Source organism: Ralstonia sp. UBA689, from assembly GCF_002298975.1.
Classification (GTDB): domain Bacteria; phylum Pseudomonadota; class Gammaproteobacteria; order Burkholderiales; family Burkholderiaceae; genus Ralstonia.
On sequence record NZ_DBMV01000033.1, the window covers coordinates 224,690 to 315,129 of the forward strand.

Sequence of the window (90,440 nt, forward strand, 5' to 3'; positions counted from 1 at the left end):
GGAGGCGTTCCACGCTGCGGCGATGGCCGCCGGTGGTACCGACAACGGCACACCAGGCCTGCGCCCGCACTATCACCCAAAGTACTATGGCGCGTTTGTGCATGACCCGGACGGCCACAACATCGAGGCGGTCTGTCACGCTCCGGAATAAGTTTGCGGCATGAAAAAAAGGGCACCCGAAGGTGCCCTTTTTGCTGAAGCGCGTTCGCCTTACTTGGCGGGCGCAGCCTTCTTGTTGGTGCCCAGCATCCGGTTGATCGACCATTGCTGCGCAATCGACAGCACGTTGTTGACCACCCAGTACAGCACCAGGCCGGCCGGGAAGAAGAAGAACATGACCGAGAACGCAATCGGCATGAACATCATCACCTTGGCCTGCACGGGGTCCGGCGGGGTCGGGTTCAGGCGGGTCTGCACGAACATCGACACAGCCATCAGGATCGGCAGGATGTAGAACGGGTCCGGCGCGGACAGGTCATGTACCCAGCCCAGCCACGGCGCGCCGCGCATTTCCGCAGACGAGAGCAGTGCCCAGTACAGCGCCATGAACACCGGGATCTGGATCACGATCGGCAGGCAGCCGCCGAGCGGGTTGACCTTCTCGGTGCGGTACAGCGTCATCATCTCCTGGTTCATCTTCTGCGGATCGCCCTTGTGGCGCTCGCGGATGGCCGTCATGCGCGGCTGCAGATCCTTCATCTTGGCCATCGAACGGTAGCTCGTGGCCGACAGCGGGAAGAACACCAGCTTGATCAGCACCGTCAGCGCAACGATCGACCAGCCCCAGTTGCCCAGCAGCGCGTGGAGTTTCTCCAGCAGCCAGAACAGCGGCTTGGCGATGATGGTCAGCCAGCCGTAGTCTTTCACTAGCTCCAGGCCCGGGGTGATGCCTTCAAGCATGCGCTCTTCCTGCGGGCCGGCGAACAGGCGTGCCGTGGCCGACACGCTCGCGCCCGGCGCCACCGTGCCCAGCGGCTCCTGCATACCGACGCGATAGAAGTTGGTGTCGATGCGATCGACGTAGAACTCACGCTTGGCGTTGGCCGCCGGAATCCATGCCGAGGCGAAGTAGTGCTGCACCATCGCCACCCAGCCGCTGTCGGTCGGGGTCGGCACGTGCGCCTTGCCCTTGTCGATGTCGGCGAAAGTGATCTTGTGATAGTGATCGGTGTCGGTGTAGACGGCCGGGCCCGTGAACGTGCTGTAGAAGCGCGATTGCTCCACCGCGCCGCCGTCGCGGGCCAGTTCCATGTACAGCGTCGGGTTGATCGGCGCCGTGCCGTCGTTGGTCACGTCGAAGCGCGTGTCGATCACGTAGCTGCCGCGCTTGAAGACATACGTCTTGGCGAGCTTGGCGCCGCCCTTGTCGGCCGTGAGCGTGATGGAAACGTCATTGCCCGTACCCAGATCACGCGGGCCGGCCGATGCAGTGAACGCCGTCGTGTGGTTCGGGAAATCACCGCCGATGATGCCCGAGCGCGCCAAGTAGGTGCGCTCGATGGTGCGGTCGAACAGCACCATCGGGTTGCCGTCGTGATCCTTCTGGTTGAGCAGTTCCAGCTTGCTCACGATGGCGCCGGCCGTGTCAATGGTGGCGCGCAGCACATCGGTCGTGACGACGATCTTTTCCGAGGCCGGGGCCTGCGAAGCTGCACCCGTGGCCGGAGCGCCCTGCGTGCCTGCGGCTGAGGCGGTGGTGGCAGCCTGGGGCACGTCACCTGCGGGCGTGCTGCCCGGCGTCGCGGCCGGGGTCGTGGCCGTCTGCGGCGTCGGGAAGAACATCGACTGGTGGCCATTCGCGCGTTGCCAGTTGTCGAACAGCAGGACAACCGCCAGCGAGAAGATCACCCAGAGAATGGTGCGTTTGATATCCATGTCGGATTACGGTCTGGGAAGGTGAATCGACGGCCGCGCAGCCGGGGTGTCGGCTGCGGTCGCGTCGGTCGATGCGGAATCGGTGGAGCGGGGCGCAGCGTCGCCGGCGGCGGGCGGCACAGGATCATACCCGCCTTGTGCGAACGGATGGCAGCGGCACAGGCGTTTTGCCGCAAGATAACTGCCAACCGCCGGCCCATGCGTGAGCACGGCGTCGCGCGCGTAGTCGGAGCAGGTGGGCAGGAAGCGGCATTGCGCGCCGACGAAGGGGCTGAATGCCACCTTGTACACGCGCAGCAGGAACAGCAGCACGCGCGTCATGACGTGCCCCCGGCGGCAGGTGTGGAAGATGCGGGCGCGGCCCCGGGCGGTGTCGGTAACGGGCGCGTGGCAATCTCGAACAGGTGGGAAAGCTCTTCGCGGCAGATGCGCTTGAAGGCAGCCATGGTGGGCACGTCTTCACGCGGGAACTTGGCCTGCAGACGGATCAGTACATCGCGTCCGCCCAGAGCGGGCTGCCGCAGGCGGAACAGCTCGCGGCACTGCCGCTTGATGAGATTGCGCTCGACAGCGCGGCGGGCGAACTTCTTGCCGATCACCACGCCAAGACGCGCCTGCGGGTGCCCGTTGGCGCGTACGTACAGCACAAAGTGACGACTACGCCGGACAGGCCGCAAAGCAAAAACGGATGAGAACTCATCCGTTTTTGTCAGCCTTGCGGCCTTGGGGTAGGCGTACGGGCCCATCGCCAGCGTGCCGCAGGAGCCATGGGCAACGGCTGTCAGCCGCCACCCGGGCGCGGCAGTCTTAGATGGCCAGGCGCTTACGGCCCTTGGCGCGGCGTGCGTTCAGCACGGCACGGCCACCACGGGTCTTCATGCGGACACGGAAACCGTGGGTGCGCTTGCGACGGGTAACGGAAGGTTGATAGGTACGCTTCATGATGCACTCTCTTGTTAATGGGTGGTGCGGACGTTGCCGCACGCGCCGGGCTAGGGTTCGTCTGTCCGAGCCTGGTGTCGATTCACTAGGAGAAATCGCCCACGCAGACCGCCGTGCGCTGTGTTGTTCAGGTCGAGGGCGTCACCGGAAAGATGGGCGCCGAGGGTATCGGGCCCGCCGGATCAGGTGCCATGGGAGGACCCCCAGGCGCCACGTCTGACGCGAACAAGCGTGCGCTCCCCTGCCGCGCATCGCAGAACCCGCCATTTAAGCGATATCTGCCGCATCTGTCAAGCCCGCTCGGCTGGGGATAAATCTGGCCCGCCGAGAAAAATCCACCCGGCAGCGAGTTGTCCCCAGCGCCTTGTGCGGCGTGGATCGTTTCGATGAAAGCCTTGTCGGTACTGGGTTTGCTGGCGATGTGAAAAATCGGTTGTCCACCGCTACTCACAGTGGGCCCACAGGTTATCCACAGACTTATCCTTTGTGGATAACTTTGGGCTGGGGGTACAATCCCGTTCCAATAACGAAAGCCACCCGGTTTCTGGCCTGTGCCAGGGGCCCGGCGGCCGGCCCGCCCGGGGGCGTCGGCATGACGCGCGCGGCGCCGGTCAAACACCTAACGATAACGATGCAGGATTTCTGGCATGCGGCATCAGCTCAGCTCGAGAGTGAGCTGACGCCGCAACAATTCAAGACGTGGATCAAGCCGCTGACGCCGCTGTCATTCGACGAGCAGGCGTGCGCGCTGCGGATTGCCGCGCCCAACCGTTTCAAGCTCGACTGGGTCAAAAGCCAGTTCTCGGGCCGTATTCAGTCGCTCGCGTGCGATTACTGGGAGATGCAGGTCGACGTGCAGTTCGTGCTCGACCCGACCGCCGGCCAGCGGCAGGCGGCCCTGCAGCCGGCGCTGGCGCCTGTGCCGATGCAGCCTCTGGCGGCGCAATCGATTCAACCAACGCAGGCTGTGCCGGCAATGTCCGCGCCGAACGGCATCGCGCGCGATACAGCGGTCGCGCGCCCGGCCCCCGCGATGTACCGTGACGCCGCGCTCGCCACGGCCAGCCACGCCGCGGCCGACATCGACGTGCCCGTGATGGACGCCGCCGAAGCCAGCGCGCAGTCGTACCGCATGCCGCCGCCGGCCTCGCCCGCAGCGATGCCGAGCCTGACCGGCCTGGCCACGCCCCCGCAGGCGCCGGTGGACGACACCGTGCACGAGCGCTCGCGCCTGAACCCGATCCTCACGTTCGACAACTTCGTCACCGGTAAGGCCAACCAGCTGGCGCGCGCGGCGGCCATCCAGGTTGCCAATAATCCGGGCAAGTCGTACAACCCGCTGTACCTATACGGCGGCGTGGGGCTGGGCAAGACGCACTTGATCCATGCCATCGGCAATTTCATGCTGATGGAGAATCCGCGCGCACGCATCCGTTACATTCACGCAGAACAGTACGTTTCCGACGTAGTGAAGGCTTACCAGCGCAAGGCGTTTGACGATTTCAAGCGCTACTACCACTCGCTGGATCTGCTGCTGATCGATGATATTCAGTTCTTCTCGGGCAAGAACCGCACGCAGGAAGAATTCTTCTACGCGTTCGAGGCGCTGATCGCCAACCGCGCGCAGGTCATCATCACCAGCGATACGTACCCGAAGGAGATCACCGGCATCGATGACCGCCTGATCTCGCGCTTCGATTCCGGCCTGACGGTGGCCATTGAGCCACCCGAGTTGGAAATGCGCGTCGCGATTCTGATGAAGAAGGCGCAGGCCGAGAGCGTGACCGTGCCGGAAGAGGTGGCCTTCTTCGTGGCCAAGCACCTGCGCTCGAATGTGCGCGAGCTGGAAGGCGCGTTGCGCAAAATCCTGGCGTACTCGAACTTCCATGGCAAGGAGATCACCATCGAGGTCACGCGCGAGGCGCTCAAGGATCTGCTGACGGTGCAGAACCGCCAGATTTCGGTCGAGAACATTCAGAAGACCTGCGCGGATTTCTACAACATCAAGGTCGCGGACATGTACTCCAAGAAGCGGCCGGCCAATATCGCGCGCCCGCGTCAGATCGCCATGTATCTGGCCAAGGAGCTCACGCAGAAGAGCCTGCCGGAAATTGGCGAACTCTTCGGTGGGCGCGACCACACCACCGTGCTGCACGCCGTGCGCAAGATCGCCGATGAGCGCAGCAAGGACGCCCAGCTCAACCACGAACTGCACGTGCTGGAGCAAACACTCAAGGGTTGATGTGCCGGCGTGCCGCCAACCCGCATGGCGGCGCCATCTGCCCCGAATTTGCCGCATGCAAACGCCCGCTCGAACGCGGGCGTCTTTTCATGCACAATAGACATATTTGCCGCGCGCGCGACGCTATCCAGCGCTCCCTTCTTTGCGGTATAATTTGTGATTAACCCCTTGATTTACAACAACTTTGGGGTTAATCGCGAATGCTCCTGCAGGCACACGCCATGAGGGGCGCGCGCGGTGTCACCTCAAACTGCAAGGATCGCCTTCATGCAATTGGTCAAAACCTCGCGAGACAACCTGCTGCGTCCGCTGCAAATCGTGAGCGGCATCGTGGAACGCCGACACACGCTGCCCATCCTGGCCAATCTGCTGATCCGCAAGACTGGTGAACGGGTCTCCTTCCTGTCCACCGACATCGAAATCCAGATCACCACGCACGCCGATTGCGGCGCCGGCGCCGGCGACGTGGCCACCACCGTGGCTGCCCGCAAGCTGGTCGACATCCTGCGTGCCATGCCTGACGGCGAAGTCGCCCTCACGCTCAACGACAAGCGCATGACGGTGCAATCCGGCAAGAGCCGCTTTGCCCTGCAGACGTTGGCCGCCGAAGAATTCCCCACGGTGGCCGAAGCGTCTGACTTCGGCGCGCGCATCACCGTGCCGCAGAAGACGCTCAAGCATCTGCTGGCGATGGTGCACTTCGCGATGGCCCAGCAAGACATCCGTTACTACCTGAACGGCATGCTGCTGGTGGTGGACGGCAAGCAGGTCATGGCAGTCGCCACCGATGGCCACCGCCTGGCCTACTGCGGCGTCGAAACCGGCGAGCAACCGGCAGGTGCTGGCGGCCGTCACGAAGTCATCATCCCGCGCAAGACCATCCTCGAACTGCAGCGCCTGCTGGAAGACGTGGACGATCCCGTCTCCGTGCAGTTGGCCTCGAACCAGGTCAAGTTCACCTTCGGCAACATCGAGCTGATCTCCAAGCTGGTCGAAGGCAAGTTCCCGGATTTCCAGCGCGTGATCCCCAAGGGTTACCGCAACAGCTTCACGATCGACCGTACATTCCTGCAGAGCGCACTGCAACGCACGGCCATCCTGACCACCGACAAATTCAAGGGCGTGCGCTGCATGCTCGACACTAACGTCCTGAAGATCAGCTCCACCAACGCTGATCAGGAAGAAGCGCAGGAAGAACTCGAAATCGATTACCAGGGCGACGCGCTGGATATCGGCTTCAACGTCACCTACCTGCTGGACGTGCTGGCCAACCTCAAGGCCGAAAAGGTGCAGGTGAGCCTGGGCGACTCCAACTCGAGCGCGCTCATCACCCTGCCCGACGACGACACCTTCAAGTACGTCGTCATGCCGATGCGCATTTGACGAGGCTTATTCCTACAAGCCACGCGAACAACCATCGAGAGCAAGACGAGGGGCTGGATCGAAAAGATCCGCCCCTTCGCCGTTTTTAAGCAACCCCGCTGTGTGCGCTGAGATAACCATTTCCGTGCCCATGGCAGCGAGCAGAACGACATGACCGAACAGCAGAAACCGCAATCCGCACCCGCCGAGGCCAACAGCTATGACGCCGCCTCGATCCAGATCCTGGAAGGCCTGGAGGCGGTACGCAAGCGGCCGGGCATGTACATCGGCGACACCTCGGATGGCACCGGCCTGCACCACCTCGTATTCGAGGTGTTGGACAACTCCATCGATGAGGCGCTGGCCGGGCATTGCACCGAGATTCAGGTCACCATCCACACGGACAACTCCATCTCCGTGATCGACAACGGCCGCGGCATTCCGACCGGCATCAAGTTTGACGACAAGCACGAGCCCAAGCGCAGCGCGACCGAGATCGCCATGACCGAGCTGCACGCCGGCGGCAAGTTCAACCAGAACAGCTACAAGGTGTCGGGCGGCCTGCACGGCGTGGGTGTGTCGTGCGTGAACGGTCTGTCGAAGTGGATGAAGGTGACGGTCCGCCAGGGTGGCAAGGTGCACCACATCGAGTTTGCGCAGGGCATTCCGCAAAACCGCCTGATCGAAACGGTGCAAGCGCCGGACGGCAAGATGGTGGAGGTCTCTCCGCTGCACGTGTCGGGCACGACGGACAAGCGCGGCACCGAAGTGCACTTCCTGGCCGACGAAGAGATCTTCACCAACGTCGAATACCACTACGAGATCCTCTCCAAGCGCATCCGCGAGCTCTCGTTCCTGAACAACGGCGTGCACATCAAGCTGACCGACCAGCGCACCGGCAAGGAAGAAGACTTCGCCTTCTCGGGCGGCGTGAAGGGCTTTGTTGAATACATCAACAAGAACAAGACCGTGCTGCATCCGACCATCTTCACGGCCCAAGGCGAGAAAGACGGCGTGGCCGTGGATGTGTCGATGCAGTGGAACGATGGCTACAACGAGCAGGTGCTCTGCTTCACCAACAACATCCCGCAGCGCGACGGCGGCACCCACCTTACGGGCCTGCGCGCCGCCATGACGCGCGTCATCAACAAATACATCACCGACAACGAGATCGCCAAGAAGGCCAAGGTCGAAACCTCGGGCGACGACATGCGCGAAGGCCTGACTTGCGTGCTCTCCGTCAAGGTGCCCGAGCCCAAGTTCAGCTCGCAGACCAAGGACAAGCTCGTCTCGTCTGAAGTGCGCCTGCCGGTGGAAGACGTGGTGGCCAAGGCGCTGGGCGACTTCCTGCTGGAAACGCCCAACGACGCCAAGATCATCTGCGGCAAGATCGTTGAAGCCGCCCGCGCGCGTGAAGCCGCCCGCAAGGCCCGCGAAATGACGCGCCGCAAGGGCGTGCTCGACGGCATGGGCCTGCCCGGCAAACTGGCCGACTGCCAAGAGAAAGACCCCGCGCTGTCTGAACTCTTCATCGTCGAGGGTGACTCCGCAGGTGGATCGGCCAAGCAAGGCCGCGACCGCAAGTTCCAGGCGATCCTGCCGCTCAAGGGCAAGATCCTGAACGTCGAGCGCGCACGCTTTGACAAGATGCTCTCCAGCCAGGAAGTGCTCACGCTCATCACCGCCCTGGGCACCGGCATTGGTAAGGACGACTACAACCTCGACAAGCTGCGCTACCACCGCATCATCATCATGACCGACGCAGACGTGGACGGCTCGCACATCCGCACGCTGCTGCTCACGTTCTTCTACCGCCAGATGCCCGAGATCATCGAGCGCGGCCACGTGTACATCGCCCAGCCGCCGCTCTACAAGATCAAGCACGGCAAGGAAGAGCGCTACATCAAAGACGACGTCGAGATGGCCGCCTACCTCGTGCGCCAGGCGCTGGACTCCGCGGTGCTGGTGCGTGCCGATGGCACCGAAATTTCGGGCGACGCCCTGGCCGAACTCGCACGCCAATACCAGCTCAGCCGTGGCGTGATCGAGCGCCTGTCTCGCGTGATTGACGCCGACGCCCTGCGCGCCATTGCCGAAGGCGTGGCCCTGGACCTCTCCAGCGAAGCCGCAGCCGAAGCCAGCGCCCGCACGCTCAAGGCCCGCCTGCTGGAAATGCAAGGCAACGCCAGCAACGCCAACGGCGGCGCTACCGCAGACGCCTTCATGCAGTACGACGAGAAGAACGAGAAATACCGCGTCATGGTCGTCCGCCGCCAGCACGGCAACCAGCGCCTGAGCCATATCGACGCCGACTTCGTGGCCGGCGCAGATTACGCAGCGCTCTCCAGCACCGCCCAGACCTTCCAAGGCCTGATTGGCGACGGTGCCAAGGTGCGCCGCGGCACAGGCGACAAGCTGCGCGAGCAGAACGTGACAGACTTCCACGCCGCCATGACGTGGCTGCTGGCCGAAGCCGAGCGCGGCGTGAGCCGCCAGCGCTACAAGGGTCTGGGCGAAATGAACCCCGAGCAGTTGTGGGAAACCACCATGGACGTCACCCAGCGCCGCCTGCTGCGCGTGCAGATTGAAGACGCCATTGCGGCGGACCAGATCTTCACCACGCTGATGGGCGACGACGTGGAGCCGCGCCGGAACTTCATTGAGACGAATGCGTTGGTGGCGCGGAATATTGATGTTTGATCGCTCGTGTAGATGGCCGCATTAGCCACATAAGCTGAAAAAAACAGACCCATAAGTTGAGAGACTTATGGGTCTTGTTTTTTGGCAAGCGGCCCTTGTCCCTAAGCCCCCGGCCCCTCCTGCCGCGGCCCGTCTTCCCGCTCCAGCTCCTGCAGCGCCTGATTCGCTTCTTCCTCGCTCTCAAAGATGTGCGGAGCAACGTCGCGCGCTTCGAGCGCGTGGCCTAGCTTGGCGCGCAGGAAGCCGCTGGTCGTGTAGCGCGTCACGCCCCGGTAAAAGCGATCGACCACGCTTCTGACCATCTCCACGTACTCATCCATCACATCGGGCAGGACGGTGAAGTTGTCGTAATTGACGATGGCGAAGACGCGCTTGCCCAGCGGCTCCATCCAGGAGGCCACCTGCTCGCGGATGCGCTCCACGTCGTCATGGTTCCTGACCGTGAGACCCTCGAAATTGAGGAAGAAATGGTTCGTCTTGGCGTCGTAGCTAAAGCGCGCTTCCAGCGGCAATGCGAGCAGCTCTTCGCGCAGCCCCATGGCGTCGGGTTTGAAGATGCGCGCATCCATCAATCGTGGGGGCACGGGCATGAGCGGCGTGAAGTCCATCCGCGCCAGGATGTCGCGCTGCAAATCCACGCCCGGGGCAATTTCCACCAGCTCGAGCCCCTGCGCCGTCAGCCGGAACACACAACGCTCGGTGATGTACAGCACCGTCTTGCCGCGTGCCGCCGCGTGGCTGCCGCTGAACGTCCGGTGCTCAACCTCCTGCACGAATTTGCGGCTGCCGGAATCTTCAAGGATGCTCAACCGCGCCTGCTCCACCGCAACCTTGATTTGCCCCGCATTGAACGTGCCGACAAATACGACCTTCTTCGCGTTCTGGCTGATGTTGATGAACCCGCCCGCACCGGCCAGCCTGCGGCCGAACTTGCTCACGTTGACGTTGCCCGCGGCATCGGCCTGCGCCAAGCCGAGGAACGCCACGTCCAGCCCGCCGCCATCGTAGAAATCGAACTGGTTGGGCTGATCAATGATGGCCTGCGCATTGCGTGCCGCGCCAAAGTTCAACCCACCAGCCGGCAGGCCGCCGATCACGCCAGGCTCCGCAGTCAGGGTCAGCAGGTCGAGGATCTTCTCTTCATGGGCGACGGCGGCAACGCCCTCCGGCATGCCGATGCCCAGGTTCACCACGCTGTTTGCCTTGAGCTCCAGCGCCGCGCGGCGGGCGATGATCTTGCGCTCGTTCATCGGCATGGGCGTGATGGTGTCCATCGGCACCCGAATCTCGCCTGAAAACGCCGGGTTGTACGGCTCGGCAAAGGTCTGCCAATGGTGCTCCGGCTCCGCCACGACCACGCAATCGACCAGCACGCCGGGAATCTTCACCGCGCGCGGGTTCAGGCTGCCGGCCTCGGCCACGCGCTCCACCTGCACGATGACAAGGCCACCGCTGTTGCGCACCGCCGTGGCAATCGCCAGCCCCTCCAGCGTCAGAGCCTCTCTCTCCATGGTGACGTTGCCGTCGATATCCGCCGTTGTGCCCCGCACGATGCCGACATGAATGGGGAACGCCCTGTAGAAGAGATATTCGCTGCCGTGCAGCACGATCAGATCGACCAGATCTTCGTGCGTGACGGCGTTGATCTTGCCCCCGCCAAAGCGCGGGTCCACAAACGTGCCCAAGCCCACAGAGGTGAGCGTGCCGGGTTTGCCTGCGCCAATGTCTCGAAAGAGATGGCTGATCACGCCTTGCGGCAGGTTGTATGCCTCGATCTGGTTGTCGACCGCCAGATGCTGCAGCTTTGGCACCAACCCCCAGTGCCCGCCGACCACGCGTTTGACCAGCCCCTTGTGACCCAGGTGATTGAGCCCGCGCTCCTTGCCGTCGCCTTGGCCGGCTGCGTACACCAGCGTCAGGTCCCGCAGGGCGCCGGGGTCGTCTGCCGGCGCGCCCTGGTGCGCCAGGAAGCGCCGCTCGATGGCAATGGCAATGGCTTCGGGAAAACCGATGCCGACGAACCCGCCGGTGGCAACCGTGTCGCCGTTGCGAATCAGGCGCACAGCATCGGCCGCTGAAACCACCTTGTTCTTCCTGGGCACGGCGTGGCCCATGAGCGCTGGGTGCAGCATCATCGTGTCTCCCGTTCTTGTGTGGTCTTCAGCGTGTGCGGGCAGCGCCCCGGACGGGCGTTGCTGCGCAGAAACTCGTCAGCCGTGGCGCAAGCCGTTGGTGCCTTGCTGCCGAGCCGGCGAGGCGCTTTAGGGGCGTATGAGTGCAAATACAGCACGAGATGCGCGGTGCGGCAAGGGGCTGGCGTCAATGCCGGGGCTTGTGGGTGCTGCGCTGCACCGCAGCATGGCGACCGTGATCGACCAGACCCGCGGCATGCGCGACCGCTTCATCGGCCGCCTGATCGGCCTTTTGCTGGCGCAGCCGAATCGGTCGAGCAACGCCCCTTGAGGTGCGCACAACAGGCTTGATGGCGCTGCCGAGCGCGGTGTGAGCCGCCTGCGCTATGAGGGCCTGGGCGAAATGAACCCCGGGGCAGTTGTGGGAAACCACCATGGACGTCACCCAGCGCCGCCCGCTGCGCGTGCAAATTGAAGACGCCATTGCGGTGGACCAGATCTTTACGACGCGGATGGGGGTTGACATGGAACCGCGCCGGAACTTCGTAGAGAGCAATGCGTTGGCGGCGCGGAATATTGATGTTTAGTTGAGTTAGTTTTGTGACCCGCAAAAAGCCAACCGTCGTCGGTTGGCCTATTTTTATGTGCTGTCGATTTGCGGGGAGGGGGCAATCGCTATCGATGAGAGAAGGCTGGCGGCCGCAGGTCATTACAACATTTGCGTCGAGTCATATCCATTCTCTCGGGGGGAGGCGGGCCTTGTGGGGAGCGAGTACATTCGATATCAACATTAACAACAGCAGCGGGTCACGAAGTGAAGAAACTAACGAATGTCACGCCTTCCCCCGAGCAGTTCACGATTATCAAGCGGGTTCGTCCTGGATCAGAGCTCATTCGTGGCGCGGCTGGAAGTGGCAAGACAACCACTGCGGTTCTGAAGTTGAAACTAATGCTGCTATGGTTTCTTGCGCGACGTCAGAGGTCCGAAAGTTCAGAGCCCGTTCGGGCGCTCGTGCTAACGTTCAATAAAACGCTTCGGGGGTACATTCAGGAGCTGGTTAGCTCCAATTTGCCTGACGGCAAAATTACCGTCAGCGTAGACACCTTTGCCCACTGGGCAAATACTGCTCTCGGCGGACGCTCAATAGATGACGGAGATGAGTTGGGAAAGCTGGTGCGTGCGCACGCGGAAACCATTGGTCTTCCCCCGGGTTTCCTGCTTGCTGAGTGCGAGTACCTCACCGGTCGATTTCCTCCTGATCGGCTAGACGAGTATTTGGGTTGTCGCCGTGACGGTCGTGGCGCAACTCCCCGTGTTGAGAAAGCTACGAGGGAAGCAATTCTGGACAAGCTGATTCGTCCATATAACGAGTGGAAAGAAAAGAACGGTCGCTTTGATTGGAATGATGTGGCTGTCCTGTTGGCTGCGAAGAAGTACTATAAATACGACATAGTCATTGTTGATGAATCTCAGGATTTTTCCGCAAATCAACTTCGGGCAATAATGTCTCAGCTCGAGGATGAGCACGCTGTTACGTATATTATTGATACTGCTCAAAGAATCTATGCTCGAGGTTTTACCTGGGCTGAAGCTGGAATATTAATTCGCCCAGAATCTAGCCATCGTCTAAGTGTCAACTATAGAAATACGGCTTCTATTGCGAAGTTGGCGAGCAGTCTTATGAAGAACGTGCAGCTTGATGACGATGGGACAGCCCCTTCACTGCTTGATGCTATGGAAGGCGCGGCGACTCCGATTATGCTCAAGGGGCTATTCAGCAATCAAGTGCAATGGGCCATCGACTACATTAAGCGGAATGTTGATCTTTCGAAAGAGTCTGTCGCTTTCCTGCATCCGAAAGGATGGTTTACTCATCTTGAAAAATCTCTTGCCGCAGCGGGCTTGGAGTTTGTCGAGGTAACCCAAAGAAGAGAATGGCCAGAGACGAATGCCAACATTGCGCTATGCACATTGCACTCCGCAAAGGGACTTGATTTTGATCATGTCTTTTTGCTTGGGATCAGCGAGAGTGGATTGCCCGATGGTAGCCACGATGTTGGAGATGAGCGCTTTGAAATGGCCTGCAGGCTATTGGCTATGGCTATCGCACGCGCTCGCACGCAAGTTGTGCTGGGGTACAAGCCTGGCGAAGAGTCGCCCATCCTCGCTCGCCTAGACGGATCTACGTATCAAGAGATCGCAGTATGAGCGCTACTGTACCGTTCGAAGTGGCTCAGGCGCGAGGGATTGATGAGCTATTGCACTTCACGACCAGTAACGGATTTGTCGGTATCATCGCGACCGGCGGACTGTTGTCTCATGCCGCGTTACCCCAGGAGCGTAGGCTTGCCCACATCCTCCAGATCAACAGCAAAGACAGAAGTCGAGATGTCGACTGGCACGGCTATGTGAACTTGTCTATTTCGCGCATCAACGGTACGTTCTTTTCGATCTCAAGCAGCCGCTGGCACGCGGCTAAGGACGTTTACTGGTGCATTCTGAGCTTCGATCCACGCATCATGGATCATCCGGGTGTGCTGTTCTCGACTACTAACAATGCTTATGAGCTGACCGAGCGGGCGCCTGGGGTGGATGGCTTGGAAGCTTTATTTGCGCCGAAGATTCGGCAATTCCAAGCGAAATGGGTGTACCGGAGTCGAGAGACGCCAACGCATCACACTACGTGCCATCAGGCTGAAGTTCTATATCCCAAAGAGGTGCGGCTTGACTATCTGCAGCGGATCTACTTTCCGACAGAGGACATCGCAGACGAAGCAGCTGCGCAACTTGGCTTTTGCGCACCCTCGCTACTGGACCGAGTTGAATTGGTCGTCAAGCCAGAGAAATTTGAGGGGCACGTATGACAACTCATAGCGAGGCACAAGTTCGCCGCTCGGCGCTCTGGGCTGCTTATGGCGACGCAGTAGGCTTTCCAACGGAACTCGTGTCCGAGTCTCAGTTTCGCCGGCGTACTGGACAAGCATCGATCCAACGGACTATTGCCTGGAAGAGGCGAGTCGGCGGGATGTTTGGGCCTGAAGTCCAGTTTCCTACTGGTGCCTACTCTGACGATACGCAGCTTAGACTTTGTACATCGAGAGCCATCCGAGGGGATGGCTTCTTTGATGTAGAGAGCTTTGCAAAGATTGAACTTCCCATCTGGCTCAACTATGCGCTCGGCGCGGGTCGGGGTTCAAAGCTTGCCGCCGCGAATCTAGCACTACGCGATTCAACCTGGTTTCAGAATTTTTATAACACCTCACAGGCGGTCTATTGGCAAGGAGGGGGGAATGGCGCGGCAATGCGTGTCCAGCCACATGTCTGGGCGGCCTCTGAATTGTCGAGCACAAAGTTCATCTCGAATGTCGTGCGTGATGCTGTATGCACTCACGGCCACCCTCGCGCGATTGCGGGAGCCGCTATCCACGCACTTATTCTTGCGTACGTGTTCGATTCGGCTTCGATTCCTTCGCCGTCCCAATGGCTTCACTTTGCTGAAGCGTGTGACTTCGCTTTCGCTTGTCTCACGGAGGAAGATGAGCTGGCGTTATTCTGGTCCCCAAATTGGGAGCGACTCACTGGACAGCCGCTAGCGGAGGCCTTTGCTCAAGTAAAGCATGAGTGGCAGGAATGCGCCGAAGTGGCCGCAAAGCTATGTGACTCACCGCGTGCTAACGAGGAAACATATACGAGCCTTTTGAACCTTCTTGGTGGATATAGTTCTGCGGAACGCGGCTCTGGTTTAAAAACGCCACTTTTTGCTCTCGTGTTGGCTTGGCTCAAACAGGATCGGCGACCCCAACAAGCCATTCTCACGGCAGCAAATGCATTTGGGAGCGATACCGACACGATAGGCACTATGGTTGGAGCCTTACTTGGTGCTATTGCGGATGATGAGCCTGATGAGGAAATTCAGGATGCGGACTACATCAGCGCGGAGGCATCGAGGCTGTTTCATATCAGCCAAGGACGAAGAGAAAAGAGCTTCGAATACCCAGATCCGTTGAGGTGGGCCGCTCCGAAGGCACAGCGAGACGCATTGTTGGTAACTGAAGATGGTCCTTTTCTTGCCGGGCTCGGGCCTGTCGATCCATTCGGGGAAGTCTATGTGTCAGAGAAGGGCACAGAGATGGAATGGCAATGGTGTCGGACGGTGTTTGGGCAAACAATTCTGACCAAGAGAAAACCCGGCATCTTGACGCTTGGTGGCTCCTCAGAAGGCAGGATGAGACATGTAGTGCGAAGGATCGAACTACCGCAGTTGGATTCGCTCTTTCCCGATCCAGAGCTGAGTATTGACGCGATTACACAGGAATGTATCCGATCTTCGTTTGATCCCACTGTGGTAGGTGAGGCGTTGCTTCGTCTGTCTAGTGGGTCTGACGGTGTTGAGCGCGCAATCGCCTTCGCGGCGATTATTGCGAAGGCAAGGATTGCGCGAACTCGCTAGAGCGCAATTTCGATGTAAGGGGTGGTGGTATGGAGCGCTGGCCCTGGGGTGACAAGGAACTTGCTGCGGTAGTGCAGGCATACCTCCATATGGCGTACATGGAGCGAAAGGGGCTTCTATACAGCAAGCGAAAGATCTATCGAGATTTTTCGATGAAGTTCGGTGAACGCTCCATCAAGGCTTTCGAATACCGCATGCAGAATATTTCTGCCGTATTGATGGAGATGGGGTTGCCTTGGGTGCCGGGCCTTCCACCCGCACGTAACGTCGGACCAAATGTTAGATCTCGCATTGCCGCACTTCTAGCTGCGTCGCCTCCTGTTGCCGCCGAGCGAACCAAGCCAGCGCCTGAGTATGAGGCAAAGCTTCCGGCGATCCGCCGCTGGCTAATTCAAGTGGCCAAGATGCGCGGGACAGTGACCTATGGCGACGTCATGAAATCCTTTGGGATAGGGTTCCGAAACATTCTGCGAGCGATGGGGCATCTAGGCCACCAATCCATGGAGCGTAAGGAGCCCATCATCACAGCACTAATTGTCAGTGCCAAGACGGGGCGATGCTCGACGGGCTTCGCTGCAGGGTTTGGGATTGCAGATGACATCGTCGAGCGTGAGCGTTTGTACAGGTACTGGCAGAAAACAGAACCTGAGCCGGACCAGGAACCTCTAGTCGACGCCGACCAGCCTCTCGAGATACGCGCTGCCCGCTTTGCTAGCGTGGAGGTTCGGCCCCAGCAGGCCGCTTTCCGTCGCGATGTGTATATGGCGTATGAGGGGCGGTGTGCTATTAGCAACTGCAACGTTGGAGCAGCGTTGGATGCCGCTCACAAGCACGGGCGAGAATGGCGCAAGGGCAACAATACGGGGGCAGACGGGTATCTACTTCGCAAGGACTTGCACGCGCTGTATGACAACCATCTGCTGAGAATCACGGATAGCGGTGTTGTAGAACTCGAGCCGTCAGTGGGCGAGCACTATCACACTTTTGCAGGAGTCGTCATCAACGCCAAACATAGAGGGGCCGGAGGCGCACGGTAGTTATACGTCAGGCTGCTGGTCCGGCCCCAAAACGTGATGAGACGCGGGGAAAGAAATCGTTGAGAAGTAATTGTCGACGTCCCGAATGATGTGCTCTTGTGTCTCCTCGCGGATCTTGCACTTCTCCGCCCATGCGCGTCCTGGATGCAAGACATCCCACCGCGGTCGCAGACCGTTATACCGCCCCTTGCCGGGATCGTGATTACCGAACCCATCGACCAAAGCGTTCCAAAGCGGAGCAAACTTTGCGATAAGCAGGGACTCGCCTAGAGGAATCCAAATATCGTCGACGACGAGAAAGCGGCAGTGGAAATCCTCGATCTTCAAGTTGCTGGCAAGGTCGACGCTCTCGCCGTGCTCCTTTAAGCGATCGTAGAGCGCCCGGCTGCGAACCTCACCAACTCCGCCGCCTTTCCGTGCTCCTTTTGGGACGGCCTTGCCAACATAGATGGGGGCTTGAAATAGCCCATTGCAGTTGCGTGCGGCAAGCGGCGCATATGGCTTGAAGTCCCCTGTGTAGTAGATGGCGTAGATGCCAACCCCAAAGAACTGCTTCAACTCTCCCAGTGGCTGAGCTTTCTGCTCAAGCATCGCCTCTGCGACGCTGGCGCCCAGGTTCTTCTTATCTAGTGGATTGAAGGGAATGATGTTGCTGGCGGAGCCCGTCATGCAGCGCCTCGTTGTCGTTGTTGGTTATGCATCATCTTGTTCAACTGCACGGTCGCAAGTCGTTCGGCCACACTGCGTGCCACCAAATGCCCCAATGCAACCGGCACGGCGTTCCCCAGTTGCCGCATGGTCTCCGTCCACGACCCGTGAAAGACGAACCCATCAGGGAATGTTTGGACTCGCGCCGATTCGCGAATCGTAAAGTATCGAACCGCCCCGTCTGTATTGACCAGCATGTTCTCGCCGCCTGGAACGCCGTGATCGCCAGCCTTCAGCGTCTTCGCGGGCAAGTCCAGCGGACTTCCTGTGTGGCCCGGGTACACCCGCGCGCCTGCCTGAAAGCGATGGTCAGGAAAATCATTTGCCGCTCGTGATTGCGGATTGGGAAGACCGGCGATTGCGTCACGCACGGTTCTCCATGGCAATTCACTCTGCAGCGGCAGCGATGCGGCCAACCGGCGAACACGTGGCTCAAGACTGGCTGGCAAGGTAGGGCGATTGCGCCGAGCAATGCCATGGCGCTCCCAGTATTTGCCCGTTACCCACTGATCGTGAAGAAGTTGATCGTAGCTATGGGTAGGCCGTGGGAAGCTCCAATCCACTCCTAGATCGGAACGGAAACCAACGATGAAAACACGCTCGCGCTTTTGAGGTACGCCGTAGTTAGCTGCGTTGACGAGTGTCGGGACGACGTTATACGTCAGCTTCCTCCCTCTCTGGCCGCCGCTCGTTTTCTCCGCTTGCAGGCGCAAAAGGTGATCGAACCACTCTTCATTTCGCCGGCGGGGTGACTCGGGAAACTCTAGTTGCAGAAGGATGTACTGGTAGTAGTTCGCGAAGGTCGAGCGTGTTAATCCCTTGACGTTCTCAACGATGAAGGCCTTTGGGCGCAAGGCACGAACGATGTCGACGGTAGCGGGAAACATGTCGCGCGTATCGTCGTGTGCTCGATGCTTCCCGCCCATAGAGAACGGTTGGCACGGCGGCCCGCCCGCAAGCAAATCAATGTCAGTTTCTATTCCTGACCAGTCGAACTTACGCACGTCCCCTTCGTATAGGGGCCAGTCTGCAACGAGGGGGAATCCTCGGCGTTGATTCTCGCGAATCGTGTCGCACGCCCATTTGTCCCACTCCACCACGGCAAGCGGCGTAAACCCCGCGAGACTCACCCCCATCGCGAGTCCGCCGGCGCCCGCGTATAGCTCAACTGCTTTCATTACTCTTCTCCGTGTCGACCAAGAAAGCGTTGATACGTGTCATCAACGCAACCTCGTCCTTCACTTCACATTCCCAAACGATCAACACCTGCCAGCCGAGTTCGGCTAGCTGCTTTTCAACTTTCTTGTCCCGCTGCGCATTGGATTCGAGCTTCGTTTTCCAGAAGTCGAGTCGCGATTTTGGTAGGCGCCCGAGATGGCAGTCATGTCGGTGCCAAAAGCACCCATGGATGAAGATGACTTTCCGTCTGGACCGAAACACGAGGTCTGGGTGTCCTGGCAGATCCCGGGCATGCAGGCGGTACCGAAAACCCATGCGGTGGACGAGTCGTCGTACCGCCAACTCCGGCTTAGTGTCCTTTGCCTTTATTCGCGCCATTCGCTCGCTGCGCTGGCTGGGAGTCAAGGTGTCCATCGACGCTCGCAGGTTGACGATGACGGTCCGATATCACGCCCGGAATTGTAGCGTGCTGGCGACGATTTGATGGTGGCCATAGGGCCTGTCAGAATTTCCGTGTTCAAGGCGCTCCGTCAAATCTCCCGCGTGCCACGACACTGGGGATACGCCACGCAGCCCCAGAATGCGTTGCCAGCGTTGGCGCCTTTCTTGGCGGTTCGCTGCACCATGGCGCTGCCACAGCGGGGGCAGCTTGGCCGCGCTGCCGATGCACCGGCCGGAGTGTCCGCCGATGCCTCAGCCGTCGGCGCTGCCGCTCGAACCTGCTTGATCAGCGCAGTTAGTGCCGGCCCATCGATTAGCTCAACGTTCTTGCCTCCTGCAAATGCCTTGGCATCTTCAGTGAACACTCCCGACGTCACGACAAAACCGCCTGCCGCGCCCTGGGCAGCCATCACGCCATAGAGCTCGCGCACAACGTTGACCGATACCTTGTACGCCTTCCATTGTTTGCATTGAACAAGAAACAGCTCACCGCCTTTCCTGAGCTGCAGGTCGATCCCGCCATCCGCGCCGCCACCTCCGGTTTCTGTCACCGCATAACCACGCATACGGAAGGCCTGCCCAACGAGCATTTCAAACTCGCGCCATGACATCTGCCGTAGCGCGTCGCCGCTTTTGCTCTCGGCGACGTTGCGTGCCAGTTGCTCGCGCTTGCGCTTGCGCTTGCCGAAATAGGAAGCCACCGCACCGCCAAGCAGCGCCATTGGCACGAGGTACTGCGCAAATGAGGCGATCGCTTTGGTCAGTTGTCCAACAACCATGTCGCCCATCTGCCCCGGTGTGATCTGGGTCGGAATGGGGGCAATGGCGTAGCGATGCAGAAAGCCGTAAGCGATGACCGCCAGCACAACGCCCGCCCACCAGGGGAGCAAGCTTGCAAGCTCAAACAGCCCATCAAGAATGTTGTCGTCTTTTCTTCTTGCCATGTCGCCGCCCCTCATTTTGTCGGCTTCATCATAGGACGGGCCTCATCGGCCTGTTCGGCAATTTCGGAAGGCGCAACACATAGACCGGATGAAGCCTTTGAGCCTGTGGTGTCAACAGGAAAACCAAGGCGGCCACGGCGCAACATAAAACTCCAAAATCCAATCCTGATATTCGGATTCCATGCCGCTCCCTCGTCGCTATAATCCTCAACGCCACCGCACCAACGGTGGCCGGGTCTGGCGATCCGACGGCGTAACACTCAAAGAAGACGGACAACTGCTGCAGCGGTTGCGTCCGGATACACTCGCGCAAGCTTTATGGCAGGCCGGGTGGGGAGATCGAAAGATCTGCCGGTTTTCTTTGGGGGCCGGTTCGCCAGCCCCGCCGTCGGGCCTGCCACCCTCGTCTGGCGACGGAGTGGTGAGCCTCCAGCAACCCCAAAGAGGCCATCATGCCAAGCAACCAAAGCGGGAACCGCCCCGCATCCTTCCCATCCCCACCACGCAGCAACTACGAACTCGGCGCAATCGCCGCGCGAGATTTCCTGCTCGACAAGCAACTCACACTGGCCCGTTACCGGCTGTTCCGGCCTTCGGAGCTGCGCGAGGTGCTTGAAAACGATGTCGGCGAGCAGTGCAAGGAATATCGTGCCGGGTTTCTCGATGCCATCGGCGCTTACATTTGCTTGACCCTAGAGGGGAGTCAGCCGGACCCAGCCAACTGGAATCCGCTGGCGGTGATACGGGCACGCAGGCTGTAAGCGGTTCTCAACCTTTCAGATAAGAAAAACCACATCCTTACCCTCTCTCGGAGCCGGGCCGGGGGAGGCCAACCGCTGCTTCGCTTGCAATACAAGCGCCAACGCCTGCAAGACGCGTGCGGCCTGATGCAGCAACCTGCGTTGGTCTGGTGTTGCCGCGCTGCCCGAGTGGTGGGCCGGCGCATCAGATCTGGCCGGCCAAGGGCTGGCTGATTAGGCTCACTGGCATCCGTTCGGAGCAAAAGAAAACGCCCCAGCAAGCCGGGGCGTTCTTGTCATGCCGTCAGGTGCCGGTTCACTGGGCCGGCATCGTCGGGAAGTTGCTGCGCACGAAGCTCGTCACGGCGTCGCCGAGAAGCTTGTGCGTATGCGTGGTCGGATGCAGCGTATCCCAGAACAGATAGGTGTCTGGATTCGTGCATTCAACGCGCGTCGGCCAGCTGTACAGATAGGTCGTGCTGGAGTCCTTATCGATCGTCAGGCAAGACTGCCAGGTGTTGGTGACGCCGTACTTGGTCGGGTTGTTGAACAGGTCGTTGAACATCGTATTGGTGTCGAACATGCCGATCACGAGCGACGGGCCGTAGGTTGCCTGCAGGCTGTCGCGCAATTGCACAAGCTTCTGGTTGAAATCCACGACCTGCGCCGCCACTGTGGCGCCGTTGCTGCGGAACTGGAACACCGGTGCACGCGAGACGTCCGGCAGGTTCAGGAGCAGGATGTTCTTTGCGCCTGCATTGATGAGCTTCTGCAGCGCTTGCTGTTCAACGGAGATGATCGAATCGACCGTGCGGTTGTAGTTGATGATGTCATTGCCGCCCACCAGCACGGTGAACAGCGTGTTCTCCGGCCGGTAGTTCGGCGCGCTCTGCATGTAGGTGATCCACGAATCGACTTGCTGGCTCACGCCTGGGATCACCATGTAGGTGTCCGCCGCCGCACCTGCCACCGCCCAGTTGTACATCGGCAGCAGTGTATTGCCGGCCACGTATTCAACCCACACCTTGTCGTTCGAGAAGTGGCCGAGGAACCAGCTATTACGGTTGGGCACCTGCCATTGCGTGCCGTTGAACAGGTTCTGGTTGTCCGACAGGCTGTCGCCGAATGCGACGATCTTGTTGATGCTCGTCGCCTGGTCTGCCGTGTCGTTGGTCCACACCGTGTAGTTGAGCGAGGCCGAACTGTCGGCCGCCGCAACCATCGCAACCGGGCGGTTGATGCCCGCGTTGGCCAGCGTGCTTTGGCAGACCGACTTCAGCGTGTTCTGCCCGACATCGCTATAGAACATGTTTTCCCAGCTCGTGAGGCCGTCTTTCCACCAGCGGCCGTAGATCCGGTAATAACCGCCGCTGGCCGGGTCGATGCCCCAGGCATAAGTCGCATTCGGCTTGAGCGGCGAAGTGTCGACGCGATAGAAGCAGCGCAGGTAGGTGTACGTGGGGCTGCCAAGTGCATGTGCAGATGTGGCAAAGGACGCGGAAATAACGCAGCAAAGAGATAAAAGAATCCGTCTGATGCTTTTCATGGGTTTTATTTAAAATTTGAGTTGAAGTCTGTATTGCTGAAATTTCGATTGCAGCGATAAAAAATAAACGGATCAATTTGGCTGTTGCTCGTGGCAACGCTATCTGAAGACGGCAGCGCTTTGTTGGGCGTCTTCTCCAATGTGACCTGGGTGCCCGTTGATCTGCTCGACGTACCGGCGCGGTTGATTTGGCTGTGTGCAGCCATTGGCACGCACGGTGGTGCACGTCGACATGCTTTTTGTTTTTGCTGATGGGCACAGCCAAGGTATTCAGGTGCGAGGCGTGTCACACCTGATGCTTTCCCTAATCTAGGAGAATGCCTCTAAATTCGGGCAATCCCGGACATACGGGTGTCATCCGTGCGTCAAACAATGACCGGCTTTTCTTTTTGATCAACAGACAGGAAAAAATACAAAATGGATCGCCGCCAGTTCTTGAAGTGGGGGAGTTTTGTCACCGTATCGGTCGCCACCACTACCAGCCTTGCCGGCTGCGGCGGGAGCGATGCGTCCGCCCCGGCATCTGCTCAGCCTGGCAATACCGGCAACATCAGTTTTCTGCATGGCGTGGCATCGGGCGATCCCAAACCGGACAGCGTGATGCTGTGGACGCGCGTGGAGGGCGGCGACGGCAGCCAGCCCGTGGCCGTTCGGCTGCAGGTTTCCACGCAGGCGGATTTCTCCACGCTGGTCGTCGACAACACGCTGAGCGCCCTGCCTGATTGGGATTACACGCTACGCAACAAGGTCACGGGGCTGGCGGCTGCCACGACCTACTATTACCGCTTCATCGTGGGAGACAAGACCAGCCCGGTCGGCCGCACGCGCACCGCGCCGGCACCGGGCACGCCGCTGTCGCAATTGAAGTTCGCGTTCATCACCTGCCAGGATTGGAGCGTTAACCACTGGGCCGGCATTGAAGAACTGGCGGCGCAGGATCTGGATTTCATCGTGCATCTTGGCGACTACATCTACGAGACCGTGGGTGCGGCTTTCCAGACCGGCAATGTCGAGGCCGCTCACCCTCAGCTGAAGCTCCCGGACGGCACGCTGCGCGCCGACGGTGCCAGCTATGCCACGACCGTCCGCGACTACCGCTACCTGTACAAGTCATACCGCACCGATCCGCGCCTGCAGGCCTTGCACGCCCGCTTCCCGATGATCGCCATCTGGGACGACCACGAGTTCTCCGACGACTGCTGGCAGGACCGCCAGAACTACAACGCCACTGACGACCTCACGCCGCGCACCGCTCGCCGCCGCGCGGCCAACCAGGCATGGTTCGAGTTCATGCCGGCCGATGTCAGCATCGACCTCTCTAACCCGTCGTTCCAGAACATCCAGATCTATCGCGCGTTTACGTTCGGCAACCTGGCCACGCTGGTGATGACGGACGAGCGCCTTTACCGTGCCGACCATATGATTCCCGAGCAGCCGGTCGGCAGTGAAATCGGCAGCCGCTACTTCGTGCCCAAGGCCACGCTGGCCGCCGTGGAGGGCCAGAAGATGGCGGCTGCGGGTGGCGCGCTGACGCCGGTTTCGATCCTCGGCGACACTCAGCGCCAGTGGTGGCAGGACCAGATGCGCAACGCCACCACCACCTGGAAGCTGTGGGGCAACGAGGTCTCGCTGCTGCGCATGCAGATCGACGCCACCCTGGCCATCGCCAGCCTGCTTGCCGCCGGGCTGGTGCAGGCCAACGCCGCGCTCGCGCCGCTACAAGGCGCCATGACGACGGCGCTGGTCACCGATCTGACCACGGCTGTGGGCAACGGCTCCTATCCCACACCGGCCTATGCTGCGCTCAAGACGGTGCTGGCGCCGGCGGGCATTTCCGGGGCGGCCTTCGATGCCGGCATCGCGCCGCTGCTGAACGCGCAGTTGCCGCCGGCGGCGCTGCTCGGCCAGTTCATTCTCAATGCAGACCAGTGGGACGGCTACAACGCCGAGCGCAAGAACCTGATGGGTTTCCTGAAAACGCAGAACATCGCCAATGTGGTGGGCTTGACCGGCGACATCCATGCGTTCTTTGCCGGCCCGGTCATGGATGATTACGACGCCGCCAGCCCCGCCCCGGTGATGGTCGACCTGGTGACGGCGGGGCTGTCGAGCAACTCGTTCTTCAGCTACTTCCGCAACGTGGTGGACAGCAACCCGGCCTTTGCCGCCGCCAAGCCGCTGGTCTACACCACGCAGAACGGCGCGGTCGTCAACACCTTCAACGGCACGCTCAAGGCGTTCAACCCCTGGTTGCGCTACGTGGATAGCGACGCTCAGGGCTATGCGGTCGTCACGCTGACGCCGTCCAAGCTGAGCTGCAGCTTCAACAAGGTCAAGCTGCTGGCGGCCGGCGCCGCGCCTGCGCAACCAGCCACAGCCAGCAGTCAGGTGGTGGAGGTACAGGCAGGCGTGGTAGCCGCTACGCTGGTCTAGACGCAGCAGGGGGGGCATTGCCGCGCAAATTGAAGAGCCCTGCCGCGATATGGAAGCAGCGTTCAGGGCCGGCGATTTCAAGCGGGGCGCGCTGGCTGGTATCGAGGCGATTGGTGGGCTGCTCAGCCAGCATTTCCCAGCCTAGCAAGGGGGCGCCCGAGAGTTGCCCGCCAGGCCGGTCATTGTTGGAAGTGGGGCGGCGCAGCGATAGACGACGGCGGGTATCGGGTACCTCCCTATCCTTCCTCGGAGACGGGCCGGGGAAGATCCGCGCCATCGCACGCCCCAACCGCCGGTGGCTGCCTATGCGGATTGGCGTGCCGCGTCAGCCCTGCAGATTTGGTTACACATCAACCGTCAACGGGGCCCAGAGTGCTCCCGTTGAGGGAGAAGACGCGTCTGATGCCGCACGGGAAAAAGAGCCCCCGTGTTGTGTGCACCAGATGTTGTCCATTCTTTGGAGAAGAAAAATGAATCTTCGTCGTGTCAGTTCTGCTTTGATTACCGTTGGCCTGATCTCTGTTGCCACCGCTGCCTGCGCACAGGTGCCGCCCCCGGTGCAAAACATCAACCCGCATCACCACCCAAATCTCGCCGCCGCGCAGCAACACATTGGCGAAGCGTACAACTTCATCTCGGCCGCGCAGCGAGCAAATCAAAACCAACTTGGCGGCCACGCAGATCGGGCCAAGCAGTTGCTGGATCAAGCCAGCGCTGAACTGAAGGCGGCCGCGTTGACCGCAAATGCCGAAGGCCGCTAACGACAGCAAGCAACTGCCGCCCCTGCTGCGGCGTGCCTCGCAATACAGCGAGTGCTGCGTCGTTGCATGAGGGCGGCGGTGCGTTTTCGGGCCGGCGGTTGATGGCTGGGTTCTGAACGGATTCCCGCTTGCGCGCCAAACGGGCTGGGGCCTAAGTTACAGCCCTCTACCGGTCAGGTCGCCGCTCGGCGCCTGGGTCGTCCATTGGGCTCTGCGATAATTCGCCACACTCCTTCCCCAAGCGTTTCGCTCCCCCATGGTTGTCCGCCCCCATCTGCACTGGTTCCGCATGCTTCTCGCATGGCGCGGTTCGGTGCTGCCGCAGCTTCTGCCGCGCCTGTTCCTCATCTTCGTGATCTCGCTGGCCGCCATGGCGGTGCATGCGCATTGGCTGCCCATTACCGTCAACCTGAGCACGACGCCGTTCTCGCTGGTGGGCATTGCGCTGGCGGTGTTCCTGGGTTTTCGCAACAACGCCAGTTACGACCGCTATTGGGAGGCGCGCAAGCTCTGGGGCCAGTTGCTCAACGTTGCGCGCGGGCTCACGCGCCAGGCGCTTACACTGCCGCGCAATGCGGTGCCTGCGGACGAACTGCATGAGTTCACGCAGGTGCTGGGCGCGCTGCCGCATGCGCTGCGCCACCAGTTGCGCCGCACCGATGCGCGTAAGGATCTGGCCGCCCGCCTGCCCGCGCCGCTGTTCAATCGCGTGATGGCCTCGCGCTACCCGACGACCACGCTCATGCTGTGGCTGGGGGAGTGGGTGCAGCGTCGCGCGCAATCGGGCGCGCTGGATGCGGTTGGCGTGCTGGCGTTTGATCGCAACCTGACCGAGCTGACCAACCTCATTGGCGGGTGTGAGCGCATTGCCAATACGCCGCTGCCGTTTGCGTACTCCGTGATGATCCACCGCACGGTGTATTTCTTCTGTGCGGCGCTGCCCTTCGGGCTGGTGGAGAGCATCGGCAATTTCACGCCGGTGTTTGCGGTGTTTGTGGCGTACACCTTCATGGCACTCGAGGCCATTGCGGCGCAAATTGAAGAGCCCTTCGGCACCGAAGACAACGACCTTGCCCTCAGCGCCATGTCCGCCACCATTGAAGACGCCGTGCGCGACCTGCTGGGCCAGCCGAGCCTGGCCAACGGCACGGCGGAGCGGGAATGCATTCTCGATTGAGGGGCGGTGGCGTTGGCCCTGCGGCGTTTAAGCGTCGCTAACAAAACCCAGCGCAGCGGTCCTGGCCAGGCGTGCCGACGTAGACAGTACTGGAGTCCGGCCAGGAGGCACAACGACGCCAGGAGGGTTTTGTTGGCGACGCTAAGCCGATAGGGCCAAGGGCAAGTGCCAGTGTGCCCAGGCGGGTGGGCTGGTGTGTTCGGCGGCGCGCACGGCCTCGGTGTTTGCCGCCGTCAGCACGTTGAGTTCGACGCCGAACAGGCTGGCGCAGGTTGTATTCAACGCGCGCACGGTTCGCAGGCCGGCCCGCCGGGCGAGCGTCTGCATTGTTTCCGTTTGGGCCGCTGCGTCGGCGTCCAGCGCGGCCAGCCGATACAGCGCCCATGCGGCGCGTTGTTCGCGCACCAGCGCATGCAGCGCTTCGCCTTCTGCAAACAGCCGGGCACGCACCTGCCGTGGGCAGGCCTGCCAAAGCTCACTCAACAAGGCTGCATTCCAGGCCTGGGCCGGGTGCTCGAACACCAGCCCAGCCAGCGCGCGTGCCCACGGCTTGTCATGCTGAATGGCCGCCATGCGCGGGCAGCCGTCGTCGGGCACGGCCGTGAACGTGATGGCGCAGGGCTGCCACATCGTGCCCGGCACGTCACAACCAAAATGCGCGAAGGCGGGCACAACAAACGGGTCACCCGGGCGCACCTCGCGCCGGCCGTTGGCGTCGCGCATGCAGGCGGTGCCCTGCTCGGCCTGCACGCGCACCGCAAACGGAAAGCGCAGGCGCGAGAGTCGAACGTGGGCGCGGCTGATGAGTGGCATGGGGTGAATTGCGGCGGGCGGGCAAACGGGCAGATGGCCGGCTACTGTCGCAGAATTCTATGTCTGCCCGCAACAAGGGCAATGTCGCTCCGGCGACAGTGTCTTGCGCGGCCTCAAAGCTCCGATAGGCCAAAGAGCCGCAACCGCTCCAGATCCGTCACACGAATCGTCTGGTACGACTGCGTGATCAGGCCCGCATCGGCCAGCCGCCCCAGTGCCCGGTTCACCCGCTGGCGCGACAGGCCGGTCAGCAGCCCGATCTCTTCCTGTGACAGCTCCAGCACCGCACTCGTGCGCGGGTACAGGGCCGGGTGGAACAACTGCGCAATCGCTTGCGCCACGCGCGCATCGGCGCTCAGCAGCCGGTCGTTCTGCACGGTGGCAATGAACTGCCCCATGCGCTCGTTGAGCTGGCGCACCACAAAGCTGGCAAACGGCAGGCTCTGCGCCAGCAGGGTGTTGAACACGGGCTCGGGCACCAGCAGCACGCGCGAGGTGCGGATGGCAATCACGTCATAGCGCCGGTCTTCACGCTTGATGACGCTGCCCTCGCCGCACCAGCCGCCTTCGGGCACGCCCGAGAACGTGCAGCCGCGCCCGTCTGACGTGTACACGGCCAGCTTGATGAGCCCGCTGTCTACCCCGATCCAGTAGCGCGAGGGTTCGCCGCGCCGGGCGATGAACGCGCCGGGCTCGTATTCCTGCAGCAGGGTTTCGCGCGCGGCCAGCGCCTGGTGTTCGGGCGCCAGCGCGGTAAACCACGCGTGGCCTTTCAACTGCGTGGCGGCCGTCTGGGCGTGGGGTGCGGTCATGGCAAGGGTGTGCACACAATCAAGAAAGTGGCGGGGGCGCGTGGGGCTCTGCCGCCGCTTTGTAAGAATCCTGTCAGCCTTGGCTGGCGCGGGTTTCCGGGCGGTTTGTCATCCAGGTGACAGAGTGCGGGAGCTGCCCGATGATAGCTTTGCCCAACAAAAAGCAACAGCGCCCGGCGCACGGAGACACAGCAATGCCCACCGATTTTGATAGCGGTCTGGCCCGCAACGCGGCCAACTTCGTCCCGCTCACCCCGATTGAGTTCCTCGCCCGCGCGGCGGAGGTCTATGGCGACCGCCTGGCCATCGTGCATGGCCCGGTGCGCCAGAACTGGCGCGACACCTACACCCGCGCCCGCCGAATGGCCAGCGCGCTGTCGCTGGCCGGTGTTGGCCGGGGCGACACGGTGGCCGCGCTGCTGCCCAATACGCCGGCCATGGTGGAGGCGCATTTTGGGGTGCCGATGGCGGGTGCGGTGCTCAACGCACTCAACATCCGCCTGGATGCCGCCAACCTCGTCTTCATGCTGCGCCATGGCGAGGCCCGCGTGCTGCTGGCCGACACCGAGTTTGCAGACCTGGCCCGCCAGATGGCGCTGGAGATTCCGGGCTTGAAGGTGATTGCCGTGAACGATGCGCTGGGGCCCGAGGCGGCGCCCTTTGGCGACACCGATTACGAATCCTTCCTGGCCTCGGGCGATCCGCACTACGCCTGGCAACTGCCCGCCGACGAGTGGGATGCCATTGCGCTCAACTACACCTCGGGCACCACGGGTGATCCGAAAGGCGTGGTCTACCACCATCGCGGCGCGACCATCAACGCGGTGTCCAACATCCTGGAGTGGGATCTGCCCAAGCACCCGGTCTATCTCTGGACGCTGCCGATGTTCCACTGCAACGGCTGGTGCTTCCCCTGGACGATCGCGGCGCGCGCGGGCGTCAATGTCTGCCTGCGCAAGTTCGAGCCCAAGCTGGTGTTCGACCTGATGCGCGATGAAGGCGTGACGCACTACTGCGCGGCGCCCATCGTGCACACGGCACTGGTGAACGCGCCGCCGTCGTGGCGTGAAGGCCTGCGCGGGCCCGTGCGCGGCATGGTGGCCGGTGCGCCGCCGCCGGCCGCCGTGCTGGCGCAGATGGAGGCCATGGGTTTTGAGTTGACGCACGTCTACGGCCTGACCGAGGTGTACGGCCCCGCCGCCGTCTGTGCGGAACAGGATGAGTGGCGCACGCTGCCCGAGCACGAGCGCGCCACCATGAAGGCGCGCCAGGGCGTGCGCTATCACCTGCAATCGCAGGTGGCGGTGCTCGACCCGGAAACCATGCAGCTCGTGCCGGCCGATGGCGAGACCATTGGCGAGATCATGTTCCGCGGCAACATCTGCATGAAGGGTTACCTCAAGAACGAAAAGGCCACGCGCGAGGCCTTTGCCGGCGGCTGGTTCCACACCGGTGATCTGGGCGTCTGCATGCCCGACGGCTACATCAAGATCAAAGACCGCAGCAAAGACATCATCATCTCGGGCGGCGAGAACATCTCCAGCGTGGAGGTGGAAGACGCGCTGTATCGCCACCCCGCCGTGCTGGCTGCCGCCGTGGTCGCCCAGCCGGATGCCAAGTGGGGCGAAACACCGTGCGCGTTCGTTGAACTCAAAGACGGCGCCACCGCCACCGCAGAAGACCTGATCGCGCACTGCAAGACGCTGCTGGCGGGCTTCAAGGTGCCCAAGGCGGTGTTCTTCGGCCCGCTGCCCAAGACATCGACGGGCAAGATCCAGAAGTACGAACTGCGCCGCAAGGTGAATTCGACTTCGGCCATCGACGTGTGAGGTCAGGCACCGCTGCGGTGCCTGACCAAGTCCCTCAATCACGAAGCCCCTCGCCTATGCAGAGGGGCTCCGGGCGGGCGCCTGACCAACCTGGTCAACAGGCCATAGGGCACCGCCACGGTCGCCATGCCGCGCGGGATGTTGCCCGTGTTGGCCGTCCCGCCCGTTACCGCCGTCAGCATGCTCGTGGTGGCATCGATGCTGTACGCCACGACGGTGTTGTCGACGCCGTTCACCACGTAGGCGAACGTGCCCGCCGGGTCGATGGTGAGCGACAGCGGCCCGGCCCCAACCGGCACCGCCGTGCCGATGGCCGTGGGCATGCCGGTGCTCAAGTCCAGCGTGAAGGCGGAGAGGGTGCCGTCGTTGGAGTTGAACGCGTAGCCGAACAGCGGCCGCAGCGTGCACGTCACGGCACTGTTGGTCACGTTGGCCGTGCCCGCCGTGCCGCTGCCGTTGGTGACGGTGCAGTTCTCCCCCGAAGGCCGCGTGCCCACCGTGGCGGCATAGGGTGCGCCTTGCGCCAATGCCGTTGGAAACTGGAAGCTGCCGTCTGCATTCACGGCGACGGCATCGCCGCCGTTGTTCAGCAGCGTGACGGATTTGCCCGTGGCCAAGCCGGTCACGGTGCCGCCCACAGAGTAGGTGGGGGCGGGCGCAGGCGTTGGCGCGGGCAGCGGTTGTGCTGGTGTGCGGCTGGTGCTGTCCGCTTGGGCGATCAAAAGCTCGGCCATGGCTCCCCCCGTTCTGAATTCGCGTCGCTTCGCGTTTTCCCGAGAGATAGAAACCCGCACCCACACGCCGACATAGGCCAACTGATCGACAAAGCCCTCCGCTGCATGGACGCAAACATGCGGTACACGCCCCTTGCAGGCGTTTGGCGTGATACTGGCACTTCTCCGCCGCTCACTTCAGCCCGTCATGTCCAACGCCATCGTCATTCGCAAGCTCACGTCGGCTGATGCAGCCGATTACCGTGCCATCCGCCTGGCTGCACTGGGAAGCGCGCCCGAGGCGTTCTGCGCCACCTACGCGGCGGAGGCGGAGCTTCCGATGGAGGCCTTCGCTGAACGGTTGGCCACGTCCACGGTATTGGGTGCCTTTGACGGTGCGCACATCGTTGGCATGGCGGGCTTCAAGCGGCAGTCCGGTGCCAAGCACGCGCACAAGGGTTTCGTGTGGGGCTTCTATGTGGCGCCCGATGTGCGGGGGCGCGGTGTGGGGGTGGCGCTGATGGATGGCATTGTGGCGGTCGCCACGGGCGTGGTGGAGCAGATCACGCTCTCTGTGGTGCACACCAACGCGGCGGCGCTTGCGCTGTACCAGCGCTGCGGCTTCGCACCCTATGGTGTCGAGCCACGCGCCATCAAGTCTGCTGAGGGCTATGCCGACGAAGTGCTGATGGTGCGTTTCCTGCCGGTGTGAGGGGGTAAGCGCGGCGCCGGCGTGAGCACGCGGGCGCCGCTTTGCAGGCAGACCGATCGCCTTAGGCAGCGGCGCTGTACGGCGCCTTCAACGGCACCGGGTTGCGCAGGCTCACGTTCAGCAGGTTCCAACTGTTGATGGTGACGATCACGAAGCTCAGCTCGGCGATCTCTTCATCGCTGAAGTGCGCACGCAGCTTGGCGAATTCCTCATCGCCGGTATCGCTGTGCGGCGTGTTGGTGACCAGCTCGGCCCATCGCAGCGCGGCGCGTTCGCGCTCGGTAAAGAACGGCGCCTCGCGCCAGCCGGCCACGGCGTTCAGGTGGCGCGGGTCTTCGCCCATCTTGATGAGGTCGCTCCAGTGCATGTCGATGCAGAAGGCGCAACCGTTGATCTGCGACACGCGCAGCAGAACGAGATCGACCAACTTGGCGCCCAGCAGGTCGCGGCGCAGGCCGTTCGACAGGTTCAGCAGGTTGTTGAAGGCCTTCGGGGCGGCTTGGTAGTAGGCAATGCGAGGGGCTTGCGACATGAGAGGCTCCTTGAGGTTGGATTGGATACCTGGAGCGGTCGCTGTCTTCTCTCTGGCGTCGCTCCATACCCTAAAGACGCCTCACTCGGCCGGGTTGTGACAGGTCCGGCCGAAATGCTTTGTTTTTCTCTCAGGCCGTGATGTGCGCCAGCTTGTCCGGGTTGCGCACCACGTAGATGGCGACGATGCGGCCGTTCTCGATGACGAACGACTGCGCCGATTCCAGCTTGTCGTCCACGTAGCGCAGCAGGCCCGGCTCGCCGTTGACCAGGGCGTGCTGATAGCGGACGTTGCCCATGGCCTGGACCAGTTCGCAGTAGATCTTGGTGATCTGGTTGGCGTCCTGGATGATGCGCGTGAACGATGGCACCTTGCCGCCCCCGTCGCCCACCAGATGTGCATCGTCGGCCAGCAGCGCGCGGATGGCCTCGCGCTGGCCGGTGCGGGAGGCTTCGGCAAAGCGTTCGAGCAGGTCGCGATGCGCATCTGCGGAGACATCAAAACGCGGGCGCTCCTGCTGCACACGGTCAGATGCGCGGTGCACCATCTGCCGGCATGCGGCCTCGGTCTTGCCCAGCAGCGCGGCAATCTCCGAATAATCCTGGTCGAACACCTGGCGCATCAGGAAGGCCGCGCGCTCTTCGGGCGAGAGGCGTTCCAGCACCCACAGCAGTGCCATCGACAGGTCGCCTGCCAGTTCCACGGCTGACTCGGGTGTGGGGGTGCTGGACTCCACCTCCACCAGCGGCTCGGGCAGCCACCAGCCTACGTAGGCTTCGCGCTCGGTCTTGGCAGCGCGCAGACGGTCGATCGACAGGCGAGTGACGACGGTCACGAGCCAGGCCTCGGCCGATTGCAGGGCAGATTGATCGGTCTGGTGCCAGCGCATCCAGGCGTCCTGCAGCACGTCTTCGGCATCGGCGCGGGTGCCGAGCATGCGATAGGCAATGGCAAACAGGCGGGGCCGGGCGGCGCTGAAAGCCGTGTCTTGGCTGTCGGTACGGGTGGAGGTTGTCATGGCGTCATGTGTCGTCCAGGGAAGCTACTCCCTAGACGGGCGGGCACGGGCGGTTGTGACAGGGCTTGATGTTATGCCGTTACCCGGTATCCGGGCTGCCCGAATCGTCACCGGCTTCGCCACCGGGCTGGACAGCACCAGTGAGGTCGTGACCGAGCCATGTACGGCCAGGCTATCGACCACACGCTCCAGATCGCCCGGCTCGGCAATTGCGCAGCGCACGATGAAGCAGTGTTGCCCGGTCACGCGGCTGGCTTCCAGCACCTCGGGCATGTCTTCAAACAGCTTGAGATATTTGCGGATGTGCGCGTGCGTGGTCTCGATGTGGATGTAAGCCTGCAGCCCGATGCCGACGCGGCGCAGGTTCACGCGCGCGCCGTAGCCTTCGATCACGCCGGCGTCTTCCAGCTTGCGCACGCGCTCGCTCATGGCCGGCTGCGACAGGCCGATGCGCTTGCCGAGCGCCGCCAGGCTCTGGCGGGCATCGGTCTGCAGGGCTTCGAGGATCAGCCAGTCTTTCTTGTCGAGGGGCATGGCGGGGCGGGCTCGGATGGCGGGAGGATGTGACCGATGATTCATCGGTCGAAAGCCCTGATTTTGGATGGAAACGACTTAGACGCGCCAGCGTGGCTGCTTATCATGGGTATCCCGTTACCGAAGCTGGCCACGTTGCCCAGGAGCCCCCATGAAGCTGATCGGCATGCTTGATTCACCCTATGTCCGCCGTACCGCCATTTCGCTCAAGCTGCTCGGCCTGCCGTTCGAGCATGCGTCGGTGTCGGTCTTCCGGCATTTCGACCAGTTTCGTGAGATCAATCCGGTGGTGAAGGCGCCCACGCTGGTGTGCGACGACGGCACGTTGCTGATCGATTCCACGCTCATCATCGACTATGCAGAGGCCGTGACCGGGCGCAGCCTGATGCCGGCAGCGTTGCCCGCGCGCCAGCAGGCGCTGCGTGTGATCGGCCTGGCGCTGGCTGCGTGCGAGAAGGCGGTGCAGATCGTCTATGAGCACAACCTGCGCCCGACCGAGAAGGTGCATGCGCCGTGGGTCGACCGCGTGCAGAGCCAACTGCTGGCGGCAGTCGACGCGCTGGAAGCCGAGTTGAAGGCGGCGCCGTTGCCTGCCGATGCCAGCGCGCTCACGCAGGCGGGCGTGACCACCGCCGTGGCCTGGGGCTTCATCCAGTTGATGGTGCCGGACCGCGTACCGGCAGCGGATTACCCGGGCCTGGTGGCGTTTTCGGCGGCGGCGGAGCAGCTTGCTGCATTCCGCGAGTGGCCGATCGATGCGGCTTGATGGGCCTGTTCAGGCCGCCTGCGGTTCGATCGCGGCCTGACGGTACAGCCCGCTTACCAGATCCGATTCGGTGATGATGCCCGTCAGCCGGCCGTCGGCATCGATCACCGGAATATGGTGGTGGCCCGCGTGCGCAAACAGCGGCACGAGTTCGGACATGGGCGCATCTGCCCGGATGGTCTGCACGTGCGTCTTCATGTGGTCGGCCACGCGCGGCGGCGTGAGGGCGCCGATGCTGAACCAGTGGCGCAGCGTCTGGCGCAGGTCGCGCGGGGTTTGGCCCAGCAAGTCTGCGCGGGTGACGATGCCGGTGACGCGGCGCCGCTCATCGATGACCGGCAGCACCTTGATGCCGTGCTGCCGCAGCAATTGCAGCGCGCGCGGGATCGACGTGCCGGGCGCGGCGGCTATTACCGGCTGCGACATGATGTCGGCGCAGGTCAGTGCCTGGAAGGTGCGGGTGTAGGCCTGCAGTTGCATCTCGCGCAGCACGGCTTCGATGTCTTCGGGGTCGATGTCGAGCAGTTCGCTCTGGTGGCGCAGCGCGGCAACGATGTCGGCGCGTGTGAAGCCGGCGGCGGGCGGGCGTTCTGCAGCGGGCAGACGCTGCGCGTGCGGATACCGGTGGCCCGTGATCGCGTGGTACACCAGCGCGCCCACCAGCAGCAGCGCCGACTGGATCAGGATCGGCTCGGCCACGAAGCGATACCCCAGCGCATGCACGGCCGGCCCGCCGATCACCGCCGTAAGCGCCACCGCGCCCGAGGGCGGATGTACGCAGCGCAGCGCAAACATGCCGGCAATCGCAATCGACACGGCCAGCGCCGAGGCCACCACCGGATCGCTCACCAGTAGCGCGCAAGTGACGCCCACGGTGGCTGCCACCAGGTTGCCGCCGATGATCGACCACGGTTGCGCCAGCGGGCTGGCCGGTACCGCAAACAGCAGCACGGCCGAGGCGCCCATCGGTGCCACCAGCAAAGGGATCAGCGTGGCGGCGCCCGGCACCAGCTTCATCATCGTGCCGGTAAAAAGGATGCCGACGAGCGCGCCGACGGCCGAGCGCGCGCGCTCGCGCCAGCGCACCGTAACAGGCGCGGGAATAAAGCTGGCAAGCCAGCGCTGGAGGGCGGGGCGGGGCACGAGGAAGCTTGGGGCGACGGCGATCGCCCGAAGCAGGCTTCACCTTGATTGGAATGGCGCCCGGGTGGTCCCGGGCTGGGGCGCGGATTTTATCATGTTGTGACAGAAAGGCCGGAGGGCAGCAGGAAGCCTACAGGGGCTGCGGACGGGCGCTTGCGATGCCGCCCGTTCGGCGTGCCGCCGACAGGAAGCACAGCAGCGAGCTGATGGCCATGCCGTCCGTCATCAGCAGCACGGAGCGCAGCGGTGCGTGCATGCCGGCCGCCAACAGCCAGTCGCTCAGAGTGCCCACGGCCAGGTTGCCCAGCGCAATGGCAAACACGTTGATCAACAGCATGCTGACGCCCGAGATGGTCGAGCGCATCTGCTCGGGCACCTGCTGCATGATCAGCGTGTTGGCCGGGCCATACAGCGCCAGCGGCAGGAAGAAGCCCGCGCACATGCCTGCGTAGAACAGCACCGAGCCGGGTGCGGCAAAGCGGTACGCAATCATCAGCGGCGCGCAGAGTGCGGCAAGCAGGGCCATGAACGCCGCATGGCCGCCGGGCAAGCGTTGGGCGTAACGGTCGCCGATGATGCCGCCGGCCACCGAGCCCAGCGTGCCGAACACGATCTGCAGGACGCCGATGGTGCGGGCGATGCCGGCAGCGTCGAGGCCGCGTTCGCGCACCAGCCACAACTGCGTGAACGCCAGCCCGGCAAACACCATGTGGGCCAGCACGATACCGGCCATGACCAGGCACAGCATCGGGTTGGCCCGCAGCACGCCCATCACCGCGCGCAACTGCGCCAGAAAGGGCATGCCGGCTGCGGTGGTTTTGCCGGGCGCGCGGGTCTCCTTCAGGCAGCCCACCAGCACCGCCATCACCGTGCCGGCCACGCCCAGCGTGTAAAAAGTATCGCGCCAGCCGTGCGTGGCGCCGAACGTGCCGGAGAGCAGGAAGCTCAGGCCCACCCCCAGCGGGATGCCCATGAAGAACAGCCCCAGGGCCGTGCCGCGGCGTTTCTCGTCAAACAGTTCGGCCAGCAGGGCGACGGCCGCCGGCACCAGCGCGGCTTCGCCGCTGGCCACCAGGAAGCGCGCGGCCACAAGCTCGGTAAAGTTGTGCGCCATCCCAGAGGCGGCGGTGCACACACTCCAGATCAGCAGGCCGGCCGCAATGACGCGCGTGCGGCTGAACCGGTCGGCCAGCGTGCCCATCACTACGGCCATGAACCCGAAGCTGAACACCCAGACCGCGCCCACCAGGAAGCCGTACTGCGCGTTGGTAAGCGCCAGATCCGCCGTCATCTGAGGAGAGAAGCCCAGCAGGATGTTGCGGTCGATGTGCGCGAGGATGTGGATCAGCAGCAGTGTTGCCAGCACTGCGCGCGGGTGGGTCTTCCAGGCCATGTCGTGTGTCTCCGTGCGTCTAGTGCGTTCGTATTGCGAGGCTTAGAACATCCCGCCATTCGGGCTGATGATCTGGCCCGCAAGGTAGTGCCCGTCGGCGGCCAGGTAGACCGCGAGCGAGGCGTATTCCTCCGGCGTGCCGAGCCGCCCCAGCGGAATCATCTGGAAGAGCTGGTTGCGGCGGTCTTCGCCCATCTGCGCGAGGTATTGCGTGAACAGTTCGGTCTGCACGCCGCCGGGCGCGATGGCGTTGACGAAGATGTTGGCGCCAGCCACTTCTGCTGCCACCGCGCGGGTGAAGGCCACCACCGCCCCCTTGGTGGCCGAGTAGTGCGGGCTGTGCGCGCTGTAGGCCGAGAGGCCGGCAATCGACGCCACGTTGATGATCTTGCCCGCGCGCCGCGCCTCCATGCGCTTGAGCGCTTCACGCGTGCAGTAGAAGACGCCGTGCACGTTCACATCCCAGAAGCGGTGCCAGTCCTGGTCGGTCATGCTGCTGGTGAAGCCCAGCGAGTGGCGCGGCTGCGGCGTGGTCAGGTAGGCGTAGTGCTGCTGGCGGCGCTGCTCGTCGATCGGCTGGCTGGGGATGATCGCCGCGTTGTTGACCAGGATGTCCACCGTGCCGAACGCGTGGTCGACCTGCTCGAACAAGCCGGCCACGGCCCGGCTGTCGCTCACGTCGCAGGGCAGCGCGAGGCACGCCGGCCCGCGCTGCGCGACCTCGGCCCGAGCGGCCTCCAGCCCGGCCGGCTGGATGTCGCACAGCACCACGCGCGCACCGGCGTCGGCATAGGCCAGGGCAATCGCCTTGCCCAGGCCGCCGGCCGCGCCCGTGACCACGGCCACCTTGTCGTCGAGTCGCATCGCGTGGTCTCCCCGCTCAGGCAGCGGCGCGATAGCGCTCGGCATCCTGCCGGCGGTTGGGCGCCATGCCCAGCCTGGCGAGCGTGTCTTCGGTGCTCGTCCAGTGCTCGCCGATGCGGTAGATGCGCTTGGCCTCGGCACCGCTGGCAATGTCGCGGTTCAGCTCACGCGCGATGCGCACCATCTTCTCGACCTGCTGCACCGAGGTGGCACGCTTGCCGTCCGGCCCGAACAGCGTGTCTTCGATGCCTACGCGCACGTGCAGGCCCATGGCGATCGCCATGGTGTTCAGCGGCACGACGTTGCGGTTGAGCGTTTCAATGGTGAGCACCGCGCCATCGGGTGTGCGGCGTGCGAACTCGATCATGTCGGCCGGGTGCAGGCCCGCGGCACCGCCGCCGATGGCCACGTAGTTGAGCACCAGCGGCCCGGTGTATGCGCCGCGGCGGATCAGCCGTTCCACGGTTTCGAGCTGCGTCAGATTGCCCAGCATGAAGTGCGGCTGGATACCGTGCGCGACCAGGCGGCGCAGGTGCTCCACGTGCCACGACGGGTTGGACGGCACGATCATGTCGCGGTAGGCCGCCTGCAACGCGGGGTTGGTGAGCGAGGTGCCGGCCACGTCGGCCTCGGTCATCAACTCCATCACGTTCATCTGGCTGGTGTTGATGGCGATCGTGACCTGGTCCGGCGCGGGCGTGAGCTCGGCCAGCATGTGGCGCGTGTCGTCATTGAGCCACTTGGCGGATTGCGTTTCGTCTTCGGGCGCAAACGAGATCGAGCCGCCCACTTGCAGGATCATCTGCGGCACGGCCTCGCGCAGGCGGGCCAGCATTTCGTTGAACTTGGTCAGCCGCTTGCTGCCCTTGCCGTCGTCTTCGCGCACGTGCACGTGCAGCACGGTGGCGCCGGCGTTCCAGCAATCCACGGCCTTCTGCACCTGCTCGTCCATGGTGACGGGAATGTCGTCGGAATCGGCCGGCAGCCATTGCGGGCCGTACGGCGCGACCTGGATGATCAGCTTCTCTTGGTGTTCGGGCAGCAGGGAGTCGTCAAAGAAGTGCATGGGGTGTCTCCAGTGAAAATGTGCGACGCGTGATGTGTTTGTGATGTGGTGCGATGTTCAGGCGGCTGCTTGTTCGCGCGCGGCCAGCTCTTCGAGCAGGATGGGCGCGCCCACGCTCATGCTGTGGATGCCGAGCACCGACACGCATTGCAGGACGGCAGTGATCTGCGCCTGGGTGGCGCCCAGTTCCAGCGCCCTGCGGATATGCCGCCGCACGCCGGGCGCATACAGGTGCGTGCATGAAGCATCCACCGCGATGGCAATGAACTCCAGCGTGAGCGGATCGAGATGCTTGTGCGGCATGACGCCCATTGCCATGAAGCGCTCGGTCCAGAGCGGGTCGAGCTCGGCAAACGGATCCCAGTTGGGGTTCCATTGGCCGCTGGCGCGCAGCGTGTCGGAAACCGGGGTCGCGCTGCGGTCGGCGGTGGCAAGGTCGGGTGTGGTCATGGGGGCGGTCCTTTCAATGGCGATGTGGCCCCAGTGTAGGTAGACGTGTCACCCGGCCCTTGACATTCGGGGACATCGACTTAACATCTGGGGACACTCCGGGAAGACCCCGATGCCAGCCCTGATCCGCAGCGCCAGCCTTACCAACTACGCCGACATCTGCGCCAGCGTCGGTCTGGACGCCCATCGCCTGCTGGCCGAGGCTGGGCTCCCCGTCGCATGCCTGCGCGATCCTGACCTGAAGATCCCCGCCGAGAAGGTGGGCGCGCTGCTGGAGCGTTCGGCTGAACTCAGCGGCGTGCCCACCTTCGGCCTGCGCATGGCGGAAACGCGGCGGCTGTCCAACCTCGGGCCGATCGGGCTGGCGGTGCGCGAAGAGTCGACGCTGCGTGGCGCGTTGGAAGCGCTGCGCCGCTACGGGCACCTGCATACCGAGGCGACCTCCACCGTGCTTGAAGACGCCGGGGATGCAACCATCCTGCGCGTGGAATCCATCGGCATAGAACAGGGCGAGCCGCAGCGGCAGTCCGTCGAGTTGATCATCGGCGTGATCTACCGCCTGCTGAACGTGCTGCTGGGGGCCAGTTGGCGGCCGCGCGCGGTCTGCTTCACGCACACGGCACCGGCGGATCGCAGCCTGCACGAGCGCCTGTTCGGGCCGGTCGTCCAGTTTGGCCAGGAGTTCAACGGCGTCGTGCTCAATGCGCGCGACCTGGATCGTCCGCTGCCGTCGTCCGATCCGGTCATGGCGCGCTACGCTCGCCAGTACCTGGAAGGGATCAGCGCAAGCGAGGGCTCCACGCTCAGCCGCGAGGTGCGCCAGTTGGTGCTGTTGCTGCTGCCATCCGGGCACGGCTCGATCGATGATGTGGCGCAGCATCTGGGTGTGAGCCGGCGCACCATCCACCGCCATCTCGCACAGGATGGCGAGACGTTCTCCTCGATCCTGGAAACCGTGCGCACGGAACTGGCCAGACGCTACCTCGCGCAGCCGGGCCGGCCGCTGGCCGAGGTGGCTGTGCTGCTGGGCTTTTCCGAGCCCAGCGCGTTCTCCCGCTGGTTTCGTGGCGCGTTCGGTTGCAGTGCCAGGCAGTGGCGCCTTGAACGCTCGCGCGGCACCGGGCAGGGGCCGGTTACTTGAGCGGCAGCAGGATGTCCGTCACGGCCTCGTGTTCGGGCACATCCGGATAGAAGCGCACACGCTGGAACAGCAACGGCGCGTCGCGCAACGCCTCGCCGCTGCCGGGCAGCCATTCCGCATAGAGATAGGCGGCGCTTTGGTCGAGCGTGTCGTCCGAACCTGTGTGTCGCAGCACGGCGTAACGCCCACCCGCTAGCGTCTTGCCGACGATGCCAGCCGCATTGGGCGCAATGGGCGCGCGCGCGGCCGCGCAGATGTCCATGCGGAAGGCTTCGGGCGGAACGTCGTCGGGGTTGTTGTAGACGATGTTGTAGGTGGCCGAAACGGCGGGCGAGAGGCGATGCTCCCGGCGCCAGGCGATGAACGCGCGGATGGTGTCGCCCAGTTGTGCCGGGCTGCCTCGGTGCTCGATGGCAGCGACGGGCACGTCTTCGCGTTGGACGATCTCGACAGGATGGGTGTGCGGTTGTGCGGGCATGTGTTCGCTCCTGAGGGCGCGTAGCGCGTGGTGATTGGCGGCCCAGGATGTCCACAGCGGCGCCGAGCGAAACGCCGATGGCGATTGCCCCGTCTGCTTGCGGAACGCGCGCGCAAAGGCCTCCGGCCCCTCGTACCCGCACGCCAGCGCGATGTCGGTGATGCGCGCATCGTCGCGATAGGCAAGTTGGTGAGCCGCGCGCTTCATGCGCAGCAGTTGCACATAGCGCCCGACATTCATGCCGAACAGCAGCGTGAACTGGCGGTGGAAGTGGTACTTGGAGAACGCCGCCACCTCGGCCAGTTGATCCACGTCCAGCGCATCGTCCAGATGCGCGTCGATATGCGCGAGTACGGCGCGCATGCGGGCGAGGTAGCGGCCGGTGGCGGTGGTGGTCAATTGGCTGGGCTCCAGGGTAGCGATACGGTAGCGGGACAAGGTCGCGGGTGCCTGATCAGGATTGCTCAATTGTGCTGCCCGCCCACCCATCTTCAAAAAAAAAGCGGCGTGGTGTGCATAGCGCTCTGCTGGCATCGCTGAGCCCTTCCTGCGCGAGACCTTGCGCGTGGAACTGCAGTCGGCGGGCCTGCTGGATGCGAAATCCGACGCCGTGATCACCGGCACGCTGCTCGAGAGCAATGTCGAGGCCCCAGTGGGGAAGGGCAAGGCGGCGCTGGCGGCGCGGTTCGTAGTCACGCGGGCTGGCACGGTGCGCTATGACCGCGCACTGCGCAGCGAGGCGTCGTGGGATTCGCCGTTCATCGGGGCCTCGGCGATTCCGCAGGCGGCGGGGCAGTATGAGGCGCTGTACCGCAAGCTGGTCGGTGCGTTGCTTGATGATGCTGCATTCCGTGCGGCGGCTGCCAAGCCATAATCCGCAGGCGTAAAAAAGCCGCCCCGAAGGGCGGCGCATTATTGCCGCAACGCAGCCTCAGGCAAACGCCTTCACTGGCTCGCCGGTCAGGCCAGCCGCTTCACGCAGCAGCAGGGCCTTGTCGGTGGCTTCCCAGGTGAACTCCGGCTCTTCGCGGCCGAAGTGGCCATAGGCGGCGGTCTTGAGGTAGATCGGGCGCAGCAGGTCGAGCATCTGCACGATGCCCTTCGGGCGCAGGTCGAAGTGCTCCTGCACGAGCTTGGCGATCTGCTCGTCCGGGATCACGCCCGTGCCTTCCGTGTACACCGTGATGTTGATCGGGCGTGCCACGCCAATGGCGTAGCTCACCTGCACCTGGCATTGGCGCGCCAAGCCGGCGGCCACCACGTTCTTGGCCACGTAGCGCGCGGCATACGCTGCCGAGCGGTCGACCTTGGACGGGTCCTTGCCCGAGAACGCGCCGCCGCCGTGCGGGGCCGCGCCGCCGTACGTGTCGACGATGATCTTGCGGCCGGTCAGGCCGCAGTCGCCTTGCGGGCCGCCGATGACGAAACGGCCGGTCGGGTTCACCAGGTACTTGGTGTCGGCCAGCATGTGCGACGGCAGCACCGGCTTGATGATCTCTTCGATCACGGCTTCGCGGATGGCCTCTTGCGACATCTCCGGCGCGTGCTGGGTCGACAGCACCACGGTGTCCACGCTGTGCGGCTTGCCGTCCACATAACGCACCGTGACCTGCGACTTGGCGTCGGGGCGCAGCCAGGGCAGACGGCCGTCGCGGCGCAGCTGCGACTGGCGCTCGACCAGGCGGTGTGCGTAGTAGATCGGGAAGGGCATCAGCTCAGGCGTTTCATCGCACGCGTAGCCGAACATCAGGCCCTGGTCGCCGGCGCCCTGGTTCAGGTAGTCGTCCGAGGCGCGGTCGACGCCCTGGGCGATGTCGGGCGATTGCTTGTCGTAAGCGACGAGGACGGCACAGCCCTTGTAGTCGATGCCGTATTCGGTGTTGTCGTAGCCGATGCGCTTGATGGTCTCGCGCGCAACGTGGATGTAGTCGACGTTGGCCGTCGTGGTGATTTCACCCGCCAGCACCACCAGCCCGGTGTTGCACAGCGTTTCTGCCGCGACGCGCGCATATTTGTCCTCGGTCAGGATGGCGTCGAGGATGGCGTCGGAAATCTGGTCCGCGACCTTGTCGGGATGGCCCTCGGAGACCGACTCCGAGGTGAAGAGGAAGTCGTTTGACACGGCTGTTAGCTCCAGATTGGCTATCACGTTGCCAATCCGTTTGTGCCACGGCCGGCGACGCTTTAGCGGTATTTAGCAACCTTGCCCAAGTTTGTGGCCGGACAAGGATTCGCCCCGCAAGTTGTCAGTTAACTCGGCGAATCGCGTTATTATACGCGGCACTTTTTGGGTCTGCCGCACGGCAATCCATGACCCTGTTCCCCTGTCGACTGCGACCAACACATTGCTGCGTACGCACGCATGAATCTCCTGTTCTGGCTGTTTTCACGCTGGCCTCTTTCGTGGCTGCAGGCGCTGGGCGGCTGGCTGGGAGCGCTGGCCGCCAAGGTGCCCGGACGCTATCACGACCGGCTCATCGCCAACTTCCGCCACGCCTACCCCGACGCCACCCCCGCCATGCTCAAGGAGGCCGGCCGATCCGCCGGCCGCATGGTCTTCGAGATGCCGTACTTCTGGGTCCGCAAGAATGGCCCGGACATCACCCCGAACCTGCTCGACGAATGCTGGCCCATCGTCGACCGGTTGCTTGAAGACGGCCGCGGCGCCATTTTCTTGACCCCGCACCTGGGCTGCTTCGAGATCTTGCCGCAGGCCTATGCGCGCCGTTACCCGATCACGGCGATGTTCAAGCCGCCCCATCAGGAAAGCCTGCGCACCTGGATCGAAACCATGCGCGCGCGACCGAACATGCACATGGCGCCCGCCGACCCGCGCGGTGTGCGCATGGTGGTGCGGGCGCTCAAGCGCGGCGAGGCCGTCGGCATCCTGCCCGATCAGACCCCGACGGGCGGTGAGGGCGTATGGGCGCCGTTCTTCGGCAAACCGGCGTACACGATGACGCTGGTGCACCGTCTGCATCGGCTGACGGGTGCCCCCGTGGCGGCGCTGTTCTGCGAGCGGCTACCGCGCGGCAAGGGCTATCGCGCACACATGCGTGTGATCGGTGATCTACCTGAGGATGTGACCGAAGCTGCCACGCGTATCAATGCCGAAATCGAGCAATTGATTGCTCTGGCACCGACTCAATATCTCTGGGGCTATAACCGCTACAAGCATCCCAAGGGCGCGGACGCTCCGCCCGCCGCTTGAACGTTGCTCTGCTGCCGCACTTTATGGAACGTTTCTCTGCCAATCTCGGACTCGGCTTTCTGTGGCTGCTGTCTTTCTTCCCGTACGGTTTCGTCGCCCGCTTTGGCGAAGGGCTGGGCGGGCTGCTGTACCGCATTCCCAACGGCCGCCGCCGCGTGGTGCTGGCCAATCTGAAGGCGTGCTTTCCCGAGAAGTCCGACGCCGAGCGCGAGGCCATCGCGCACGAGGTCTTCCGCAAGGTGTTCCGCAGCTTTGCCGAGCGCTCGTTTGCGTGGTTTGCGTCGGAGAAGCGCCTCATGCAGGTGGTCAAGATCGACGATCAGGCCAACCTGCCGGCGCTGCATGGACAGCCGCACATTCTTGTCACGCTGCACCTGTCGGGCGTGGAGATCGGCGCGCTGGCGCTGACGGATTATCTGCGCACGCACACCGGCAGCGCGGGCTGCTCGCTCTACACGCGCATGGCCAACCCGGTGCTCGATGACGCCATCAAGGCGCTGCGCAGCCGCTTTGGCGCGACCATGGTGTCGCGCAACGAGAACATCCGGCAGATCATGCGCACCATCAAGCGAGGCGAGGCGCTGCAGCTCATCTCCGACATGGATTTCGGCGAGCGTGACTCGGAGTTCGTGCCGTTCTTCGGCGTGCCGGCCCTCACGCTCAACGCCATCCCGCGCATGGCGGCGCTTACGGGCGCCAAGGTCGTGCCGATGTACACCGAGATCCTGCCCAACTACCAGGGCTACGCGCTGCGCATCCTGCCCGCGTGGGACGACTACCCCACCGGTGATCTGACAGCCGACACGCGCCGCATGAACGCCTTCTTTGAAGACGCCATCCGCCCGCGCATCACCGAGTACTACTGGGTGCACAAGCGTTTCAAGCACCGGCCCGAAGGCGTGCCGGGCATCTATTGACGCCTCGGGGCGAGCCTTGTCGGCTCGCTCTACAATGGGCGTTTTCCGAGTTCCTCACGCCGCCACCGCGCGGCCTGCCACCGTGAAACTGCACTTCACCAAGATGCACGGCGCGGGCAACGACTTTGTCGTGCTCGACGGCATCCAGACCCCGATCGACTTCACGCCCGAGCAGTGGCGCGCCATCGCCGACCGCCACTTTGGCGTGGGGGCGGACCAGTTGCTGCTGGTCGAGCGCTCGACGCGGCCCGATGTCGATTTCCGCTATCGCATCTTCAACCACGACGGCGGCGAGGTGGAGCATTGCGGCAACGGCGCACGCTGCTTCGTCAAGTTCGTCACAGATCGGGGTTTGACGGACAAGCGCACTGTGCGCGTGGAAGTCATGAACGGCATTGCTACGTTGACGATGCAAGACGACGGCCAGGTCACCGTCGATATGGGCCCTCCCGTGCTCGAAGCCGAGCGCCTGCCCTTCGTGCCCGACGGCCTGCCCACACGCACCGAGGGGCGTGACACGTTGCACGCCCTGCAGATCAACGGCCGCACCGAATGGCTATCCACCGTATCGATGGGTAACCCGCACGCGGTGCAGGTGGTGGACGACGCCGAGGCCTTCCCTGTGCTGGAAGATGGCCCGCTGATCGAATCGCACGCGGTGTTCCCGCGCCGCGTGAATGCCGGCTTCATGCAGATCGTCGATCGCCATTCGGTCCGCCTGCGCGTGTATGAGCGCGGCGCCGGAGAGACGCTGGCTTGCGGCACGGGCGCCTGCGCGGCGGTGGTGGCCGGCATCCGGCGCGGCCTGATCGACTCGCCCGTCAAGGTGGCCACGCATGGCGGCGACCTGACCATCGCCTGGGCTGGCGAGGGCCAGCCGGTGATGATGACCGGCCCCGCCACGACGGTTTTCGAGGGTACGCTGGACCTGGATGCGCTGAAGCTCGCCGCCTCGCATTAGCCGCGCACGCAGCCGGCTGCCGCATCCACCAGAACAACAAGGAGACACCGTGGCATCCAACGGCAAGAGCCCGATCGACGACTGGTATTTCGACGGCAGCAGCAAGTTCAAGATTGCCAAGTTCGATCCCGCCGCCAAGCCGTGCACCACGGGCGGCAAGGCGGGTGACCTGCAGCGGCTGGCCGAGCTGTCCGCGCGCATCGAGGCGCTGCAGGACATCTTCTATGCCGAGCATCGGCGCAAGCTGCTGGTGGTGTTGCAGGGCATGGACACCGCCGGCAAGGACGGCACGGTGCGCACCGTGTTCCGCGCGCTCGACCCGCTCGGCCTGCGCGTGATTGGCTTCAAGGTGCCGACGCCGCTGGAGCTGGCGCACGATTTCCTGTGGCGCGTGCATGCGCAGGTGCCGGCTGCTGGTGAGATCGTCATCTTCAACCGCAGCCACTATGAAGATGTGCTCGTCACGCGCGTGCACGGCGACATCGACGCCGCCGAGTGCAAGCGCCGCTACGCTCATATCAACACGTTCGAGCAGATGCTGGCCGAGACCGGCACCACGATCGTCAAGTGCTTTCTGCACATCTCCAAGGACGAGCAGCGCGAGCGGCTGCAGGAGCGCATCGACGATCCGCACAAGCACTGGAAGCTCGGCATGGCGGACATTGAGGAGCGCAAGCTTTGGGACGACTACATGGTCGCCTACGAAGACGCCATCAACGCAACAGCCACCCCGCACGCGCCGTGGCACATCATTCCGGCGAATTCCAAGTCGCACCGCAGCCTGATGGTCGCGGAGATTTTGCTGGCAGTGATGGAGCGGTTGAAGCCGGAGTATCCGGCGGGGAATCCGGCGTATTTGGGGTTGAAGATCGAATAGGGTGTTGGACTATTGGTTTTTGTGCTGGTGTCCATCCCTATTTCGTCCCCTGCCGGGGATGAAACAAGGGATACACGACAAAAAACAAAACCCCGGCAAAATCCATCAACCGGGGTTTCCAAACAAGAAAGCAGGAAGAATCAAACAGCGCTCACGCCATACTTATCCCGGTAGGCGGTCGCCTTGGCACGATAGCCGGCCAGTGCAGGATCGCCTGCGTTATCGAGATACCCCAGCAGGTCATCGAGGTTAGCGATGGAAACCACTGGCATCCCATACTGCGCCTGCACTTCCTGCACGGCAGAGCGCTCGCCGATATCGATCGCGTTGCCGCTGCGCTCCATCCGATCCATCAGGATCAGCACCGCCGCCGGCGTCGCGCCCGCGGCGCGAATCAATTCCACCGACTCGCGCACCGAGGTGCCCGCCGAGATCACGTCATCCACGATCACCACGCGCCCCTGCAGCTTGGCGCCGACGAGGCTACCGCCTTCGCCGTGGTCCTTCGCTTCCTTGCGGTTGTACGCAAAGCCGACGTTGCGGCCCAGCCCCGCCAGTGCCACAGCCGTGGCCGACGCCAGGGTGATGCCCTTGTACGCCGGCCCGAACAGCATGTCGAACTCCACGCCCGAGTCCAGCAGGGTTTTCGCATAGAATTGCGCGACTTGGCCCAGCAGCGCGCCATCGCTGAACTTGCCGGCGTTGAAGAAATAGGGCGACGTCCGCCCTGCCTTGGTCACGAATTCCCCGAACGACAGCACGCCGGCTTCCACCGCAAAGCGGATGAAGGATTGGCGCAACTCGCTGTTTTGGCTCATCTTTTTTCTCTGGTCTGCAAAAAAGTCCCGCCATGTTACGCATCATTTCCGCCAACCTCAACGGCGTTCGCTCCGCTGCCAGCAAAGGCTTTTTCGATTGGATGGGCAAGCAGGACGCCGATTTCGTCTGCGTGCAGGAACTCAAGTGTGCGCAAGATGACATGACGCCCGAATTCCTGGCCCCGCACGGCTACCACGGCGTGTTTCAGCATGCGGTGAAGAAGGGCTACAGCGGCGCAGGCCTGTATACCCGCCACAAGCCGGACGAGGTGATCGTCGGCTTTGACGGCGGCGAGTTCGACGCCGAAGGCCGCTACGTCGAGGCGCGCTACGGCAAGCTGTCGGTCATCTCGGTCTACGTGCCCTCGGGCTCCAGCGGCGAAGAGCGCCAGCAGGCCAAGTTCCGCTTCATGGACCTGTTCATGAAGCACCTGACTGACCTGCGCCACGAAAAGGGCCGCGAGGTCGTGCTGTGCGGCGACGTCAACATCGTCCACAAGGAAATCGACATCAAGAACTGGAAGGGCAACCAGAAAAACTCCGGCTGCCTGCCCGAAGAGCGCGCGTGGCTGACCAAGCTGTTCGACGAGGTCGGCTACGTGGATGTGTTCCGTACGCTCGACCCGCGCCCGGAGCAATACACGTGGTGGAGCAACCGCGGCCAGGCGTACGCAAAGAACGTCGGGTGGCGTATCGATTACCAGATCGCCACACCGGGCATTGCCGCCACGGCGCTCCGCACGTCGATCTTCAAGGACATCAAGTTCAGCGACCACGCGCCGCTGACGGTCGATTACGACGCCAAGGTGCATTGGTAGGCCCTGACAAGGGGCACAAAAATCACTTTAGTGCGCTGCCGCAGAAATTTTTCCGTCAGCCGCTACAATGCAAAACTCACGCGCTGGCACAGGGCCGGCGCTGTGCTTTTTGCCCACTGTTTTTTAGCGAGATCGCCATGGCATTCAAGGTTTTCGTCGACGGTCAGGAAGGCACCACCGGCCTTCGCCTGCTCGACTATCTGTCGCAACGCGACGATATCGAACTGCTGCGCATCGCCGAAGACAAGCGCAAGGATTCGGCCGAGCGCGCCAAATTCCTGAACGCCGCGGATGTCGCTTTCCTGTGCCTGCCGGACGCCGCCTCGCGCGAGGCGGTCTCGCTGGTCAACAACCCGAACACCTGCATCATCGACGCCAGCACCGCGTTCCGCACGGACGACAGCTGGGTCTACGGCCTGCCCGAACTCGCCAAAGGCCAGCGTGAGCGCCTGCGTGCCTCCAAGCGCATTGCCGTGCCGGGCTGCCACGCCAGCGCTTTCGTGCTGCTGATGCGCCCGCTGGTGGAAGCGGGCATCGTTCCAGCGGACTACCCGGTGACCGCGTTCTCGCTCACCGGTTACAGCGGCGGCGGCAAGAAGATGATTGCCGACTACCTCGCCGCCGATAACCCGAAGCTCGACAGCCCGCGCCCGTACGCGCTGGCGCTCACGCACAAGCACCTGCCGGAGATGCGCGTGCAGAGCAAGCTCGCTCTGCCGCCGATCTTCACGCCGGTGGTCGGCAACTTCCTCAAGGGCCTGGCCGTGACGATCGGCCTGCACCCGCAGCATCTGGCACGCAAGGTCAGCCCGGCGGACATCGCCAAGGTGTATGCCGATTACTACCAGGGCGAGCAGTTCATCCGCGTGGCCCCGGCCGATAACGTCGAGACGCTCGACAACGGCTTCTTCGATGTGCAGGGCGCCAACGACACCAACCGTGCCGACCTGTTCGTGTTCGGCTCGGACGAGCGCATGGTCGTCACCGCGCGTCTGGACAACCTGGGCAAGGGCGCGGCCGGCGCGGCGGTGCAATGCATGAACGTGCACCTGGGCGTGGACGAAGCGACCAGTCTGCATGTGGAAGCGCCGATTCCAGCAGAAGGCGCGGAGCACGCGGTGCGTGAGGCAGCGCCGGGTTTTGCGAGCTGATTGTCGCCTGCGCTGAAACGAAAAACGCGCCCGAAGGCGCGTTTTTCATTGGCTCCTTGACGTTGGGGCTTATCTGTTCTGCGCCCCTGCCGGGATGTTGAACAGCATCCCGCCGCCGCTGCCGCCGGCCATCACATTAGGCGTCACGCCGTTCCACTTCTCGATGGCGGCGCGCTCCAGCTTCAGGCGTTCCCACGCCAGCAGGCGGTCATCCAGCGATGAGGCCAGCGCGCGGTTGGCGGCTGCCTCACCTTCGGCAATCGCCACCTTCTTCTTGGCCTCGGCCTGGGCGGAGCGCACTTCGTTTTCGGTGCGGATGGCGTCCTGAATGGCCTTGGTCTTGGCGCTCACCGCGTCGAGCAGCGCACGCGGCGGGCGCAGTGAGCCGACGATGCCGAACTGCTTGATCGACAGGCCCAGCGGCGTGAGCCGCGTGTCCAGCTCCTTGGTCAGGCGCGCGACGAACTCTTCCTTCTTGCCCCCGTTCACGTCGTCAAAGTTGTATTCCGAGCCGATGGCGACGATCACGTTGCGCGCCGTGTCGCGCAGGTAACCGTGTGTGAAGGTCTCGATGTGGTCGGCGCGGAAGTTGGTGTAGAACGCCGGCACCTTGTCGCGGTCGAGTTGGTACGAGACGGCGACGTCCACGTTCACGGGCACGGCGTCCTTGGTGTTGAAGGTCAGCTCTTCGTTCATCGGCCGGCCTTCATTCATATCCTGCGTCCAAACCACGCGCTGCACAAAGGTCGGGTACTGGATGACGACCGTCTGCACCGGGTTGTAGAACACAAAGCCGGTGACCACGTTCTCGCGCGTGATGCCGCGATCGACGAGCCGGTTGATCTTGATGCCCGTGTAGCCGGGCGGAATGATCTGCCAGTTCAGCAGGAATGCGCGCGCGATCACCAGCGCCGCGAGGGCGCCGAAGACGACCGCGAGCAATTTGACCGGCAGCCTGCTTGCCGTGACTTGAGGCATGAGGGTTCCCCTTGCTTGTTGGTTTGCTTCTGAGGTGTTGGCTGGCGGGGCGGGCGCGATGCCAAAGCAAGCGTCCGCGGCTGGCGCAGGAATCGTCAGCGATTCCCGTCAGGGATGGCCGCGCCCAGTGGGCGGGTGGTGGCAAGCGAGCTTGGCCACAGTGATGAGGCGGTGAGCGTCAATACGACCGAGGAGGCGCATTGCAAAGCTCGGATGTTGCGATGCAGCAAGTATAGGCGGGTGCCAGAAATTTGCTGCCCCTCCTGAAGCACTAGAGCGGTGTTTCGAATGTGCCAATGGCGAGGGAGGCGGTCATGCCTGCCCGGGTTGCACGCGTTCCGGGTTCCAGCCGAGCGCGTTGTAGACGTGATAGCGCGCAATGCCGATCCACTCGTGCAGCGCGAAATCCGTCAGCGCAAAGTTGTACGCCATCGGCAGGGGGGAGACGGTGGCCTGCAGGTCATCGGCGCGCATGGGGATTGGCATCATGCCAAAGTGCGCGAAATACAGCAGGCTGCGCCGCAGGTGGATGGCCGAGGACACCAGCACCGTGCGGTCCGGTCCGTAGTCCGCCAGCGCCGCGCGCGAGAACTGCGCGTTCTGCCACGTATTCATGCTCTTGGGTTCCATGAGCACGTCGGCGCTGTCGATGCCGAGGGCGACGAGTTCGCGGCGGTAGACCACCGCTTCGGGCTCGCCATGGTGGCGGGCGTCGCCGCCGCTCACGAGGATCTTGCAGTCGGCGCCGGTGCCACCCCCCGCCTTCCTGCAGGCCTGGTAGATCTGTGCGGCTTCGACCAGGCGCGGGTACGAGAAGATGCCTGGCTCCACCGTCTTGCCGGTGCGGAATGTGCCCGCGCCCAACAGTACGATGGCGTTGCGCGTGCCCCAGGCGATCTGCGGTTCGTTTTCGAAGGGCTTTTCCAGGGAGTTGAGCAGCCATGCCGGGACCGGGCCGCAACCGATGGCCACCACCAGCACCGCCGACAGCGCTGCCAGCGCACGCGCAGGTCGCCGTCGGCCGCGCACCGCGTACACCGCCGCCACAATCATCAGCACACACAGCACGGCCAGACTCACAGGTTCCTCCGGTTCAGCACGCCATGCGCGTGCGTGGCTGCCATCGTAAAGAGGAATGGCCGGGCGCGCGACCCGTCTTCTTACGGGGTGGTTGTTGCAGGCTGCGGATTGGCTGACGGCGCGGGCATGTCCTGGGGAATAACGCTGGTGGCAACAACCAAGGCGCGGCAAGATGGCGAACTTGTCGCGCGGTGGCGGACCAGAGGCCGTGCGGGGGAACGTCGCGGCTCCAAGAGGAAAAGGTGCTCAATGCAAATCAAGGTTGTCCCTCCGATCCTGGTGCTCAGCGCGCCGCGTCGCATCACGCTCGCCGAAGTGGGCGGGGAGGCGTCCGTTGTTTGCGGGGCGATCGAGGCCGATGCCGCCGCACACCGCATGACGGCTAGTGGTCCATGGATGTTCGTCTACCGCAATCTGCCGCATGACCGCGACACTCCGTGCGAGATCGAGTTCTGCCTGCCGGTGCGACCAGGGCCTGCCTACCAAGGCCAGCATGTGTTGAAGACGCTGGCGGGCACGACCTGCGCAACGCACGTCCACGAGGGGCCGCTCGATGGACTCTTCGACGGCTATGCGACGCTACTGCGGGCAGCCGCAGCGCAGGGCTGTCGCCTTGCGGGCGAGAGTCGCGAGGTCTATTACTGCTGGCAGGGCCCGCAGGCCGTAGACAACCGGGTGGAGATTCTTTTCGCGCTAGAGCCCCAGCCGGCATGATGGGATGCGACGGCGGTGCTCCGGGGGCTTTCGTGCAACGCGATGACTCACGATGGCACGCGCCCCATCGGATGAGCGTTTCACGCCGGCCCGCCAATCTTCCCCAGTAACTCCCGCAGCATCTCCCGCTCCGCGCGCGTCAGCGCAGCGAGCATCCGCTCCTCCGTCTCCACATGCGAGGCGACCAGGCCGTCGACCAGCGCAAAGCCTTCGTCGGTCAGTACGATCTGCAACCCGCGCCGGTCTTCGGGGTCGGTCCTGCGGGCGATCAGGCCGCGCGTTTCCAGCCGGTCGAGCCGGTTGGTCATGGCGGAGGTGGACAGCATCATGTCCTTGGCCAGCGCGGAGGGCGACAGCGCTTGCGCACGGCCGTTGCGGCGCAACGTGAGCAGCACGTCAAAGCCGGCCATGTCCAGATCGGCGCCGGCCACGTTGGCGACCACGCCCGTGCGCAGGCGCTCACCGGCGCGCCAGACATCGCCGCAGACGGCCATCGGGCTGGCGTCGATATCCGGACGCTCGCGCCGCCATTGCGCGAGGATGCCGTCCATCGGTCCCCCTTGTGGGGATGTGGGATCACCTTGACCCATCGAAAACCTCATCCTAATATTTCGACATCAAACTACTTGACGTCAAGATGCTTGAAATCGTATCGGGTTTGCCGATACGGAGCAATCGGGCATTGCGTCACACCTTTCTGTGGGAACCCTGATGACCGAACGACTTGCCGATCACCCGATTGATCCGCTGTTCCTGGCGCGCTGGTCGCCGCGCGCTTATGACGCCCAGCCCATGCCCGAGGCGGATCTGCTGCGCATTCTGGAAGCGGCCCGCTGGGCGCCGTCGGCCTACAACTACCAGCCGTGGCGCTTTCTCTACACCCGCCGCGGCGATGCGCACTGGGCCGAGTTCGTCAGCCTGCTTGTGCCTTTCAATGGCGATTGGGCGCAGCGCGCCTCGGCGCTGATCTTCGTGCTGTCTGACACGCTGATTTACGGTGATGACCCGGCCGACACCGCGCCCTCGCGTACCCACAGCTTCGATGCTGGTGCCGCGTGGGCGCAACTGGCGCTGCAGGCGGTGAGCCTTGGCTATCACGCACGCGGCATGGCGGGGGTGGACTACGACCGGGCGCGCACCGTGCTGCAGGTGCCGGAGCGTTTCCGCATCGAGATCGCCGTAGCGGTCGGCCGCCGCGCCGATGTGTCGACGCTGCCGGCGCCCCTGCAGCCGCACGAAGGTCCGACGCCACGCCGCCCAATCAGCGAGCTGGCGTTTAGTGGGCGCTTTCCGGCCTGATCGCGCGCGCCATTCGCTGGCTCATTTATTTCGATATCAAATAACGCGACGTGGAGAATCATCATGCCGTTCAACCGCTTGGCTGTGATGCTGGCCACCGCCCTAGCGCCGATGTTGTGGGGCACGACTTATCTTGTTTTCACGCAGACGCTGCCGGTTGGCCATCCGCTGCTGGTGGGCGCGCTACGTGCATTGCCGGCCGGCGTGCTGCTGATGTTGCTCGGCCCCGGCCTGCCGCCGCGCGATAAGTTGCTGCGGTTGCTGTTTCTCGGGCTCGCCAACATCGGCGTGTTCTTCGCGCTGCTGTTCGTGGCGGCGCGGCGCCTGCCGGGCGGAGTGGCGGCAACGATCATGTCGGCGCAGCCGCTGGTGGTCGGGCTGCTGGCGTGGCCGTTGCTGAAGCGCAGGCCGCGCCCGGCGCAACTGGCGGCGGCACTGGCGGGGTCGGTGGGGGTGGGTTTGCTGATCCTTGGGCCGGCGGCCAAGCTCGATGCGATCGGGGTGGCGGCGGCGCTGGCCGCAGCGCTGTCGATGGCGACCGGCACAGTGCTGATTGAACGCTGGGGCCGCATCGGCACGCCTCTGGCGCTGGCTGCGTGGCAACTCGCGCTGGGCGGCCTCATGTTGCTGCCGGTGGCGCTGTTTGTCGAAGGGCTGCCGCCCGCACCGACGCTGCGCAACGTCGCGGGCTTCGCCTACCTCATCGTCATCGGCACGGCGCTGGGTTACTGGCTGTGGGTGCGCGGCATCGGCCTGCTGGGCGCGGATGTGACCTTCCTCTCGCTGCTCAGCCCGCTGACGGCGACGGTATTGGGGGCGCTGGTGCTGGGCGAATGGTTCAGCCCGGTGCAGACTGGCGGTGCGTTGTTGATCCTGGGCGCGACGGTGGCGGGGATGGCGTTGTCGCGGCGGGCGCGGGTGGCAGGGCCACAAACGGAAAGCCCCGCAAGGCCGGTGCTGCGATGAGGCCGAGCGTAGCGCTTACTGGAGCGACTGCGTGACGTAAGAGACGGCCTTCAGGTCGTCGTCATTTTCTCATTCTACCGCCGCACCATTGGCTGCATCGGCGCCTCATCGCCATTATCGATCGGCGCCGCACCCAGGTATTGCATGTTCGAGCGGTACTCGTGCAGCCGCGCCATCGGCATGTGCAGGGCATCGGCGTACAGCGGGAGTGTCTCGGGCAGATGGCGCGAGAGCACGACCATGCGTGTGCGCCCGGACGGATGCGTGGAGAGGAACTGCTTCTGCTCCGCTCCGCCGATCGACCCCATCTTTTGCCACAACGTGAGTGCAGCGCGCGGGTCGAACCCGGCGCGCGAGGCTATGTCCATGCCCACCAGATCGGCCTCGGTTTCCTCCGCGCGCGAGAACGCCAGCAGGTGCATCTTGGCGCCCTCGCCGAGGTCCGTGTCGCCCCGGTTGCCGAAGCCGAACAGTTGCGAGACGACGTTGGCGCCAAGGTTGGTGATCTCGCGCTGGCCGGCGCGCGCGCGGGCGTGCTCGCGTAGCGCGTGGGCGATCTCGTGGCCGAGCGCCATGGCGAGTTCGTCATCCGTCAGCTTGAACTGCTCGAGCAGCCCCGAGAACACGGCGATCTTGCCGCCGGGCATGCAGAACGCGTTCACCTGCGCGGAGCCGATCAGGTTGACCTCCCACCGCCAGTGCGCGGCATCGGGGTTCCAGCGCGGCGCCTGCGGTGTCAGCCGCTTGACGATGGCGCGGACGCGGATCAGGTCGGGCACCTCGCCGGGCGCGAGCGCGCCCTCGTGTGCGGCGTTGTCGATGACTTGCTGATACTCGGTCTGCGCGCGGCGATCGATCTCTTCCGCGGGAATCACCAGGCGGATGTTGGGCGACGTGGTGGTCGGCGCTTCCAGCTTCACGCCATCGGCGGGCACAGGCAGCGGGCCGTCCATGGCGGTGGCCCAGGTGGCGAGCACGAGGCCGGCGAGAGGCAGCAGGGAGCGGGGTATGCGCGACATCAAGGGCAGAAGGTCGAATCGACTGGGACATAATATCGGCCAACGCACCCGACCACGCTACGTGGCAACCCGCACCCGCCTTTGCATCTGGCCCGCCACATGACCTTCCACGATTACCTCGACGTTTTCCGTAACCGCCGCATCGGCGCGATGCTACTGCTGGGCTTTGCCTCGGGCCTGCCGCTGGCGCTCACTTCGGGCACGCTGCAAGCGTGGATGACGGTGGAGGGCCTCGATATCCGCACCATCGGGCTGTTCTCGCTGGTGGGGCAGGCGTACATCTTCAAGTTCTTGTGGGCGCCGCTGATGGACCGCTTCACGCCACCGCTCATGGGGCGCCGCCGCGGCTGGCTGGTGCTCACGCAAGCGGGGCTGGTGGCGTCAATTGCTGCCATGGCCTTCGCGCCGCCGCACGCCGCGCTGTGGGCGCTGGCCGGGCTGGCGGTGCTGGTGGCGTTTCTGTCGGCCTCGCAGGACATCGTCTTCGACGCCTACAGCACCGACGTGTTGCACGCCAACGAGCGCGGCGTGGGTGCGGCCGTCAAGGTGCTCGGCTATCGGCTGGCAATGCTGGTGTCGGGCGGTCTGGCGCTGTGGCTGGCTGATCGCGTGATGGGCTGGAGCAATATGTATCTGCTGATGGCCGGCCTGATGGCTCTGGGTATCTTCACGACGTTGTGGTCGCCCGAGCCGGAGGTGGTGGCGCGCCCGCCGCGCAGCCTGCAGGAAGCGGTGGTCGGCCCGCTGAGGGATTTTTTCTCGCGCCGTGGCGCGTGGGCGCTGCTGGCGCTGATCGTCCTCTATAAGCTGGGCGATGCGTTTGCGGGCAGCCTGTCGACCACGTTCCTGATTCGCGGCGTCGGCTTTTCGGCTGGCGAGGTAGGCATCGTGAACAAGACGCTCGGGCTGGCGGCCACCATCGTCGGCGCACTGTATGGCGGCACGCTGATGGTGCGGCTGGGGCTGGTGCGCGCGCTGCTGCTCTTCGGCGTGCTGCAGGCGATGTCGAACCTGGGGTACTGGGTGCTGGCCGTCACGCCACAGCATCTGTGGACGATGGCGGTGGCCATCGGCATCGAGAACATCTGCGGCGGCATGGGTACGGCGGCCTTCGTGGCGCTCTTGATGGCGCTGTGCAACCGGTCGTTCTCGGCGACGCAGTATGCGCTGCTCTCCGCGCTGGCTTCCATCGGCCGCGTGTATGTCGGGCCAACTTCCGGCTATCTGGTGGAAGCCTACGGCTGGCCCGTGTTCTACCTGATGACGGTGGCGTTCGCCTTCCCGGGGCTGGTGGTGCTGTGGTTTATGCGCGGCACCATCGGTCGGTATGAGAGCGAGCAGAACCAGCGAGCCATGGAGGCGAAGGCCGCCCAGGCGGCGTCAGCCTAAGCGGTCCGAGCGGTCCGCATCGGCAAAGCCAACCAGCGGCAACGCTGCATCGATGCCCCGGCCCAAGGCGATGGCCTTGAATAGTTCGCCCATCTCCGCTTCCGACAGCAGCTTCTGCACGGCGTTGGCCGCCGGCAGGAACTGCATCGGGTCGCTTGGGTCGAGCGTCATCAGTAGCTCGCCCACGCCCGCGCCCAACAGGAAGCGCGCCTGGCTCGCATAGCCGAGCAGCTCCAGTCCTGCTTCCTTGCCCGCCTGGGCAATCCCCGAAAAATCGACGTGCGCGGTGATGTCCTGCAGGCCCGGCAGCCAGAACGGATCGTCGTGCGCGTGTTGGCGGTAGTGGCACATCAACGTGCCGCCCACACGGTGTGCGTGGTAGTACTCGCTAGCCGGGAAACCGTAGTCGATGAGCAGCAGCAGGCCGCATTCGAGCGCGGCACCGGTGCTGCGGATGAAGCCCTCGGCGGCATCGTGCGATTCGGTGATGAAGTCGTCTGTACCGAGCAGGGCGGCCAGCTTGGCCGGCACTTCCGCCGGGTCTGCTGCGCGCTCTTCCCATTGCAGGCCGTGCTCGGCATCGAGCGCTACGCCGCGCCGGTGCCACACACCGCCGCGCCGCGCCCACAGCGACACGGGCATCGCATCGAGCACTTCGTTGCCGACCATCACGCCCGTGAATTTGGCGGGCAGCGTGTCGTGCCAACGGGCGAGGGTGGCCGGCTCCGGCCCCAGCGCGGCCAGGCGTTCTTGCTGGCGCTGGCGCAGTTCGCCGGAGAGTTCGACGATGCCGTAGCTGTCGGGCCGCATGCCCAGTGCGTCGAGTTCGGTCAGGATGTCGGCGGCCAGCTTGCCGGTGCCGGCGCCGAATTCCAGTATGTGGCGCTGGCCCTCGGGCAGCACCTGCAGCACCTGGGCGATCTGGTGCGCGACCGTGCGGCCGAAGAACGGCGTCAGCTCGGGGGCGGTGATGAAATCGCCGCCGTCTTCCACGCGGCGGCCGAACTTGGCCGCGCCGCCGCTGTAGTAGCCCAGGCCCGGCGCATACAACGCCAGCTCCATGTAGCGGTCGAACGGAAGCCAGCCGCCGGCGGCCGCAATGGCGTCGGCGATCAGGGCGAACAGGTGCGCGGATTGCGTCTGCGCTGCCTCGCTGGGAAGCGGTAAACTCACGGTTTTGCTCATCGCCGGATTGTAAACAATGGCGCAGACGTCGACTGAATCCACCGCACTGCCGCGCATCGCACTCGTCACGGGCGCCGCCCGCCGCGTGGGGCGCGTGATCGCCCTGGCCCTGGCCCGCCATGGCTGGGACGTGGCCGTGCATTGCCATCGATCGCGCACCGAGGCCGACGCCGTGGCCGCAGAGATCGTCGCCTTGGGCCGGCGCGCCGCCGTGCTGCAGGCCGACCTGTCGGACGAAGCTGCCGCCGGCCGCCTGGTCACCGACTGCATCGCTGCACTGGGTACGCCCACCTGCCTGGTCAACAACGCCTCGCTATTCCAGTACGACGTGGCGACGAGCTTCAGTTATGCATCGCTCGATACGCACATGCGTACCAATGTAGCGGCGCCGCTGCTGCTCGCGCGCGAGCTGCACCGCGCGCTCACGGCGGAAGACAGCAGCACGCATGACGTACGCGGCGTCGTCATCAACCTGCTCGATCAGAAGCTCGACAATCTGAACCCGGATTTCCTGTCGTACACGCTGTCGAAGGCGGCGCTCTCCACCGCGACGATGCAGCTCGCGCAGGCGCTGGCGCCCACGCTGCGCGTGGTGGGTGTGGCACCCGGCATCACCATGGTGTCGGGTGACCAGTCTGTCGGCGGGTTTGCGCGTGCGCACCAGATGACGCCGCTGGGCCAATCGTCCACGCCGGAAGACATTGCCGAGGCGGTGTGCTACCTCGCCACCGCACGCGCCGTGACCGGCACCACGCTGTTCGTCGACGGAGGCCAGCACCTGATGCCGCTGGCACGCGACGTGATGTTCCTGACCGAGTAACCACCCCAGACGCCCCGCCATGCTCTCCCTCCTGTCCCACCCGCGCCTGTCGCACTGCCGCCGTATGTTCCTGCGCAACTTCGAGGTGCAGATCAACATCGGCGTGCACGAATTCGAGAAGAAGGGCGAGCAGCGCGTCCTGATCAATATCGAGCTGTACGTGCCGCTGGAGTATTCGTCACCTACGCAGGACAAGTTGCATGAGGTGGTCGATTACGATTTCATGCGCGATACCGTGGCGCGTCGCATGGCGCAGGGCCATATCCACCTGCAGGAAACGCTGTGCGATGACGTGCTCACCGCCATGCTCAAGCACCCGCACGTGCTGGCTGCGCGGGTGTCGACGGAGAAGCCGGATGTTTATCCGGATTGTGAGTCGGTGGGGGTGGAGGTGTTTCGGATTAAGGATTTGGGCTGAAGGGACTGGTTTCTTGCACGGTTATGTTGGTGCTGGTGGTGCGTCCCCGGTTTCGTCCCCTGCCGGGGCCGACTCACTTTCTTTGCCTTGGCAAAGAAAGTAAGCAAAGAAAGGCGCGCCCGATGCGGCGACTTCCTCCTTGAATTTCTGTCGCAGGGAGGGGGAGCGGGCAAACTCGCTGCGCTCAGACAGGCCCGCTCCCTTTTTCCTCCCTGCAACAGAAATTCAAGGCGCCGCATAGGGCAGGGGACGGCCAAACCGTCTGGGCGCGTGTGTTGGCACCAAGGCGATTTCCGGTGAGCCGCGTACGAGCTCTAAGCGGCCGTCGCATATTCACGGCGTTGGGCGTGCAACGCGCCCGCGACGCTGCCCAGCAGGTCCAGCGCCAGGCGTGCCGTGATCCCGCCCTTGTCGTGGCGCGGGTTGTATTCCACCAGTTCGAATGCGGCAAAGCGTGCTTCGCGTGCGCAGGCAGCGAGTGCTTGCATCATGTCCTGCGCGGTAAGGCCGCCCGGCTCCGGCGAGCCCACGCCCGGTGCGACGGCCGGGTCGAAGGCATCCAGATCCAGCGTGACCCCGAAGGCCGCCGTGCCCGTCGTGACCAGGCGGATGGCATCGGCCATCACCGAGCGCAGGCCGTTGCGCGCGACTTCATTGGCATCGATCACGCGCACGCCCAGCAGGTCGAGCAATGCGCGTTCGGCAGGCTCATAGCTGCGCGCACCGATCACCACCACGTGCTGCGGCAACAGCTTGGGCGCGGCGTCGCGCACGTGTGTGAGTGCAGGCGTGCCGTGGCCGAGCAACGCTGCCAGCGGCATGCCGTGGATGGCGCCGGAGTCGCTGGTCTGCGGCGTGTGGCTGTCGAGATGGGCGTCGATCCAGATCAGGCCAAGCGCCCCATCCTGCCTGTTCGCCCGCAGTGCGCTCGCCACGCCCGACCACGTGCCGATCGCGCACGAATGATCGCCGCCGATGACGACCGGCACATGTCCTGCGCGCAAGCTGTGCGCCGTCGCATCGGCCAGCGCGCGCGAGAAGCCCTCTACGCCCGGCAGGGCCGCCAGCCGCGCTTTCCGGCTGTGCCCGGACGACATTGCCAACTCGATGTCGTGCACCAGCCCGCCGTGCGTGTCCGGCGTCTGCAGACGTGCCAGCGCGCCGGCCTGCAGCAGCGCGCGCGGGCCGTCCTTGCAGCCGTCGTCTTGCGCTCCGCAGCCGATGGCCGCGCCGATCAGGTCGATGATGGTCATGTCTGCTCCCCGTCGTACGTTCCGTTGTTGCTCAGGCCACCTTGCGGCGCGGCCAGTCGGCCAGCGTGCGGCGGATGACGTCGCGTGCCAGTTCCAGCTCGGCCTGGCCGATCACCAGCGGTGGCGTGAGGCGCACCACGTTGCCGTAGGTGTCCTTGGTCAGCACGCCGTGCCCGGCCAGTGCTTCCGCAAAATCATGGGCGTCGATGTCGGCGTCGAGTTGCAGGCCGATCATCAGGCCGCGCCCGCGCACTTGGCGCACGCCGTGCCCGATGAGTGTTTTCAGGTCGGCGATGAAGGCTTCGCCCAGGCGCGCTGCGCGTTGCGGCAGTTGGTCTTCCATCAGCAAGGCCAGCGCCACGCGGCCGACGTGCGCCGCCAGCGGGTTGCCGCCAAAGGTGGAACCGTGGTCGCCCGGCTTGAACACGCCGATGACTGCCTCCCGCCCGGCAATGGCCGACACCGGCAGCATGCCACCGCCCAGCGCCTTGCCCAGCACTACCAGGTCCGCTTCCACGCCTTCGTGCCAGCTCGCCAGCACGTCGCCGGTGCGGCCGAGGCCGGTCTGCACCTCGTCGCAGACGAGCAGCGCGTTGTGCTGCGTTGCCAGCTCACGGGCGAGTTTCAGGTAGCCCGGCGGTGGCACCACGATGCCGCCCTCGCCCTGCACGGGTTCGATCAGGATGGCGCCCGTATGCGGGCCAATGGCGGCCTTGAGCGCATCGGCATCGCCAAACGGAACGCGCCGGAAGCCCGCCGCGAATGGTCCGAACCCGTAACGGTACTGATCGTGCGAGGAGAAGCCGACGATGGTGGTCGTGCGGCCGTGGAAGTTGTTCTCGAAGACGATGATCTCAGCCACGTCGGGCGGCAGGCCTTTCACTTCGCGCGCCCATTTGCGTGCAGCCTTGATGGCGGTCTCGACGGCCTCGGCGCCGGTGTTCATCGGCAGCGCGCGGTCCATGCGTGTGATGCGGCAGACGTCGGCCAGGAAGGGCCCCAGCTTGGTGTTGTGGAAGGCGCGCGAGGTGAGCGTCAGGCGGCCGGCCTGCTCAACCAGCGCGGCGACGAGCTTGGGGTGCGAATGCCCGAAGCTGACGGCCGAATAAGCCGACATCATGTCGAGGTAGCGGCGGCCATCGGTGTCGAACAGCCATACGCCTTCGCCGCGTTCCAGCATGACCGGCAGGGGCGCGTAGTTGCGCGCGCCATAACGCTCTTCAAGGGCGTAGCTCGGATGTTGCATTGCGGTCGTCATGATGGCCTCCATCGTTCACTTGCGGCGCATTTTGGGATCTGACAGACTTGAAATCAAATCGAATGTTTTTCGTTTTTCGATCCAAAAATTTTATAGATTGATGCGTCACTTCTTCCCCTCGCGTTCTCCGCTATGTCCCACTCGCCGCTGCGCTACCTGCATAGCTTTCTGACTGTCGCCAACGAGGGCAGCTTCGTGCGTGCGGCTGACCGCCTGGCTGTGTCGCAGCCGGCGCTGTCGTACCAGATGCGGCAACTGGAGCAGTGGCTGGGCGTGCCGCTGTTCGAGCGCTCGGGGCGCAAGCTCGTGCTCACGCGCGCCGGCGCGTCGGTGCGTGCGTGGTGTCGCGATGCGTTTGCCGGGCTGGACGAACTGCGCGCCGCGCTGCACAGCGGCGAGATGGAGCGCGTGTCGCTCAAGCTGGCCAGCGGTTCGAGCTTCGGCCGCTATGTGCTGATGCCGGCGCTGCTGACACCGTCGCCCGAATCCGATGTACCGCTGCTTGACGAGGTGCGTCTGGAACTGGCCTTTGGCAGCGATGACGAGGTCTTCGGCCATGTGGAATCCGGCCGCGCGGATCTCGGCTTCGTCTATACGCCGCGCACGTCACGCCTGTTCGAGCACCACGCGGTTTACACAGAGGAATTCGTGCTCGCGTGCGGCGCTCGTGCGCTGCGCGGACGCGACGCCCCGCGCACGCTGGCCGACTGCGCCGCGCTGCCTTTCGTCACCTATGACGAATCCGATGCGGTGTACGGCCTGTGGTTCAAGGCGCTGTTCCGTCGTCTGCCGGAGACGACCGTCAGCGCACATCACGTGTCGGACATCGAAGAAGTTAGCACGCTGGTGGAGGCCGGAATGGGGTGGTCGGTGCTGCCGCTGCACGCCATTCAGGAGGCCGTGGAGTGCGGGCGCCTGCAGGTCGTGCGCCCCACTTCGACGCGGCGCTGCCTGAACACCGTGTTCGCGGTGCGCCGCACGTCGAGCTTTCCAAGCGAGGCGCAGGACCGGTTGCTGGTGCGCTTGGCGCAACTCGACGCCGCGGCATCGAAGGCTTAATCCACGTCGAAGCGGATGCCTTGCGCCAGCGGCAGCTCGGTGCCGTAGTTGACCGTGTTGGTTGCGCGGCGCATGTAGGCCTTCCATGCATCCGATCCGGCTTCGCGGCCGCCGCCGGTGTCCTTCTCGCCGCCGAATGCGCCGCCGATCTCCGCGCCGCTGGGGCCGATGTTGACGTTGGCGATACCGCAGTCGCTACCGGTGGTCGACACGAAGCGCTCGGCCTCGCGCATGTCGAGCGTGAAGACGCTTGACGACAAGCCGTGCGGCACGGCGTTGTTCAGCGCGATGGCCTCGTCCAGCGTGTCGAACGGCATCACGTAGAGGATGGGCGCGAAGGTCTCTTCGCAGACCACGCCATGTTGCGCGGGCATCTCCACGAGGGCGGGGCGCACGTAGTGCGCGGCGTGATCGAAGAGGCGTGTGACGCGCTCGCCGCCGTGCACCGTGCCGCCCTCGGCGCGGGCCCGCGCCAGCGCCGTCTGCATGCGTTCAAAGGCGTGGCCGTCGATTAGCGGGCCGACCAGCGTGCCGGAATCGCGCGGATCCCCCACGTGCACGTGCGCGTAGAGCGTGATCAGGCGCGGCACCAGCGCGTCGTACACCGAGCGATGCACGAACAGGCGCCGCAGCGTGGTGCAGCGCTGGCCCGCCGTGCCCATCGCGGCAAAGGCGATGGCGCGCTCGGCCAGTGCGAGGTCCGCACTGGCGCAGACGATGGCGGCGTTGTTGCCACCCAGTTCGAGAATCGTGCGCGCGAACCGTGGCGCGGCGGCCTGTGCCACCGCACGCCCCATCGCCGTGCTGCCAGTGGCTGAAATGAGCGGAATGCCTGCGTGATGCGCCAGCGCCTCGCCCAGGCCGCGCTCGCCGATGGCGACTTGCGCCAAGTGCGGAGGCGCATCTCCAAAACGCTGGCACGCGCGCAGGAACAGGCGCTCGACGGCCAGCGCCGTCAACGGCGTTTTCTCCGACGGCTTCCAGATGACCGGATCGCCGCAAACCAGCGCCAGCGCTGTATTCCACGCCCATACGGCCACGGGAAAGTTGAATGCCGTGATGACCAGGCATGGGCCCAGCGGATGCCAGGTCTCCATCATGCGGTGCGCGGGCCGCTCGCTGGCGATCGTCAGCCCGTACAACTGCCGTGACAGCCCGACGGCGAAGTCGCAGATGTCGATCATCTCCTGCACTTCGCCCAGGCCTTCCTGCGTGATCTTGCCGGCCTCCAGCGTGACGAGCGCGCCGAGATCGGCCTTGTGCGCGCGCAGTTCCTCGCCGAGCAGGCGGACGAGTTCGCCTCGGCGCGGGGCGGGCACGGTGCGCCACGCCTGGAACGCGGATTGCGCCTGCGCGACGATGCGGTTGGCATCGTCCGCGGTTTCCACAGACAGGCGTGCCAGCACCGCGCCGTCGATGGGCGAACGTGCGAGGAGCGGGCCTTCGCCGCCGATCAGGGTGTCGAGGTGCAGGCGTTGCAGCAGAGCTTGAGCGGAGGCGGGCATGGCGGTAGGGGGGCAAGGGCGGGCAAGACGTCACGTCCCAGCATGCGCCGCGCGTAGTCGATCTGCAAGCTGGGCGGGGTCGTCTTGAAATTAATTAATTCGACAATTAATATTCGCGGCATGGCAACCCGCAAACCTTCTACTCGTGGCCCAGGCCGCCCGCGCCGGCAACATGGCGCGGCGCAGGACGACCTGCGCGACCGGCTGCTCGACATGGCGCTGACGCTGTTCGCGCGGGATGGCGTCGGCCCGACCTCGCTGGCCGCCATCGCCCGCGAGGCTGGGGTGACGGCGCCGATGGTGCATTACCACTTCAAGACGCGCGACCAATTGCTCGATGCCCTGGTCGAGGAGCGCATTCGCCCGCTGGTCGAACAGGTGATGGGGCCCGCGCTGATGGCCATCACCGACGATAACGGCGTGATTGATCTGGCGCAGGCCGTGGCCGGCGTGGCGCAGCGTATGGTGGCGGTGGCCTCGGCCACGCCGTGGTTTCCAACGCTGTGGATTCGCGAGATTGCCAGCGAGGGCGGCCAGTTGCGCGAGCGTGTGTTTGCGCGCGTTGCGCTGGAGCGCGCCACGCTGCTGGTTGAGCGCATCGCCCGCGCGCAGGCTGCCGGGGCGGTGAACCCGGCACTGCAGCCGCCGCTGGTGATGGCATCGGTGATCGGCCTGGCGATGCTGCCGCTGGCCACGCGTGCGCTGTGGGGGCGGCTGCCCTATGCCGACCAGGTGAGCGATGAAGCCATCGGCAGGCACGTGGCTGCCTTGCTGCTGCACGGCATCGGCCCGGTGGCCGCGTCAGAGGACGACGGCAGCAAGAAGTCCAAGCGCAAGGGGCGCAAGTAGCGCGAAGAAGCGGATCAATAGGTTCATCGCATTAATCGATTCTGGCGGAGGCCGGCATGCGGCAAGCGTTGTACTTCGGCAGGGCAGGGTGGTGGGCAATCGCGACGGCGGCGGCATTGGCCGGCTGCGGCAACGGCAGCCCTTCGACCTACCAAGGCTATGTGGAGGGGGAGTTCGTCTATGTCGCCTCGCCTGTGGGCGGACGGCTGGAACACCTGGGCGTGCAGCGCGGGCAGACCATCAACACGGGAGCGCCGCTGTTCGTGCTGGAGTCTGTCGACGAGACCGCCGCGCGTCAGCAGGCTGCCGCGCAACTGCAGGCGGTCGAGGCGCAACTGGCCGACCTGAACCTCGGCAGGCGCGTGCCCGAGGTGGACGCGGTGCGCGCGCAACTGGCGCAGGCGGCGGCAGCCGACAAGCTCTCGACCATTCAGCTCTCGCGCGACGAGGTGCAGTTTCGTGCGGGCGGTATCCCGCAGGCGCAGCTTGACGCGAGCCGCTCCACCGCACAAACCAACGCGCAGCGCGTGCGCGAGCTGACCAACCAGTTGCGCATTGCCCAGTTGCCCGCGCGCGTTGACCAGATCCGCGCGCAGTCTGCACAGGTGGAAGCCGCCCGAGCAGCGGTGGCACAAGCGCAATGGCGGCTTGACCAGAAGGCGCAGAAGGCCACGCAGGGCGGGCTGGTGTTCGACACGCTCTATCGCGAAGGCGAGTGGGTGGGCGCTGGAAGTCCGGTCGTGCGCATGCTGCCGCCGGCCAACGTAAAGGTGCGCTTCTTTGTGCCGCAAGGCGTAGTGGGTGCGCTCAAGCCGGGGCAGACCGCGCGCATCCATTGCGACGGCTGCGCGGCGGACGTGAACGCCACCGTCACTTACGTCGCCAACGAGGCCGAGTACACGCCGCCCGTGATCTACAGCAACACCACGCGCGACAAGCTCGTGTTCATGGTGGAGGCACGCCCAGCCGCCGCCGATGGCCCTAAGCTGCGCCCGGGCCAGCCTGTCGAGGTGACGCTGCCATGAGTACGTCAGGCAACCACAACGGCCACGGCGACTACGCCATCGACGTGCGCGGCCTGAACAAGCATTTCGGCGACAAGCACGTCGTGCACGATCTCTCCATGCAGGTCGCGCGCGGCGAGATCTTCGGCTTCCTGGGCCCGAACGGAAGCGGCAAGACCACGTCGATCCGCATGATGTGCGGGCTGCTCACGCCCGACAGCGGCAGCGGCACGTGTCTCGGTTACGACATCCTCAAGGAATCCGCCCAGATCAAGCGCCGCGTCGGCTACATGACACAGCGCTTTTCGTACTGGGATGACCTCTCCATCCGCGAGAACCTCGACTTCGTAGCGCGCCTGTACGAGATGCCCAACCGGCGCGAGGCCGTGGATCACGCGCTGGAAACCCTCGGGCTGGCCTCGCGTGCCAAGCAGTTGGCGGGTGCGCTGTCGGGCGGCTGGAAGCAGCGGCTGGCGCTGGCGGCCTGCATGCTGCATCAGCCGGACTTGCTGCTGCTCGACGAACCGACCGCCGGCGTGGACCCGAAAGCGCGCCGCGACTTCTGGGAAGAACTGCACCGGCTGGCCGCGCAGGGCATCTCGGTGCTCGTCAGCACGCACTACATGGACGAGGCCGAGCGTTGCCACAAGCTCGCCTACATCGCTTACGGCGAGCTGCTGGCGCAAGGCAGCGCGGAAGAGGTGATCGCCAGCCAGCGCCTGTCGACGTGGGAGGTGACAGGAGGCAACCTGGTCGATCTGGGCCGCAAACTGGAAGGCCGGCCCGGCGTGGACCAGACCGTCGCCTTCGGTTCGGTGCTGCACGTGACCGGCGCCGACGCGGCAGCGCTTGAAACCACGCTGCGCGGTCTGACCGACGAGGCGGGCGTGCGCGCGGAGCCGATCGATACCGGCCTGGAAGACGTCTTCATCCACATGATGCGCGGCTCGTCTGATAACTACGGAGCGCAGCCATGAGCCTCCATATCAACGGCAGCCGCTTCTCCTTCCACCGCTGGTGGAGCGTGGTGCTCAAGGAGTTCCTGCAACTGCGGCGCGACCGCGTGACGTTCGCCATGATGATCGGCATTCCGGTCATGCAGTTGTTCCTGTTCGGCTTTGCGATCAACACCGATCCGAAGCACCTGCTGACCGGCGTGATTGCCGCCGACCAGAGCGAGTTCACGCGCAGCTTTCTGGCCAGCATGCGCAACTCCGACTATTTCGACTTGACCACCACCTTGCCCGACGAGGCGGCGGGGCGCGAGGCGCTGGCAAAGGGGCGGCTGCAGTTTGTCGTGACCATCCCGCCGGACTTCACGCGCAAGCTGGTGCGCGGCGAGAAACCTTCGCTGCTGTTGGAGGCCGATGCCACCGACCCGGCCGCTACCGGCCTGGCGGTGGGCGCGCTCCCGCAACTGGTGCAGAGCGTGATCGACAAAGACATGAAGGGCGCGCTGGCGCCGCTGGCGGGCGGGGTGGGCAGTTTGCAGAGCAGCGCGCCGCCGTTCGAGGTGCGCCTGCACAAGCTCTACAACCCAGAGGGCATCACGCAGTACAACATCATCCCCGGCCTGATCGGCACCATCTTGACCATGACCATGGTGATGATGACGGGCCTGGCCATGACGCGCGAGCGCGAGCGCGGCACCATGGAAAACCTGCTCGCCACGCCGGTGCGCCCGCTGGAGGTGATGACCGGCAAGATCGTGCCCTATATCTTCATCGGGCTGGTGCAGTTGACCATCATCCTGCTGGCGGCCTACTTCGTCTTTCATGTGCCGTTTGTGGGCAGTGTGTGGATGGTCTACGTGGCGGCGCTGCTGTTTATCGTTGCCAGCCTGACGGTGGGCATCACATTGTCTTCGCTGGCGCAGAACCAGTTGCAGGCGACGCAGCTCACGTTTTTCTACTTCCTGCCGAGCATTCTGCTCTCGGGCTTCATGTTTCCGTTTGTGGGCATGCCTAAGTGGGCGCAGGTGATCGGCAACGTGCTGCCGATGACGTACTTCCACCGGCTTACGCGCGGCATCCTGCTCAAGGGCAACGGCTGGGTTGAGTTGTGGCCGAGCATCTGGCCACTGATGGTGTTCACGGTGGTGGTGCTGAGCATTGCGCTGCGGTTTTATCGCAAGACGCTGGATTGAGGTGGCTATGCGAATGGTCTCGGTCTTTGGCTGTGATGAGGTTGGTGGTCCATCCCTTGATTCGTCCCCTGCCGGGGCCGACTTACTTTCTTTGTCTTGCCAAAGAAAGGTAAGCAAAGAAAGGCGCGCCCGAGATGGCGACTTCCCCTTGAATTTTCGTAACCAGGCGGAGACGGGGAAAACTCGCTGCGCTCAGACAGTTCCCCGTCTTTTTTCCGCCCGCTTACAAAAATTCAAGGCGCCATCAAGGGCAGAGCACGGCCAAACCGTCTGGGTGTGTGTGTTGGCGTTCAAGCGAGCTTGGGCGGGTTGTGGGCGGGTACTTGGCGTTGTGTTTGTCGCCTCGTTGTTGATGAGCGGTTGCGCCGTCGGGCCTGAGTTCAAGGCGCCCTCCGCACCCGCTGCGACCGGCTATTCCGCGCAGCCTGTGCCGCGCGAGACCGCATCGGCGCCCGTTCTTGGCGGCGAGGCGCAGCATCTGGCCGATGCGAATGTGCCGGCCGATTGGTGGCACCTGTTCCAGTCGCCCGCGCTGGATGCGCTGGTGGACGAAGCGCTGCGCACCAGCCCGACCGTGGGACAGGCCGAGGCGCGCTTGCGCCAGGCGCAGGCCGAAGCCGATGCGCAACTCGGCTATGCCATGCCTTCCGTGGATGGCACCGTGTCGGCGGTGCGCCAGCAGGTCAACCCGGAAGCGTTCGGTTTCAACACGCCCAAGCCGGGGCCGTTCACGCTGTATTCGGCGTCGCTGTCGGTGTCGTATGCGTTGGACCTGTTCGGCGGTGTGCGCCGGGCATTGGAGGCGTCGCGTGCGCAGGTCGACACACAGCGCTACGAGTTGGAGGCAGCGCGGCTGACGCTGGCCGGCAACGTGGTCACGTCGGTGGTGCGCATCGCTTCGCTCGACGCGCAGATCGCCACGACACAAAAGCTGATCGAGGTGCAACGCCAGCAGCTCGACATCACGCAGCGCCGCTTCGGTGCCGGTGGCGTGGCGCAGGTCGATGTGCTGTCGCAGCGCACGCTGCTCGCGCAGACCGAAGCCACGCTGCCGCTGCTCAGGCAGCAGGCCACGCAGATGCGGCATCGCCTGTCGGTGCTGTTGGGCCGTGAGCCGGGTGCCGGGCTGCCGGATCTGCCGACACTCGACGCGCTGCGCTTGCCTGATCCGCTGCCGGTGTCGCTGCCGTCCACACTCGCACAGCGCCGCCCCGACATCCGCGCCGCCGAAGCCATGTGGCACGAGGCCAGCGCCAACGTGGGCGTGGCCACGGCCAACCTGTATCCGCGCATCACGCTGTCGGCGGGGCTGGGTTCAGAGACGACGGGGTTCCGCAACGTGCTCGGCGCCGGGTCCAGCATCTGGAACCTCGGCACCTCGCTCACGCAACCGATCTTTCATGGCGGCACGCTGCGCGCCCGCAAGCGCGAAGCCGAGGCGGCGTACGACGCAGCGGGCGCGGCGTACAAGCAGACCGTGCTGCAAGGCTTGCAGGAAGTGGCCGACGCGCTGCACGCAGTGCACAACGACGCGCAGACACTGCAAGCGCGTGCGTTGGCTACTGACCAGGCCGTGCAGACGCTGCATTCCGCCGAAGCCCGCTATGCCGCTGGTGGCATCAGCACGCTCGCGCTGCTCGATGCGCAACGCCAGGCCGATCAGGCGACGTTGCAGCAGGTGCAGAGTCGGGCGGACAGGTTGCTCGATTCCGCCGCGTTGATGCAGGCGCTGGGCGGCGGCTGGCAGTAAGAGCCCACTTTGCAGCCAACACCCGCACCCAGACGGTTTGGCCGGTCCTTGCCCTATGCGGCGCCTTGAATTTCTGTCGCAAGGAGGAAAAAGAGGGGAGGCCTGTTTGAGGCCCTCAGGCCGAGTTTGCCTCCCCTCCCTCCTTGCGACAGAAATTCAAGGAGGGGGTCGCCGCATCGGGCGCGCCTTTCTTTGCTTACNNCCCGGCAGGGGACGAAACCGGGGATGAACCAACAGTGCTAACCGTCAGGCTGCTCAGCCCGCTACAGCCCGCAACAACCGCTGCTGATACGCCTGCAAATGCGCATACACCACGCGCAGCAGCGACACATCCACTCCCAACGCGCGCCCGCGCCGCAGCATATCGCCGACGATCTGGTCGGCTTCGATACGCCCGCCGCTCTCCAAATCGCGCAGCATCGACGCCGTCATCGGCGAGCCAGCCTTGGTGAGAAACTCCAGCCCGCGCGCCCGCGCCTGAGCGCGGATCGGATACCCCGACGTAGCCGACACGGCCCCGCACGCGGCAAACATCTCCTCACTGAGCGCCTTGCCTTCCTCGGTGGCAACGATCTCGCCCACCGAGGCGCGCATGACGCACGTCATCGACGCGAGCGAGGTGATGAAGACAAACTTCTCCCACATGTCCTGCATCACGTTCTCTGCCAGTACGGAGTCGAACTGCGCGGTCGCGAAGACGTCCTTGATGGCTTGCGTGCGCTCGTGCGGCGCATTGGGCGTGCGCTCGCCGAAGGTGATGGAGTGCAGCGGGTTCAGATGCAGCACGGCGCCGTCCGGTGCGCTGGCCGCGCTGATGTGGCACAGGCCGCCGAGCACGCGCGACTCGCCAAAGGCGGCATCCAGCCGCTCCAGGTGGGCCAGGCCGTTGAGCACCGGCAGCACCATCGTGCGCTCGCCCACCACGGGGCGGATCGCGGCGATGGCGTCGTCGAGGTCGTAGGCCTTGCAGCTCAGCAGCACGAGGTCGGCGTGGCCCCAGGCGGAAGCCTCGTCAGCGGTGATGACCTGGATGGGGAAGCGCACGTCGCCCAACGGACTGCGGATCTCCAGGCCGTGTTCGCGCAGCTTGGCCGCGCGTGCCGGCCGCACCAGGAAGGTCACGTTCGCGCCCGCCTGGGTGAGCCGTCCGCCGAAATAGCCGCCGGTGCCGCCGGCCCCAAGTACCAGAATCCGCATTGCTGTCTCCGTAGTGCGACGATGATGAAGCCAACGATTCTAGGACGGTTCGTCCAAGCCTGCAGACGCCGCTCCGTGCGCGATACGGACGCTGTGCGGGCACGCTAAAATACTGATTTTCCTCACGATTTGACGCTCGTTCGGCCATTATTCAGCGCTGGCGGCGTCGGCATGCCATGACGTTTTCCAACAATTTCCACCGCCTCGAAACCCGCCTGCAGTCGCAGGTTGGCCGCGCCATCGGCGACTTCAAGATGATCGAGGACGGCGACACCGTGCTCGTGTGCCTGTCCGGCGGCAAGGATTCGTACACGATGCTGTCGATCCTGATGGCGCTGCAGAAGCGCGCGCCGGTCGACTTCAAGCTGATCGCCATGAACCTCGATCAGAAGCAGCCGGGCTTTCCGGAAGACGTGCTGCCCAACTACCTGAAGAAGGTGGGTGTGGAGTATGTGATCGTCGAGGCGGATACATATTCGATCGTCAAGGAGAAGGTGCCCGAGGGCAAGACCACGTGCTCGCTTTGCTCGCGCCTGCGCCGCGGCGTGATCTACCGCACCGCCAAGGAACTGGGCGCCAACAAGATCGCGCTGGGCCACCACCGCGACGACATCGTCAACACGTTCTTCCTGAACATGTTCTTCGGCGGCAAGATGAAGTCGATGCCGCCCAAGCTCGCCACTGACAACGGCGACCACATCGTCATCCGCCCGCTGGCCTACTGCGCTGAAAAGGAGATCGCCTCCTACGCGCGTGCGATGGAATTCCCCATCATCCCGTGCAACCTGTGCGGCTCGCAGGAGAACCTGCAGCGCAAGAAGGTCAAGGAGATGCTGCTGGAGTGGGAGCGCCAGCACCCGGGGCGCATCGACAACATCTTTGCCGCGCTGCAGAACGTGGTGCCCGCGCACTTGGCCGATACCACGCTGTTCGATTTCAATGGCCTCTCCACAGGCCTGGCGAAGATCGGCGAGGACGCGCTTTTCGGTCAAACCTCGTACGACCAGGCGCCGCTGGTGTTTGCGGGCTCGCATGATGACCGCATCGAGTTCGTGCGCTTCGAGCGCAACCCGGAGCGCAAGCCTGCTGACGCAACCGCTGCCGGCGAGTCTGCCGCCAACTGATTGGTCCTCAGTTGTTCTGAGCCCGCGCGGCAGGGGCTGCCTCGCCGTCGCTCACGAGGTCGCGCACGTCGTTGATCCAGCCTTGCAGGCGGTCGCGCGCGTGCTGCCTCTGGCGCGGCGTGGTCAGGTTGGCAATGGTCACGAGCATGGCCGTGTCGGCTTCGCGGCGCAGGCGTTGCTGCACGCCGCGCTCGCCGGGCGCGTGCTGCCATAGGTCCGCATAGGCGGTGAGCCACTGCACGATGGTCGCCTCGTCGGGGTGTTCCTGCTGCACGCGTGCGATCAGTGCCAGCCAGACCTGCTGGCGGGCGACGCGCTCGTCGTACCGGGCTGGTGTGCTTTCCACCATCGGGACGATGGCCGACCGGACAGCCTGCTCCTGCTCGGCCGAGAAGCTGCCGTACACCAGTCGCGCATCTTCCATGACCTTCTTGAGGCGGGCGCGCAGGCGTTCTTCGGGGTCGTCACTCAGATAGCGGCGCCGGAACCTCTCGTTGCTTTCCTGGAGCCTCTTCTGCACGTGCGCAAGCTGCGCGGGCGTGGTGGAGAGCAGCAGGCGGGCGATATCGGGCTTGGCCTGATCGAAGGCGGCGCGGCCGAACTGCTGGAAGGCGTCCTGGTATACGCGCATCTGCCGCGCCGTAACAGGCTGCTGCAGTTCGCCCTGCGCGCGCAGCAGGAGGGCAGCCATGCGCGGCAACTGATCATGCCGGTGCCATACAAAGAGACGTGCAATCGCCTCACGCGTGGGCCCGGTCTGGGCGTCCTGCAGATCGAATTGCCCGTCGACCCACAAGTAGGTCAACCGGCTGCCTTGGTTGTAACCGAGTTTCACGGTGCTGCAAGCCGCCAGGATGACCGCCGCCAGGACGATCAGCCAGCGGGCTAGCCGGCCCGGCAATGGCGCAATTGCAATAATTCGACCATTCGGCCGGTTCAGCCGGGGGGGAGGCCCCATGCTAAAATTTTCAACCTGTGTCTTATCCGCCGCAAAAGCGCCCCGCAGAAGGGTTTGCAGGCAGTCCAGCCAACCTGGGGGGAGGTGGCGGGCGGCAGGTTCCGGGCGGCCATTTTCGAACTCGGATACCCGCCGCAGGCTATCGCTTCGGGTCACTTTAGGAATCTCCTTGTGAATATCGTCATCCTTGCCGCGGGGCTGGGCAAACGCATGCGCTCCGCCCTGCCGAAAGTGCTGCATCCGCTGGCCGGCAAACCGCTGCTGGCCCACGTTATCGAAACCGCGCGCTCCATGTCGCCGTCGCGTTTGGTGGTCGTGGTCGGCCACGGCGGCGAGCGTGTGCGCGAGATGGTCGGCGCGCCCGATGTCAGCTTCGCGACGCAGGACCAACAACTCGGCACCGGCCACGCCGTCATGCAGGCGGCGGATCAGCTCGATGAGAGCGTACCCACCCTTGTGCTCTACGGCGACGTGCCGCTCACCCGCGCCGAGACGCTGGGCGCGCTGGTCGGCGCCGCCGGGCAGGATCACCTGGGCGTGCTGACCGTGCACCTGGACGATCCGACCGGCTACGGCCGCATCGTGCGCGACGCCACCGGCCGCATCACCCGCATCGTCGAGCAGAAAGACGCCAACGAAACACAGCTTGCCATCCACGAGGTCAATACCGGCATCCTGGTTTGCCCGACGGCCAAGCTCAAGACGTGGCTCGCGACCCTACGCAACGACAATGCCCAGGGCGAGTATTACCTGACCGACGTAATCGAGCGCGCCGCAAACGACGGCGTGCCCATCACCTCTGCCCACCCGCTGGCCGAATGGGAAACGCTGGGTGTCAACAGCAAGGTGCAACTGGCAGAACTGGAACGCATCCACCAGCGCAACCTAGCGCAGCAACTGCTGGAAGACGGCGTCACGCTGATCGACCCGGCGCGCATCGACATCCGAGGCAAGCTCACGTGCGGCCGCGACGTGGTGATCGACGTCAACTGCATCTTCGAAGGCAATGTCACGCTGGGCGACGGCGCGCGCATTGGCGCGAATGCGGTGATTCGCGATGCGGCCATCGACGCCGGCGCGGAGATTCTGCCGTTCTGCCACATCGAGCAAGCCAAGGTGGGCGCCGACTCGCGCATCGGCCCATACGCGCGCCTGCGCCCGGGCACCGAGCTGGCCGAAGACGTGCACATCGGCAACTTTGTCGAGGTCAAGAACAGCCAGATCGCGGCGCACAGCAAGGCCAACCACCTGGCCTATGTGGGCGACGCCACGGTGGGCTCGCGCGTGAACATCGGCGCGGGCACCATCACCTGCAATTACGACGGCGCGAACAAGTTCCGCACCATCATCGAGGACGACGCCTTTATCGGCTCCGACACGCAGCTTGTGGCGCCGGTGCGCGTGGGCAAGGGCGCGACGCTGGGCGCCGGCACCACGCTGACCAAGGACGCGCCGGAAGGCAAGCTGACGGTTTCGCGTGCGCGCCAGACCACCATTGAAAGCTGGCAGCGGCCGGTCAAGCAGAAGAAGCAAGCCTGACAGGTTTTCTCCTGCGCCGAACAGCGGATGCCGCTGCGGCGCACGAGCATCGATACTGAATAAATGCAGTCCGAGCGCGGCGCACAATGCAGCCGTGCTCCAACCGGAGAAATCAACATGTGCGGTATCGTTGGCGCAGTTTCCACGCGCAATATCGTTCCCGTCCTGATCGAAGGCCTGCGCCGCCTGGAATACCGCGGCTATGACTCGTGCGGCGTGGCCGTGCAGCGCGACGGCCAGCTTGAGCGTGCACGCACCGTCTCGCGCGTGGCCGACCTCGATGCCCAGGCACAGACCAGCCACCTGGATGGCGCCATCGGCATCGCCCATACGCGTTGGGCGACGCACGGCAAGCCGGACACCATCAACGCTCACCCGCATTTCTCGGGCGACACCATCGCGCTGGTGCACAACGGCATCATCGAGAACTACGAAGCGTTGCGTGAAGAGCTCAAGGCCGTCGGTTACGGCTTTGAATCGCAGACCGACACCGAGGTGGTCGCCCACCTGATCCACCAGGCCTACACGTACCCGAGCAGCGCCACGCGCGGCAACCTGTTTGCCTCGGTGCGCGCATCGGTCAAGCGTCTGCACGGCGCATATGCGATTGCCGTGTTCGCACGCGACAACCCCGACGTGGTGGTGGGCGCGCGCGCGGGCTCGCCGCTGGTGGTGGCCATTGGCGAGCACGAGTCGTTCCTCGCTTCCGACGCGTTGGCTGTGGCCGGCACCGCCAACCGCATGGCCTACCTGGAAGAGGGCGATGTGGTGGAGATCACGCGCGAGGGCTTTACCGTGGCCGATGTGCATGACCACATTGTCGAGCGCGAGATCAAGGAAGTGGGGGGATATGCCGCCGCCGTGGAGCTGGGCCCCTTCCGCCACTTCATGCAGAAGGAAATCTTCGAGCAGCCGCGCGCCCTGGGCGACACACTCGAAGGCATCCAGGGCTTTGCGCCCGACCTGTTTGGCCCGCGCGCGGCAGAGATCCTGCCCAAGGTCGACAGCGTGCTGATCCTGGCCTGCGGCACGAGCTACTACTCGGGCTGCACCGCCAAGTATTGGCTGGAGTCGATCGCCAAGATCCCGACGCAGGTGGAAGTCGCCAGCGAATACCGCTATCGCGATACCGTGCCCAATCCGAACGCGCTGGTCGTCGTGATCTCGCAATCGGGCGAGACTGCCGACACGCTGGCTGCGCTGCGCCATGCACGCGAACTGGGTCACACGCACACGCTGGCGGTGTGCAACGTGGCGACCAGCGCCATGGTGCGCGAGACCGAACTCAAGTTCCTCACGCGTGCCGGCACCGAGATCGGCGTTGCGTCCACCAAGGCGTTCACCACGCAGTTGGCCGCCTTGTACATGCTGGCGCTGACGTTTGCCAAGCTGCGTGGCCATCTGAGCGCCGCGCAGGAAGAAGACGCGCTGCGCCACCTGCGCCACCTGCCTTCCGCACTGAACGCCGTGCTGGCGCTGGAGCCGCAGATCATTGCGTGGTCGGAAGAATTCGCCCGCCGCGAGAACGCGCTGTTCCTGGGCCGCGGTCTGCATTACCCGATCGCCCTGGAGGGCGCGCTCAAGCTCAAGGAAATCTCATACATCCACGCCGAGGCTTACCCGGCTGGCGAACTCAAGCACGGACCGCTGGCCCTGGTGACCGACCAGATGCCGGTCGTGACGGTGGCCCCGAACGACGCGCTGCTCGAGAAGCTCAAGTCAAACATCCAGGAAGTGCGCGCGCGCGGCGGCAAGCTGTACGTGTTTGCCGACGCCGATACGCACATCCAGTCGAGCGACGGCATCCAGGTGATCCGCATGCCGGAGCACTATGGGCAGCTTTCGCCGATCCTGCACGTGGTGCCGCTGCAATTGCTGGCGTATCACACGGCGCTGGCGCGCGGTACGGATGTCGATAAGCCGCGCAATTTGGCCAAATCTGTGACGGTGGAGTGAGGGTGTTACTGAATACGGCGGCGACTGGCTCTAAGCATTTGATGAAGCCAAAAAGTGCATTAGAACTGCCCAGTCCCCGCCCTAGATTTGTCCGGAAGTCTAAGCCTGGCGTGGAATTGGGCTTTTCTAATGCAATGACAAGTAGCTGCAACTTGGTTGTGCGGTCCAGATTTTGGCCTTTCGACGTCATACACCTCTGCGCATCCGCATTTCACGCAGACGGAAAATCCGAGTCCTTCCCCTTGCATGTTCTTGCCCTTGTTTAAGGTCAACAAGCGCTTGTCTATTGCGTGGGCATATCGCAGGTAAGGCCCCTCATCTTTGAAGTCGAATGTCTCAGCGTCGGTCGGCTGAGGGTACTGTGCCATTGTCGCGTAAGTCACGTCTTGGTCACGGTCCTCTTCCTTGAGAGCACGTGCATTTTCTGGCCCAAAAACTTCCGGCTCAATCATCAGCCTGCTCTTAAGGGGGCCAGCGCATACCGGGCAGACCGCCCCATAGAAGATGAGGTGGTCACCGCGAGCAGCCTTGGTTTCTTCAATTCTTGGGAGATGATGCCGCGGGACTGGCCGTAAACCGTGTTGAACTCGTCGTAAACTTCCATGCTTCGTATGAGGCAAGCGACTAGCTTGCCGCCAAGAAGCATGTTGTACGGCGGTACGGCGCCGAGTACATATGCGTCCATGATGTTGACCAGTCGGTCTGCCCTGTCCGAGCCCGTCCATCCGATATGGCTGTCTCTTGCGGACAGATTGAAGACCGGGTCACCAATGGCAAAAATACCAATCAGCTTTCCATTGCTGTCGTCCCATACCAAGTATCGCAATCGTCTCCCGAACCCGCTCGACACAGGTACTGACCAGGTAAGCGAAGCGAGTCGAAAAAGGTCCGCTTGCCATTTTCCGCTTTCAACGCGCTCAATTCTTGGCTTGATGTGGTCGACGACCACATCACTGCCCGACGCAAAATAGCCCTGCAGGTCCGTCAAGTTACGCGCGATAAATTGTGCCTGCCCCTTGAGAATATCTCTTCGTTGCGGCGCATGGAGTTGACGAATTATGTCTTTTGTTTCTCCAGGCGCAACCAACTCGCCGTTCTGTGCACGGCTAAAACCCAAGTTGGCTAAGTGCCGGCGAAGTCGCCGCTTCAGAAGCGCCTCCCTTGTGTTGACACGAACAATCTGGGCGGTTGACTTGGGAGGCATGGAGTCTCTTGCACGAGATGGTAGGCGAGGCCCATGCCTCGCGGGAGAGGAAATTATAGGGCTACGGGAAGGCACGAAATGCTTTAGGTAGCAGTTAACCGAGCCCCGCACACGTCCAACTTATCCGCGCAGCTTCGTCCGAATGAAAATGAATGAGACTGCGCCGCTTCACCGTCGTCCCAACGGGGCATCAGTTGTCTAGCAGGTTAAAACTCCACTCCGACCTGTGCCATCACCGCCGGCTGCTGACTGCGGAAGCCCGCAGGTTTGTACAGCGGCCAGCCGAACGACACATCGTAGTTGAACGCCATGTAAGGCCCCGACGGCACGCGTCCACGCACACCAACCACAGCCCCCACCAACTTATCGCCCAGCAAAAACTCCGCGCTTGGGCCGTGCACCTTGCCCATATCAATACCGGCATAGAGGGCTTGGCCAGCTACACGCCAAGCCAGTTCATTCCGCCAGAACCATCCATCCTCGGCCGCCAGCGTCAGTTGACCGTCGAAGCCGCGCACGGTGTAGCGGTTACCAATAGTGAAGTAGTCACTGGGCAAAACGCGCGTGCGAGCATGCTGGATAGACCAGTTGCTGGTGTACTCGAACACCTGACTGGCCAGCTTGAAAGGCCAGTACAGGCTTGCGTTGGCCGTCTCAACTTGTGAACGTCCGCCGTAGCCAGGGTCGCCCACGACCACGCCCGGCACATTGGAGTGGTCAGGCAGTGTTTCTCGCCACGCAAAGCCGCCATCAAGCACCACCGGGCCAAGATAGTGGCGGTGCGACATGGAGGCCTCGTAGCCGACGACGTCGCGACGCTGGACCGCAATCTCGGTGTCGTCCAAATAGTTGCGATTGATTTTGCGGAAGAGCTTGAACTGCGCACCAGTGCGAGACGTCGCGTCGCGGTGCAGGACGCCACTGATGCCGGCATTCACCTCCGAGCTCTGACCGCTGTAGACGATGGGTTCTTCAAAGCCCGCCACTGTCTGGTTGTAGCGCGAGCGATTGGCGCCGACGAAGAGCGTGGCATAGCCGACCGGTACGCTCCAGTTGATGGAGTAGGAGCGCGTGCCCGCGGCCGTCGAGCCTCGGTCCGTGTTGGAAGAGGCAGAAATCGACAACTGGTCGTAGAGGTGCAGCGGCGAGTCGATGACCAGCGAACCGCTCATCTGGTACTTGCCGGTCGACTTCAGGCCCGTGTTGTCCGCTGACAGCGACGCGTGCCAGCGCTTGTCAGTACCTGGCTTGAGCACGATGTCCGACTCGCCGACGCGCTCACCAGGAACGATGTCAAAGCTCGTCTGCGACTGGCCCGGCAGACGACGGATGCTTTCCAGTGCTTGGTCCAAGTCACGTTGGTTCAGTAGGTCCCCTGGGCCGGCGAGCAATGCCATGCGTGCCCAACCGATGTTGTCGTCAGAGGCATTGCGAATGGCACCGATGCGCCCCGGCAGCACTTTGAGTTGCAACGTACCGCTGGCCAAGTTCTGCTTCGGGATGAGCACCCGCGAAGTGACGTAGCCACGCTCAATCAGGGCGTTGTTTGCCTGGAGCTCGATAGCCTCCAGCCCCTGCTTTCCAACGCACTGGCCATTGACGGGCTGGAGCAGGTCCGGCAGCCAGGGGAAGACGTTGTCCTCCAGCACGATGCCCTGGATGGGAAAGCACGGCGTTTCCTTCGGCAGCGCGGACAGAGAGACTGCCTGTGCGGGCACTGGCGGCGTGAAGACGTCCGGGCGGGCGTTGGCGCGCTCACGCGCTTGCTCGGCCTGCTGCTCTTGCAAGCGCTGAACTTCGGGACCCGGCCCAGTAGTGGGCGGCGGGGAAACTTGGGCAAGCGCAGTTGTAGAAGCCGCCCCCAGCAGGAGCGCGACTACGCGCGGACGATGATGCAACATGGAAGACCAGCGAACGAATGTCTAAACGAGGGAACGCTTCAATATGCCGGGCATTTCGGCGCACGGTCCAAAGGTACGGACTCATCCGTGCCCTTGTCGTCAATGCGTTTAACCGAAACCCAGCAACGCCTGCTATCGGACTGCATGAAAATGTCGTAGTCCGTACCGGGCTCCGGCACGAACGTGACCGCAGGTGGCGTGCATGAAGAGGCCAGCAGCGTCACGGTGAATGGTTTCGCTGCGGGGACGACGTATTCCTTGATGAAATCCTTGAACTGCAAGCCCTCTACGCGCATGTTGGGGCGTGGGCTTTCGGGCATGCCAATCGTCACGCTGCGGGATGAGTACTTCCAGGCGGCCCAAAACCCGTCGATGACACTCACGCGTTTGTCGTCTTCGGCATAGACCTCTTTGTAACAACCTTCGCCCGGCCGGAACGATGCGCCGGCACCACCGTTGCTAGACAGGAAACGGACGCGAGCGGAGACGGCTGGGTCGTAGGTTGGGTTCTCGACAGTGACATCGTGAGTCGGCTGCGGGAGAACGGTGCAGGCGGTGGTGAGGAACGTTGCCCAAACTATGAGATGAAATCCGGCGTGCATGTGTATCTTGGTCAGGTCCCATCGCCTCATGGCGATGGGACCAAGATGATGAAAGTATCGCTAGAGGAAGTTGGCGTGACGCATCGCCTTGGCTAATAGCGAGCCTGCAAATGCTTGGATAGCAGCGACGCTGCACTCGACTCGTGAGGCCACCGTCCTGCGCTGAGTTATGCGTTAGACGACGAGAACCTCACCTTCTCGCCCTCTCGTCACGTTTCCGGTCGTCGCGCTTCTTCAGGAAATGCAATACACCCAGATAGCTGCCAATAACGACGGACCAGAACAGGCAAAAACAGGCGAGTGCAACGAAGTGTTTAGCCGTAACGGCAAAACCGATTGCACGAAAAAAAGCCAATGCTGCCAAGAGAAGCCAGGGGGAAAGAATGGCTTTGGCAACGAGCAACGAGGTTTTCATCGAGAGCTAGGTTGAGTTGACACTGAGGGCACAAACGAACCGCCACCCTGAACAACAGCGCCAGCGCCAGCACCAATTAGAGGTGCAGTCGCACTTGGAATCTGCAGGAGCGCTGGGACGCCAGGTGAATACCTCGGGAAGACCGCACCGGAGGCAGCCTGTACGGCACCACCTGCACGAGCTCCGGTTCCGCCAAACATTTGCCCGAGCAGAGCCGAGGCACCGAGGCTATTCGTGTCGCCGTAATATAGATTCTGGAAAGCCGAATTGGCTACGTTGCCCATACCGCCAAGGAACACATTGCCCAGCAATCCCATGTTCATACCAAGCGGTGCGGTTACTGCGCCATTGACGGCTGCAAAAGCGACTTCCCCGGGCCGAACGGTGCCGTTGTTCAGGTAGTACTGCCCAGCAGCATCTGCGCCACCAGAAATAACACCGCCTGTACCACTGGCGACCACGCAAGCAGTTGGATTAAGTGCACAGAATCGCAAGGTTGCTCCAGCGGCCCCGGCAAGTCCAGGGGCTGAAACTATGAAGCCAGCTGCGGCGGCAGCGTCAATTGTCTGATTTTGCATTTGCTGGCGAGCGGCTGCATCTTTAGCGTTCGCAGAAGCCAGTTGCTGGGAAGTCGGCTGCGTTAGCCCATTTTGCATGTAGAAGAAATTCCTGCGGTCCTGCGGCAGGAAGCTGGCATACATGTCAGCATTCGCTTTCTGAGCTGCCGTTGCCTGGAACATATACCCTGGCCCACACGACGGGCATGACGAGTCCGGTGCCAGCATTGCATGAGCCTGCTCTAGGAAAGTGCTTGCTGCTGGGTCCCATGCACCGCCAACGCCATTCTGTACCTGCCTGAAGCCCTGCTGAGCCAGACGTTGCTCAGCATCCTGCTCACTAATACCTTGCTGCTGAGCAAAGCGCTTCGCGTTGTCCTTAATCCACTTCTGCTCATCGGGGTGCAACTGCCGATTGAAGCGGTCCACGTTGTAGCCCGAGAACGCGCCCGCATTTCCGCCAACGGCTCCGCCGACCGCAGTCGCTAAAGCATTGGACACAATGTTGCCCAGCGCTTCGTCCACGTTCTTGTTACCCGTCGGGCTAGAGGAGGCGATGCTTCCGGCCAAGTCGTTGAGCTTGCCGGCTGCCAGCGATGCAGCGCCGCCACCAGCCGCTCCGGCAAGCGCGTTACCGCCACCCAGGCCGCTTACCAAGGCTGAGCCGGCCGCCTGCATTGCCGCGCGATTCAGACCACCTTCCTTCCAACTATCTGCCTCTTGCTGGTACTGCGCGGCAAGTTCAGTATTGCCATCCTTGGCCGCCTGCTTAGCAGCAGCATCTGCGGAAGCCTTCTTGCCATCGGCATAGTCGCCAATGCGCTGCGCCACTGCCTGACCTGCTGCTTGCGCGGCCGACATCATGTCAGCCTGGCTATTCAGGATGTTTTGCAGGTCTGGCGTCTTGCTGACAGTGCCATTCGTACCGGTCGTGTCGCGGCTCAGGCCAGCCACGTCTTGTTTCTGGTTCGCCTTGTCGGTAATGGTGATGGTGCCCTGCGAGATAGCACTACGCGTCGTGGCGCTCTCGCTACCGCTGTCGTTCTGACTGAGCATCGGTGCGCCGCCGGCGACGTTCCTGCTCTTCGAGTCTTCAGACTTCTTGTAGTTGTTACCTCCATTGCCTAGAGAGCCGCTCAGACTGAAGCCACTGCTGCTTGCGTTGTAATCCGAGTGGTTCTGGATGTCCGAGAAGGTCAGCGTGCCGGTGGTCAACTGGTTCTTGTCAGGCGTGGCCGTGCTGGCGATGACCGCGCCCTTGAGGTCCGTGTTGCCCTTGACGGTGATGTCAAAGCCACCCGCGCCCGCCTGGATACGCGACTGTTCATTCACGCCCGCATAGCTACCGCTGGCACTCCCGCTGCTGTGGCTAAAGCTGGCGCTCCCGCCACCCTGGCTGATGCTGAAGCCACCACCCGTGCTTTCCTGATGCGACGTGCTGTGGCTGGTGTCCTGCGTGCTCGCAATGTTCAGGTCACCGCCAATGCTGGCGAGAACCTTGTTGGCATTAACGTTGGCACCGACGACATTCGTATCGCCGCCGCTCACGATGGTGACCGTGTCGCTGGCGTTGATGTGCGTATTGTTCTGCGTCTGCGCGTCCGAGTTCGCGTCGCCGTGCGCCTTCGACATCGAGGCCGACACCCCAAAGCCGCCCGTGCCGTACGACACGCCAACGCTCGCGCTCTTGGATTCGTTGGTGCTGCGCGTGCTGTCCGTGTCCGTGCTGTTCCTCAGGTTGACCTGATTGTTGGCCTGCAGCAGCACATTCTTGGCGTTGACGTCGGAGCCGACGATGTTGACGTTGCCGCTGCCCGGCGTGCCGTCACCGGTCGCCACGAATGCCGCCGTGCCACCTGCCTTGATGTTGCTACCGTTGTGCTGGGTGCTGTCCTCGGTTTGGGTGGTCTTGCTCGACTGCGAGCCCCAGCTCAGTTCAATCTTGGCTTCCGGCTTGGCTGCCATGGCGCCTGCTGCTGCGCCGACATCAGCAACCGCACTCGCTGCTGCAATCCCATGCAGTGCCGCCGCCCGCTTGTCCTGGCTGTTGCCGGCCGCTTCGGCCTGCTGCTGGACGTTCTGGATGGCATCAATAATCGGAGACTTCACCGCCAACGTGAAGCCCGAGCTCTTCGTTTCGTGCGTGTTGTCGTGATGACGGTCCGTGGTCGAAGCGTCGATGGTCACGTTCTGCGCGATGCCCGTCACGTTCTGGCCAGCCACCACGTCGGAGCCGGTGATACGCAGGTCCTTGCCAGCCTGCATGTGGACGCTACCGTCCGTGCTGCCAATCAGGCTGCCTTGCGAGCCACGCACCGTGTCGTTGCTGGTGTCGGTGACCTGGTTGGTACCGTAGGAGATACCAGCACCGGCGCTACCCAGACCGCTCTTCTTGACGTCCTTGAAGTGCGACTCATTGGTGGCTGTGTCCGCCGTCGTGATGGTTAGATTGTTGCCGGCGGCCAGATTCACATCGCCCGTGCCAGCAATGGTGGCTGCCTTCGCCGTCAGGTCACGACCCGCCGCCACGGTCACCGTATCGCCAGACAGCGTAGTACCGACTGCATTCGTCTGACCTGCCGAGTCGATGGTGTGCGTGGTCTTCGTCGAGAGGAAGCCCTTCTCTACTTGGTAATGCTCATCGCGCACGTCCTGGTGGCTCTGGCCGGCGTTGAGGTTCACGTCACGGCCTGCTGCCACTTGGATACCGCCGTTGGCATTCGCATAAGCGGCCGTAGCATTCACGTCGCGGCCCGCACCGATGGCAAGGTTGCCTCCGGTCTGGATTTGCGCGCCGGCATCGGCATACGACGAGCGGTCCGAACGGTTCTTGTCGCCCCAAACGACGTGTTCCTCGTTGGATTGACGTACCGCGTTCAGATTGACGTCACGGTTGGCCGTGATGGTCGCATTGCCCGTCGTGTTGACGGCGGCAGCCGTCAGGTTGGCGTCGCGGCCCGCTTGAATCGACAGCGAGCCTGCATCGACACTCGCCACCTGATTGATATTGGTGCCCGTGGTCGTGATGTTCTTGGTCTGGACCGCCGTGCTGGTCAGGTTGACATCACGGCCAGCCGCCAGCAACACCTGGTCGCCCTGGATATGGCCGCCGAGGTTGTTGATGTCTTGCGTGGCTTGAGCGAGCAGCGTACTGCCCGCCAGCGTGCCGGTGTTGACGACGTTGTCAGCCGTCACCACCGTCACCTTGCGGCTGGCGATGGTGCCGCTGTTGGTGGCGTCGCCCTTGGCGTTGAAGCTGACGTTGTTACCCGCCATCAACGTGCCGCCACCGGTGATGTCGGTGTCCTTGGCACGCAGGTAGACCTGCGGCACCAGCACCTCCTGCTTCGAGCCATCCGCCAGCGTCACGGTCTGCTTGACCATCCAGACGATGTCGCTGGTGAGTTGCGCCATCTGCGCTTCGGTCAGCGCCGTGCCGACGTTCAGGCCGAAGGCCTTGCCCGCCGCAACGCCATTGGCCAGCAGTGCCTTGTACTCGTCTTCGTTGCTGGTGTAGTCACCAATGAAGCGCTGACCGGTAGCACGGATGATTTGCTGCTGAATCAGTTGCTGTTCGTAGAAGCCATCGCCAATGCGCTTGAGCGTGGCACCTGGGTCATTACGCAACTGCGACAGCATGGCGTCGCTCGACGTCCACTGCCGGAAGTTGGTGAAGCGTGGGTCGGTCTCCACCAGCACGTTGCTGCCCGGGTCGCTGATGATGCGATAGAGCGCGTTGTTGGGCAGCGTGAGATTCGGCACCACGGTGCGGATGACCGCGTTGCCGGGCAACGTCACGGTGGTCGGCGTGAGGTTCAGGTTGGTGTCGCCAATCGTCAGGCGGTCTGCAGTCGCGGCCGAGCCACCATTGCCTTGGCCCGCCTTGGTCGAGACCGCGACGGACCGGACCGTGGGCTGGCTGCTCGGTCCTGCGCCATTGGTCGGGCCTACATCCAGTTGGAAGTTGGTCTGGATGGTCTGCCCTTGCCAGGGGCTGACGTCGTAGTCCCGGCGGTCAGGCGTGGTGAAGCCCCCTTCATTGATGTAGGTGTGGAGCGCCGAACCCTTTGTGGTCACCGTTTCGGTACCGGTCATACCCACGTTGTTGGGCCGCGTGCCGATGATGTTGCTACCCGCCAGGTCGCCACCGGCCACGATTTGGCTGGCGACGTTGTTGACCACGCCGGCATTCAACGCCATGTTGCCGCCGGATGTGATGAGGCCGGGGTCGCTCTTTGTCACCGCCGTCCGCGTGATTTGCTGCGTGCCGTCGTAGATGGTGAAAGTATCGACCTGTCGGCTGCGCAGGTCGGCGGCGAACGCGGCGAAGGCTTTGTTCAGCGCCGTATATTGCAAGACGGCATCGTCCTGTCGCTGCTGCCAAGCCTTGTAGTCGGCTCGGTATTGCGCGTTGCCTGCCGCGTTGAAGGGATAGTCCCTCCGATTGGGCTCCTTTCCAATCTCTTGCGGCGGCGTGATACCGAACACGCTCCAGATGCGGTCGGTGGTTTTGTAAAGGAATTGCTCTGGGTAGGTCGATTGAGTGCAGCCATCCGCCGAGCAGGGCGTCTCCGGCACATAAGCGATAAGGGGCGGACGTCCGTCGATGGTGTAATCGAACGGCGGGCCATAACGTTCGAACGGATATTGTGCGGACCCCAACACCATGACGCCCAGGCGCGAATCCCCCAGCCATTGCCAATTCGCGCCGTCCGCGATGCCTGCGCTGCGCTTCTGCATGAACCTGACCGTGCTCGGGTCAATGTCCTGCGTCGAGCCGTTTAGGCGATAAGACACCACACGCCGACCCGGCGAGGTGACGTCGGCGGTCTCGAAGTGGTTGTTCTGGTTGTTGATTTGGTTCGCGGCAATCGTCAAGTTGCCATCGGCGTTGATGGTCGCCGAGCCATTGGTGATGTTCTGCGCCGAGCCGGTCGCGTGGTTGCTCGCATCGAGCGCGCCGCCGATGCGCATATTGCCCGCTGCGTAAATGAGCGCGTGTTCCTGGTTGTTGAGCGTCTGCACGCCCAGGTCCATGTCGCCACGGCTGGCGATGACGCCGGCCACGCCGTTGGCGTTGACCGTGTTGGTCAGTGTGTTGGCGCCAATCGCGACCGAGTCGCCGTACAGGCGACCGGTGTTGACGACGTTGTCCGCCTTGACCACGGTGGCGCCGCCGTCAATGAGGCCGTCGTTGGCAATCGTCCCTTGGGCGGTCAGCGTGTTCGACACCACACCAACCAACTCGCCGCTTTGCGTATTGCTGATGTTGTTGGCCGACACGGCCAGGTTGCGGCCGGCAGACATCGTCCCGGCGTTGGTGACGTTGCCGGTGGTCGTGACGGAAACGTCCTGGCCGGCCGCCAACGTGCCGGTGTTGGCGTAGTCGGACTGCAGGTTCAGGGCGACGCTGCCTTGGGATTGGACCGTACCGTCACCGCTCATCTGCGCAGCCGTCACGCCAACGCTCTTGGTGCCGTTGACGTTGCCTTGGGTGTTGGTCAGACCCACCGTGGCTTTGGCCCCCACCGTTCCTGCCGACTGAATCGAACCGTGCGTGTTGTTGATGCTCGGCGCGGTGATTTGCGTGCTCTGGTCCGAGCGGATAACACCGGCTGTGTTGTCGAAGGATGTGGTGGCAGTCAGCGCCACGTTGGCGCCTTCCATGCCGGTGGTGGCCGTATTGGTGTTCTTGTTGAGCAGCTTGTCGCCCGAGACGGTCAACGTGCCCCCCGCGTGCATCAGGCCGGCGGAGTTGTCGACCGTCGTGCCGGTCACCGTCATGTCGCTGTTGGAGGCGATTTGGCCACCGGCATTGGTGAGCGAGCCACCGGTAACGGTCAGGGCCCCGTCGGACACCATCTTGCCCTGGTCGTTGGAAAGGGTCTGGCCTTGCACTCCCAGCGTGGTGGTCGACGAAATCGTCCCGTGCTGGTTCGTCAGAGAGGTGGCGTTCACCGACACAGCATTGCCAATCACATTGCCGTTCGTATTGGTGAGCGATTGGCTTTGTGTGGTCAGCGTGGTGCCGGCTTGCATCACACCGTTGGTGTTGGTGAGTACGCCGGCCGTCGTGTTGAGTGCGGCCGTCGAGGCGATGGCGCCGCCGGTATTGTCCAGCGCGCCGGTGCCCGTGTTGACCGTCACGTTGCGACCGGACACCGTACCGGCCTGGTTGCCGAGGCTGCCTGCCTGAAGCTGAATGTCTTGCGTTGCCAGCAGCTTGCCACCGGCGTTGGCGACATTGCCTGCGCTGGTGAGCGTCAAGTTGCCTTGGGTGGAACCGACGATACCGCCTGCGGTGTTATCGAGGCTGGCTACCGTGGCGTGAACATCGCCAACGGCGGCCAGCGTACCGCCTTGGTTCGTCATTGCGCCGGCATCGAGCTGCAGCGTGTTGGCAGCCGAGACTTTGCCGGAGGTGTTATCTAGCGCCCCCGTACCCGTATTGAGGGTGACGTTCTGGCCGGCCACCGTGCCGCTTTGGTTGCTCAAACTGGCAGCGGTGATAGCAGCATCCTGTGCGGCCAGCAGTTTGCCGCCTGTGTTGGTGATGGCGCCTACGCTGGTCACATTCAAGGCGCCGCCGCTGGAACCCAATACGCCTGCGGTGTTGTCGAGGCTCGCCACGTTGGCGGTGACATTGCCGGCGCCCGCCAGCGTGCCTTGCTGGTTGACCAGATGGCCGGCTGTGACGCTCGCGCTGCCAGTGGCAGAAACCGTGCCGCTCGTGTTGTCCAGCGTGCCGGCGCCCGTGTTGAGCGTCAGGTTGCGTGCCGAGACGGTGCCGGCCTGGTTGCTCAAACTCGTGCTGGAGATGTTGGCGTCTTGTGCGGCAATGAGCTTGCCGTTGGCATTGGCGATGTCGCCCGTGCTGGTAACTGTGAGGTTGCCGGCGTTGGAGCCCAGTTCGCCGGAGGTGTTGTCCAGCGAGCCGGCCGTAATGGCCGTGTCGCCGTTGGACGCCAGCAAACCGCCTTGGTTGACCACACGCTGCGCGCCAACCTGCAGAGCGCCGGTCGACGACACCTTGCCCGCCGTGTTGTCCAGCGTGCCCGCTGCTTGCACGGTCACGCTATTCGCAGAAAGCGTCGCGTTGCGGGTCGACACATCGCCGCTTGAGGAAAGTGTCAGCGCGCCTTGGGCGGACATGCTGCCGTTGCTGGCGTCAATGCTGGTTGCCGTGACGCCGATGTTTTGGCTGGCCAAGACGCTGCCGCTGTTGCGCACAGCACCGGACGCGTTCAGGGCAACGCTGCCAGGCTGGGTCAGGTTGCCGTTACCGTCCACGCCGGCGCCGATGGTGCCCATGTTGGTAATTTGCGGGCCCGTCACCGTTGCATTGGCGCCGGCAACCAGCGTGCCGCTGTTGGCCGTGCTGCCCGAAACCGAGACATTGCCCGCACCGGTGATGACGCCCTGGTTGTTGACGTTCGGTGCGGACAGGCTGGCATCCGCCGCGCTCTGCACACGCCCGGTCGGCGTGATGGTGACATCGCCGTTGGCGGCCAGGCTCAGGCTACCGGTGAGCGCAGCGAGATTACCGCCGATGTTGACGCCCAAACCAGCTTCGGTACCAATCAACCGCGTGGCGCCGCCACCGTACATGCTGCCCAGTTGGCCGACGTCGATAGCGACCTGCGGCGCCGGGCCGCCGCCTGCAATTGCCGTGGGCGTGACGCTACCGTAGTCGACGCTGTTGGCACCCGCCACTGCGTTGATGCGCTCAGCCCACACCTGGCCGTTGATGGCCATGGCGCGAGACAGCAAATCAAGCTGCGCGCCACGTGCATCGAGGCCCGCACCGTTGACGGTGATTTGCCCTTGCTGGACCGAGATGCTGGAAATGTTGCCCAGCGCATCGAAGTTCGGTGTGCCAGTGGTCAACGTGACCCGAGGCGCCTGGATGAACGAACACCCCGCGCACGTGATGCCTGCCGGGTTCGCCACGATAAGGCTGGCTTGGTTGCCTGCGATTTCCGTGGGCCCCGCCAGCACCGAAGGATTGCCGCTGGTGACCTGGTTCAGGATGACGCGCGCCGCGTTATTGCCCAGGAACGGGTTGCCTTGCACCCAGCCGGCGATTTGCGTCTGGGAATTCTGGCCGCTGTTGTTGAGCACAACGCCAGCCTGGCCCACGTTGTAGTTCGTGAACGAGTTGGAGCTGACGCCGCCGGCCGAGGGGGCGTTGATGTTCACCACCGGCGTGCCGTTTGCCGCGACGCCCACTACCGGGTGCGGACCCGGAACGCTGCGGTCCGGCGTCAGTGACTGCGAATGGAGCCCCGGGGATGCCAGCGCTGCCGCAGCCGTCAATGTCAGGGCAGACGCCCGGCGGCGGCTTGCTCGGCTGCCCGAGTTTCGTCCCTTGCCTGTGCTCTTCGCCGATTCCTCAACTGCGACCAGCATGCCGCGTGCGGCATTGAAGACGGTTCGGTAACACTTCGCGTTCATGGCAAATCCGGGCTTGTAACTTTTACGAAAGGCCGGATTTTAGGTGGGAACTACAACACAATGTGTTGTAGCGTCCCAAACTTTGCATTATTTGAGGATTATCTAGCTTTACTCAGAATTAAGTTGAATTTACTTCACGGAGAACCCCCCCCCG

The 90,440-nt window shown here is 63.8% G+C and carries 76 protein-coding genes and 2 pseudogenes (1 of these 78 cut by a window edge); 39 read left to right on the top strand and 39 right to left on the bottom strand.

Annotated elements, in window-relative coordinates; translation table 11 throughout:
• Positions 1-151, top strand: the final stretch of a protein-coding gene (locus tag B4F51_RS15590) for a VOC family protein (RefSeq protein WP_296226937.1). 248 nt of this gene lie to the left of the window's left edge; 151 of the gene's 399 nt are visible here — the last part of the coding sequence; its start codon lies beyond the left edge, outside the window; the stop codon is at positions 149-151.
• A 59-nt stretch (positions 152-210) separates the two neighbouring features.
• Here B4F51_RS15590 and yidC read toward each other — a convergent pair whose 3' ends face one another.
• From yidC to rpmH, 4 genes are all read right to left on the bottom strand, one after another.
• Positions 211-1,875 (bottom strand): membrane protein insertase YidC, encoded by a 1,665-nt coding sequence (yidC, locus tag B4F51_RS15595; RefSeq protein ID WP_296226942.1) that lies wholly within the window; start codon positions 1,873-1,875, stop codon positions 211-213.
• A gap of 6 nt (positions 1,876-1,881) precedes the next feature.
• A complete protein-coding gene (yidD, locus tag B4F51_RS15600; protein ID WP_296226944.1) occupies positions 1,882-2,196 on the bottom strand; it encodes a membrane protein insertion efficiency factor YidD in 315 nt (104 codons plus the stop codon).
• Entirely contained in the window at positions 2,193-2,621 is a 429-nt protein-coding gene (gene rnpA / locus B4F51_RS15605; protein WP_296226946.1) for a ribonuclease P protein component, read from the bottom strand. The genes yidD and rnpA overlap by 4 nt, the downstream gene beginning before the upstream one ends.
• A gap of 61 nt (positions 2,622-2,682) precedes the next feature.
• A complete protein-coding gene (rpmH, locus tag B4F51_RS15610) occupies positions 2,683-2,817 on the bottom strand; it encodes a 50S ribosomal protein L34 (protein WP_003262958.1) in 135 nt (44 codons plus the stop codon).
• A 631-nt stretch (positions 2,818-3,448) separates the two neighbouring features.
• On the opposite strand from rpmH, the gene dnaA reads away from it, so the two are divergent.
• From dnaA to gyrB, 3 genes are all read left to right on the top strand, one after another.
• A complete protein-coding gene (dnaA, locus tag B4F51_RS15615) occupies positions 3,449-5,059 on the top strand; it encodes a chromosomal replication initiator protein DnaA (RefSeq protein ID WP_296226949.1) in 1,611 nt (536 codons plus the stop codon).
• Between the two features lie 267 nt (positions 5,060-5,326).
• Positions 5,327-6,442 carry a DNA polymerase III subunit beta gene (gene dnaN, locus B4F51_RS15620; RefSeq protein WP_296226951.1) on the top strand — a complete coding sequence of 372 codons (1,116 nt, stop codon included), beginning with the start codon at positions 5,327-5,329 and terminating at the stop codon, positions 6,440-6,442.
• 150 nt (positions 6,443-6,592) lie between these two features.
• Complete coding sequence (gyrB, locus tag B4F51_RS15625; protein WP_296226953.1) at positions 6,593-9,121, top strand: DNA topoisomerase (ATP-hydrolyzing) subunit B; 2,529 nt, start codon at positions 6,593-6,595, stop codon at positions 9,119-9,121.
• Positions 9,122-9,222: 101 nt separating this feature from the next.
• Here gyrB and B4F51_RS15630 read toward each other — a convergent pair whose 3' ends face one another.
• On the bottom strand, positions 9,223-11,256 hold the full coding sequence (locus tag B4F51_RS15630; protein WP_296226955.1) for an acyl CoA:acetate/3-ketoacid CoA transferase: 2,034 nt from the start codon (positions 11,254-11,256) through the stop codon (positions 9,223-9,225).
• Between the two features lie 355 nt (positions 11,257-11,611).
• Here B4F51_RS15630 and B4F51_RS15635 point away from each other — a divergent pair.
• The 5 genes and pseudogenes from B4F51_RS15635 to B4F51_RS15655 all read left to right on the top strand — a co-directional run.
• A pseudogene (locus tag B4F51_RS15635) lies at positions 11,612-11,840 on the top strand (hypothetical protein); the annotation flags it as partial.
• A 227-nt stretch (positions 11,841-12,067) separates the two neighbouring features.
• On the top strand, positions 12,068-13,462 hold the full coding sequence (locus B4F51_RS15640) for a 3'-5' exonuclease (RefSeq protein ID WP_296226957.1): 1,395 nt from the start codon (positions 12,068-12,070) through the stop codon (positions 13,460-13,462).
• Positions 13,459-14,118: a DarT ssDNA thymidine ADP-ribosyltransferase family protein gene (locus tag B4F51_RS15645; RefSeq protein WP_296226958.1), complete on the top strand. Its 660-nt coding sequence runs from the start codon at positions 13,459-13,461 to the stop codon at positions 14,116-14,118. Before B4F51_RS15640 ends, B4F51_RS15645 begins: the two co-directional genes overlap by 4 nt.
• Positions 14,115-15,704 (top strand): ADP-ribosylglycohydrolase family protein, encoded by a 1,590-nt coding sequence (locus B4F51_RS15650; RefSeq protein WP_296226960.1) that lies wholly within the window; start codon positions 14,115-14,117, stop codon positions 15,702-15,704. Before B4F51_RS15645 ends, B4F51_RS15650 begins: the two co-directional genes overlap by 4 nt.
• A gap of 29 nt (positions 15,705-15,733) precedes the next feature.
• Positions 15,734-16,741, top strand: a complete 1,008-nt coding sequence (locus tag B4F51_RS15655) for an HNH endonuclease signature motif containing protein (protein WP_296226962.1) — start codon at positions 15,734-15,736, stop codon at positions 16,739-16,741.
• Here the strand turns inward: B4F51_RS15655 and B4F51_RS15660 are convergent, their stop codons facing one another.
• From B4F51_RS15660 to B4F51_RS15675, 4 genes are all read right to left on the bottom strand, one after another.
• Positions 16,742-17,410, bottom strand: a complete 669-nt coding sequence (locus tag B4F51_RS15660) for an Eco29kI family restriction endonuclease (RefSeq protein WP_296226964.1) — start codon at positions 17,408-17,410, stop codon at positions 16,742-16,744.
• On the bottom strand, positions 17,407-18,627 hold the full coding sequence (locus tag B4F51_RS15665; protein WP_296226966.1) for a DNA cytosine methyltransferase: 1,221 nt from the start codon (positions 18,625-18,627) through the stop codon (positions 17,407-17,409). Before B4F51_RS15665 ends, B4F51_RS15660 begins: the two co-directional genes overlap by 4 nt.
• Positions 18,614-19,042, bottom strand: a complete 429-nt coding sequence (locus B4F51_RS15670; protein WP_296226968.1) for a very short patch repair endonuclease — start codon at positions 19,040-19,042, stop codon at positions 18,614-18,616. The genes B4F51_RS15665 and B4F51_RS15670 overlap by 14 nt, the downstream gene beginning before the upstream one ends.
• 116 nt (positions 19,043-19,158) lie before the next feature.
• Positions 19,159-20,013, bottom strand: a complete 855-nt coding sequence (locus tag B4F51_RS15675) for a restriction endonuclease (RefSeq protein WP_296226970.1) — start codon at positions 20,011-20,013, stop codon at positions 19,159-19,161.
• A gap of 452 nt (positions 20,014-20,465) precedes the next feature.
• Here B4F51_RS15675 and B4F51_RS15680 point away from each other — a divergent pair, with 452 nt between their 5' ends.
• On the top strand, positions 20,466-20,774 hold the full coding sequence (locus tag B4F51_RS15680; RefSeq protein WP_296226972.1) for a hypothetical protein: 309 nt from the start codon (positions 20,466-20,468) through the stop codon (positions 20,772-20,774).
• A gap of 295 nt (positions 20,775-21,069) precedes the next feature.
• Here the strand turns inward: B4F51_RS15680 and B4F51_RS15685 are convergent, their stop codons facing one another.
• Positions 21,070-22,299, bottom strand: coding sequence for an SGNH/GDSL hydrolase family protein (locus B4F51_RS15685; RefSeq protein WP_296226974.1), 1,230 nt, complete (start codon positions 22,297-22,299; stop codon positions 21,070-21,072).
• 417 nt (positions 22,300-22,716) lie between these two features.
• On the opposite strand from B4F51_RS15685, the gene B4F51_RS15690 reads away from it, so the two are divergent.
• From B4F51_RS15690 to B4F51_RS15700, 3 genes are all read left to right on the top strand, one after another.
• The gene (locus tag B4F51_RS15690; RefSeq protein WP_296226975.1) at positions 22,717-24,732 is read left to right on the top strand and encodes an alkaline phosphatase D family protein; all 2,016 of its coding nucleotides are present in this window, start codon (positions 22,717-22,719) and stop codon (positions 24,730-24,732) included.
• A gap of 443 nt (positions 24,733-25,175) precedes the next feature.
• Positions 25,176-25,493 (top strand): hypothetical protein, encoded by a 318-nt coding sequence (locus B4F51_RS15695; protein WP_296226976.1) that lies wholly within the window; start codon positions 25,176-25,178, stop codon positions 25,491-25,493.
• A 256-nt stretch (positions 25,494-25,749) separates the two neighbouring features.
• A complete protein-coding gene (locus B4F51_RS15700; RefSeq protein WP_296226977.1) occupies positions 25,750-26,670 on the top strand; it encodes a bestrophin family protein in 921 nt (306 codons plus the stop codon).
• 141 nt (positions 26,671-26,811) lie between these two features.
• Here B4F51_RS15700 and B4F51_RS15705 read toward each other — a convergent pair whose 3' ends face one another.
• Both B4F51_RS15705 and B4F51_RS15710 read right to left on the bottom strand, forming a co-directional pair.
• A complete protein-coding gene (locus tag B4F51_RS15705; RefSeq protein WP_296226979.1) occupies positions 26,812-27,483 on the bottom strand; it encodes an AraC family transcriptional regulator in 672 nt (223 codons plus the stop codon).
• A 113-nt stretch (positions 27,484-27,596) separates the two neighbouring features.
• Positions 27,597-28,295 (bottom strand): Crp/Fnr family transcriptional regulator, encoded by a 699-nt coding sequence (locus tag B4F51_RS15710; protein WP_296226982.1) that lies wholly within the window; start codon positions 28,293-28,295, stop codon positions 27,597-27,599.
• A gap of 194 nt (positions 28,296-28,489) precedes the next feature.
• On the opposite strand from B4F51_RS15710, the gene B4F51_RS15715 reads away from it, so the two are divergent.
• Positions 28,490-30,124 (top strand): acyl-CoA synthetase, encoded by a 1,635-nt coding sequence (locus tag B4F51_RS15715; protein ID WP_296226983.1) that lies wholly within the window; start codon positions 28,490-28,492, stop codon positions 30,122-30,124.
• A 122-nt stretch (positions 30,125-30,246) separates the two neighbouring features.
• On the opposite strand, the pseudogene B4F51_RS15720 reads toward B4F51_RS15715, so the two are convergent.
• Positions 30,247-30,804: pseudogene (locus B4F51_RS15720) on the bottom strand (beta-propeller fold lactonase family protein); the annotation flags it as partial.
• Between the two features lie 241 nt (positions 30,805-31,045).
• Here B4F51_RS15720 and B4F51_RS15725 point away from each other — a divergent pair.
• The gene (locus B4F51_RS15725) at positions 31,046-31,549 is read left to right on the top strand and encodes a GNAT family N-acetyltransferase (RefSeq protein WP_296226987.1); all 504 of its coding nucleotides are present in this window, start codon (positions 31,046-31,048) and stop codon (positions 31,547-31,549) included.
• Positions 31,550-31,610: 61 nt separating this feature from the next.
• Here the strand turns inward: B4F51_RS15725 and B4F51_RS15730 are convergent, their stop codons facing one another.
• The 3 genes from B4F51_RS15730 to B4F51_RS15740 form a co-directional block, all read right to left on the bottom strand.
• A complete protein-coding gene (locus B4F51_RS15730) occupies positions 31,611-32,081 on the bottom strand; it encodes a carboxymuconolactone decarboxylase family protein (protein WP_296226988.1) in 471 nt (156 codons plus the stop codon).
• Between the two features lie 130 nt (positions 32,082-32,211).
• The gene (locus B4F51_RS15735) at positions 32,212-33,099 is read right to left on the bottom strand and encodes an RNA polymerase sigma-70 factor (protein WP_296226990.1); all 888 of its coding nucleotides are present in this window, start codon (positions 33,097-33,099) and stop codon (positions 32,212-32,214) included.
• Positions 33,100-33,123: 24 nt separating this feature from the next.
• The gene (locus B4F51_RS15740; RefSeq protein ID WP_296226992.1) at positions 33,124-33,633 is read right to left on the bottom strand and encodes an Lrp/AsnC family transcriptional regulator; all 510 of its coding nucleotides are present in this window, start codon (positions 33,631-33,633) and stop codon (positions 33,124-33,126) included.
• A 151-nt stretch (positions 33,634-33,784) separates the two neighbouring features.
• Here B4F51_RS15740 and B4F51_RS15745 point away from each other — a divergent pair, with 151 nt between their 5' ends.
• Positions 33,785-34,399, top strand: a complete 615-nt coding sequence (locus B4F51_RS15745; protein WP_296226994.1) for a glutathione S-transferase — start codon at positions 33,785-33,787, stop codon at positions 34,397-34,399.
• Between the two features lie 9 nt (positions 34,400-34,408).
• Here B4F51_RS15745 and B4F51_RS15750 read toward each other — a convergent pair whose 3' ends face one another.
• The 5 genes from B4F51_RS15750 to B4F51_RS15770 all read right to left on the bottom strand — a co-directional run bounded on the left by B4F51_RS15750 (position 34,409) and on the right by B4F51_RS15770 (position 39,315).
• The gene (locus B4F51_RS15750; protein ID WP_296226996.1) at positions 34,409-35,542 is read right to left on the bottom strand and encodes an HPP family protein; all 1,134 of its coding nucleotides are present in this window, start codon (positions 35,540-35,542) and stop codon (positions 34,409-34,411) included.
• Between the two features lie 130 nt (positions 35,543-35,672).
• Positions 35,673-36,935, bottom strand: coding sequence for an MFS transporter (locus B4F51_RS15755; RefSeq protein WP_296226998.1), 1,263 nt, complete (start codon positions 36,933-36,935; stop codon positions 35,673-35,675).
• Between the two features lie 42 nt (positions 36,936-36,977).
• Positions 36,978-37,799, bottom strand: coding sequence for an SDR family NAD(P)-dependent oxidoreductase (locus tag B4F51_RS15760; protein WP_296227000.1), 822 nt, complete (start codon positions 37,797-37,799; stop codon positions 36,978-36,980).
• A gap of 16 nt (positions 37,800-37,815) precedes the next feature.
• A complete protein-coding gene (locus B4F51_RS15765) occupies positions 37,816-38,865 on the bottom strand; it encodes a 3-keto-5-aminohexanoate cleavage protein (protein WP_296227003.1) in 1,050 nt (349 codons plus the stop codon).
• Positions 38,866-38,922: 57 nt separating this feature from the next.
• Positions 38,923-39,315 carry a carboxymuconolactone decarboxylase family protein gene (locus B4F51_RS15770; RefSeq protein ID WP_296227005.1) on the bottom strand — a complete coding sequence of 131 codons (393 nt, stop codon included), beginning with the start codon at positions 39,313-39,315 and terminating at the stop codon, positions 38,923-38,925.
• 112 nt (positions 39,316-39,427) lie between these two features.
• Between B4F51_RS15770 and B4F51_RS15775 the strand changes: the two genes are divergently transcribed.
• Complete coding sequence (locus B4F51_RS15775) at positions 39,428-40,456, top strand: AraC family transcriptional regulator (protein ID WP_296227007.1); 1,029 nt, start codon at positions 39,428-39,430, stop codon at positions 40,454-40,456.
• On the opposite strand, the gene B4F51_RS15780 is transcribed toward B4F51_RS15775, so the two are convergent.
• Positions 40,449-41,372, bottom strand: a complete 924-nt coding sequence (locus B4F51_RS15780; protein WP_296227008.1) for an AraC family transcriptional regulator — start codon at positions 41,370-41,372, stop codon at positions 40,449-40,451. The genes B4F51_RS15775 and B4F51_RS15780 overlap by 8 nt on opposite strands.
• Before the next feature lie 127 nt (positions 41,373-41,499).
• Between B4F51_RS15780 and B4F51_RS15785 the strand changes: the two genes are divergently transcribed.
• Complete coding sequence (locus B4F51_RS15785; RefSeq protein ID WP_296227010.1) at positions 41,500-41,808, top strand: hypothetical protein; 309 nt, start codon at positions 41,500-41,502, stop codon at positions 41,806-41,808.
• Between the two features lie 57 nt (positions 41,809-41,865).
• On the opposite strand, the gene metK is transcribed toward B4F51_RS15785, so the two are convergent.
• The gene (gene metK / locus B4F51_RS15790) at positions 41,866-43,056 is read right to left on the bottom strand and encodes a methionine adenosyltransferase (protein WP_296227011.1); all 1,191 of its coding nucleotides are present in this window, start codon (positions 43,054-43,056) and stop codon (positions 41,866-41,868) included.
• Positions 43,057-43,296: 240 nt separating this feature from the next.
• Between metK and B4F51_RS15795 the strand changes: the two genes are divergently transcribed.
• The 4 genes from B4F51_RS15795 to B4F51_RS15810 all read left to right on the top strand — a co-directional run bounded on the left by B4F51_RS15795 (position 43,297) and on the right by B4F51_RS15810 (position 46,900).
• Positions 43,297-44,145, top strand: a complete 849-nt coding sequence (locus B4F51_RS15795; protein WP_296227013.1) for a lysophospholipid acyltransferase family protein — start codon at positions 43,297-43,299, stop codon at positions 44,143-44,145.
• A 23-nt stretch (positions 44,146-44,168) separates the two neighbouring features.
• Positions 44,169-45,062, top strand: a complete 894-nt coding sequence (locus tag B4F51_RS15800) for a lipid A biosynthesis lauroyl acyltransferase (protein WP_296227016.1) — start codon at positions 44,169-44,171, stop codon at positions 45,060-45,062.
• A gap of 82 nt (positions 45,063-45,144) precedes the next feature.
• On the top strand, positions 45,145-46,023 hold the full coding sequence (gene dapF, locus B4F51_RS15805; protein ID WP_296227018.1) for a diaminopimelate epimerase: 879 nt from the start codon (positions 45,145-45,147) through the stop codon (positions 46,021-46,023).
• Between the two features lie 49 nt (positions 46,024-46,072).
• Positions 46,073-46,900: a polyphosphate kinase 2 family protein gene (locus B4F51_RS15810; protein WP_296227020.1), complete on the top strand. Its 828-nt coding sequence runs from the start codon at positions 46,073-46,075 to the stop codon at positions 46,898-46,900.
• Positions 46,901-47,040: 140 nt separating this feature from the next.
• On the opposite strand, the gene pyrE is transcribed toward B4F51_RS15810, so the two are convergent.
• Positions 47,041-47,718, bottom strand: coding sequence for an orotate phosphoribosyltransferase (gene pyrE / locus B4F51_RS15815; protein ID WP_296227022.1), 678 nt, complete (start codon positions 47,716-47,718; stop codon positions 47,041-47,043).
• Positions 47,719-47,750: 32 nt separating this feature from the next.
• On the opposite strand from pyrE, the gene B4F51_RS15820 reads away from it, so the two are divergent.
• Both B4F51_RS15820 and argC read left to right on the top strand, forming a co-directional pair.
• Entirely contained in the window at positions 47,751-48,536 is a 786-nt protein-coding gene (locus tag B4F51_RS15820) for an exodeoxyribonuclease III (protein WP_296227024.1), read from the top strand.
• 137 nt (positions 48,537-48,673) lie between these two features.
• Complete coding sequence (argC, locus tag B4F51_RS15825; protein ID WP_296227025.1) at positions 48,674-49,687, top strand: N-acetyl-gamma-glutamyl-phosphate reductase; 1,014 nt, start codon at positions 48,674-48,676, stop codon at positions 49,685-49,687.
• A gap of 69 nt (positions 49,688-49,756) precedes the next feature.
• Here the strand turns inward: argC and B4F51_RS15830 are convergent, their stop codons facing one another.
• Positions 49,757-50,665 carry a prohibitin family protein gene (locus B4F51_RS15830; protein WP_296227027.1) on the bottom strand — a complete coding sequence of 303 codons (909 nt, stop codon included), beginning with the start codon at positions 50,663-50,665 and terminating at the stop codon, positions 49,757-49,759.
• Between the two features lie 312 nt (positions 50,666-50,977).
• Positions 50,978-51,745 (bottom strand): YdcF family protein, encoded by a 768-nt coding sequence (locus tag B4F51_RS15835; RefSeq protein WP_296227029.1) that lies wholly within the window; start codon positions 51,743-51,745, stop codon positions 50,978-50,980.
• Positions 51,746-51,994: 249 nt separating this feature from the next.
• Here B4F51_RS15835 and B4F51_RS15840 point away from each other — a divergent pair, with 249 nt between their 5' ends.
• Positions 51,995-52,459, top strand: a complete 465-nt coding sequence (locus tag B4F51_RS15840; RefSeq protein WP_296227031.1) for a GyrI-like domain-containing protein — start codon at positions 51,995-51,997, stop codon at positions 52,457-52,459.
• A gap of 80 nt (positions 52,460-52,539) precedes the next feature.
• Here B4F51_RS15840 and B4F51_RS15845 read toward each other — a convergent pair whose 3' ends face one another.
• Positions 52,540-53,049 (bottom strand): MarR family winged helix-turn-helix transcriptional regulator, encoded by a 510-nt coding sequence (locus tag B4F51_RS15845; protein WP_296227034.1) that lies wholly within the window; start codon positions 53,047-53,049, stop codon positions 52,540-52,542.
• Positions 53,050-53,170: 121 nt separating this feature from the next.
• Here B4F51_RS15845 and B4F51_RS15850 point away from each other — a divergent pair, with 121 nt between their 5' ends.
• Positions 53,171-53,758, top strand: coding sequence for a nitroreductase family protein (locus B4F51_RS15850; protein WP_296227036.1), 588 nt, complete (start codon positions 53,171-53,173; stop codon positions 53,756-53,758).
• 63 nt (positions 53,759-53,821) lie between these two features.
• On the top strand, positions 53,822-54,724 hold the full coding sequence (locus B4F51_RS15855; protein WP_296227038.1) for an EamA family transporter: 903 nt from the start codon (positions 53,822-53,824) through the stop codon (positions 54,722-54,724).
• A gap of 74 nt (positions 54,725-54,798) precedes the next feature.
• Here the strand turns inward: B4F51_RS15855 and B4F51_RS15860 are convergent, their stop codons facing one another.
• Entirely contained in the window at positions 54,799-55,743 is a 945-nt protein-coding gene (locus B4F51_RS15860) for a M48 family metallopeptidase (protein WP_296227040.1), read from the bottom strand.
• Positions 55,744-55,842: 99 nt separating this feature from the next.
• Here B4F51_RS15860 and B4F51_RS15865 point away from each other — a divergent pair, with 99 nt between their 5' ends.
• Positions 55,843-57,132, top strand: coding sequence for a muropeptide transporter (locus B4F51_RS15865; protein WP_296227042.1), 1,290 nt, complete (start codon positions 55,843-55,845; stop codon positions 57,130-57,132).
• On the opposite strand, the gene B4F51_RS15870 is transcribed toward B4F51_RS15865, so the two are convergent.
• Positions 57,124-58,317 carry a class I SAM-dependent methyltransferase gene (locus tag B4F51_RS15870; RefSeq protein WP_296227044.1) on the bottom strand — a complete coding sequence of 398 codons (1,194 nt, stop codon included), beginning with the start codon at positions 58,315-58,317 and terminating at the stop codon, positions 57,124-57,126. The genes B4F51_RS15865 and B4F51_RS15870 overlap by 9 nt on opposite strands.
• A gap of 16 nt (positions 58,318-58,333) precedes the next feature.
• Between B4F51_RS15870 and B4F51_RS15875 the strand changes: the two genes are divergently transcribed.
• Entirely contained in the window at positions 58,334-59,137 is an 804-nt protein-coding gene (locus tag B4F51_RS15875) for an SDR family oxidoreductase (RefSeq protein WP_296227047.1), read from the top strand.
• Between the two features lie 19 nt (positions 59,138-59,156).
• Positions 59,157-59,555, top strand: a complete 399-nt coding sequence (locus B4F51_RS15880) for a dihydroneopterin aldolase (protein ID WP_296227049.1) — start codon at positions 59,157-59,159, stop codon at positions 59,553-59,555.
• A gap of 314 nt (positions 59,556-59,869) precedes the next feature.
• Here B4F51_RS15880 and B4F51_RS15885 read toward each other — a convergent pair whose 3' ends face one another.
• Entirely contained in the window at positions 59,870-60,808 is a 939-nt protein-coding gene (locus B4F51_RS15885) for an arginase (protein WP_296227051.1), read from the bottom strand.
• 31 nt (positions 60,809-60,839) lie between these two features.
• Positions 60,840-62,066 (bottom strand): ornithine--oxo-acid transaminase, encoded by a 1,227-nt coding sequence (rocD, locus tag B4F51_RS15890; protein WP_296227053.1) that lies wholly within the window; start codon positions 62,064-62,066, stop codon positions 60,840-60,842.
• A 132-nt stretch (positions 62,067-62,198) separates the two neighbouring features.
• On the opposite strand from rocD, the gene B4F51_RS15895 reads away from it, so the two are divergent.
• Positions 62,199-63,125: a LysR family transcriptional regulator gene (locus B4F51_RS15895; RefSeq protein ID WP_296227055.1), complete on the top strand. Its 927-nt coding sequence runs from the start codon at positions 62,199-62,201 to the stop codon at positions 63,123-63,125.
• On the opposite strand, the gene B4F51_RS15900 is transcribed toward B4F51_RS15895, so the two are convergent.
• Complete coding sequence (locus tag B4F51_RS15900) at positions 63,122-64,630, bottom strand: aldehyde dehydrogenase family protein (RefSeq protein WP_296227056.1); 1,509 nt, start codon at positions 64,628-64,630, stop codon at positions 63,122-63,124. The two genes, B4F51_RS15895 and B4F51_RS15900, sit on opposite strands and share 4 nt — an antisense overlap.
• 120 nt (positions 64,631-64,750) lie before the next feature.
• Between B4F51_RS15900 and B4F51_RS15905 the strand changes: the two genes are divergently transcribed.
• From B4F51_RS15905 to B4F51_RS15925, 5 genes are read left to right on the top strand one after another with little or no spacing between them, the layout of a single operon-like run.
• A complete protein-coding gene (locus B4F51_RS15905) occupies positions 64,751-65,479 on the top strand; it encodes a TetR/AcrR family transcriptional regulator (RefSeq protein ID WP_296227057.1) in 729 nt (242 codons plus the stop codon).
• Positions 65,480-65,535: 56 nt separating this feature from the next.
• Positions 65,536-66,504 carry an HlyD family secretion protein gene (locus tag B4F51_RS15910; protein WP_296227059.1) on the top strand — a complete coding sequence of 323 codons (969 nt, stop codon included), beginning with the start codon at positions 65,536-65,538 and terminating at the stop codon, positions 66,502-66,504.
• The gene (locus B4F51_RS15915; protein WP_296227061.1) at positions 66,501-67,460 is read left to right on the top strand and encodes an ABC transporter ATP-binding protein; all 960 of its coding nucleotides are present in this window, start codon (positions 66,501-66,503) and stop codon (positions 67,458-67,460) included. Before B4F51_RS15910 ends, B4F51_RS15915 begins: the two co-directional genes overlap by 4 nt.
• Positions 67,457-68,629: an ABC transporter permease gene (locus B4F51_RS15920; protein WP_296227063.1), complete on the top strand. Its 1,173-nt coding sequence runs from the start codon at positions 67,457-67,459 to the stop codon at positions 68,627-68,629. Before B4F51_RS15915 ends, B4F51_RS15920 begins: the two co-directional genes overlap by 4 nt.
• A 13-nt stretch (positions 68,630-68,642) precedes the next feature.
• Positions 68,643-70,379, top strand: coding sequence for an efflux transporter outer membrane subunit (locus B4F51_RS15925; RefSeq protein WP_296227099.1), 1,737 nt, complete (start codon positions 68,643-68,645; stop codon positions 70,377-70,379).
• A gap of 255 nt (positions 70,380-70,634) precedes the next feature.
• Here B4F51_RS15925 and panE read toward each other — a convergent pair whose 3' ends face one another.
• On the bottom strand, positions 70,635-71,576 hold the full coding sequence (panE, locus tag B4F51_RS15930; protein WP_296227065.1) for a 2-dehydropantoate 2-reductase: 942 nt from the start codon (positions 71,574-71,576) through the stop codon (positions 70,635-70,637).
• 176 nt (positions 71,577-71,752) lie between these two features.
• Between panE and ttcA the strand changes: the two genes are divergently transcribed.
• A complete protein-coding gene (gene ttcA, locus B4F51_RS15935; RefSeq protein ID WP_296227067.1) occupies positions 71,753-72,700 on the top strand; it encodes a tRNA 2-thiocytidine(32) synthetase TtcA in 948 nt (315 codons plus the stop codon).
• 7 nt (positions 72,701-72,707) lie between these two features.
• On the opposite strand, the gene B4F51_RS15940 is transcribed toward ttcA, so the two are convergent.
• Positions 72,708-73,658 (bottom strand): DUF6279 family lipoprotein, encoded by a 951-nt coding sequence (locus tag B4F51_RS15940; RefSeq protein WP_296227069.1) that lies wholly within the window; start codon positions 73,656-73,658, stop codon positions 72,708-72,710.
• 171 nt (positions 73,659-73,829) lie between these two features.
• Here B4F51_RS15940 and glmU point away from each other — a divergent pair, with 171 nt between their 5' ends.
• Positions 73,830-75,197, top strand: coding sequence for a bifunctional UDP-N-acetylglucosamine diphosphorylase/glucosamine-1-phosphate N-acetyltransferase GlmU (glmU, locus tag B4F51_RS15945; protein ID WP_296227071.1), 1,368 nt, complete (start codon positions 73,830-73,832; stop codon positions 75,195-75,197).
• A gap of 117 nt (positions 75,198-75,314) precedes the next feature.
• Positions 75,315-77,153 carry a glutamine--fructose-6-phosphate transaminase (isomerizing) gene (gene glmS / locus B4F51_RS15950; RefSeq protein ID WP_296227073.1) on the top strand — a complete coding sequence of 613 codons (1,839 nt, stop codon included), beginning with the start codon at positions 75,315-75,317 and terminating at the stop codon, positions 77,151-77,153.
• 451 nt (positions 77,154-77,604) lie between these two features.
• Here the strand turns inward: glmS and B4F51_RS15955 are convergent, their stop codons facing one another.
• The 5 genes from B4F51_RS15955 to B4F51_RS15975 all read right to left on the bottom strand — a co-directional run bounded on the left by B4F51_RS15955 (position 77,605) and on the right by B4F51_RS15975 (position 90,286).
• Positions 77,605-78,357, bottom strand: a complete 753-nt coding sequence (locus tag B4F51_RS15955) for a Druantia anti-phage system protein DruA (RefSeq protein ID WP_296227074.1) — start codon at positions 78,355-78,357, stop codon at positions 77,605-77,607.
• Positions 78,358-78,563: 206 nt separating this feature from the next.
• Positions 78,564-80,258 carry a ShlB/FhaC/HecB family hemolysin secretion/activation protein gene (locus B4F51_RS15960; RefSeq protein ID WP_118912028.1) on the bottom strand — a complete coding sequence of 565 codons (1,695 nt, stop codon included), beginning with the start codon at positions 80,256-80,258 and terminating at the stop codon, positions 78,564-78,566.
• A 38-nt stretch (positions 80,259-80,296) separates the two neighbouring features.
• Positions 80,297-80,860: a hypothetical protein gene (locus B4F51_RS15965; protein WP_296227076.1), complete on the bottom strand. Its 564-nt coding sequence runs from the start codon at positions 80,858-80,860 to the stop codon at positions 80,297-80,299.
• 190 nt (positions 80,861-81,050) lie between these two features.
• Positions 81,051-81,275, bottom strand: coding sequence for a hypothetical protein (locus B4F51_RS15970; RefSeq protein ID WP_162905103.1), 225 nt, complete (start codon positions 81,273-81,275; stop codon positions 81,051-81,053).
• Entirely contained in the window at positions 81,272-90,286 is a 9,015-nt protein-coding gene (locus B4F51_RS15975) for a hemagglutinin repeat-containing protein (protein WP_296227080.1), read from the bottom strand. The genes B4F51_RS15970 and B4F51_RS15975 overlap by 4 nt, the downstream gene beginning before the upstream one ends.
• Positions 90,287-90,440: the final 154 nt, after the last annotated feature.

What these genes read in the sequence shown, in the direction of transcription:
- B4F51_RS15800 (WP_296227016.1), top strand. Translation starts at nt 44,169, where the DNA reads ATGGAACGTTTCTCTGCCAATCTCGGACTCGGCTTTCTGTGGCTGCTG.
- B4F51_RS15655 (WP_296226962.1), top strand. Translation starts at nt 15,734, where the DNA reads ATGGAGCGCTGGCCCTGGGGTGACAAGGAACTTGCTGCGGTAGTGCAG.
- B4F51_RS15895 (WP_296227055.1), top strand. Translation starts at nt 62,199, where the DNA reads ATGTCCCACTCGCCGCTGCGCTACCTGCATAGCTTTCTGACTGTCGCC.
- B4F51_RS15675 (WP_296226970.1), bottom strand. Translation starts at nt 20,013, where the DNA reads ATGGCAAGAAGAAAAGACGACAACATTCTTGATGGGCTGTTTGAGCTT.
- B4F51_RS15910 (WP_296227059.1), top strand. Translation starts at nt 65,536, where the DNA reads ATGCGGCAAGCGTTGTACTTCGGCAGGGCAGGGTGGTGGGCAATCGCG.
- argC (WP_296227025.1), top strand. Translation starts at nt 48,674, where the DNA reads ATGGCATTCAAGGTTTTCGTCGACGGTCAGGAAGGCACCACCGGCCTT.
- B4F51_RS15905 (WP_296227057.1), top strand. Translation starts at nt 64,751, where the DNA reads ATGGCAACCCGCAAACCTTCTACTCGTGGCCCAGGCCGCCCGCGCCGG.
- B4F51_RS15660 (WP_296226964.1), bottom strand. Translation starts at nt 17,410, where the DNA reads ATGACGGGCTCCGCCAGCAACATCATTCCCTTCAATCCACTAGATAAG.
- B4F51_RS15770 (WP_296227005.1), bottom strand. Translation starts at nt 39,315, where the DNA reads ATGACCACACCCGACCTTGCCACCGCCGACCGCAGCGCGACCCCGGTT.
- B4F51_RS15830 (WP_296227027.1), bottom strand. Translation starts at nt 50,665, where the DNA reads ATGCCTCAAGTCACGGCAAGCAGGCTGCCGGTCAAATTGCTCGCGGTC.
- B4F51_RS15900 (WP_296227056.1), bottom strand. Translation starts at nt 64,630, where the DNA reads ATGCCCGCCTCCGCTCAAGCTCTGCTGCAACGCCTGCACCTCGACACC.
- B4F51_RS15875 (WP_296227047.1), top strand. Translation starts at nt 58,334, where the DNA reads ATGGCGCAGACGTCGACTGAATCCACCGCACTGCCGCGCATCGCACTC.
- B4F51_RS15940 (WP_296227069.1), bottom strand. Translation starts at nt 73,658, where the DNA reads ATGGGGCCTCCCCCCCGGCTGAACCGGCCGAATGGTCGAATTATTGCA.
- B4F51_RS15920 (WP_296227063.1), top strand. Translation starts at nt 67,457, where the DNA reads ATGAGCCTCCATATCAACGGCAGCCGCTTCTCCTTCCACCGCTGGTGG.
- B4F51_RS15965 (WP_296227076.1), bottom strand. Translation starts at nt 80,860, where the DNA reads ATGCACGCCGGATTTCATCTCATAGTTTGGGCAACGTTCCTCACCACC.
- rpmH (WP_003262958.1), bottom strand. Translation starts at nt 2,817, where the DNA reads ATGAAGCGTACCTATCAACCTTCCGTTACCCGTCGCAAGCGCACCCAC.
- panE (WP_296227065.1), bottom strand. Translation starts at nt 71,576, where the DNA reads ATGCGGATTCTGGTACTTGGGGCCGGCGGCACCGGCGGCTATTTCGGC.
- B4F51_RS15670 (WP_296226968.1), bottom strand. Translation starts at nt 19,042, where the DNA reads ATGGACACCTTGACTCCCAGCCAGCGCAGCGAGCGAATGGCGCGAATA.
- yidD (WP_296226944.1), bottom strand. Translation starts at nt 2,196, where the DNA reads ATGACGCGCGTGCTGCTGTTCCTGCTGCGCGTGTACAAGGTGGCATTC.
- B4F51_RS15755 (WP_296226998.1), bottom strand. Translation starts at nt 36,935, where the DNA reads ATGGCCTGGAAGACCCACCCGCGCGCAGTGCTGGCAACACTGCTGCTG.
- B4F51_RS15860 (WP_296227040.1), bottom strand. Translation starts at nt 55,743, where the DNA reads ATGTCGCGCATACCCCGCTCCCTGCTGCCTCTCGCCGGCCTCGTGCTC.
- B4F51_RS15955 (WP_296227074.1), bottom strand. Translation starts at nt 78,357, where the DNA reads ATGCCTCCCAAGTCAACCGCCCAGATTGTTCGTGTCAACACAAGGGAG.
- rocD (WP_296227053.1), bottom strand. Translation starts at nt 62,066, where the DNA reads ATGACGACCGCAATGCAACATCCGAGCTACGCCCTTGAAGAGCGTTAT.
- B4F51_RS15665 (WP_296226966.1), bottom strand. Translation starts at nt 18,627, where the DNA reads ATGAAAGCAGTTGAGCTATACGCGGGCGCCGGCGGACTCGCGATGGGG.
- B4F51_RS15850 (WP_296227036.1), top strand. Translation starts at nt 53,171, where the DNA reads ATGACCGAACGACTTGCCGATCACCCGATTGATCCGCTGTTCCTGGCG.
- B4F51_RS15870 (WP_296227044.1), bottom strand. Translation starts at nt 58,317, where the DNA reads ATGAGCAAAACCGTGAGTTTACCGCTTCCCAGCGAGGCAGCGCAGACG.
- B4F51_RS15765 (WP_296227003.1), bottom strand. Translation starts at nt 38,865, where the DNA reads ATGCACTTCTTTGACGACTCCCTGCTGCCCGAACACCAAGAGAAGCTG.
- dnaA (WP_296226949.1), top strand. Translation starts at nt 3,449, where the DNA reads ATGCAGGATTTCTGGCATGCGGCATCAGCTCAGCTCGAGAGTGAGCTG.
- B4F51_RS15735 (WP_296226990.1), bottom strand. Translation starts at nt 33,099, where the DNA reads ATGACAACCTCCACCCGTACCGACAGCCAAGACACGGCTTTCAGCGCC.
- B4F51_RS15915 (WP_296227061.1), top strand. Translation starts at nt 66,501, where the DNA reads ATGAGTACGTCAGGCAACCACAACGGCCACGGCGACTACGCCATCGAC.
- B4F51_RS15865 (WP_296227042.1), top strand. Translation starts at nt 55,843, where the DNA reads ATGACCTTCCACGATTACCTCGACGTTTTCCGTAACCGCCGCATCGGC.
- B4F51_RS15970 (WP_162905103.1), bottom strand. Translation starts at nt 81,275, where the DNA reads ATGAAAACCTCGTTGCTCGTTGCCAAAGCCATTCTTTCCCCCTGGCTT.
- dnaN (WP_296226951.1), top strand. Translation starts at nt 5,327, where the DNA reads ATGCAATTGGTCAAAACCTCGCGAGACAACCTGCTGCGTCCGCTGCAA.
- B4F51_RS15700 (WP_296226977.1), top strand. Translation starts at nt 25,750, where the DNA reads ATGGTTGTCCGCCCCCATCTGCACTGGTTCCGCATGCTTCTCGCATGG.
- yidC (WP_296226942.1), bottom strand. Translation starts at nt 1,875, where the DNA reads ATGGATATCAAACGCACCATTCTCTGGGTGATCTTCTCGCTGGCGGTT.
- B4F51_RS15705 (WP_296226979.1), bottom strand. Translation starts at nt 27,483, where the DNA reads ATGCCACTCATCAGCCGCGCCCACGTTCGACTCTCGCGCCTGCGCTTT.
- B4F51_RS15960 (WP_118912028.1), bottom strand. Translation starts at nt 80,258, where the DNA reads ATGTTGCATCATCGTCCGCGCGTAGTCGCGCTCCTGCTGGGGGCGGCT.
- B4F51_RS15795 (WP_296227013.1), top strand. Translation starts at nt 43,297, where the DNA reads ATGAATCTCCTGTTCTGGCTGTTTTCACGCTGGCCTCTTTCGTGGCTG.
- B4F51_RS15695 (WP_296226976.1), top strand. Translation starts at nt 25,176, where the DNA reads ATGTTGTCCATTCTTTGGAGAAGAAAAATGAATCTTCGTCGTGTCAGT.
- B4F51_RS15740 (WP_296226992.1), bottom strand. Translation starts at nt 33,633, where the DNA reads ATGCCCCTCGACAAGAAAGACTGGCTGATCCTCGAAGCCCTGCAGACC.
- B4F51_RS15715 (WP_296226983.1), top strand. Translation starts at nt 28,490, where the DNA reads ATGCCCACCGATTTTGATAGCGGTCTGGCCCGCAACGCGGCCAACTTC.
- B4F51_RS15685 (WP_296226974.1), bottom strand. Translation starts at nt 22,299, where the DNA reads ATGAAAAGCATCAGACGGATTCTTTTATCTCTTTGCTGCGTTATTTCC.
- B4F51_RS15820 (WP_296227024.1), top strand. Translation starts at nt 47,751, where the DNA reads ATGTTACGCATCATTTCCGCCAACCTCAACGGCGTTCGCTCCGCTGCC.
- gyrB (WP_296226953.1), top strand. Translation starts at nt 6,593, where the DNA reads ATGACCGAACAGCAGAAACCGCAATCCGCACCCGCCGAGGCCAACAGC.
- B4F51_RS15925 (WP_296227099.1), top strand. Translation starts at nt 68,643, where the DNA reads ATGGTCTCGGTCTTTGGCTGTGATGAGGTTGGTGGTCCATCCCTTGAT.
- B4F51_RS15760 (WP_296227000.1), bottom strand. Translation starts at nt 37,799, where the DNA reads ATGCGACTCGACGACAAGGTGGCCGTGGTCACGGGCGCGGCCGGCGGC.
- ttcA (WP_296227067.1), top strand. Translation starts at nt 71,753, where the DNA reads ATGACGTTTTCCAACAATTTCCACCGCCTCGAAACCCGCCTGCAGTCG.
- B4F51_RS15975 (WP_296227080.1), bottom strand. Translation starts at nt 90,286, where the DNA reads ATGAACGCGAAGTGTTACCGAACCGTCTTCAATGCCGCACGCGGCATG.
- B4F51_RS15885 (WP_296227051.1), bottom strand. Translation starts at nt 60,808, where the DNA reads ATGACCATCATCGACCTGATCGGCGCGGCCATCGGCTGCGGAGCGCAA.
- B4F51_RS15680 (WP_296226972.1), top strand. Translation starts at nt 20,466, where the DNA reads ATGCCAAGCAACCAAAGCGGGAACCGCCCCGCATCCTTCCCATCCCCA.
- B4F51_RS15840 (WP_296227031.1), top strand. Translation starts at nt 51,995, where the DNA reads ATGCAAATCAAGGTTGTCCCTCCGATCCTGGTGCTCAGCGCGCCGCGT.
- B4F51_RS15855 (WP_296227038.1), top strand. Translation starts at nt 53,822, where the DNA reads ATGCCGTTCAACCGCTTGGCTGTGATGCTGGCCACCGCCCTAGCGCCG.
- B4F51_RS15730 (WP_296226988.1), bottom strand. Translation starts at nt 32,081, where the DNA reads ATGTCGCAAGCCCCTCGCATTGCCTACTACCAAGCCGCCCCGAAGGCC.
- B4F51_RS15710 (WP_296226982.1), bottom strand. Translation starts at nt 28,295, where the DNA reads ATGACCGCACCCCACGCCCAGACGGCCGCCACGCAGTTGAAAGGCCAC.
- B4F51_RS15630 (WP_296226955.1), bottom strand. Translation starts at nt 11,256, where the DNA reads ATGATGCTGCACCCAGCGCTCATGGGCCACGCCGTGCCCAGGAAGAAC.
- B4F51_RS15845 (WP_296227034.1), bottom strand. Translation starts at nt 53,049, where the DNA reads ATGGGTCAAGGTGATCCCACATCCCCACAAGGGGGACCGATGGACGGC.
- glmS (WP_296227073.1), top strand. Translation starts at nt 75,315, where the DNA reads ATGTGCGGTATCGTTGGCGCAGTTTCCACGCGCAATATCGTTCCCGTC.
- pyrE (WP_296227022.1), bottom strand. Translation starts at nt 47,718, where the DNA reads ATGAGCCAAAACAGCGAGTTGCGCCAATCCTTCATCCGCTTTGCGGTG.
- rnpA (WP_296226946.1), bottom strand. Translation starts at nt 2,621, where the DNA reads ATGGGCCCGTACGCCTACCCCAAGGCCGCAAGGCTGACAAAAACGGAT.
- B4F51_RS15645 (WP_296226958.1), top strand. Translation starts at nt 13,459, where the DNA reads ATGAGCGCTACTGTACCGTTCGAAGTGGCTCAGGCGCGAGGGATTGAT.
- B4F51_RS15650 (WP_296226960.1), top strand. Translation starts at nt 14,115, where the DNA reads ATGACAACTCATAGCGAGGCACAAGTTCGCCGCTCGGCGCTCTGGGCT.
- B4F51_RS15725 (WP_296226987.1), top strand. Translation starts at nt 31,046, where the DNA reads ATGTCCAACGCCATCGTCATTCGCAAGCTCACGTCGGCTGATGCAGCC.
- B4F51_RS15745 (WP_296226994.1), top strand. Translation starts at nt 33,785, where the DNA reads ATGAAGCTGATCGGCATGCTTGATTCACCCTATGTCCGCCGTACCGCC.
- B4F51_RS15775 (WP_296227007.1), top strand. Translation starts at nt 39,428, where the DNA reads ATGCCAGCCCTGATCCGCAGCGCCAGCCTTACCAACTACGCCGACATC.
- B4F51_RS15880 (WP_296227049.1), top strand. Translation starts at nt 59,157, where the DNA reads ATGCTCTCCCTCCTGTCCCACCCGCGCCTGTCGCACTGCCGCCGTATG.
- B4F51_RS15690 (WP_296226975.1), top strand. Translation starts at nt 22,717, where the DNA reads ATGGATCGCCGCCAGTTCTTGAAGTGGGGGAGTTTTGTCACCGTATCG.